General features: G+C 69.7%; 108 protein-coding genes and 1 tRNA gene (1 of these 109 running past the window's edge). 51 read left to right on the forward strand and 58 right to left on the reverse strand.

The genetic code is table 11. The annotated features are described in order from the left end of the window. Window positions 1–171 precede the first annotated feature (171 nt). The gene (locus AB0L91_RS12195) at window positions 172–1,776 is read right to left on the reverse strand and encodes an adenylate/guanylate cyclase domain-containing protein (protein ID WP_365009387.1); all 1,605 of its coding nucleotides are present in this window, start codon (window positions 1,774–1,776) and stop codon (window positions 172–174) included. Between the two features lie 176 nt (window positions 1,777–1,952). After that, entirely contained in the window at window positions 1,953–2,498 is a 546-nt protein-coding gene (locus AB0L91_RS12200) for a TetR/AcrR family transcriptional regulator (protein ID WP_365009388.1), read from the reverse strand. A gap of 81 nt (window positions 2,499–2,579) precedes the next feature. On the opposite strand from AB0L91_RS12200, the gene AB0L91_RS12205 reads away from it, so the two are divergent. Then, window positions 2,580–4,097, forward strand: a complete 1,518-nt coding sequence (locus AB0L91_RS12205) for an MFS transporter (protein WP_365009390.1) — start codon at window positions 2,580–2,582, stop codon at window positions 4,095–4,097. A gap of 163 nt (window positions 4,098–4,260) precedes the next feature. Here AB0L91_RS12205 and AB0L91_RS12210 read toward each other — a convergent pair whose 3' ends face one another. Continuing rightward, on the reverse strand, window positions 4,261–6,099 hold the full coding sequence (locus AB0L91_RS12210) for a DUF4407 domain-containing protein (RefSeq protein WP_365009393.1): 1,839 nt from the start codon (window positions 6,097–6,099) through the stop codon (window positions 4,261–4,263). Window positions 6,100–7,047: 948 nt separating this feature from the next. Here AB0L91_RS12210 and gltB point away from each other — a divergent pair. The 8 genes from gltB to AB0L91_RS12250 all read left to right on the forward strand — a co-directional run bounded on the left by gltB (window position 7,048) and on the right by AB0L91_RS12250 (window position 17,717). Next, window positions 7,048–11,700, forward strand: a complete 4,653-nt coding sequence (gene gltB, locus AB0L91_RS12215) for a glutamate synthase large subunit (RefSeq protein WP_365009396.1) — start codon at window positions 7,048–7,050, stop codon at window positions 11,698–11,700. Beyond that, entirely contained in the window at window positions 11,693–13,162 is a 1,470-nt protein-coding gene (locus AB0L91_RS12220) for a glutamate synthase subunit beta (protein ID WP_365009399.1), read from the forward strand. Before gltB ends, AB0L91_RS12220 begins: the two co-directional genes overlap by 8 nt. 286 nt (window positions 13,163–13,448) lie before the next feature. After that, window positions 13,449–14,054: a tetratricopeptide repeat protein gene (locus tag AB0L91_RS12225; protein WP_365009402.1), complete on the forward strand. Its 606-nt coding sequence runs from the start codon at window positions 13,449–13,451 to the stop codon at window positions 14,052–14,054. 344 nt (window positions 14,055–14,398) lie between these two features. Then, complete coding sequence (locus tag AB0L91_RS12230; protein WP_365009405.1) at window positions 14,399–14,728, forward strand: hypothetical protein; 330 nt, start codon at window positions 14,399–14,401, stop codon at window positions 14,726–14,728. Further along, complete coding sequence (locus AB0L91_RS12235) at window positions 14,725–15,732, forward strand: hypothetical protein (protein WP_355283802.1); 1,008 nt, start codon at window positions 14,725–14,727, stop codon at window positions 15,730–15,732. Before AB0L91_RS12230 ends, AB0L91_RS12235 begins: the two co-directional genes overlap by 4 nt. Further along, window positions 15,729–16,184 (forward strand): roadblock/LC7 domain-containing protein, encoded by a 456-nt coding sequence (locus AB0L91_RS12240; protein WP_355283800.1) that lies wholly within the window; start codon window positions 15,729–15,731, stop codon window positions 16,182–16,184. Before AB0L91_RS12235 ends, AB0L91_RS12240 begins: the two co-directional genes overlap by 4 nt. A gap of 10 nt (window positions 16,185–16,194) precedes the next feature. Then, window positions 16,195–16,566 (forward strand): hypothetical protein, encoded by a 372-nt coding sequence (locus AB0L91_RS12245; protein ID WP_365009407.1) that lies wholly within the window; start codon window positions 16,195–16,197, stop codon window positions 16,564–16,566. Window positions 16,567–16,817: 251 nt separating this feature from the next. Then, window positions 16,818–17,717, forward strand: a complete 900-nt coding sequence (locus tag AB0L91_RS12250) for a cutinase family protein (RefSeq protein ID WP_365009410.1) — start codon at window positions 16,818–16,820, stop codon at window positions 17,715–17,717. A gap of 54 nt (window positions 17,718–17,771) precedes the next feature. Here the strand turns inward: AB0L91_RS12250 and AB0L91_RS12255 are convergent, their stop codons facing one another. From AB0L91_RS12255 to lysX, 4 genes are all read right to left on the reverse strand, one after another. Beyond that, on the reverse strand, window positions 17,772–18,395 hold the full coding sequence (locus AB0L91_RS12255) for a histidine phosphatase family protein (protein WP_365009413.1): 624 nt from the start codon (window positions 18,393–18,395) through the stop codon (window positions 17,772–17,774). Window positions 18,396–18,432: 37 nt separating this feature from the next. Then, on the reverse strand, window positions 18,433–19,119 hold the full coding sequence (locus AB0L91_RS12260) for a hypothetical protein (protein ID WP_365009416.1): 687 nt from the start codon (window positions 19,117–19,119) through the stop codon (window positions 18,433–18,435). 35 nt (window positions 19,120–19,154) lie between these two features. Beyond that, the gene (locus AB0L91_RS12265; protein WP_365009417.1) at window positions 19,155–19,451 is read right to left on the reverse strand and encodes a hypothetical protein; all 297 of its coding nucleotides are present in this window, start codon (window positions 19,449–19,451) and stop codon (window positions 19,155–19,157) included. 167 nt (window positions 19,452–19,618) lie between these two features. After that, a complete protein-coding gene (lysX, locus tag AB0L91_RS12270; RefSeq protein ID WP_365011273.1) occupies window positions 19,619–22,909 on the reverse strand; it encodes a bifunctional lysylphosphatidylglycerol synthetase/lysine--tRNA ligase LysX in 3,291 nt (1,096 codons plus the stop codon). A gap of 151 nt (window positions 22,910–23,060) precedes the next feature. On the opposite strand from lysX, the gene AB0L91_RS12275 reads away from it, so the two are divergent. Beyond that, the gene (locus tag AB0L91_RS12275; RefSeq protein WP_218716112.1) at window positions 23,061–23,282 is read left to right on the forward strand and encodes an RNA-binding S4 domain-containing protein; all 222 of its coding nucleotides are present in this window, start codon (window positions 23,061–23,063) and stop codon (window positions 23,280–23,282) included. A gap of 25 nt (window positions 23,283–23,307) precedes the next feature. Here AB0L91_RS12275 and rraA read toward each other — a convergent pair whose 3' ends face one another. From rraA to AB0L91_RS12310, 7 genes are all read right to left on the reverse strand, one after another. Further along, window positions 23,308–23,796, reverse strand: a complete 489-nt coding sequence (gene rraA / locus AB0L91_RS12280; RefSeq protein ID WP_030201693.1) for a ribonuclease E activity regulator RraA — start codon at window positions 23,794–23,796, stop codon at window positions 23,308–23,310. A 13-nt stretch (window positions 23,797–23,809) separates the two neighbouring features. Further along, on the reverse strand, window positions 23,810–24,265 hold the full coding sequence (locus AB0L91_RS12285) for an SRPBCC family protein (RefSeq protein WP_355283786.1): 456 nt from the start codon (window positions 24,263–24,265) through the stop codon (window positions 23,810–23,812). 36 nt (window positions 24,266–24,301) lie between these two features. Beyond that, a complete protein-coding gene (locus tag AB0L91_RS12290; RefSeq protein ID WP_357341801.1) occupies window positions 24,302–25,246 on the reverse strand; it encodes a CopD family protein in 945 nt (314 codons plus the stop codon). Window positions 25,247–25,253: 7 nt separating this feature from the next. Continuing rightward, window positions 25,254–25,730, reverse strand: coding sequence for a copper resistance CopC family protein (locus tag AB0L91_RS12295; protein ID WP_357344120.1), 477 nt, complete (start codon window positions 25,728–25,730; stop codon window positions 25,254–25,256). Window positions 25,731–25,828: 98 nt separating this feature from the next. Continuing rightward, window positions 25,829–26,479: a YcnI family protein gene (locus tag AB0L91_RS12300; RefSeq protein ID WP_365009422.1), complete on the reverse strand. Its 651-nt coding sequence runs from the start codon at window positions 26,477–26,479 to the stop codon at window positions 25,829–25,831. Between the two features lie 41 nt (window positions 26,480–26,520). Further along, window positions 26,521–27,042: a hypothetical protein gene (locus tag AB0L91_RS12305; RefSeq protein ID WP_365009424.1), complete on the reverse strand. Its 522-nt coding sequence runs from the start codon at window positions 27,040–27,042 to the stop codon at window positions 26,521–26,523. A 7-nt stretch (window positions 27,043–27,049) separates the two neighbouring features. Then, window positions 27,050–27,724, reverse strand: a complete 675-nt coding sequence (locus AB0L91_RS12310) for a DUF6474 family protein (protein ID WP_365009426.1) — start codon at window positions 27,722–27,724, stop codon at window positions 27,050–27,052. 132 nt (window positions 27,725–27,856) lie between these two features. Between AB0L91_RS12310 and AB0L91_RS12315 the strand changes: the two genes are divergently transcribed. The 4 genes from AB0L91_RS12315 (at window position 27,857) to AB0L91_RS12330 (ending at window position 32,993) form a co-directional block, all read left to right on the forward strand. Further along, entirely contained in the window at window positions 27,857–29,557 is a 1,701-nt protein-coding gene (locus AB0L91_RS12315; RefSeq protein ID WP_365009428.1) for a TM0106 family RecB-like putative nuclease, read from the forward strand. 13 nt (window positions 29,558–29,570) lie between these two features. After that, complete coding sequence (gene htpG / locus AB0L91_RS12320) at window positions 29,571–31,529, forward strand: molecular chaperone HtpG (protein ID WP_365009431.1); 1,959 nt, start codon at window positions 29,571–29,573, stop codon at window positions 31,527–31,529. Between the two features lie 126 nt (window positions 31,530–31,655). Continuing rightward, window positions 31,656–32,108 (forward strand): GNAT family N-acetyltransferase, encoded by a 453-nt coding sequence (locus tag AB0L91_RS12325; protein ID WP_355283771.1) that lies wholly within the window; start codon window positions 31,656–31,658, stop codon window positions 32,106–32,108. 66 nt (window positions 32,109–32,174) lie between these two features. Next, window positions 32,175–32,993, forward strand: a complete 819-nt coding sequence (locus AB0L91_RS12330) for a methyltransferase domain-containing protein (protein ID WP_365009433.1) — start codon at window positions 32,175–32,177, stop codon at window positions 32,991–32,993. Between the two features lie 121 nt (window positions 32,994–33,114). On the opposite strand, the gene AB0L91_RS12335 is transcribed toward AB0L91_RS12330, so the two are convergent. After that, on the reverse strand, window positions 33,115–33,882 hold the full coding sequence (locus tag AB0L91_RS12335) for an SDR family NAD(P)-dependent oxidoreductase (protein ID WP_218716139.1): 768 nt from the start codon (window positions 33,880–33,882) through the stop codon (window positions 33,115–33,117). 153 nt (window positions 33,883–34,035) lie between these two features. On the opposite strand from AB0L91_RS12335, the gene AB0L91_RS12340 reads away from it, so the two are divergent. Together AB0L91_RS12340 and AB0L91_RS12345 are read left to right on the forward strand one after the other, a co-directional pair. Next, window positions 34,036–34,914: an SDR family NAD(P)-dependent oxidoreductase gene (locus tag AB0L91_RS12340; protein WP_357341794.1), complete on the forward strand. Its 879-nt coding sequence runs from the start codon at window positions 34,036–34,038 to the stop codon at window positions 34,912–34,914. 21 nt (window positions 34,915–34,935) lie between these two features. After that, the gene (locus AB0L91_RS12345; protein WP_355283764.1) at window positions 34,936–35,580 is read left to right on the forward strand and encodes a TetR/AcrR family transcriptional regulator; all 645 of its coding nucleotides are present in this window, start codon (window positions 34,936–34,938) and stop codon (window positions 35,578–35,580) included. On the opposite strand, the gene AB0L91_RS12350 is transcribed toward AB0L91_RS12345, so the two are convergent. From AB0L91_RS12350 to AB0L91_RS12365, 4 genes are all read right to left on the reverse strand, one after another. After that, entirely contained in the window at window positions 35,556–36,269 is a 714-nt protein-coding gene (locus tag AB0L91_RS12350) for a TMEM165/GDT1 family protein (protein ID WP_365009436.1), read from the reverse strand. The genes AB0L91_RS12345 and AB0L91_RS12350 overlap by 25 nt on opposite strands. A gap of 359 nt (window positions 36,270–36,628) precedes the next feature. Then, the gene (locus AB0L91_RS12355) at window positions 36,629–37,156 is read right to left on the reverse strand and encodes a peptidase (protein WP_355283758.1); all 528 of its coding nucleotides are present in this window, start codon (window positions 37,154–37,156) and stop codon (window positions 36,629–36,631) included. A 157-nt stretch (window positions 37,157–37,313) separates the two neighbouring features. Further along, window positions 37,314–37,937 (reverse strand): superoxide dismutase, encoded by a 624-nt coding sequence (locus AB0L91_RS12360; RefSeq protein WP_355283756.1) that lies wholly within the window; start codon window positions 37,935–37,937, stop codon window positions 37,314–37,316. A 152-nt stretch (window positions 37,938–38,089) separates the two neighbouring features. Further along, on the reverse strand, window positions 38,090–38,701 hold the full coding sequence (locus AB0L91_RS12365; RefSeq protein ID WP_355283754.1) for a hypothetical protein: 612 nt from the start codon (window positions 38,699–38,701) through the stop codon (window positions 38,090–38,092). Window positions 38,702–39,068: 367 nt separating this feature from the next. On the opposite strand from AB0L91_RS12365, the gene AB0L91_RS12370 reads away from it, so the two are divergent. The 4 genes from AB0L91_RS12370 (at window position 39,069) to AB0L91_RS12385 (ending at window position 42,226) form a co-directional block, all read left to right on the forward strand. After that, window positions 39,069–39,428 (forward strand): rhodanese-like domain-containing protein, encoded by a 360-nt coding sequence (locus AB0L91_RS12370; protein ID WP_355283752.1) that lies wholly within the window; start codon window positions 39,069–39,071, stop codon window positions 39,426–39,428. Window positions 39,429–39,537: 109 nt separating this feature from the next. Next, window positions 39,538–40,488, forward strand: a complete 951-nt coding sequence (locus AB0L91_RS12375; protein ID WP_365009440.1) for a DUF4328 domain-containing protein — start codon at window positions 39,538–39,540, stop codon at window positions 40,486–40,488. Continuing rightward, window positions 40,485–41,252, forward strand: a complete 768-nt coding sequence (locus AB0L91_RS12380) for a glycerophosphodiester phosphodiesterase (protein WP_355283747.1) — start codon at window positions 40,485–40,487, stop codon at window positions 41,250–41,252. The genes AB0L91_RS12375 and AB0L91_RS12380 overlap by 4 nt, the downstream gene beginning before the upstream one ends. 53 nt (window positions 41,253–41,305) lie before the next feature. After that, window positions 41,306–42,226 carry a DUF5926 family protein gene (locus tag AB0L91_RS12385; protein WP_355283744.1) on the forward strand — a complete coding sequence of 307 codons (921 nt, stop codon included), beginning with the start codon at window positions 41,306–41,308 and terminating at the stop codon, window positions 42,224–42,226. Between the two features lie 248 nt (window positions 42,227–42,474). On the opposite strand, the gene AB0L91_RS12390 is transcribed toward AB0L91_RS12385, so the two are convergent. The 5 genes from AB0L91_RS12390 to AB0L91_RS12410 form a co-directional block, all read right to left on the reverse strand. Further along, window positions 42,475–43,023: a ferritin gene (locus AB0L91_RS12390; protein ID WP_357341791.1), complete on the reverse strand. Its 549-nt coding sequence runs from the start codon at window positions 43,021–43,023 to the stop codon at window positions 42,475–42,477. Between the two features lie 84 nt (window positions 43,024–43,107). Continuing rightward, window positions 43,108–43,647, reverse strand: coding sequence for a ferritin (locus AB0L91_RS12395; RefSeq protein WP_365009443.1), 540 nt, complete (start codon window positions 43,645–43,647; stop codon window positions 43,108–43,110). 9 nt (window positions 43,648–43,656) lie between these two features. After that, complete coding sequence (locus AB0L91_RS12400) at window positions 43,657–45,087, reverse strand: LCP family protein (protein WP_365009444.1); 1,431 nt, start codon at window positions 45,085–45,087, stop codon at window positions 43,657–43,659. A 132-nt stretch (window positions 45,088–45,219) separates the two neighbouring features. Then, the gene (locus AB0L91_RS12405; protein WP_365009446.1) at window positions 45,220–45,996 is read right to left on the reverse strand and encodes a CPBP family intramembrane glutamic endopeptidase; all 777 of its coding nucleotides are present in this window, start codon (window positions 45,994–45,996) and stop codon (window positions 45,220–45,222) included. A gap of 53 nt (window positions 45,997–46,049) precedes the next feature. Further along, on the reverse strand, window positions 46,050–46,811 hold the full coding sequence (locus AB0L91_RS12410) for a DUF2470 domain-containing protein (protein ID WP_365009447.1): 762 nt from the start codon (window positions 46,809–46,811) through the stop codon (window positions 46,050–46,052). 111 nt (window positions 46,812–46,922) lie between these two features. Here AB0L91_RS12410 and AB0L91_RS12415 point away from each other — a divergent pair, with 111 nt between their 5' ends. Genes AB0L91_RS12415 through AB0L91_RS12425 form a run of 3 tightly spaced genes read left to right on the forward strand, consistent with a single transcriptional unit; the run spans window position 46,923 to window position 48,975 of the window. After that, window positions 46,923–47,354, forward strand: a complete 432-nt coding sequence (locus AB0L91_RS12415; RefSeq protein ID WP_365009450.1) for a hypothetical protein — start codon at window positions 46,923–46,925, stop codon at window positions 47,352–47,354. Window positions 47,355–47,395: 41 nt separating this feature from the next. Continuing rightward, window positions 47,396–48,310 (forward strand): prephenate dehydratase, encoded by a 915-nt coding sequence (pheA, locus tag AB0L91_RS12420; protein ID WP_365009452.1) that lies wholly within the window; start codon window positions 47,396–47,398, stop codon window positions 48,308–48,310. Further along, window positions 48,307–48,975: a histidine phosphatase family protein gene (locus tag AB0L91_RS12425; RefSeq protein WP_365009454.1), complete on the forward strand. Its 669-nt coding sequence runs from the start codon at window positions 48,307–48,309 to the stop codon at window positions 48,973–48,975. The genes pheA and AB0L91_RS12425 overlap by 4 nt, the downstream gene beginning before the upstream one ends. On the opposite strand, the gene AB0L91_RS12430 is transcribed toward AB0L91_RS12425, so the two are convergent. From AB0L91_RS12430 to AB0L91_RS12455, 6 genes are all read right to left on the reverse strand, one after another. Beyond that, window positions 48,976–49,746, reverse strand: coding sequence for an ESX secretion-associated protein EspG (locus AB0L91_RS12430; protein WP_365009456.1), 771 nt, complete (start codon window positions 49,744–49,746; stop codon window positions 48,976–48,978). It abuts the gene before it with no gap. A gap of 62 nt (window positions 49,747–49,808) precedes the next feature. Further along, the gene (locus AB0L91_RS12435) at window positions 49,809–50,939 is read right to left on the reverse strand and encodes a PPE family protein (protein WP_355283718.1); all 1,131 of its coding nucleotides are present in this window, start codon (window positions 50,937–50,939) and stop codon (window positions 49,809–49,811) included. A 46-nt stretch (window positions 50,940–50,985) separates the two neighbouring features. Next, window positions 50,986–51,297: a PE family protein gene (locus tag AB0L91_RS12440; protein WP_355283715.1), complete on the reverse strand. Its 312-nt coding sequence runs from the start codon at window positions 51,295–51,297 to the stop codon at window positions 50,986–50,988. A 109-nt stretch (window positions 51,298–51,406) separates the two neighbouring features. Next, window positions 51,407–51,757, reverse strand: coding sequence for a metallopeptidase family protein (locus AB0L91_RS12445; protein ID WP_355283827.1), 351 nt, complete (start codon window positions 51,755–51,757; stop codon window positions 51,407–51,409). Window positions 51,758–51,759: 2 nt separating this feature from the next. After that, a complete protein-coding gene (locus AB0L91_RS12450; protein WP_365009460.1) occupies window positions 51,760–52,833 on the reverse strand; it encodes a septum formation family protein in 1,074 nt (357 codons plus the stop codon). Between the two features lie 84 nt (window positions 52,834–52,917). Continuing rightward, the gene (locus AB0L91_RS12455; RefSeq protein WP_365009462.1) at window positions 52,918–54,615 is read right to left on the reverse strand and encodes an aldehyde dehydrogenase family protein; all 1,698 of its coding nucleotides are present in this window, start codon (window positions 54,613–54,615) and stop codon (window positions 52,918–52,920) included. A gap of 80 nt (window positions 54,616–54,695) precedes the next feature. Here AB0L91_RS12455 and serS point away from each other — a divergent pair, with 80 nt between their 5' ends. From serS to AB0L91_RS12470, 3 genes are all read left to right on the forward strand, one after another. Beyond that, on the forward strand, window positions 54,696–55,952 hold the full coding sequence (gene serS, locus AB0L91_RS12460; protein WP_355283706.1) for a serine--tRNA ligase: 1,257 nt from the start codon (window positions 54,696–54,698) through the stop codon (window positions 55,950–55,952). A gap of 78 nt (window positions 55,953–56,030) precedes the next feature. After that, a complete protein-coding gene (locus AB0L91_RS12465) occupies window positions 56,031–57,860 on the forward strand; it encodes a bifunctional diguanylate cyclase/phosphodiesterase (RefSeq protein ID WP_355283703.1) in 1,830 nt (609 codons plus the stop codon). 100 nt (window positions 57,861–57,960) lie between these two features. Continuing rightward, window positions 57,961–59,379, forward strand: a complete 1,419-nt coding sequence (locus AB0L91_RS12470) for an MFS transporter (RefSeq protein ID WP_365011274.1) — start codon at window positions 57,961–57,963, stop codon at window positions 59,377–59,379. Here the strand turns inward: AB0L91_RS12470 and AB0L91_RS12475 are convergent, their stop codons facing one another. Beyond that, on the reverse strand, window positions 59,380–59,892 hold the full coding sequence (locus AB0L91_RS12475) for a hypothetical protein (protein WP_365009464.1): 513 nt from the start codon (window positions 59,890–59,892) through the stop codon (window positions 59,380–59,382). Between the two features lie 105 nt (window positions 59,893–59,997). Here AB0L91_RS12475 and AB0L91_RS12480 point away from each other — a divergent pair, with 105 nt between their 5' ends. Beyond that, entirely contained in the window at window positions 59,998–60,939 is a 942-nt protein-coding gene (locus AB0L91_RS12480; RefSeq protein ID WP_365009467.1) for a DMT family transporter, read from the forward strand. A 3-nt stretch (window positions 60,940–60,942) separates the two neighbouring features. Here AB0L91_RS12480 and AB0L91_RS12485 read toward each other — a convergent pair whose 3' ends face one another. After that, a complete protein-coding gene (locus AB0L91_RS12485; protein ID WP_365009470.1) occupies window positions 60,943–61,992 on the reverse strand; it encodes a hypothetical protein in 1,050 nt (349 codons plus the stop codon). A 140-nt stretch (window positions 61,993–62,132) separates the two neighbouring features. Here AB0L91_RS12485 and AB0L91_RS12490 point away from each other — a divergent pair, with 140 nt between their 5' ends. The 6 genes from AB0L91_RS12490 (at window position 62,133) to AB0L91_RS12515 (ending at window position 70,677) form a co-directional block, all read left to right on the forward strand. Then, window positions 62,133–62,411 carry a hypothetical protein gene (locus AB0L91_RS12490; protein ID WP_365009472.1) on the forward strand — a complete coding sequence of 93 codons (279 nt, stop codon included), beginning with the start codon at window positions 62,133–62,135 and terminating at the stop codon, window positions 62,409–62,411. A gap of 224 nt (window positions 62,412–62,635) precedes the next feature. Beyond that, window positions 62,636–64,522, forward strand: coding sequence for a serine/threonine-protein kinase (locus AB0L91_RS12495; RefSeq protein WP_365009475.1), 1,887 nt, complete (start codon window positions 62,636–62,638; stop codon window positions 64,520–64,522). Window positions 64,523–64,605: 83 nt separating this feature from the next. Beyond that, complete coding sequence (locus AB0L91_RS12500; protein ID WP_365009477.1) at window positions 64,606–65,769, forward strand: hypothetical protein; 1,164 nt, start codon at window positions 64,606–64,608, stop codon at window positions 65,767–65,769. A 16-nt stretch (window positions 65,770–65,785) separates the two neighbouring features. After that, complete coding sequence (locus AB0L91_RS12505; protein ID WP_365009479.1) at window positions 65,786–67,642, forward strand: serine/threonine-protein kinase; 1,857 nt, start codon at window positions 65,786–65,788, stop codon at window positions 67,640–67,642. Next, window positions 67,639–69,567 (forward strand): protein kinase, encoded by a 1,929-nt coding sequence (locus AB0L91_RS12510; protein ID WP_365009481.1) that lies wholly within the window; start codon window positions 67,639–67,641, stop codon window positions 69,565–69,567. The genes AB0L91_RS12505 and AB0L91_RS12510 overlap by 4 nt, the downstream gene beginning before the upstream one ends. Before the next feature lie 66 nt (window positions 69,568–69,633). Further along, window positions 69,634–70,677, forward strand: coding sequence for a Gfo/Idh/MocA family oxidoreductase (locus AB0L91_RS12515; protein WP_365009483.1), 1,044 nt, complete (start codon window positions 69,634–69,636; stop codon window positions 70,675–70,677). Between the two features lie 99 nt (window positions 70,678–70,776). Here the strand turns inward: AB0L91_RS12515 and AB0L91_RS12520 are convergent, their stop codons facing one another. The 4 genes from AB0L91_RS12520 to AB0L91_RS12535 are packed head-to-tail and all read right to left on the reverse strand — an operon-like array spanning window position 70,777 to window position 73,899. Next, window positions 70,777–71,031 carry a hypothetical protein gene (locus tag AB0L91_RS12520; protein ID WP_365009486.1) on the reverse strand — a complete coding sequence of 85 codons (255 nt, stop codon included), beginning with the start codon at window positions 71,029–71,031 and terminating at the stop codon, window positions 70,777–70,779. After that, window positions 71,032–71,361, reverse strand: a complete 330-nt coding sequence (locus AB0L91_RS12525; protein ID WP_365009488.1) for a DUF6247 family protein — start codon at window positions 71,359–71,361, stop codon at window positions 71,032–71,034. It lies immediately after the preceding gene. 17 nt (window positions 71,362–71,378) lie between these two features. Continuing rightward, window positions 71,379–72,914, reverse strand: a complete 1,536-nt coding sequence (locus AB0L91_RS12530; RefSeq protein ID WP_365009491.1) for a Rieske 2Fe-2S domain-containing protein — start codon at window positions 72,912–72,914, stop codon at window positions 71,379–71,381. Between the two features lie 43 nt (window positions 72,915–72,957). After that, complete coding sequence (locus AB0L91_RS12535; RefSeq protein WP_365009493.1) at window positions 72,958–73,899, reverse strand: hypothetical protein; 942 nt, start codon at window positions 73,897–73,899, stop codon at window positions 72,958–72,960. Window positions 73,900–73,940: 41 nt separating this feature from the next. Here AB0L91_RS12535 and AB0L91_RS12540 point away from each other — a divergent pair, with 41 nt between their 5' ends. Further along, window positions 73,941–74,702 carry a lysophospholipid acyltransferase family protein gene (locus AB0L91_RS12540; protein WP_365009495.1) on the forward strand — a complete coding sequence of 254 codons (762 nt, stop codon included), beginning with the start codon at window positions 73,941–73,943 and terminating at the stop codon, window positions 74,700–74,702. 31 nt (window positions 74,703–74,733) lie between these two features. On the opposite strand, the gene AB0L91_RS12545 is transcribed toward AB0L91_RS12540, so the two are convergent. Continuing rightward, window positions 74,734–75,531: a helix-turn-helix domain-containing protein gene (locus AB0L91_RS12545; RefSeq protein WP_365009497.1), complete on the reverse strand. Its 798-nt coding sequence runs from the start codon at window positions 75,529–75,531 to the stop codon at window positions 74,734–74,736. An 85-nt stretch (window positions 75,532–75,616) separates the two neighbouring features. Between AB0L91_RS12545 and AB0L91_RS12550 the strand changes: the two genes are divergently transcribed. Continuing rightward, complete coding sequence (locus AB0L91_RS12550) at window positions 75,617–76,471, forward strand: NAD(P)H-binding protein (protein ID WP_365009499.1); 855 nt, start codon at window positions 75,617–75,619, stop codon at window positions 76,469–76,471. A 15-nt stretch (window positions 76,472–76,486) separates the two neighbouring features. On the opposite strand, the gene AB0L91_RS12555 is transcribed toward AB0L91_RS12550, so the two are convergent. Next, window positions 76,487–76,909, reverse strand: coding sequence for a hypothetical protein (locus AB0L91_RS12555; RefSeq protein ID WP_365009502.1), 423 nt, complete (start codon window positions 76,907–76,909; stop codon window positions 76,487–76,489). A gap of 181 nt (window positions 76,910–77,090) precedes the next feature. On the opposite strand from AB0L91_RS12555, the gene AB0L91_RS12560 reads away from it, so the two are divergent. Then, window positions 77,091–77,465 carry a DUF6463 family protein gene (locus AB0L91_RS12560; protein WP_355283545.1) on the forward strand — a complete coding sequence of 125 codons (375 nt, stop codon included), beginning with the start codon at window positions 77,091–77,093 and terminating at the stop codon, window positions 77,463–77,465. 119 nt (window positions 77,466–77,584) lie between these two features. Continuing rightward, window positions 77,585–77,660, forward strand: a tRNA-Gly gene (locus tag AB0L91_RS12565). Between the two features lie 45 nt (window positions 77,661–77,705). Here the strand turns inward: AB0L91_RS12565 and AB0L91_RS12570 are convergent. Both AB0L91_RS12570 and AB0L91_RS12575 read right to left on the reverse strand, forming a co-directional pair. Then, complete coding sequence (locus AB0L91_RS12570; protein WP_365009504.1) at window positions 77,706–79,136, reverse strand: lipase maturation factor family protein; 1,431 nt, start codon at window positions 79,134–79,136, stop codon at window positions 77,706–77,708. A gap of 73 nt (window positions 79,137–79,209) precedes the next feature. After that, window positions 79,210–79,869 (reverse strand): histone deacetylase, encoded by a 660-nt coding sequence (locus AB0L91_RS12575; RefSeq protein WP_365009506.1) that lies wholly within the window; start codon window positions 79,867–79,869, stop codon window positions 79,210–79,212. Window positions 79,870–79,977: 108 nt separating this feature from the next. On the opposite strand from AB0L91_RS12575, the gene AB0L91_RS12580 reads away from it, so the two are divergent. Then, entirely contained in the window at window positions 79,978–80,643 is a 666-nt protein-coding gene (locus tag AB0L91_RS12580; RefSeq protein WP_365009508.1) for a DUF6636 domain-containing protein, read from the forward strand. 54 nt (window positions 80,644–80,697) lie between these two features. Here AB0L91_RS12580 and AB0L91_RS12585 read toward each other — a convergent pair whose 3' ends face one another. From AB0L91_RS12585 to AB0L91_RS12605, 5 genes are all read right to left on the reverse strand, one after another. Beyond that, entirely contained in the window at window positions 80,698–82,953 is a 2,256-nt protein-coding gene (locus AB0L91_RS12585; RefSeq protein ID WP_365009510.1) for a heavy metal translocating P-type ATPase, read from the reverse strand. A gap of 59 nt (window positions 82,954–83,012) precedes the next feature. Beyond that, window positions 83,013–83,942 carry a hypothetical protein gene (locus AB0L91_RS12590; protein ID WP_365009512.1) on the reverse strand — a complete coding sequence of 310 codons (930 nt, stop codon included), beginning with the start codon at window positions 83,940–83,942 and terminating at the stop codon, window positions 83,013–83,015. Between the two features lie 20 nt (window positions 83,943–83,962). After that, window positions 83,963–84,166, reverse strand: coding sequence for a heavy metal-associated domain-containing protein (locus AB0L91_RS12595; RefSeq protein ID WP_355283667.1), 204 nt, complete (start codon window positions 84,164–84,166; stop codon window positions 83,963–83,965). 55 nt (window positions 84,167–84,221) lie between these two features. Next, a complete protein-coding gene (locus tag AB0L91_RS12600; protein WP_365009514.1) occupies window positions 84,222–85,637 on the reverse strand; it encodes an MFS transporter in 1,416 nt (471 codons plus the stop codon). 149 nt (window positions 85,638–85,786) lie between these two features. After that, window positions 85,787–86,545 (reverse strand): carboxymuconolactone decarboxylase family protein, encoded by a 759-nt coding sequence (locus AB0L91_RS12605; protein ID WP_365009515.1) that lies wholly within the window; start codon window positions 86,543–86,545, stop codon window positions 85,787–85,789. Between the two features lie 121 nt (window positions 86,546–86,666). On the opposite strand from AB0L91_RS12605, the gene AB0L91_RS12610 reads away from it, so the two are divergent. Further along, window positions 86,667–87,215 carry a TetR/AcrR family transcriptional regulator gene (locus tag AB0L91_RS12610; RefSeq protein WP_365009517.1) on the forward strand — a complete coding sequence of 183 codons (549 nt, stop codon included), beginning with the start codon at window positions 86,667–86,669 and terminating at the stop codon, window positions 87,213–87,215. A gap of 10 nt (window positions 87,216–87,225) precedes the next feature. Here AB0L91_RS12610 and AB0L91_RS12615 read toward each other — a convergent pair whose 3' ends face one another. From AB0L91_RS12615 to AB0L91_RS12660, 10 genes are all read right to left on the reverse strand, one after another. Next, the gene (locus AB0L91_RS12615) at window positions 87,226–87,885 is read right to left on the reverse strand and encodes a hypothetical protein (protein ID WP_365009520.1); all 660 of its coding nucleotides are present in this window, start codon (window positions 87,883–87,885) and stop codon (window positions 87,226–87,228) included. A gap of 117 nt (window positions 87,886–88,002) precedes the next feature. After that, the gene (locus tag AB0L91_RS12620) at window positions 88,003–88,614 is read right to left on the reverse strand and encodes a sterol desaturase family protein (RefSeq protein WP_365011276.1); all 612 of its coding nucleotides are present in this window, start codon (window positions 88,612–88,614) and stop codon (window positions 88,003–88,005) included. 132 nt (window positions 88,615–88,746) lie between these two features. Then, window positions 88,747–89,496, reverse strand: a complete 750-nt coding sequence (locus AB0L91_RS12625) for a GntR family transcriptional regulator (RefSeq protein ID WP_365009522.1) — start codon at window positions 89,494–89,496, stop codon at window positions 88,747–88,749. Between the two features lie 90 nt (window positions 89,497–89,586). Further along, window positions 89,587–90,231: a hypothetical protein gene (locus tag AB0L91_RS12630; protein WP_365009524.1), complete on the reverse strand. Its 645-nt coding sequence runs from the start codon at window positions 90,229–90,231 to the stop codon at window positions 89,587–89,589. A 3-nt stretch (window positions 90,232–90,234) separates the two neighbouring features. Continuing rightward, window positions 90,235–91,908 carry an ABC transporter family substrate-binding protein gene (locus AB0L91_RS12635; protein ID WP_365009526.1) on the reverse strand — a complete coding sequence of 558 codons (1,674 nt, stop codon included), beginning with the start codon at window positions 91,906–91,908 and terminating at the stop codon, window positions 90,235–90,237. Window positions 91,909–91,957: 49 nt separating this feature from the next. After that, entirely contained in the window at window positions 91,958–93,646 is a 1,689-nt protein-coding gene (locus tag AB0L91_RS12640; RefSeq protein WP_365009527.1) for an ABC transporter family substrate-binding protein, read from the reverse strand. Then, window positions 93,643–95,337: an ABC transporter family substrate-binding protein gene (locus AB0L91_RS12645; RefSeq protein ID WP_365009530.1), complete on the reverse strand. Its 1,695-nt coding sequence runs from the start codon at window positions 95,335–95,337 to the stop codon at window positions 93,643–93,645. The genes AB0L91_RS12640 and AB0L91_RS12645 overlap by 4 nt, the downstream gene beginning before the upstream one ends. A gap of 19 nt (window positions 95,338–95,356) precedes the next feature. Further along, window positions 95,357–97,207 (reverse strand): ABC transporter ATP-binding protein, encoded by a 1,851-nt coding sequence (locus tag AB0L91_RS12650; protein ID WP_357341726.1) that lies wholly within the window; start codon window positions 97,205–97,207, stop codon window positions 95,357–95,359. Further along, complete coding sequence (locus AB0L91_RS12655) at window positions 97,204–98,172, reverse strand: ABC transporter permease subunit (protein WP_355283591.1); 969 nt, start codon at window positions 98,170–98,172, stop codon at window positions 97,204–97,206. The genes AB0L91_RS12650 and AB0L91_RS12655 overlap by 4 nt, the downstream gene beginning before the upstream one ends. Beyond that, the gene (locus tag AB0L91_RS12660; RefSeq protein WP_355283594.1) at window positions 98,169–99,146 is read right to left on the reverse strand and encodes an ABC transporter permease; all 978 of its coding nucleotides are present in this window, start codon (window positions 99,144–99,146) and stop codon (window positions 98,169–98,171) included. The genes AB0L91_RS12655 and AB0L91_RS12660 overlap by 4 nt, the downstream gene beginning before the upstream one ends. A 77-nt stretch (window positions 99,147–99,223) precedes the next feature. Here AB0L91_RS12660 and AB0L91_RS12665 point away from each other — a divergent pair, with 77 nt between their 5' ends. Next, window positions 99,224–100,060, forward strand: a complete 837-nt coding sequence (locus tag AB0L91_RS12665; RefSeq protein ID WP_355283597.1) for an HAD family hydrolase — start codon at window positions 99,224–99,226, stop codon at window positions 100,058–100,060. A gap of 67 nt (window positions 100,061–100,127) precedes the next feature. On the opposite strand, the gene AB0L91_RS12670 is transcribed toward AB0L91_RS12665, so the two are convergent. Beyond that, window positions 100,128–102,506 carry an N-acetylmuramoyl-L-alanine amidase gene (locus AB0L91_RS12670; protein WP_365009534.1) on the reverse strand — a complete coding sequence of 793 codons (2,379 nt, stop codon included), beginning with the start codon at window positions 102,504–102,506 and terminating at the stop codon, window positions 100,128–100,130. 237 nt (window positions 102,507–102,743) lie between these two features. Here AB0L91_RS12670 and AB0L91_RS12675 point away from each other — a divergent pair, with 237 nt between their 5' ends. Continuing rightward, window positions 102,744–104,366 (forward strand): SpoIID/LytB domain-containing protein, encoded by a 1,623-nt coding sequence (locus AB0L91_RS12675; protein ID WP_365009536.1) that lies wholly within the window; start codon window positions 102,744–102,746, stop codon window positions 104,364–104,366. Between the two features lie 9 nt (window positions 104,367–104,375). Here the strand turns inward: AB0L91_RS12675 and AB0L91_RS12680 are convergent, their stop codons facing one another. Further along, window positions 104,376–104,876, reverse strand: coding sequence for a MarR family transcriptional regulator (locus tag AB0L91_RS12680; protein ID WP_365009538.1), 501 nt, complete (start codon window positions 104,874–104,876; stop codon window positions 104,376–104,378). A 102-nt stretch (window positions 104,877–104,978) separates the two neighbouring features. Between AB0L91_RS12680 and AB0L91_RS12685 the strand changes: the two genes are divergently transcribed. Continuing rightward, window positions 104,979–105,950 carry an EamA family transporter gene (locus AB0L91_RS12685; protein ID WP_365009541.1) on the forward strand — a complete coding sequence of 324 codons (972 nt, stop codon included), beginning with the start codon at window positions 104,979–104,981 and terminating at the stop codon, window positions 105,948–105,950. A 13-nt stretch (window positions 105,951–105,963) separates the two neighbouring features. On the opposite strand, the gene AB0L91_RS12690 is transcribed toward AB0L91_RS12685, so the two are convergent. Beyond that, complete coding sequence (locus AB0L91_RS12690; RefSeq protein WP_365009543.1) at window positions 105,964–106,590, reverse strand: helix-turn-helix domain-containing protein; 627 nt, start codon at window positions 106,588–106,590, stop codon at window positions 105,964–105,966. Window positions 106,591–106,695: 105 nt separating this feature from the next. On the opposite strand from AB0L91_RS12690, the gene AB0L91_RS12695 reads away from it, so the two are divergent. The 9 genes from AB0L91_RS12695 to AB0L91_RS12735 all read left to right on the forward strand — a co-directional run. Then, window positions 106,696–107,409, forward strand: a complete 714-nt coding sequence (locus AB0L91_RS12695) for an SDR family oxidoreductase (RefSeq protein WP_365009546.1) — start codon at window positions 106,696–106,698, stop codon at window positions 107,407–107,409. A 67-nt stretch (window positions 107,410–107,476) separates the two neighbouring features. Then, entirely contained in the window at window positions 107,477–108,235 is a 759-nt protein-coding gene (locus tag AB0L91_RS12700; protein ID WP_365009548.1) for a TipAS antibiotic-recognition domain-containing protein, read from the forward strand. Between the two features lie 182 nt (window positions 108,236–108,417). Then, a complete protein-coding gene (locus tag AB0L91_RS12705; protein WP_365009550.1) occupies window positions 108,418–108,828 on the forward strand; it encodes a hypothetical protein in 411 nt (136 codons plus the stop codon). 24 nt (window positions 108,829–108,852) lie between these two features. After that, window positions 108,853–109,392 carry a hypothetical protein gene (locus AB0L91_RS12710; protein WP_365009552.1) on the forward strand — a complete coding sequence of 180 codons (540 nt, stop codon included), beginning with the start codon at window positions 108,853–108,855 and terminating at the stop codon, window positions 109,390–109,392. A gap of 50 nt (window positions 109,393–109,442) precedes the next feature. Then, a complete protein-coding gene (locus AB0L91_RS12715; RefSeq protein ID WP_355283620.1) occupies window positions 109,443–110,063 on the forward strand; it encodes a hypothetical protein in 621 nt (206 codons plus the stop codon). 395 nt (window positions 110,064–110,458) lie between these two features. After that, a complete protein-coding gene (locus tag AB0L91_RS12720) occupies window positions 110,459–110,956 on the forward strand; it encodes a hypothetical protein (RefSeq protein ID WP_365009556.1) in 498 nt (165 codons plus the stop codon). A 698-nt stretch (window positions 110,957–111,654) separates the two neighbouring features. Further along, entirely contained in the window at window positions 111,655–112,164 is a 510-nt protein-coding gene (locus AB0L91_RS12725; RefSeq protein ID WP_365009559.1) for a hypothetical protein, read from the forward strand. Window positions 112,165–112,245: 81 nt separating this feature from the next. Beyond that, window positions 112,246–113,463, forward strand: coding sequence for a UDP-galactopyranose mutase (gene glf / locus AB0L91_RS12730; RefSeq protein WP_357345773.1), 1,218 nt, complete (start codon window positions 112,246–112,248; stop codon window positions 113,461–113,463). Next, a protein-coding gene (locus AB0L91_RS12735) for a glycosyltransferase (RefSeq protein ID WP_365009563.1) crosses the window boundary here: on the forward strand, window positions 113,460–114,162 show its beginning. 1,232 nt of this gene lie beyond the right edge of the window; only the first 703 of its 1,935 coding nucleotides appear in the window; its start codon is at window positions 113,460–113,462; its stop codon lies off the right edge, out of view. The genes glf and AB0L91_RS12735 overlap by 4 nt, the downstream gene beginning before the upstream one ends.

Raw genomic sequence — 114,162 nt, forward strand, 5'->3', positions numbered from 1 at the left:
GCGCCGCCCCCCCGCGCCCCCCCCTCCCGGCACCGTGGCTTGCTCCTTCGTCGCGTACGCCACGGCGCCTGATCGGCGGGACGGCCGCGACGGCCGACTGCGTCGGCCTGCCCCTCCTCGAGGTCGGGGCGTGCGGGGTTGGGAAGGCGGACAGTCGCTGTTCGGGCCGACTCAGTGCAACTCGGTCGACTGGGCGGTCACAGTCGTCGGGTCCGGGGTGTGCGCCGAAAGCTTGGGGACGGCCAGTTGCGTGGGGGTCAGTCGGCCGCGGAGGGTGACGGTGTCGCCCAGGTTCCAGTGGGCGGTTTCGGAGTCGGCGGCGCGGGCGAGGGTGGTGGCCGAGCTGAGGAGGCGTTCGTCGTAGTTCTTGGACAGCTCGCACAGGCGGGCCGCCTCGTTGACGGCGTCGCCGATGACGGTGAATTCGTAGCGGTTGTGGGTGCCGACATTGCCCGCGACGACCCGGCCCGCGGCGACGCCGATGCCCGCGTCGAGGTCGGAGGCGTCGCGCAGCCTGCGCTGGATGGCGCGGCCGCAGGACAGGGCCGAGCCGGCCAGGTCCGGCAGGGGAGCGGGGGTGCCGAAGACGGCGAGGGCGGCGTCGCCCTCGAACTTGTTGAGCAGGCCGCCGTGCCGCTCCACCTCGTCGACGACGATGTCGAAGAAGCGGTTGAGGATGCCGACGATCTCGGGGGCGGGCCGGGTGGCGGCCATGGTGGTCGAGCCGATGATGTCGATGAACAGGGCGGCGGCCTCGGTCTCGGTACCGCCGAGCACCGGCTGGGAGGCGATCGCGGCCATCGCGACATCGTGGCCGACGTGCTTGCCGAACAGGTCTTCGATCAGCGCGCGCTCACGCAGGCCGTGCACCATCCGGTTGAAACCGCTCTGCAGGTCACCGAGTTCGGTGCCGTCGTAGAGGGTGACCTCGGTGTCGAGATCGCCGTCCTCCACCCGGCGCAGCGCCTGACGCACCCCCTTGATCGGGGCGACCGTCGCCGCGACGACCTGGGCCATCAGCAGCATCCCGAACAGCAGCGCCGAACCGCCGAGACTGAGCACGCAGACCGCCAGCCTGGCCTTGCTCACCGCGGGATCGGCCAGCGCCCACACCGCGACGATCATCGACAGCGCCACCGGGATACCGACGCCGACCAGCCACGACAGCATGGTCCGGCCGAACACGCCGATGCCGCGGCGGCGGTGCGGGTCGGCCTGGAGCACCCGCGCGGTCACCGGCCGCAGCGCGAATTCCACGATCAGATAGCTGTTGGCGCACACCACAATGCCCGCCGCGCCGATGGACAGCACCACCTTGGGGATCAGCGCCGGATCGACCACGCCATAGACGATCGTCAGCGTGACCAGTGCCAGCGTCCACAGCACCGCCTGCTGCAACACCATCCAGCGCGGCGCCGAGACCGCGACGCGCTGCTCGGGTGGGGTCGGTACGTGGTCGGGGTCGGTGGCCCAGCGCATGGTGCGCAGGCCGGCGAGGGTGCCCCACACGGTGCCCACCGCCAGCGCGACGACGGCGCACAGCGGCGTGAAGACGGCGTTGATCAGCAGCAGTTGCCTGGTGAAGACGGTCGGGCCGGGCAGCACGAAGCCGGCGAGCACCACGATCATCGTGATGCCGATCAGGTTGGCCACGAGCAACGGCACGGTCAGCAGCAGTTGCACGCGGACCCGCCGGATGGACGACTTCTCCTCGACCGGACCGAGCAGCGGTGAGCCCCACGGCGCCGCGCGCTTCGGTCCGTTGCTGTGGATCACTCACGCACTGTAAACCGAGTATCGGGCACCGCGACAATGTGTAGCCCAGGTCACTGGCTGATGGTCTTGGCTATATGACCAGTCAGTGGTCTGTTTTCCGCCGCGATACGGCATCGTGTGCGTTCCGCGCCCGCCGATTTCGTTTCGGAGTACATATGTCCACTGAAAATGTGTACTCAGCGCTCGAGTAGCCGGTCGACGACGGCGCGGTAGCGGGCGGGGTCGAGCTGCGGCAGGCCGAGCAGGGCGCGCAGGTAGACCCCGTCGCCGACCAGGCGGATGGTGTCGGCGCGGACGGGGTCGTCCACCTCCTCGTCGAGGCCGTCCGACCAGGCCGTCATCACGCCGTCGAGGGCGGTCTGCACCTCGTCGGGCTCGCTGCCCGCCGAGGCGTCGATGGTGCGCATGGTCGCCAGCAGTGAGCGGTACAGCGCGAGTTCGACGGCGTCGGCCTCGGCGGTGGGGTCGGGTGTCTGCAGGTACCACTCGGCGGCCGGGGTGCCGCCCGCCCGCACCTCCGCGAGCTGGGTGTGGGCGCGTTCACCGAGTCGTTCGACCAAGCCGACGAGCAGGGCGTCCTTGCTCCGGAAGTGATACAGCAGCCCGCCCTTGGACACGCCCGCCGCGGCGGCGACGTTGTCGAGGGTCATCTGGGCCGCGCCGCGCTCGAGCAGCAGGGTCTCCAGGGCGTCGAGGATGCGATCGCGGGTGCCGGGGCTCACGGCAATCACTGTACCGTCTGGACGGTTTCTCTGTTACTATACCGTCTGGACGGTTTACCAACTCAGAAAGTCGAGAAACCGATGAACACCCCCGTCACCACCGCCACGGCCCCGCCGCGCGCCACCGCGCGCGAGTGGGCCGGCCTCGGTGTGCTGGCTCTCGCCCTGCTGCTGCTCGCCGTGGACGCCACCGTGCTCGACCTGGCCGTGCCCGCGATCAGCGCCGACCTGGCACCGAGCACACCGCAGCTGCTCTGGATCATCGACGTCTACTCCTTCGTGCTCGCCGGCCTGCTGGTCGTGATGGGCAACCTCGGCGACCGGATCGGCAGGCGCAGGCTGCTGCTGATCGGCGCCGTCGGCTTCGGCATCGCCTCGGCGTTGGCCGCCTGGGCGGTCTCGCCCGAGATGCTCATCGCGGCCCGCGTGCTGCAGGGTGTCGCCGGTGCCACGCTGATGCCCGCCACGCTCGGCCTGATCCGCTCGATGTTCCAGGACGCGCGGCAGCGCACCCTGGCGATCGGCGTGTGGAGCGCGATGGCCGGCGGTGGCGCCGCGGCCGGTCCGCTGGTCGGCGGCTGGCTGCTCGAGCACTTCTGGTGGGGCTCGGTGTTCCTGGTGAACCTGCCGGTCATGCTGGTGCTGCTGGCGCTCGCGCCACTGCTCATCCCCGAATCGCGGGACCCGAATCCGGGCCGGTTCGACGGGCTCAGCGCGGTGCTGTCGATGCTGGCGCTGGTCCCGGTGGTCTACGCGGTGAAGGAAACCGCCGCGCACGGCCCGACGGTGGGCGCGCTGCTGGTCGGCCTGGCCGGTGTGCTCGCGGGCGTGCTGTTCGTGCGCAGGCAGCGTCGCCTGGCCGATCCGATGCTGGACCTGCGGCTGTTCGCGCTGCCCCGGTTCCGGGTCGCGGTGTTCACCAACCTGCTCGCGGTGTTCGCGCTGGCCGGTGTGCTGTTCTTCGGCTCGCAGTACCTGCAGCTGGTGCTCGGTCGCTCGCCGCTGGAGGCGGGTCTGCTGATGCTGCCCGGCCTCGCGGCCAGCGTGTTCGGCTCGCTCGCGGCGGCCTGGCTGGTGCGGCGCTGGCGCGCCGCGGTCGTGCTGGCCGGTGCGCTGGTGACGACCGCGCTCGGCACGGCGGCCTTCCTGCTGGTCGACGTGGTCAGCGGCGCCGAGGCGTTCGTGCTCGGTTTCGTCGGCATCGGCCTCGGCGCCGGTGTGGCCATGACGGTGGCCGCCGACCTGGTCGTCGGCTCGGCCCCGGCGGAGCGTGCCGGTGCGGCGGCGGCGATCTCGGAGACCGCCTACGAGACCGGTCTCGCGCTCGGCGTCGCCCTGCTGGGCAGCACCGTGATGGCGATCTTCCGCCGTGGCCTCGACCTGTCACTGCTGCCGGACGACGCGGTGGCGACGGCGTCCGGTTCGCTCAGCGGCGCGGTCGAGGTCGCCCGTGAGCTCCCGGCGACGGTGGCGCAGGAGTTCCTGTCCTCCGCGCACCAGGCGTTCGTCAGCGGTATCCACCTGACGGTGCTCGGCATCGTCGCGGTGCTGCTGTTCGCCGCCTACAGCGCGGTGCGCACGAAGAACACCCGCGCGTGAGTACGCCGTGGGGCCGGTGCCGATCCGGCCCCACGGCGGCTTGCCTTCGCCGGATCGCCTCGGCCGCGTCGTCGATGGCGGCGGGGTCGGTCGGACGGCCGCGACTGCCCAGCCGAGCGAACCGGCGCCGACTTCGGCGATGCCCTCGTCGCTGACCCGTGGATCAGCGGGCGGGCGGCAGCTGACGCTGACCGCCGCCGGGGAGCTCGTTGGCGTTGCCGCCGGGGAGCTCGCCGTAGCCGTCGGCGGTCGGCAGCGTGTTGCCCTGACCGGCGGGCAGCGCGGTGTAGGTCGGCGCGGCCTGGTACTGGCGCGGGTCCGGGTGGTACCGGGTCGACGGCGCGTCGACAACGGTCGAGGCGATCTGCTGGGCGTACGGGTTGTACTGCGGCGCAGCCTGTTGCGGGTAGCCCGCGGGCAGGTACCCCTGCGCGGGCTGACCCGGCAGCTGGTAGCCGGGCGGCACCATCATCTGCTGCTGCTGCGCCTGCGAGTCCTGGGTGTCGACGGTGACCTTGCGGCTGCGGCGCAGCGTGAAGGTGACCTCCTCGACCTCCTCGAACGCCTGCCGCGCGGTGCGCAGCGGGTGCGTGGCCGAGTCGATCGCGTTGGCGACGAACGAGGGCACCAGCGGACGGATCCAGCGGGCGGCGGTGTCGGTGAACGGCACGGTGCCGATGATCGGCAGCTCGAGTCCGCCGCCCCCGGTCGGCGCCTGCGCGGGCGCGGCGGCGGCGACCACCGGCTGGGCGGGGACCAGCGCACCGGCCTGCGGCGCGCCCGCGGGCAGCGCGTTGGGCAGGTACCCGGCGGGCAGCTGCTGCTGGGAGACGTTCGGCTCCAGAGCCACGGAGTCGTCCTTTCGATGCGGCTCGGTGATCCCGAGCTCGAAACCGCCGATGGCGGCGATGATCCTGGTGCGCTGACGTTCCCGATCGATGACGGTGTCGGCCTCGATCGCCAGGCGCGCCGAGGTGAGTTCGTGGTCGGCGCGCAGGGCGGCCGCCTCGGTGCGCACCTCGGCCCGCTTCACCGCGATCGCGGCGTCGGCCTCGCGCTGGGCCCGGTCGGCGACCTCTTCGGCATCGACCCGGCGGTCCAGCGAGGTCTCCCCCCGCCACCAGCGCAGCAGCAGGGGAAGCAGGGCGAGCAGGACACCGGCCAGCAGGATGAGCACGCGCAGCGCGCCGGCCCCGGCGTGGTCGGTGGTGTAGCCGTTCATGGCCAGCCAGCGGGCGCCGAGCCCACGGTCGGCCTCGGCGAACGCGGTGGCGCGGGCGGCGGCCAGCTCGGCGGTCTCGGTGCTGACCCGCTGGTCGAGCTGGTCGGTGCGGGCTTGCGCGGCGGCGAGCTGTTTCCGGGAGTCGTCGAGCATGTCGTTGGCGGTCTGGGCCTCGGGACCGCGGCCGGGGACGCCGGTGATCCTGGTCTGCGGGCACTCCGGCGTCGGGTTGTACTCGCACCGGGCGATGACCAGCGCGCGGTCGATATCGGCCTGTGCTTTGGCGATGCTCACGTCCAGCGCGGCGCGATCGGCGCTCGCCTGGTCGAATTCGGTCCGCGCGGCGACGACGACCGGCGCGTTCTCGGCGCTCGCCTGCGCCCGCACGTCCAGCTCCCGGTCCACGGTGCCGCCCAGCAGCACGGTCGAGGCCAGCTCGGCGACGAGCACGCCGGCCAGCACGCCGACGCCGATCCGCGCGGCGGTGCCGACCCGGTCGGCGGCGCCGGGCCGGGTGGTGGCCAGCGCGCGCCCGAGCGCGGCGGCGGCCACGGTGACGACCAGCGCGAGCGCGACGACGGCGAACGCGCCGATCCCGTCGGCGGCGGCGAGGGCGGCGGCGGTGACGATGCCCGCGACCGCGGCGAACAACAGCACGGCGGCACCGGTGACGACGTAGCCGCCCTGTTCATGGTTGTAGGCCAGGTCGGAGCCCGTTTCGGAATCCCGGCGCCGGGGCGAGGCGAGGCCTCCGCCGAGCCAGGTGAGTGTGCCGGTCATTGGGTTCTCCCGGGTCGTGCGCTCCACTGGGCATGGCGAAACTGTCATGGATTCGTTGTGTCAGCGTGACAGGCAGCGACCCGACACACCGAGTGTCGAGGACCCCCTTGTGGTCAGCCTCACAGTAGTAGGGCCCCGGCATCGTCGCGAGCCGGCGGTGTAGGTCACATGCCCAGGCCACCTCGGCGTGTCGACCCCGGCGATCCGTACCTACCGGTTGGTAGAGGCCCCTTTGTGGCGAACGCCACTGTTCCAGAATTAGCCAGCAGTGTGCTGTGTCGCACAATCGTGATACAGACCGTACGGTCGGATGGCTGCGAGGCCACGTCGGAGCCGCTGTCGGAAATATCTCACCGGTTCTGTCCCGGTTAGCGGAGCGCGCAGGTTTGACCTGCGCATTGTCTGGGAATTCTGCTGCGGTGCAGGTGAGTTCAGCTTTCGGCCCGGTGCCAACAAGTGTTTCGGACCTGCTCCGCCACGGTGTTCGCGCAGGTCGGCGCGGGTTGTTCGGGATCGATCCGGCCCCCGCTCTGCTTTACACTGGACGACGCGCGCGACGAAGCATGCCGCCGTTACAAACCCCAGCTAGACAGGTTTCTTAGCACGACCTTAGTTGGTTGGGTCTGCGGTCTGACTTATCGTTTGCTCTTACGCCGAACGCACCCCTGTTCGGCACAACCACCTGTTTCGGGGTCCGGTGAAACCGGGCCAAGACTAGCGGGTGAACCCCGCACGGAGGTAAGGGATGTGTAAGCGTTCCGTTACCTCTGAGCACCCACTACGTCAACGAAGCGGGTGGACAACTGGAGACGTGACTGCACGCCGCAAACCATCATCGCCGCTGGTTTCGGATCGTACGGACGCAGTCTTGACGGAGGCGAAACGACGAAGGGCCCAACTCAACGGGCGGCCGATTCATCGACAGCCGACTTTCTTGAAGGCAGAGGCATGACGCAACTTCCTGGCCACAGGTCACCCGGTGTCACCGGGCTCTACGATCCGGCATTCGAGCACGACGCCTGCGGCGTCGCGTTCGTCGCCGACATGCACGGACGACGCAGTCGAGACATCGTCGACAAGGCCATCACGGCCCTGCTGAACCTGGAGCACCGCGGTGCCGCCGGTGCCGAGCCGAACTCCGGCGACGGCGCGGGCATCCTGATCCAGCTTCCGGACAAGTTCTTCCGCGCGGTCGTCGACTTCGAGTTGCCTCCGGTCGGCTCCTACGCCTCCGGTATCGCCTTCCTGCCGCAGTCCCGCCGCGAGGCATCGCGTGCCGCCTACGGTGTCGAGAAGATCGTCGTCGAAGAGGGCCTCGCGGTGCTCGGCTGGCGCGAGGTGCCGATCGAGGAGTCCTCGCTCGGCGCGCTGGCCCGCGACGCGATGCCGACCTTCCGGCAGCTGTTCATCGGCTCGCCCAAGAACTCGGCCGAGCAGCTCTCCGGCCTGGATCTGGAGCGTCGCGCCTACGTGATCCGCAAGCGGATCGAGCACGAGCTCGGCAAGTCCGGCTCCGGCGAGGGCTCCGTCGGCAAGGAATCGGTGTACTTCCCGAGCCTGTCCGGCGAGACCTTCATCTACAAGGGCATGTTCACCACGCCGCAGCTGCGCGCGTTCTACCTGGACCTGCAGGACGAGCGCGTCGAGTCGGCCATCGGCATCGTGCACTCGCGCTTCTCCACCAACACCTTCCCCTCGTGGCCGCTGGCGCACCCGTTCCGCCGGGTCGCCCACAACGGTGAGATCAACACCGTCACCGGTAACGAGAACTGGATGCGCGCGCGTGAGGCGCTGCTGCGTTCGGACGTGTTCGGCAAGGACGAGGCGGGCAAGAACCGCCTGCAGAAGATCTTCCCCGTCTGTACGCCGGGTGCGAGTGACACCGCGCGCTTCGACGAGGTGCTGGAACTGCTGCACCTCGGTGGCCGTGACTTGCACCACGCGATTCTGATGATGATTCCCGAGGCCTGGGAACGCAACGAGAACATGGACCCGCAGCGGCGGGCGTTCTACGAGTACCACTCCATGCTGATGGAGCCCTGGGACGGCCCCGCCGCCGTCTGCTTCTCCGACGGCAAGAAGATCGGCGCCGTGCTCGACCGCAACGGCCTGCGCCCCGGTCGCATCTGGGTGACCGAGGACGGCCTGGTCGTGCTCGCCTCCGAGGTCGGCGTCCTCGACATCGACCCCTCCACCGTGGTCCAGAAGATCCGCCTGCAGCCGGGCAAGATGTTCCTGGTCGACACCGAGGCGGGCCGCATCGTCACCGACGACGAGCTCAAGTCCGAGCTGGCCGCCGCGCAGCCGTACCAGGAGTGGCTCGACGCCGGCGTGAGCCGCCTGGCCGACCTGCCCGACCGCCCGCACGTGCACATGTCGCACGACCGCGTGCTGATCCGTCAGCAGATCTTCGGCTACACCACCGAGGACCTGAACCTGCTGATCACGCCGATGGCCAAGACCGGCGGCGAGGCACTGGGCTCGATGGGTACCGACACCCCGATCGCGGTGCTGTCGAACCGGTCGCGCCTGCTGTTCGACTACTTCTCCCAGCTGTTCGCGCAGGTCACCAACCCGCCGCTGGACGCCATCCGGGAGAAGGTCGTCACCAGCCTCAAGCGCAACATCGGCCCCGAGGCCGACCTGCTGCACCCCGGCCCGGAATCGTGCAAGCAGATCGCGCTCGAGCAGCCGATCCTCGACAACGACGAGCTGTCCAAGCTGGTCCACATCAACGACGACGGCAGCCACGCCGAGCTGCGCTCGGTGGTCGTGCGCGGCCTGTACCCGGTCGCCGAGGGCGGCGAGGGCATGCGACTAGCGCTGGCCGCGATCAACACCCAGGTGTCGGCGGCCATCGACGGCGGCGCGCGGATCATCGTGCTGTCCGACCGCGAGTCCAACGAGAAGCTGGCGCCGATCCCGTCGCTGCTGCTCACCTCCTCGGTGCACCACCACCTGGTGCGCGAGCGCACCCGCACCATGGTCGGCCTGGTCGTCGAGGCCGGTGACGCCCGCGAGGTGCACCACATGGCGATGCTGGTCGGCTTCGGCGCGGCCGCGATCAACCCGTACATGGCCTTCGAGACCATCGAGGACATGCTCGAGCGTGGCTCGCTGCAGATCCCCGGCTCGACCGGTGACCTGGCCGCCGACTACCGCAAGGCCGTCGCGAACTACTGCACCGCGGCCAGCAACGGCGTGCTCAAGGTGATGTCCAAGATGGGCATCTCCACCCTCGCCTCCTACAACGGCGCCCAGCTGTACCAGGTCATCGGCCTGGCGCAGGACCTGGTCGACGAGTACTTCACCGGCCTGCGCTCCCCGCTGGGCGGCATCGGCCTGGACGAGATCGCCGAAGAGGTGGCCATCCGCCACCGCACCGCGTTCCTGGAGAACCGCAACGAGCGCGCGCACCGCGAGCTCGAGGTCGGCGGCGAGTACCAGTGGCGTCGTGAGGGCGAGTACCACCTGTTCAACCCGGACACGGTGTTCAAGCTGCAGCACGCGACCCGCAGCGGTCAGTACTCGATCTTCAAGGAGTACACCAAGCTGGTCGACGATCAGTCCGAGCGGCTGGCCGCGCTGCGTGGCCTGTTCAAGTTCAAGACCGGTCAGCGCGAGTCCATCTCGATCGACGAGGTCGAGTCGGCCGCCGAGATCGTCAAGCGGTTCTCGACCGGCGCGATGAGCTACGGCTCCATCTCGGCCGAGTCGCACGAGACCCTGGCGATCGCGATGAACCGCCTTGGCGCCCGCTCGAACTCCGGTGAGGGCGGCGAGAGCCCGGCCCGCTTCGAGGTCGAGGAGAACGGCGACTGGCGTCGTTCGGCGATCAAGCAGGTCGCGTCCGGTCGCTTCGGCGTCACCGCGCACTACCTGACCAACGCCACCGACATCCAGATCAAGATGGCCCAGGGCGCCAAGCCGGGCGAGGGCGGCCAGCTGCCCGCGCACAAGGTGTACCCGTGGGTCGCCGAGGTGCGGCACTCCACGCCGGGCGTCGGCCTGATCTCCCCGCCGCCGCACCACGACATCTACTCGATCGAGGACCTGGCGCAGCTGATCCACGACCTGAAGAACGCGAACCCGCAGGCGCGGATTCACGTGAAACTCGTCGCGGAGCCGGGTGTCGGCACCGTCGCCACCGGCGTGTCCAAGGCGCACGCCGACGTCGTGCTCATCTCGGGCCACGACGGCGGCACCGGCGCCTCGCCGCTGACCTCGCTCAAGCACGCGGGTGGCCCCTGGGAGCTCGGCCTGGCCGAGACCCAGCAGACCCTGCTGCTCAACGGCCTGCGCGACCGCATCGTGGTCCAGGTCGACGGTCAGATGAAGACCGGCCGCGACGTGATGATCGCCGCCCTGCTCGGCGCCGAGGAGTTCGGTTTCGCGACCGCTCCGCTGGTCGTCTCGGGCTGCATCATGATGCGCGTGTGCCACCTCGACACCTGCCCGGTCGGCATCGCGACCCAGAACCCGGTGCTGCGCGAGCGCTTCTCCGGCAAGCCGGAGTTCGTCGAGAACTTCATGCTGTTCATCGCCGAGGAGGTGCGTGAGCTGCTCGCCGAGCTGGGCTTCCGCACGCTCGACGAGGCCATCGGCCGGGTCGACCTGCTCGACACCAGCAAGGCCAAGGCGCACTTCAAGGCCGCCAAGCTGGACCTGTCGCCGATTCTGGACATGCCGGAGACGGCGTTCATGAACCAGAACACCCGCTGCACCGGCACCCAGGACCACGGTCTGGACAAGGCGCTGGACAACGAGCTGATCGCGCAGAGCGCCGACGCGCTCGAGCGTGGCCAGGCGGTCCAGATCGAAACCAAGATCACCAACGTGAACCGCACGGTCGGCACCATGCTCGGCCACGAGGTGACCAAGCTCTACGGTGGCGCGGGCCTGCCCGACAACACCATCGACATCACCTTCAACGGTTCGGCGGGCAACAGCTTCGGCGCGTTCGTCCCGGCCGGCATCACGCTGCGCGTGCAGGGTGACGCCAACGACTACGTCGGCAAGGGTCTGTCCGGTGGTCACATCGTGGTCCGCCCGTCGCTCACCGCACCGGAGGGCTTCGTCGCCGAGAACAACATCATCGCGGGCAACGTGATCATGTTCGGCGCGACCAGCGGCCGGATCCTGATCAACGGTGTGGCGGGCGAGCGGTTCGCCGTCCGTAACTCCGGCGCCACCGCGGTCGTCGAGGGTGTGGGCGACCACGCGCTCGAGTACATGACCGGTGGCCGCGTGGTGATCCTCGGTGGCACCGGCCGCAACCTCGGCGCCGGTATGTCCGGTGGTGTCGCGTTCGTCTACGACCCGGAGGGCACGCTGCCCGCGCGCGTGAGCCCGGATCAGGCGGAGGCGATCGAGCAGCTCTCCGGTGACGACTTCACCTGGCTGCGCGACATCATCACCACCCACCGCGACGAAACGGGTTCGGCTGTGGCCGAACGCATCCTGAGCGATTGGTCCCAGCAGGTGAACCACTTCGTGAAGGTCATGCCCCGCGAATACAAGAAGGTTTTGCTCGCCATCTCCGAAGCTGAGAAGAGCGGCAAGGACGTGGACGAGGCGATTATGGAGGCCGCTCGTGGCTGATCCTCAGGGATTTTTGAAGCACACCTCTCGGGAACTTCCCACCCGGCGCCCGGTCGAGCTGCGACTGCTCGACTGGAAAGAGGTCTACGAGGACAAGTTCTCGCACGACTCCCTGCAGAAGCAGGCCAGCCGCTGCATGGACTGTGGTATCCCGTTCTGTCACAACGGCTGTCCGCTGGGGAACCTGATCCCCGAGTGGAACGACCTGGTGTACAAGGGTGCCTGGCGCGAGGGCATCGACCGCCTGCACGCCACCAACAACTTCCCGGAGTTCACCGGCCGCCTGTGCCCGGCTCCGTGTGAGGCGTCCTGCGTGCTCGGCATCAACCAGCAGCCGGTCACCATCAAGCAGGTCGAGGTCGAGCTCATCGAGAACGCCTTCGACGAGGGCTGGGTCACCCCGGTGTACCCGACCCGCCTGACCGGCAAGAAGATCGCCGTCGTCGGTTCGGGCCCGGCCGGCCTGGCCGCCGCCCAGCAGCTCACCCGGGCCGGTCACACCGTGACCGTGTTCGAGCGCGACGACCGCATCGGCGGCCTGATGCGCTACGGCATCCCGGAATTCAAGATGGAGAAGTCGGTCATCGACCGTCGCCTCGCCCAGATGGAGGCCGAAGGCACCATCTTCAAGGCGGGCGTGAACGTCGGCGTGGACATCACCGCCGAGCAGCTGCGTGAGCGTTTCGACGCGATCGTGCTGGCCGGTGGCGCGACCATCGCCCGCGACCTGCCGATCCCGGGCCGTGAGCTCGACGGCATCCATCAGGCGATGGAGTTCCTGCCGCTGGCCAACCGCGTCCAGCTCGGCGACGACATCACCGACGAGAACGGCCTGCCGCCCATCCACGCGAAGGGCAAGAAGGTCGTCATCATCGGTGGTGGCGACACCGGCGCCGACTGCCTCGGCACCTCGCACCGGCACGGCGCCGAGAGCGTCCACCAGTTCGAGATCATGCCGCGTCCGCCGGAGGAGCGCGCCGGTTCCACCCCGTGGCCGACCTACCCGCTCATGTACCGGGTGTCCTCGGCGCACGAGGAGGGCGGCGAGCGCGTGTTCTCCGTGAACACCGAGCGTTTCGTCGGCAAGGACGGCAAGGTCACCGGGCTCGAGGCGCACGAGGTCAAGATGGCCAACGGCCGGTTCGAGAAGGTCGAAGGCACCGACTTCACCCTCGAGGCCGACCTGGTGCTGCTGGCCATGGGATTCGTCGGCCCGCAGAAGCCGGGCCTGCTGACCGACCTGGGCGTCGGTTACGACGGCCGTGGCAACGTGCAGCGGGACAAGAACTGGGCCACCAACATCCCCGGCGTCTTCGTCGCCGGTGATATGGGCCGTGGTCAGTCGCTCATCGTGTGGGCGATCGCCGAGGGCCGCGCCGCGGCCTCGGCGGTGGACAAGTTCCTGGAAGGCGAGACCGCGCTGCCCGCGCCGATCCCGCCGACGGCTGTCGCCCAGCGCTGATCAGCTACTTCGAAGCGCCCGTGGACCTCGGTCCACGGGCGCTTTGTCGTTGTGTCGCAGGCTATTTCGCTATCCGGGCAGCTCTGGTAGCGTCTTCCGGTTCTGCACCGGCCGGGGCGGGGCCGTCGAAAGGCGTGCGTAGGGGTCTGAACACGGCACGCGCACAATGTTTTCGGTGCCGAAGCAAACGACGTGGCTGATCTCCGGTGCAGCACATAGACTTTCCGTTATCGATGTGTAACCGGTGATGACCCGAGGGGGAGAAGTGCCGTTACCGCCGGGAACGATGGCGAGTCTGCATCGCGCCGCCGAGCGCGGAGACGGTACCGCCATGCACAACCTCGCCAACATCTACTACGACCACAGCGATTTCGACGCCGCCGAGCACTGGTTCCGCCGGGCGGCCGCCGCCGGGCACACCAGGGCGATGAACAATCTGGCCGTCCTGCTGGACAAGCTCGGGGAGTTCGACGAGGCCGAGTCGTGGTACCGCAGGGCCGCCGCCGCCGGCAACGTCAACGCCATGTACAACCTGGCCACCCTGCTCTACCAGTGCGGTGACCGCCGGGGTGCCGAAACCTGGTACCACCATGCCGCTTTCGCGGGCAATGTGGACGCGATGTACAACCTCGCCCGCCTGTGCGAGGACCAGGACCGCCTCGACGACGCCGAGGCCTGGTATCGCGACGCCGCCGACAACGGTGACATCGACGCCGTCAACAATCTCGGCATCCTGCTGCGGCACCGCGGTGCCCTCACCGAGGCCCGCCGCTGCTTCCGCCGCGCCGCCGATCTCGGTCACCCGCGCGCCATGGCCAACCTCGCCGCGCTCCTGGAATCCCAGGGCGCGCACCGCGAGGCCGAGTCCTGGTATCGGCGCGCCGCGGGCTGAGTAGCTCCCTTCCGGCGGACCACCTCCGCGGTCCGTGGCTTCGTCGCGTTCTTTTCGTGATGTTCGCGAGAGGATCGCCGGTGCGTAAACAGCGGTTGAGCACCGGGTTTATCGGCTCGGCAGCGAATCGAAATCAAGTTACCCAAAAGTATTGATACCGAGCGGTTTTCCAGCAAACCTCAGCAAACATTATGGGCCACAGCAATTTTCCGGCGTTCGGCGTGCGGGAATTTGCGGGGAGGTATAACGTCACGTTCCGATAACCTCTCGATGACAGGCCGGGGCGTGTGAATTCTCTCGACGGCTGCCTGAAGCGCATCATGGATATTCCCGGTGCGTGCAGCGTGACACTGGTGGATGGGGCCAGCGGGTTGGCGATTGCCGCCGCTGGAGTGCACGACATCGTCGACGAACACGAGGATGCGGCGGGCACCACGGATGTGGTGCGGGCCGCGCTCGGCTGTTCGGCGCTGGCGACCGGGCGCCCGGACGACGACATCACCGAGATCGTCGTCTGCCGCACCGACGGCTTCCACCTGTTGCACCTGATCGAGGGTGATTTCGACGGCAGGCTTTTCGTGCACGTCGTCTTCGGCGGTGACGCCGGCAATCTCGGTATGGCCCGGTATCAGCTGCGCGGCGCGCTCGAGGAATTGACGGGCGGCGATCGATGAGCTTGGCCCTCGCCGAGGAATTGCACCGGCACGAGGAACAGGGTTCGACCGGGGTATTGCGGGCCGGGGACGGGGAATTCCATCTGGCGCGCGGCGCGATCGCCTCGGCCGGGTGCAGGCGCACGATCGGCCTGGACCGGCTGGTGGTCGAGGCGGGCGTGGCGACCGCCGAGGACTGGCGCCGGGCGGGCGCGGGCGATCCCGGCCCGTTACTGCATCGGCCCCGGCTGGAAACCCTGGCGCTGCTGTCGGTCTTCGACGCCGCCTTCTTCCTGCTCGCCTCGGCGGCCGAGCCGGAATTCCGGCCGACGCCCGAACATTGGCTCGCCCCCGTCTGCCGGGTGGCGCCGCACACGCTGCTGCACGAATGCGCCCGGCGCAGTGCTTCGGAGTGGGGCCCGTGGCCCGCCGACCTGGTCGCCGCGGTTCCGGTGATCCCCGCGCGCCGGGTCCGCCGGCATCGGGTGGTGCTCACCGGCGGCCAGGCCGAGGTGCTGGCCGCCGCCGACGAGCGGCGCAGCATCGCCGAGATCGCCCGCGACCTCGGCCGCACCACCTACGGCTGCCTGGTCGCGGTGCGCGACCTCACCACCGCGGGGCTGATCCAGGAACCCGACCGCGCGGCGGCGGAGCAGGCCATGGCGCCCGAGCCCGTCGCCGCGCCGCCTGCCGGACGGCACCTCGCGCTCGCGCCCGCACCCGTCGAAGACACCGGGCGCCACCGGCATTCGGCACCCGAGGTGCCGAGCACAGGCGTGCCCGCGCTACCGAAGCGGGTCCCGCCCGCGCTCGGCGGCGGCGTGGGAACGGCTCGCCCGCCCCGGCCGGTGCACGCGGGGACGGGCGAGCGAACCGGTCGGCACGCGGTCGACGAGGAAGCGACCGCGCCCGCCCGGTACCGCGGAAACCGAACCGGCGCGGCACCGTACGAACCCGAGCGCTGGCGACAGGTCGACCGCGAAGTACTCATCCGGCTCAGGGCGGCGTTGGAGGAGCTTGCGTGACCGTGCGGAAGAAACTGCTCGGTGAATGGAGGGGAAGGACGAAGGTGGCGATGCCGGTGCCCGAACGGAACACGGCCGTACTGGCCGAACTGAAGTCGTTGCGGGAGCGCGTCCCCCGCCTGACCGGTTCGGTGGTGGCTTCCAGCGACGGGCTGCTGATCGAACACGACCTACCCCCGCACATCGAACCCACCGGCATGGCCGCGATGGCGGCCGCGCAGCTGTCGCTGTCGTATCGCCTGGCGACCACGGCGCACGGCGGTGGGTTCAACGAGGTCGTCGTGCTCGGCACCGAGGGGCAGGTGGTGATCTACGCCGCCGGCTACACCTCGCTGACCGTGCTCGCGGGCCCGGAAGTGAACGTCGGCCGGCTCCACCTGGAGTCGCGGCCGGTGGCGCGCGCCATCGCCGAACATCTGGCGGCGGCGCAATCCAAGGAAGAAACCGATTGAAAGGCACGACATGTCGAATATGGACCTGGCACTGAAGGACATGATGGTGATCGACGGTGCGATAGGCGCCGCGGTCGTCGACTACAGCAGCGGGATGGCGCTCGGAATGCTCAGCAGCAGCAAGGCGCTGGATCTGCAGATCGCCGCGGCGGGCAACACCGAGGTGGTCCGCGCGAAGATGCGCACCATCGAGCAGCTCGGCATCAACGAGGACATCGAGGACGTGCTCATCACCCTCGGCAGCCAGTACCACGTCATCCGCCCGATGACCGGCCGCAAGTCCAAGGGCCTGTTCCTCTACCTCGCGCTCGATCGCGGCCGGTCCAACCTGGCGCTGGCCCGCCACCGCCTCAAGGGCATCGAGGAAGACCTGGAGGTGTGAGTCACCCCAACGGCGGATGAACATGTCGGCGACTCGAAGTGGCCGCCGACATCCCGCGCACCCTGCGGCGATGTCGACTGTCGGAAATCGGACATGCGCGAGTCGTCGTGTGGCATCAGCGGGCTCGTCCGCCTATTGTGATTCGCGGCGAGGTCTGGGTGAGGCGCAGCGTGGCCATCGGCCGATTCCAGGATCTCGACAGCGACTTATCGGGGTTTGCTCTGCATCGAGCAAAGGTGAACTGGAGCGGTATGCAGTTGAAGAAAGTTGTCGCGGCGCTGGGTGCTGCCGCGGCGATGACCACCGGCATCATGGTCGGCAGTACGAGTGCCGCGGCGGCGCCCGGCTGCCCGAGTCTCTATGTCGTCGCGATCCCGGGCACCTGGGAAACGGGGCACGACAAGGCTCCTGGCCCCGGCATGCTCGCCGGCGTCACCAACGGGCTACCCCGGAACACCGACGTCGACTACGTCACCTACGCCGCCACCGCTTTCCCGTGGGAGGGCGATGTCTACGGTCAGTCCAAGAAGCAGGCGGTCGACGCCGCGCGCGGACTGATCACCGCCAAGCTCGCCGCGTGCGGTGACACCGATATCGCGCTGGTCGGCTACAGCCAGGGCGCCGACGCCGCGGGCGACCTCGCCGCCGAGATCGGCACCGCCGTCAGCCCGATCGCGCCCGGCAAGGTCAAGGCCGTCGGCCTGATCTCCGATCCGCGCCGCTCGCCGACCGACGTGCAGATCGGCCCGATCGCCGCCGGCGCGGGCGCCGGTGGCGCGCGGCCCGGTGGCTTCGGCTGGATCAGCGACCGCGTGCGCACCATCTGCGCCGTCGACGATCTGTACTGCGCCACCGCCACCGACGACTTCGTCACCCGCTTCGCCGGCTTCCTCGCGCAGAGCTCCGACGCCAACCCGGCCAACCTGTGGCGCTACCAGATCGAGGCGGGCGCCATCGTCAACGACCTGATGGCCCACGGCGGCGTCCCGACCCTGCAGGCGCAGCTCTCCGACGCGGCCAACCAGCAGCGCGCCAAGGACCTGGAGCGCTTCTACCGCTCGCAGGCCCACACCCTCTACGGCAGCTACCCGGTGGGCGGCGGCCAGACCGCCATCACCTGGATGCACAACTGGATCGCCCAGCAGGCCTGAGCGAACGCCCCCGAGGGCCCGGTGTCGGATGACCGACACCGGGCCCTCGGCCGTTCACGGGGAGGCGGGACTCGCGAGGTTGCGCGGCAGCAGGTCCCAGACGTGGCCGTTCTCGTTGATCGTCGCGGCGGTGCGGGAGCCGGTGCGCGAGTACAGGATCCGGGTCACCGAGCAGTAGTCGATCGGGAAGGTCAGCGGGCGGTCCAGGCCGAGGATGTCGGCCAGCAGGACATTGACGACGCCGCCGTGCGCGAAGGCGACGACGGTGTCGGTCGGGGCCGCGGCGGCGACCAGGCCGTCGATCGCGGTGAGGACGCGGGCGATGAAGGCCGGACCGTCGATCTGCTCTGGTAGCAGACCCGCCTTGATCCGGGCGTAGGCCTCGGCGAAGTCGGTCTTGGCGTCTTCGATGGGGATGTAGGCGGGCAGGTCCCGGTCGTACTCGGCGAGGTCGTCGATGATGTCGACGGGCAGTTCGCGCGCGGCCGCGGTGGGGGCGGCGGTGTCGCTGGCCCGCCGCTGCGGACTGCTGACGATCCGGGCGATCTCGTGCGCGGCGAGCGCGGCGGGAACGCGGTCGGCCTGCTGCCCGCCGATGTCGGTCAGGCCGGGATCGGCGGCGGTGGTGGCCCCGACGACGCGTTCGGGCTGGGCGTGACGCACGAGAATGAGCTGCACGCTCACACACTCTGCCGTATCGCCGGGCCGGACGGTCTCACGGCTCCGGGTCGATCTCCGTACGACCGGTCACATCGGCGGTGTCGATGATGACGATCTCCCTGCCGTCCTGGCGCAACACCTTCAGGAAGCCGGGCGGATTCTCCATCACATAGCCGTCGACGAGGCCGGTCTTCGTCTCGATGTGCTCGCGGGAGACCCACGGCACCTGGACGGTCGCGGCCAGGATCAGGGCGGCGCCGGTGACGATCAGCGTGGAACTGCCGACGAACCAGTGCGCGAACTTCGCGCCCTGGGGATTCCGCTTGCCCGCCCGCAACAGCCCGAACAGCACCAGTGCGAGGACACCGGCGACGATCAGCACCCACCACACCCGGTAGGTCCACACCAGCGCGCCGGTGAACAGGGCGATCACGACCAGCCAGGTCAGATTGCCCGCGTTGGTCCAGCTCGGCCTGCCGAGCCGGATCTGATGGATCACCGCCTCCGGCAGCAGCACCGACAGCGCGATTCCGCCGAGCAGCGGGCTGGCCATCAGCGTGCCGACCACCATCGCGGCGACATCACCGATCCCCAGCGTGCCGAGCAGCGAGAACGCGGCGTTCCAGTCGTAATCGGTGACGGCGAACAGCCGCAGCAGCAGGAACAGGCCGGCGACACCGGTCGCGGACAGCCCGTGGGCGAGCAGGCGTTCGTTCGAGGACTCGCGGGGATGCCTCGTCATCGGGCGAGGATATCGCCGCGAGTCCCTCGATCAGGTCAGGGCTGACCGTACGGCGGCTGACCACCCTGGGGACCGCCGTAGGGCGGCTGGGCGGGCGGCTGGCCGTTGTCCTTCTTCTTGTTCTTGAGCAGGAAGATGCCACCGATGATGAGCACGACGATCAGCAGGCAGCAGATACCGCCGATGATCAGGCCGGAGCTGCTCTTCTTTTTCTTCTTGGCCGCCAGCTCCAGCGCGGTGTTGACCGTGTCCGAACTCGCCAGGGTGTCGAAGCTGCTCGTGAGCATGTGCGGGTCGACGAGGGCGGCCGTGGTCAGCAGATCCAGATACATGTGTTCCCATCCCGATAGGTCGTTGGCCCGGCATCCTCCCGGTGCCGGAACTCCGAGACTAGCGCCGTTGGTGCGGCTTTCGATGCGAAAGCCTCGCGGCGTCCCGGAGTAGTTGTTCATCGCGGCGCGGCCACGATTCGTTTACACGAGTAACGGTGTACCCCGAATCACCGCGGTTTCACCAACGGGAACGGCAGCGTCTCGCGGATACTGCGGCCGGTGATCAACATGACCACCCGGTCCACGCCCATGCCGAGGCCGCCGGTGGGCGGCATCGCGTGTTCGAGCGCCTGCAGGAAGTCCTCGTCGAGCTCCATCGCCTCCGGATCGCCGCCCGCCGCCAGCATCGACTGTTCGGTGAGCCTGCGCCGCTGTTCGACCGGATCGGTGAGTTCGCTGTAGGCGGTGCCCAATTCGACGCCCCAGGCGACCAGGTCCCAGCGCTCGGTGACGCCGTCGATGCTGCGGTGCGAGCGGGTCAGCGGCGAGACCGAGGTGGGGAAGTCGCAGTAGAAGGTGGGGTCGGTGGTCTGCGATTCCACCAGGTGCTCGTACATCTCCAGCACCACCTGGCCCGCGTCCCAGCCGTGCTGGTAGGCGATGCCCGCCTCGTCGCACAGCTCGCGCAGCCGGGCCAGCTCGGTGCGGGTGGTGATCTCGGTGCCGATCGCCTCCGAGACCGCGCCGTGCACCGTCTTCACCCGCCACTCGCCGGAGATGTCGACGGCGTCGAACCCGCCCTCGTCGTTCGGGCGCAGCGCCACCTCGGCACCGTTGGCCGCCATCGCCGCGTCCTGGATCAGCCGTCGGCACAGCTGCATCATCCGCAGGTAATCGCTGTGCGCCTCATAGGCTTCCAGGATCGTGAACTCGGGATTGTGGCTGAAGTCGACGCCCTCGTTGCGGAAGGTGCGGCCGAGTTCGAAGACCTTCTCCATGCCGCCGACGCACAGCCGCTTGAGGTAGAGCTCGGGGGCGATGCGCAGGTAGAGGTCGAGGTCGTAGGCGTTGATGTGGGTGCGGAACGGGGTCGCGTTGGCGCCGCCGTGCACCTGCTGCAGGATCGGCGTCTCGACCTCGAGGAAGCCCCAGTTGAACAGCGAGTCGCGCAGCGAGTGCAGCACCGCGCTGCGCTTGCCCATCACCTCGCGGGTCTCCGGGTTGATCGCCATGTCGACGTAGCGCTGCCGGACCTTGGCCTCGGAATCGGCCAGGCCACGCCACTTGTCGGGCAGCGGGTGCAGGCATTTGCCGTTCATCCGCCAGTCCTGGGCGAGCAGCGAGAGCTCGCCGCTGCGGCTGGTGCCGAGCTGGCCGCTGACCTCGATCAGATCACCCAGGTCGAAGAACTCGGTGAACTCGGCGCTGCGGTCGGCGCCGACCCGCTCCCGGTCGATGACGAGCTGGATCTCGCCGGTCCAGTCGCGGACCACCGCGAAGATCACCCCGCCGTAGTCGCGGATGCGCAGCAGCCTGCCCGCCACCCGCACCGTGGTGCCCTTCGGGCAGGCGCGGGCGTCGGCGATGGTGTGCGTCGGCGGGTAGGCCACCGGGTAGGCGTCGACGCCTGCGGCGGTGAGCCGGTCCAGCTTGTCCATCCGCACGCGGACCTGCTCGGGCCTGCGCGGACCCTGCTCGGCGTCCTCGCCCTCCGGCGCGTCCGGCGCGCTGCCGTCGGCGTGCAGGCCGGTGACGCTCGCCGGGACCGCGGAGTGCGTTCCGGTGTGCACGGCCGCGTCGGGCTCCTTGCCGATGCGCGGCAGGAAGCCCTCGGCCAGACCGCTGGCCGTCGCCACCCGGGGCAGCTGCCTGCGCTCCTCGTAGAGGAAGAAGCGCGGCACCCAGCGCGGGTGGTACTTCACGTTCGACCGGTACAGCGCCTCGAGCTGCCACCAGCGCGAGAAGAACAGCAGCACTCCGCGCCACGCGCGCAGGATCGGGCCCGCGCCGATCCGGCCGCCCTCCTCGAACACCGACCGGAACACCGCGAAGTTCAGCGAGATCTTGGTGATGCCGTACTGGTCGGAGTTCAGCGCGAGCTGGGAGATCATCAGCTCCATCACGCCGTTGGGGCTCTGCGGGTCGCGGCGCATGAGTTCCAGCGAGACGCCGCTGCGGCCCCACGGGACGAACGAGAGCATGGCGTGCACCCGCTCGTCGTGGTCGACGGCCTCGACGAGCAGGCAGTCGCCGTCGAGCGGGTCGCCGAGGCGGCCGAGCGCCATCGAGAAGCCGCGTTCGGTCTCGGTGTCGCGCCAGGCGTCGGCCCTGGCGACGATCTCGGCGAACTCGTCGGCGGGAATGTCGTGGTGCCTGCGCACCCGCACGCCGATCCCGTGCTTGCGCAGCCGGTTCGCGGCCTGGCGCACCTGCTTCATCTCCGGCCCGGCCAGGGAGAAGGTGCGGGTGTCGAGGATCGCCTCGTCGCCGAGCCGCAGGGCCGCGAGCCCGGCGTTGCGGTAGGCGGTGGCGCCGAGCTCGCTCGCGCCCATCACCGCGGGCGCCCAGCCGAATCGGTCGGCCTCCTCCAGCCAGGCCCGGATGGCCTGCGGCCAGGCCTGTTTGGGCCCGATCGGATCGCCGCTGGCCAGGCTCACACCCAGCTCGACGCGATAGGTGATGGCCGCCTTGCCGTTCGGCGCGAAAACCACCGCCTTGTCGCGGCGGGTGGCGAAGTAGCCGAGCGAGTCCTCGACATCGCTCGCCGCGAGCAGCCCGCGCAAAGCCGACTCGTCCAGCGCGGTCATCGCGTTGTCGGCCCGGCGCGAGCGCAGCAGCACCACCACCGCGGCTAGCAGGGCGATCGCGCCGAACAGGCCGAGCAGGAAGTTGACCCACGGCCGCGGGTGCCCGTCGAAGTGCTCGTTGTTCACCAGCACCGCCGCTGTCACCCGGTAGACCGCCCAGAGCGGCCGCTGCGGGCCGGGCGGCAGCGTGCCCGGCGCGAGTTCGACCAGACCCCAGCCGATCAGGCAGCCCAGCGCCAGCCCGGCCACCAGCACGCCGAGCGCCTTCCACAGCGCGCCCGGTCGGACCCGGGTGTAGAACTCGTTGCGCGCCGCGATCAGGATCCCGATGACGACGAGGTGCACGACGAAGGCCACCAGCGCGTCGATGTCGTCCTCGGCGACGAAGTCCAGGATGTTGGAGATCGCGTAGAGCAGCAGGTACACCACCAGCAGCCACCACGCGACGCGTTTTCGGCTGGCGATCGCCCCGGCCAGCAGGCCGACGACCACCGCCCACACGAGGCTGGTGTCGGGGGCGTCGAAGTAGTAGACGTCCACATAGTGCCGCGGCACCTGCGTCAGATAGCGCAGCGCGGGCGAGAGGCTCCACAGGAACAGCAGCACCGCGAAGACACCGAGAACGAGCCCGGTGATGTGCGGTACCTCGGCCAGCCTGCCGTGCCCACGATGCGGAACGGCGGCGGCGCGGCCCGGCGATGCCTCGACGATGGGGTGTTGCTCGGCCTGCGTGGTGGTCACCGATCCAGTGTGCGTGCATCCGGGCCCGATCGGTGTGGCGGACACTGCGGCGTGTTCGTCACGCGGCCCGGTGGTGGGGCCGGTTGCGACCGGTTTTTCGCAGGGGGGTAAGTATTAGCCCATGTCGGAACCAGTCGATGTGCCGATCGATGACGAGGTCATCAAGCTCGGGCAATTCCTGAAACTGGCCAACCTGATCGATTCGGGCTCCGAGGCCAAGACGGTGATCGCCCAGGGTCTGGTCCGGGTCAACGACGAGGTGGAGCTGCGCCGCGGTAGGCAACTACAGGTGGGCGACGTCGTCGTGCTCGCGGGCCACAAGGTGCGGGTGTCCGGGAACTAGCCCGAACACCCGCTTCCCCGGACGTTCAGTCCTCGGCGCGGACCACGACGCCGTCGTGGTCGCTGTAGAGCATCTCGCCGGGGACGAAGGTGATGCCGCCGAACTCGACGGTGACGTCCTTCTCGCCGCTGCCGGTCTGGGTGCTCTTGCGCGGGTTGGTGCCCAGCGCCTTCACCCCGATGTCGAGGGTGCGCAGGATCGCCGAGTCGCGCACCGCGCCGTTGACGATCACGCCGGCCCAGCCGTTGTCGACGCCACGGCCCGCGATGATGTCGCCGACGAGGGCGGTGTGCACGCTCGCGCCGCCGTCGACCACGAGGACCTTGCCCTCGCCGGGCTCGCCCAGGGTCTGCTTCACCAGCAGGTTGTCCTGGAAGCACCGGATCGTGGTGATCCGCCCGGCGAACGCGGCCCGGCCACCGAACTGGATGAACTGGGTGTCACAACTGCGGATCTCGGGGCCGATCTCGTCGGCCAGATCGGCGGTGGCCACAACATTCGCTGATTCGGTCATGGCCAGCATTCTGTCAGGCGCCCTCGAGATGCGCCTTGGCGATCTCCTTGACCAGGCTGTCTGTGGTGTGCTTCACCGCGATCTTGACGAACGGCTCGATCGTCTTGCCGAGCATCTTGCCCGCGATCCCGCCGGGCACGAAGTACTCGATGGTCGCGTCGACGGTGCACAGCGCATCGCCCTTGGGATAGAAGTGGAACGTCGAGATGATCTCGAATCCCTTGATCGACTTGATGCCGATCACGCGGCCCTTCTCCCACTTCACGACCTCGACCCGGGACTTGAGCGACGCGGGGCCCAGCTTCATGTGGCCGTCGAAGGTCGCGCCCAGCCCGTCGGTCTGGTCGGTGACCGGGACGAAGGATTCGATGCCGTACAGGAAATGCGGCAGATTACGGTAGTCGTTGACGTATTCGAACGCCGTCTCGGCGGACGCGGCGCAGTCTTCGACAATCCTCACTTCGGTCATATCGGCCACTTTAATGGTCGGCCGCGACCGATCCGGCTACGCGGTGACCGCCAGGGTCGCCGCCAGGCCGAACGCCAGGCCCATCACGGTGACCTCGATCGCGGCGTTGCGCAGGGAGATCTCGGCGGTCACCCGGTGCTCGGCCGCCCGGCGCACCCAGCTGCGCCGCCACCACCAGCCGAGGCCGGTCAGCGCGCACAGGACGGCGAACTTCGCCAGCAGGATGCGCCCGTAGCCGGTCGACCACAGCGGCTCCAGCCCGCCGAGGCGCACCAGCCCGTCGATCGTCCCGGTCGCGGCCACCGCCAGGATCAACGGCGCGGCCAGCGCCGAATAGCGCGGCAGGGTCCGCGCCCAGCCGCCACGGGTGCGCAGCACCACCGCCATCGCCACCAGCAGCCCGAGCCAGCACGCCGCGGCCAGCGCGTGGATCGCGGCCAGCACCGACCCGAACATCTGCTGGGACATGTGCCCGGTGATCGGGCGCAGGGCCAGCGCGACCGCGGCGAACACCAGCACCAGATCGGCCGACGCGGTGTCGGGCCTGCGGTAGGCCAGCGCCGCGTAGCAGGCCACCGCGCCGGTGCAGAACAGGATCGCGATGCCGATCTGCCCGCTGCTCAGGTTCACCAGGAAGGTGCCGAACTCGCCGGCGCCGAGCCGGGCCACCGGCACGCCGACCACGTCGGCGGCCTCGGCCACCAGCACCGCGAACTCGGCCGCGAACCAGACCCCGGCCAGCGCGGCCAGTGGTCGCCAGGCGACCCGCAGCCGGTCGTCGAGCCGGGGCAGGGCCGCCAGCCCGAGCACCACGGCGCCCGCGCCGTCGGCGAGCACCCGCGCGCACGCCGCCAAGGGGAACCCGCCGTCGCGGCGCAGCAGCCACGCCAGCGCCACCCCGGCCAGGGCGGCCACCACGACCGGCACCAGGACCCGCCACTGCCGCGGCGTCGTCGCGGGTGCCCGGCGACCGGTCGTCATGGGGTGACTACTTCTTGCGGCCGGACAGCAGCGCGACCGCGAGGCCGGCGCCGAACAGCACGACACCACCGGCGATGAACACCCACACCGGCACGCCGCCGCCGGAATCGCCGCCCCCGTCGGCCTTGTCCTCACCCGGCTTGGCGCCCGGCGTACCGGTGCCCGCCTTGCTCAGCGTGAAATGCCGGGTCCCGCTCACCGGATGCCCGTCGGCGGAAGTGACCCGGAACGCGAGGGTGTACTCGCCGACCGGCCCGAGTTCGCCCAGTTCCACGCTGACGGTGCGGCCTTCGACGAGCGCCTTGCCCTTCGACCACAGGCGACCGTCCGGGCCGACCACGGTCAGCGACGGAAAGTTCTGCTGCAGTTCCTCGTTGAAGGTGATGCTCGCGCGCGCCGGCCCGACCTCGACGGTCGAGCCGTCCTCGGGCACGCTGCTCACGGCGCCGGAATGCGCGCTCGCGGTGCCCGCCGCCGCGAACATCGCGGCGAACAGGCCGGCGATCAGCACGGCGAATACCCGGCGCCCGATGCGTCGGCGCGCGGACCGGTTGATGTCGGCGACGAGATGATCGGCCCGCATCACGACCGCCGCGACCGGAAGACGAGGCCGAGGCCGAGCGCGGCCGCGAACAGGCCAAGGGCCAGGCCGATGCCGCCGAGCCAGCGCGCGACCGTATCGGTCTCCTTCGCGCTGGTCTCGCCGGAGGCGACCTGGTGGTCGCCGCCCGCGCTACCGCCGTTGGCGGTCAACGTGATCGACGGTGCCGGGTGCTCCGGCTCGGCGCCGCCGGTGCTCGGCTGATCCCAGGCGACGACCTTGCCGTCGCTGTAGGTCTGGGTGGCGGGGAAGTTCACCGTGTCCTGCGCGGGCAGCGGGCCGAGCGAGAGCACGAAGCGCTGGAACTGGCCGGGGCCGACACCCGGGTTGCCCGGGTCGGCGGTCCAGGCGACGGCGACGGCCTCGCCCTTGTCGTTGCGCTCGACCTTGGACGTCCAGCCCGGCATGGGCTCGGTGCGAACGCTTTTCAGGTTCGGCACCGTGACACGCAGCGCGGTGGTGGCCGCGGTCTCGGATTCGGTCGGCACCTTGAAGGTGGCGACGGTGTACTTGCCCTGGGCGGCGCCCGGCGCGTCGACGGTCACGTGCGCGCCCGCCGAGCCGCAGGCGGCGAGCACCAGACCGGCCGCGATGGCGGCGGTCCCGGTGCCGCGGGTGATGAAGTTGTGCATGGAATGCCTTCTGTCCGAAGAGATGCTGATGTCGTCGTGAATCAGGCGGACAGCGGCGGCGCGCGCGGACATCGCGCGCCCCTCGGATGGTCGGTCGGCCCGGCGAGCACCAGATCGGCCCAGCGCCGCACGCGGACGGCGACGGCGGTCGGCGGCGGGCCGAGCACGGCCGCGAGCGCACTCGACGCGGCGAGATACAGCCGCTCGGCGACGAGAATCAGTGCGGCGCAGGCGAACGCGGCGACGGTGTGCGCGGCCACCATCGGCGCGCTCGGCAGATGGAACAGCTCGTCGTGATGATCCAGCGACGCCGACAGGGCGAAGTGCCCGGCCCACTGCCCACCGAGCAGCGCCGAGCCGAGCCGCACCATCGGCGCGGCCGAGCGCCTACGCGGCCCACTCGCGATGACTCCCGCGCCGAGCGAAACCAGCAGCAGCAGCGCGAGATCCGACGAGCGCGGCACGCCGCCACCCGCGCTCCCGTGCGCGGCGACGGCCAGCGCGCCGACGAGTACGCCGCAGCCACCCCCGCGCAGGCGGGCGGTGAGCTGCGGCGTGGTCACGACGGGATCAGCGCACGCCGAGCCGGGCGAGCGCGTCGGTCTCCAGCACACCCAGCTCGGACGAGATGGACGCGTGCACGGCCTTGCGGCGCGCGGCGGGCATCTGCTCGGCGGTGTTCACCGCGACGGTCAGGTCGGTCAGCCGGGACCGGGCGGCCTCGACGAACTTCTTGGTGTCGGCGTCACCGGGGGCGTCGGCGGCGACCTTGTCGAGCGCGCTCTCGGTGTTGGTGATGCGGGCCTGCAGGCGCGCGCCGTGGCCGCTGAACTCGCCCAGCTGGTCGAGCCCGATGCCGAGCTGCTGCGCCTTGCGGGCGTCGAGCTGGCCCCGGACGTAGGTGGCGCCCCGGTAGGCCAGCGGCGTGAGCACCGGGACCAGCACCCGGGCGACGCCGATGTACTTGCGGATCTGGCTCGCGCTGAACAGTTCGCGGTCGGCCTTCGCCGCCACCTTCTGGGCGGCCTTCTCCTCGGCCTGCAGGGTCGCGATCTGCGCCTTGGCCACCTTGGCCTCGGTCCTGGCCTGTGCCTTGGCCGCGCGGCGGGTGGTGCGTTCGCCCGCCTTGGCGGCCTTGCGCTCGTTCTTGGCGCCGAGTTTGGCCTCAACGGCCGCTTTGTGCTTGAGCGCCTTCGCCTCAGCGCGTCGGCTCGGCCGCCGCTTGCGCTTGCTGAACAACCCCATGAGATCAGGCCCTCCGTCATGCTCGCCAAGTCATGAGGCAGTGCCGGGGTAGCGGCCTGCCGTACTTCGTAGCGTAGTGGGATGAGGGTAGCGATTGGGCATTGTGTCGGGGGGAGGGACCATACTGCTTGCGTGCGTGCAGCCGAGGACGACTTCGACGGCGGGCCGGTGCATCGCCCGGCCCCCGCTTCCGCTGCGCTCGATCGAGGTACCGACACCGGGGTCGCCGAGTCCCGGATCGCCTTCCTGGACGCGCGCTCGCTGATCGGGTGCAGGCATCGCCTGCGCCTGGACGCCGAGCATCCGGGCACCATCGCCGAGGTCAGGGAGGATCCGGGCGTCCAGCAGCGCCGGGAGGCCGCCGCCGCGCACCGGCTCAAGGTTCGCGACGAGCTGGTCGCCGCCGCACCCGCCGAGTGGGTGGTGATCGACCCGCGGCTGCGCGCGGGGGAGAAGGCCGCGGCGACCATGGCCGCCATGGAGGCCGGCGCCGCCCGCATCTGGGGTGGGCTGCTGCCGCAGGAACCCGATACCGGCCGTCGCGGCGGCGCCGAGTTCCTGCTCCGCGACGACGATCGCGGCGGCTATATCCCGATCATCGTGGTCAACCACAAGGTCACCGACCCGCGCAGGCCCGACCCGGCCGATTTCCACCCGCTGACCTCCGAGCTGTTCCGCTGGCAGCCCCGCCGCGACAAGCACGTGAAACTGCGTCCGCAGCCACGCGACCAGCAGCGCCTCGCGCATCTGTACCGGATGCTGCAGCGCCACGGCATGGCCAGCCCGGCCCTGCTCGGCGGCGCGATCGGCCTGGCCTTCGACCGCATCCTCGTGCACGACCTGACCAATGTCCTGGCCGACTACGACCAGCGCTACGGCGACCGGATCGCGGTGGTCCGCGGCGAGCTGCCGACCCAGCCGTCGAAGGTGCCCGAGTGCAGGCAGTGCCCGTGGTGGGTGCGCGGCGCCGACGGTGCGCCCAGTTGCGAGGGGCAGCTGGCGCTGATGCGCGATGTCAGCCTGGTCGCGCCCGGCTCCCGGGCCGACGTGCTGCGGGTACACGGCGTGCAGACCGTCGACGAGCTGGCCGCCTGGACCGGGGACGACCCGGAGGACTGGCAGCACGGGCCGTTCTCCGAGACCGTGGTCACCGCCCGCGCCTGGATCGAGGGCGCGCCGCTGGTGCGCCGCTTCGACACGGTGAGCGTGCGCCGCGCCGACGTGGAGGTCGACGTCGACCTGGAGAGCTACCAGGAGGACGGCGCCTACCTGTGGGGCACCCTGCTCGACGACGTCTACCGGCCGTTCGTCACCTGGGACCCGCTGCCCACCGAGGACGAGGGCCGCTCCTTCGGCGAGTTCTGGACCTGGCTCATGGGCGTGCGGGCCGAGGCCCACGCCGCGGGCAAGACCTTCGCCGCCTACTGCTACTCCCGCACCGCCGAGGACAAGTGGCTCTACGAGTCGGCCCGCCGGTTCGCGGGCAGGCCGGGTGTGCCGACGCACGAGCAGGTGCGCGCCTTCGTCGATTCGCCCGAGTGGGTCGACATGTTCCAGGCCGTCACCGACCAGTTCATCTGCCCCAACGGCAAGGGCCTCAAGAAGATCGCCCCGGTCGCCGGCTTCGCCTGGCGCGACCCGGAGGCGGGCGGCGAGGCCTCGATGGGCTGGTACCGCCGCGCCGTCGGCTACGACGCCGAATCCGACCTGTCCCAGCGCACCCGCCTGTTCGAATACAACGAGGACGACGTGCGCGCCACCCAGGTCCTGCGCAACTGGATGACCGAGCGAGCCGCCGACGAGGTTCCCTCCCTGGCGGATTTCGGGCGGTAATACGATCGGGGGCGTGACAGAGCATGTCGAAACCCTCGAGTTCCAGGCCGAGACCCACCAGCTGCTGGAGCTGATGATCCACTCGGTCTACTCCAACAAAGACACGTTCCTGCGGGAGCTGATCTCGAACGCCTCCGACGCGCTGGACAAGCTGAAGCTGGCCACGTTCCAGGACAAGGACCTCGTCGCCGACACCTCCGACCTGCACATCGAGCTCGAGGTCGACGCCGACAAGCGCATCCTGACCGTCCGTGACAACGGCATCGGCATGTCCCGCGCCGAGGTGATCGATCTGATCGGCACCCTCGCCAAGTCCGGCACCGCCGAGCTGCGCCGCAAGCTCACCGAGGCCAAGTCCGACGCCGCCGCCGAGGAGCTGATCGGCCAGTTCGGCATCGGCTTCTACTCCACCTTCATGGTCGCCGACAAGGTCACGCTCACCACCCGCAAGGCGGGCGAGGCCGAGGGCACCCGCTGGAACGCCGCCGCGGGCAGCTCCACCTACGAGATCGACACCGTCGCCGACGCGCCGCAGGGCACCTCGGTCACCCTCGAGCTCAAGCCGGCCGACGAGGACGATCACCTCTTCGACTACACGCAGGAATGGAAGCTGCGCGAGATCGTCCGCAAGTACTCCGATTTCATCGCCTGGCCGATCCGCATGCAGGTCGAGCGCACGGTGATGGAGGGCGAGGGCGAGGACAAGGTCGAGAAGACCATCGTCGAGGACCAGACCCTCAACTCGCAGAAGGCGCTGTGGACCCGGCCGCGCAGCGAGGTGACCGACGAGGAGTACAAGGAGTTCTACCACCACGTCAGCCACGCCTGGGACGAGCCGCTCGAGATCATCCCGATGAAGGCCGAGGGCACCTTCGAGTACCAGGCCCTGCTGTTCGTCCCGTCGACCGCGCCGTTCGACCTGTTCACCCGTGAGCACAAGCGCGGCGTGCAGCTCTATGTGCGCCGGGTGTTCATCATGGACAACTGCGAAGAGCTGATGCCGGAGTACCTGCGCTTCGTCAAGGGTGTGGTGGACGCGCAGGACCTCTCGCTCAATGTCTCCCGCGAGATCCTGCAGCAGGACCGCCAGATCCAGATGATCCGCAAGCGCCTGGTCAAGAAGGTGCTGTCGACGGTCAAGGATCTGCAGGGCGCCGAGGACCAGACGAAGTACCAGACCTTCTGGACCCAGTTCGGCCGGGTGCTCAAGGAGGGCTTGCTCTCCGACACCGACAACCGCGAAACCCTGCTCACCGTCTCGTCTTTCGCCTCGACCGCCTCGGACTCCGAGCTCACGACGTTGAAGCAGTACGTCGAGCGGATGCCGGAGGGCCAGGACGCGATCTACTACATGACCGGCGAAAGCCGTGCGCAGGTGGAGAACTCGCCGCACCTGGAGGCGTTCAAGGCCAAGGGCCGCGAGGTGCTGGTGCTGACCGACCCGGTCGACGAGATGTGGGTCGGCTCGGTGCCGGAGTTCGACGGCAAGAAGTTCCAGTCGATCGCCAAGGGCGAGGTCGACCTGGAGACCGAGGACGAGAAGAAGGAGACCGAGGCCCTGCGCGAGCAGCAGGACAAGGACTTCGCCGATCTGCTCACCTGGCTCGGTTCGACCCTCGACGAGGTCGCCAAGGAGGTGCGCCTGACCAACCGGCTCACCACCTCCCCGGCCTGCCTGGTCGGTGACGTCTTCGACTTCACCCCGATGCTCGAGCGCATGTATCGCGCCTCGGGCCAGGCGCTGCCGGAATCCAAGCGCATCCTCGAGCTCAACCCGACCCACCCGCTGGTCACCGGCCTGCGCGACGCCTACGACGCGCGCAAGTCCGATGCCGACGAGGGCAAGGTGCCCGAGCTCGCCGAGACCGCCGAACTGCTCTACGGCACCGCGGTTCTCGCCGAGGGCGGCGAACTCAAGGACCCGGCTCGTTTCGCCCAGCTGTTGACGGAGCGCCTGACTCGCACCGTCTGAGGAAGCTCGAACACGCACCCACGATGGCCGCTCGTCCGGAGCGGCCATCGTGGTTCGCGGACAAGGGCTGCACTCGCTGTGCGGAATACGGGTGCCGACCGGCCCCGCAAGCCGCACTATGGAGGGATGGCGGCGGGGCATGTGATCCGCCGGGCGCGGCCCGGTGACTACGACGGCCTGATCGGGGTGGTCGATCACTGGTGGGGCAGAACCGTGGTCCCGAGCCTGCCGAGGTTGTTCCTCGACCACTTCCATCGCACCAGCCTGGTGGCGACCGACGACGACGGAATCTCCGGTTTTCTCATCGGTTTCGGTTCGCCGTCCGATCCCGACGCGGCCTATATCCATTTCGTCGGTGTGCGTCCCGACGCCCGCAAAGTCGGGCTCGGCCGCACCCTCTACGACGAATTCTTCGAGCTGGCCAGGGCCGACGGCCGAAAGGTGGTCACCGCCATCACCGCTCCGGCCAATTTCACCTCGATCGATTTCCATCGCAGCCTCGGCTTCACCGTCACCGGCCCGGTCCCCGACTACAACGGCCCCGGCCGCGCGCTGATCACCTTCGAACGCACCCTCTGACGCCGTACGAGCGAAAAACGTAGTCTGGTCGCGGCATCGATCGCGGAGCGAGAGGAACGGTCGGACATGTCGGAGGGGACGTCGGTCACGGCACAGCCGTGGGATCTGGTGGCCGAAGGGTACGCCGCGGCGGCGGCGACCGTGCTCGGTCCGTTCGCGGAGCGCGCGCTCGAATTGGTGACGCCGGGAACGTATTCCGTGATCGTCGACGTCGCCGCCGGAACGGGGCTGCTCAGTCTCGCGGCCGCGGCCAAGGGCGCGCGGGTCGACGCGATCGATGTCTCGGCCCCGATGATCGAACAGCTCACGGCGGCGGCCGAACTCGCCGGGCACACCACGATCACCGCGCAGGTCGGCGACGGCCAGGACCTGCCGTATCCGGACAGCCGCTTCGACGCCGGATTCTCCCTGTTCGGCCTCATGTTCTTCGCCGACCGGCCGAAGGGCTTCACCGAGCTCCGCCGGGTCCTGCGCCCCGGCGCCACCGCGGTCGTCACCGCCTGGGCACCCGCCGACGACTCCTCGCTGATGCGCGCGCTCTACGGCGCGCTGACCGCGGGCGACCCGAACGCCGCACTGCCGCAGCCGAACGCGCGCGGCCTGGAGAACCCGGCCGTCTTCGAGGCCGAGCTGCGCGCGGCCGGATTCGAGGCGGTGACGATCCGCCCGCACACGGTCGAGGTCCGCTTCCCGGACGCGGCGGCGCTGTGGGACACCATGACCCGCAGCAGCGCTCCGCTGACCGCGCTGAGACACGAAGTGGGCGAAGCGGAATGGGAACGCCGCACGGAAGCGGCCATCGAGCACCTCACGGTCACCTACCGCGCGAACACACCGCTGTTCACCACGGCCCTCTTCGGCGTCGGCACGGTCCCCGCGGCCTGAACGACAACTGCCCGCCGCCGAAACCGGCGACGGGCAGTCATCGATGTCACCCACTCCACGACCGACGCGGTCGGCCAACCGACGAGGTGGTCCCGATCGGCGAAAGTCGCGGGGGAGTGTTCTAGCGCGGGGCCATGCGCAGGGCGCCGTCCATGCGGATGGTCTCGCCGTTGAGGTAGTCGTGGCTCGCGATGTACTCGACGAGCTGGGCGTACTCGTCGGGGCGGCCGAGGCGCGACGGGAACGGGACGCCCGCCTCGAGGCCCTTGCGGTACTCCTCGGTGACGCCGGCCAGCATCGGGGTGTCGATGATGCCGGGGGCGATGGTGTTCACGCGGATGCCGAACTGGGCGAGGTCGCGCGCGGCGGGGACGGTCATGCCGTGCACGCCACCCTTGGAGGCGGAGTAGGCGATCTGGCCGATCTGGCCCTCGAACGCCGCGACCGACGCGGTGTTGATGACCACGCCGCGCTGGCCGTACTCGTCGACCGGCTCGGTCTTGGCGATGGCGTCGGCGGCCAGGCGCATCACGTTGAACGTGCCGAGCAGGTTCACGGTGATGACGGTGCGGAACAGCTCCAGGTCGTGCGGGCCGTTCTTGGACAGGATGCGACCGGCCCAGCCGACACCGGCGCAGTTGACCACGATGCGCAGCGGGGCGGGGCCCTCGGTGATCTGGGCGATCGCGGCGGCGACCTCGTCGCCGCTGGTCACATCGGCCGCGATCAGGGTGACACCCGCGGGGACGTTGTCGCCGGCGCGCTCGATCGACGCCGGGACGTCGAGACCGAAGACGGTGGCGCCCGCGTCGGCCAGACGCTTGGCGGTCGCGGCACCGAGGCCGGATGCGCCTCCGGTGACGATGGCGGCGGAACCCGAAATCTCCACGATGGTCCTCTCGTTCATGACTGCTAGTTGGCACTTCGTCAATTGGCACCCTAGCGGGTTTCCGGTGAGGTGCCCATCACGCCTACCGACGCTGCCGGATCAGCTGCGAAAATACCAGCGAACAGGGCTGTTTTCCGGTGGTAACGTGCGTTCATGAGATCGTTCGCCGCTCCGACGGTGGCCGGACGCAAGGTCCTGATCACCGGGGCAGCTCGCGGTATCGGGGCCGCACTCGCCCGCAAGCTCACCGCGCAGGGCGCCCACGTCGCGCTGCTCGGACTGGAACCGGAACTGCTGGCGGAGGTGGCCGCCGAATGCGGCGACGCCCCGTGGCGCTACTGCGACGTCGCCGACCGCGCCCAGGTCGACCGGGTGGTCGAGGCGCTGGTCGCCGAACTCGGCGGACTCGACGTGCTCGTCGCCAACGCGGGCATCGCCAAGCAGATGCCGATGATCGGTGGCGACCCGAGCGTGCTGGAGGAGACCCTCGCGGTCAACGTGCTCGGCGTCGCGTACGCCGTGCAGGCCGCCGGTCCGCATCTGGCCCGTCCCGGCGGCTACGTGCTGATGATGTCGTCGATCTCCACGGCGGTGCAGCTGCCGCTGGCCGGCGCCTACAGCGCCTCGGCGGCCGCGGTCGAATCGCTGGCGGGCACCCTGCGCTGCGAGCTGCGCCCGACCGGCGCGCGCGTGGGCGTCAGCTACTTCGCCGAGATCGACACCGAGATGACCCGGCGCGGCTTCGGCACCGCGGCGGCACACACCGGCCTGCGTGAGATCAGCCTGACCGGCACCTCGCCGATCGGGCCTGCCGTGGACGCATTGGTCCGGGCGATCGCGCGCAGGCGCAAGAGCGTCGTCTCACCCTGGTGGGTGTCGCTCGTGCTGCCGGTGCGACCCTTGGCGCAGCAGCTGGTGCAGCGGTTGCTCGGCAACCGGGTCGCTCGCGCGATCGAGATCGCGCGCACCGAGGACGCCCCCTTCACCACCACCCAGCCTGCCCGACCACGCAGAATGGAACGGCAAGCCTGACCTCGAGCACGGAGTTCGACGATGAGCGATTCGGCATCCACCCTGCGCCAGCTCCCGCGCGGACGGCACCACCTCTCGCGTGAGGAAGTGGTCGCCTCCCAGCGGGAACGCATCCTCGTCGCGATGGGCGAGGCGATGACCGAAGGCGGCTACGTCGGCACGCCGGTGGCGGCGGTGCTCAAACGGGCCGGGGTCTCCCGCGAGACGTTCTACGAGCTGTTCCGCTCCAAGGAGGACTGCTTCGCCGCGGCCTTCGACCGGGTCTCCGGCCTGCTGGCCGGGCGGCTGCAGGGCGTCATCGCCGACACCGCCGACGCCGACGCGTTCACCAGAATGGACGCGATCCTCACCGCCTACTTCGACCACATGATCGACGATCCGGCCTCGGCCAGGCTGTTCCTGATGGAGGTGTACGCGGTCGGGCCGTCGGCGGTCCAGGCCAGGATGGAACTGCAGAGCCGCTTCGTCGCGGTCGTCGCCGCCATGCTCGGCGCCCAGACCGACGAGCAGCAGTTCGCCTGCGCCACCCTGGCCGCCGCCATCGGCGCCATGGTCACCGGCAAGATCGCCGCCGACGACCTGGAGGGCCTGCGCGCCCTGAAGGAACCCCTGATCGACCTGGCCCGCCGGTCGGGCGCCGTCTACGGCAACGCGTTCGCCGGCTGATCCGCGTTCGCCGCGACGGTCCTGCCGGGCCGGGTGAACCGCCAGGCGGCGACGCCGAGGCCGACCACGGCCGGGACGGCCAGCGCCAGGCCGGTCGAACCCCAGCCGCCCAGGCCGGGGACGAACGCGTCGAGGATCGTCTTGGCGGCGAAGAACAGGAACAGCAGGCCGGAGGCGAGGGCGATGCCGTGTTCGGGCAGGTGCTTGCCCGCGAGCTTGCCGACCAGGATCGCCAGGGCACCCGCCGCGACCATGCCCAGGGTCGAGCCGATCCACACCGCCAGCCAGCCGTTCTTGGAGGCCAGGGCGGCGGCGGCGAACATGGTGCGGTCGCCGAGTTCGGCGAGCATGAAGGCCGAGATGACGACCAGGAAGGCGTTGCGCGTGCTGGGCGGGGGCGCGTCGTCGCTGTCCGCGCCGGTGCCGATGGCGTCGCGCAGCGTCCACAGACCGACGACCAGCAGCGTGAGCGCGGTGACGACGGCGATGGCGTTCGCGGGCAGCGCGGTGCCGAGGAAATGCCCGACACCGGCGGCGATCAGATTGACGGCGACACTGGCGACGGTGATGCCGGACAGCACCACCCACCAGCGATAGCGCAGCGAGAAGGTGAGCGCCATCAGCTGCGATTTGTCGCCCAGCTCGGCGAGGAAGAGCACGCCGAAGCTCAGCAGGATCGTGGCGATCATGAATTCAGCTCCCAGGGTGGTACTCCGGCCTGCGGCTGAAGAAACGGGTGCGCCTCCAGCCACACCGGTCGACGGATCGGTTCGTGGCCGAAGGTCTCGCCCACCGGTGGTGACCGGTTCACGCAGCCGGACCGCGCCGAATGTGGCGCCGATCAGTATGTCGACTGCGCGATTGCGGGCTACTCCCCTTCGCTGCTGTCCACCCTAGCCCGATAGCTGTCGGGATGCCAACTCCTTATGAGCGAAATCGCAATGGCCGCAGTAAGTTTGGCTGTGCGGCCCGAATAGTTCGGTATCCCTGAATTCCGGGTCGCGGACGCCCGTTGCCGAGCGTTCGCCAGACCTCGGTCGCGAAAGCCTCAGGCCGCCAGCAACATCGCCAGCACGGCGGTGTCCGGATCGCTGATCAGATCCATCCCGACCCGGCTCACCAGCGAGGTGACCGTGCCGTCGAGCTCGGCCTCGGCCCAGGCCGCGCGGTGCTCGAGACCCAGATGCGGCACGCCGGGCAGCAGCACGCAGCCCGAGGCGGCGCCGGTGCACTCGGGCAGCGACGGCCGGGTCTCCGACGGCGGATGCAGCATCAGCAGCGCGGGCGGCACGTGCGCGGCGAACCGGCCGGGCTGGATCGCTTCCTCGCCCAGCACCGGCCCCTCGGCCAGCACCAGTCCGACCGTGCCCGGTTCCGGATCGTCGGGCAGCTCCTCGCGCACCCCGAACACCGTCGAGGTCGTCAGCAGGCCGGGCATCGAGGCCACCCGGACGGCGAGCACCAGGACCTGCGCCCATTCCTTGGTGGTATCCGGCCAGCGGCCCGAAACCACGAATCCCTGGAGGTGACCGCGCGCCTGGAAGGGCGTGATCCCGATCGGACCGTGTGTCGTCATGATGGCCTCCCGACTATCCGGGGGCTGCGCTGCCCGGTACCTCAGGAATAGCCCGAAACCCATCTGGCACACAAGTACCACTGACTGCCAGATTGGGCAAAAACGACAACGGGCCCGGACGCGGCGAAACCGCGTCCGGGCCCGTCGAGGGCTTTTCTCAACCGAAGATCAGGCCCTTGCCCTGCGACACGGCGCGGGCGAAGCGGTCCTGCACGTCGGCCCAGTTGACGACGTTCCAGAACGCGGTCACGTAGTCGGCCTTGACGTTCTTGTACTGCAGGTAGAAGGCGTGCTCCCACATGTCGACCTGCAGCAGCGGGATGATGCCGGTCGGCACGTTGGCCTGCTGGTCGTACAGCTGGAAGGTCAGCAGCTTCTGGCCCAGGGTGTCGTAACCCAGGACGGCCCAGCCGGAGCCCTGCAGGCCGTTCGCGGCAGCGGTGAACTGCGCGCGGAACTTGTCGAACGAACCGAACTGGTCGGCGATCGCGGCGGCGAGGTCACCGTCGGGCTGGTCGCCACCGTTGGGGGAGAGGTTCTTCCACCAGACGGAGTGGTTGTAGTGACCACCCAGGTGGAACGCCAGGTTCTTCTCCAGCAGGAGGATGTTCGCCAGATCGCCGCTCTCGCGGGCCTCTTCGAGCTGCTCCAGCGCCTTGTTGGCGCCGGCGACGTAGGCGGCGTGGTGCTTGGTGTAGTGGATCTCGTTGATCTGACCGGAGATGTGCGGCTCCAGTGCGCCGAAGTCGTAGTCCAGTTCCGGCAGCGTGTAGACGGCCACGATGTCCCTTTCCGTATGTCGGGCTGTGTGCGCCCAGTCGGACGAGCACACCAACCATCATTCGTACACCCGCTCGATGCAACCCCAGACGGTCGGCCCTGCATTCCCTTCGAATCACACCGGAGGAAACCCAGGTGTCCGCGGGCGGATACCTACAGCGGCGGTGCGACGTCGGCCTTGGAGGCCCGCAGGTCGCCGGAATCGTGGGCGGCCCACCAGCGCTTGCCACCCGCGATGAACTCGGCCATCGGGATCTCCCGGCCCGCCGGGTCGGTCACGGTGATCCGGTCGAACCAGACGCGGACGTCGAGCTCGCGCGGGTCGATGCCCTCTTCCTGGGAGAACTCGATGACGTGCGCCGCGATCCGGTTGTCGAGCACGGTGTCGAAGCTGAGCAGCTCGCTCCACAGGGTCCAGCCGCTGTCGTCGAGGTCGATGAATTCCCAGCCGTGCAGCCCGCCGCCACCGAAACTCTCGATGGCCTCGTCGAGCTGCTCGAGGGTGAGGGGGAGGACGCGGGCGTCGATGTCGTCCCAGCGCTGGATGCGCAGCGACGCCGCCACCCGGGTGACTCCGGTGAAGGTGAGCAGGACTTTGGTGTCGATCGGCGTCTCGCCGTCGGCGGGTAGCGTCAGCACCTCGAGAGCGAGCTGCAGCCGCCCCGCGGCGGCGTCCACCTCTACTCCGAGACAGGTTGATTCGGACAAAGCGGTATTCAGGCCGTTGATGTCGAAACTGTCGAGTAGCCCCCTGCTCACGTTCATGCGCTCAGGCTACCGATCGGCCCGCCCAGATCCCAGGATTTAGGATTTTCTCTAGTGATGTCGTTTTTATGGAACCGAAACGGTCCGGCTCGCGTCCAAGTAGATGTCGGGACCGATGGGAGGTCGGAATCCCGACGTCAGCGGCGAACGGCCGCTCCGGGATGACATGGAGGGGAGTCCCGGATCGGCCGTTCCGCCGCTGACTTCGCGCGACGCACCTCGGCTGATAGCCCCCGCCTCATGATTGTGTGCTGACCGATAGCTGGGACCTGTGGATCAAGTTGTGGATTCTGTGGATAACCGGCATCCATCCACAGACCGCGCATTGCCCCGCCCGGCCTCGCTTCCGGCATGGCAGGATCGAGGCGTGACGAGCTCCGATGTGCCCACGGTGCCGGTGGGTGCGGTACCCGCCGCGTTCGACCACGCCGAACCGGCCGCCGGCGCCCAGCTGCTCGACGTGCGCGAACCCGACGAGTGGGAGCTCGGGCACGCGCCCGGCGCGATCCACATCCCGATGGTCGACGTGCCCGCCCGGCTCGACGAGATCGACATCGACGCCGAGGTGTACGTGGTGTGCAGGCAGGGCGGGCGCTCGATCGAGGTCGTCAAGTATCTGGCCCATATCGGGTACGAGGCGGTGAACGTGGCGGGCGGCATGGTGGCCTGGCAGCAGACCGGCCGTCCGGTGGTCGCCGACGGCGAGCACGAAGCCAAGATCTACTAGTCCGGAACGGGGTGCGCGGGTGAGTTCGGTGGTGCAACCATGTGCACGCTGTGGCGCGCGGTGGGCCGTACAGGGCGCGCCGATGCACTGGTGCCCACGGTGCCGTGGCGTGCTGCTGTCGCCGGGCCGGGTCGACGCGCCCGCCGCCCAGCGCAACTACCGCTGGATCGCCCGCAGGCCCGACCATCGCGCCCGCAAGGCCGCGACCTCGACCGTGCGGGCGCCGCTCGGCCCCACCCCGCACTACACCGAGATCCCGCGCTGGGGCCTGCTCGATCCGCCGCCCGCTCCGGCCCGCACCCCCGAGCGGCCGCTGTGGGGCCTGGCCGCCTCGCGTGATGTCCTGCTGGTGGTGACGGCGCTGGCCTTCCTGGTCGCCGCCTGCGCCGAGTACGGCCGGTACCTCATCCTGCTGCGCAACCGCACCAAGCTCATCCCCAGCTGGCTGCTGTGGATCTCCGACATGTCGGTGTGGGTGTTCGGCGTCATCGCGCCGCTGTGCGCGCTCGCCACCGCGCTCGCGCTGACCGGCTGGCTGATCGAGGCGCGCAAGGCGAGGTTCGCGGCCGAGGGCAGACGCGATCCGCGCCGCCGCTGGACGCTGATCCTCGGCTGCCTGGTGCCGGGCGTGAACCTGATCTGGCCCGGCGTCTTCCTCACCGAACTGCTCGGGCCGGCACCTGATCCCCGTGCCCAGCGGGCCGTGCGGATCTGGTGGGCGGCCTGGGCGGTCAGCGGTCTGATCCTCGTCGCGGCCACCCTCTGGCGCGACGCGTCGACCCTGCAGGCCGAGGCCGACGGCGTCTCGTTCACCGCGTTCAGCGATCTGTGCGCGGCCGGGTTCGTCGTGCTCACACTGTGGACCGTGCGCCTGCTCGAAGGGCGTGACCTGCGCGGCGAGCCGCGGTCGGCGCACCGCTGGGTGATGGCCGCCGATCCCGCCGAGGTCGTCATCGCCCCGGTGCAGCCCGGTGCGCCCGCGAGCGGGCAGGATGACAGTGAACGCGCGGATTCCGCCGGAACAGGCGAGAATACGCAGGAGGAGGTTGTGGCCAAGTGAGCCAGGGCAATCGGGCGCCATTCGTCGTCGCGCACCGCGGTGCGTCCGCGGCGCGCCCCGAGCACACTCTCGCCGCCTACGAGCTCGCCCTCGAAGAGGGCGCCGACGGCGTCGAATGCGACGTCCGGCTGACCCGCGACGGTCATCTGGTCTGCGTGCACGACCGCACCGTCGACCGCACCTCCGACGCCACCGGCCTGGTCAGCGAACTGACCCTGGCCGAACTGCGCGACATGAACTTCGGCACCGAGGACGCGCCGTCGGGCGTGCTCGCCCTCAGCGATCTGATCGGCCTGGTGCTCGACTGGCGTAGCAGGCCGACCAAGCTGTTCATCGAGACCAAGCACCCGGTGCGCTACGGCGCGCTGGTGGAGAACAAGGTGCTGGCCGAACTGCAGCGCTTCGGCATCGCGACGCCCGCCTCGGCCGATCACTCCCGCGCCGTGGTGATGTCGTTCGCCGCGACCGCGGTCTGGCGGATCCGCCGCGCCGCGCCGCTGCTGCCGACCGTGCTGCTCGGTGAGTCCTCGCGCTTCCTCGGCGGCGGCGCGGCGACCACCGTCGGCGCCACCGCCGTCGGCCCGTCGGTGAAGACCCTGCGCGAGCACCCCGAACTCGTCGACAAGGCCGCCGCGGCGGGCCGGGCCACCTACTGCTGGACCGTCGACGATCCCGACGACGTGAAATTGTGCGCCGACCTGGGCGTCAGCTGGGTCGCCACCAACCACCCGGGCCGCACGAAGGCGCTGTTGGCCGGCGTCTGAGTTTCCGCAGGGTCGCGTGCGGCGACAGCGCCGCCCGGCCATAAACTCCGTGCGTGGGTAAAAGCAAGCGGAACAGTCCGAAGCCCGACAGTAATCGGGCTCAGCGTCTCGCCGAGCGGCGTGCGGCGCAGGAGCAGGCATCTGCGGCCGTGACGCGGCCGTTCGAGGGGCTTGCTGCCGAATGTGATCTGGTGGCGCTGCGGGAGTTCGTGCCGTCGGCGACCGCGACCTTGAAGCTGGCGCCCGGTGTCGCGGCGCAGCGCGAGGTGACGCTGGCGACGGTGCTGCCCGGTGCGGTGGCCGCGCTGGTGCGTGCCGGTGACGAGCCGGTCGGCTTCGTCGGCACGCAGATGCAGTTCCAGGGCACCGACCCGAACGCCGACATCGCCGCGGCGATCCTGTGGACCCAGTCCGCCGAGCCGGGCGAGTCGCTGAACTCGGCCGATTCGGTCGAGGGCGGTCCCCGTCTGGCCGACGTCATCGACCCGGGCGCCGACCTCGAGCTCACCGTGCACCAGGACTTCGACTGGTGGGTGCCCGAGGGTGTGACCCCCGATCCGCAGGTGGCGGCGACGATCGAGCAGGCCAAGCAGGCGATCATGCCCTCGGCCCGGCTGGATCTGGGTGCCGACGGCATCGGCGCGGCCTGGTGGGTCGACGCGGGCGAGAAGGCGCACGTGCGCTGGGTCCGTCCCGAGGACGAGGACAAGCTGATGCTGGCGCTGGCGCGCGTGCACGCCGGCGGTGGCCTGCACATGGGCGAGGGCTCGCGCTTCGCCGGCTCGTTCCGTACGCACGGTCTGCTGGTGCCGGTGTTCGATCTCGATCCCGAGCGGCACCCGACCGAATGGGAAACGCCCGCACGGGAATTCGGTGCGCGGCTGGCCGAGGCGCTGGCCTCGGATGCCCCGATGTCGGGCGAGGAGCGTCGCTCGCGCGACGGACTGCGTTCGCGTCAGGTCACCCTGCGCTGAACTCTTCCATGCTGAACTAAATGAAATAATCCCATTTCACTTGCCGGGTCGGCTAGGTTCACGCCTACGCCGACCAATCGGCGAAGTGGAAAGGGACAACAATGGAGTTTCTCGGTTCTGTCGCCGGCCTCGCGCAGATGGTCATCGGCACCATTCTGGCCAATACCGGCTCGGGCGGTTCCGGCTCCGGCTGGTGAAGCGCACATCGGATTCGGCTCGCGTGCGCGAGCCGAATCCGGGTGGCTGTATCAGACGCTGCCGCCGGCGACGGACGGTGCGCCCGACGCGTCCTTCGGGGTGCTGAGCTCACGCCACATGAACGCCTCCAGGTCGAACAGGTTCGACCCGGCGCGATCGGCGATATTGAGCAGCGTGGTCATGTGCGCGACTTCTTCGACCTGTTCCTTCAGGAACCACTGCATGAACTGCTCGCCGAGGTAGTCGCCCTCTTCACGGGCGGTGCTGGCCAGGCGGATGATCTGGTCGGTGACCGTCTTCTCCTGGGCCAGGGCCAGTTCGATCGGCTCACGGGCGGTCTCGAAGCTCGACTTCGCGGCATCGATGCCCGCGATCTCCACGCTGATGTCGCGATCGACGAAGTACTGCACGATCATCATCGCGTGGTTGCGTTCTTCGACGGACTGGGCGTAGAACCGCTTGGCCAGCTGCGGGAGGTCGTTGTTGTCGAACCACACCGCAATGGCGATGTACTGATGCTCGGCGTTGAACTCATGCCGGATCTGGTCTTGGAGCAGGCTGTGGAATTTGCTGCGCGGGGGTTCCGGATGAATCGACATGGCCGCAACATTAGACCTGGTAAAAGGGGGTTGTCATCCAAGTGCAACCTTATTGAGGGAAGTATTTCCTAACCAAGTATTCCCTTACTGAAGCTGCCCTGTGCCCGCCATTTTCGGCGCCGTGTTGTCCACTGGCACAGCGCCTGCCAGCTCACGCCGGATGAATTCCTCCACGTCGAACAGATTGTCCTGGCGGTCCAGCACGGTGAGCAGCGTGCTCATCTCCGCGACATCGGCGACCTGTTCCTTCAGGAACCACTGCACGAATTGTTCGCCGAGGAAATCCTCGGCCTCGCGCGCCGCCCCGGCCAAAGCGCTGATCTGCGCGGTGGCGGTCCGCTCCCGATCGAGCAGGAAGGCGATCGCGGCGCGCGGCGAATCGAACTCCGAGCGCAGCTCGTCGAGACCGCCGATGGTCACCGCGACATCGCGATCGAGCAGATACTGGACCATTCGCATCGCGTGGCCCCGGTGCTCGGCCGAGCGGGCGTAGGTCTGCGCGGCCAGCTCCGGTAGTCGCTCGGCGTCGAAGTACACGGCGGCGGCCAGATACTGCTGTGCTGCGGTCAGCCCGTGCCGGATCTGGTCCCGCAGCAGCTCGATGAACGAACGGTCCTCGGCCATACAACGACGTTACCGCGTCAGCAGGTCCTCGGGAATCTGTTGATCCTTGGCCAGGGCGTCGAAGAAGGCGCTCGCCTTCGTCTTGTCCCACAGCAGCACGTTGCCGACGTCGGTGTCGTCGAATCCGCCGATCGGCACGCTGGTGGTGACGGTGTCGCCGCGCATCGCCCAGCCGAGCGCGGCCAGGTTCCAGATGTGGTCGCCGTCATCGACTTTCAGCGATCCGGCCACGCCGGTGGCCATCGGCCACAGGGCGAACGGATTGGCCAGGGTGCCCAGGCTGGTCGCCTTCTTCAACAGCGCCGACATGAACATCCGCTGGTGCTTCATCCGGTCGACGTCCGCGCGCGGGGTCGCCCTGGTGCGCACGAAGCCCAGTGCCTCGGGGCCGGTCAGCTCCTGACAGCCTGCGGGCAGGTCGAGCCCGGCCAGCGGGTCGACGATCGGCTCGTCCAGGCACATCTCGATGCCGCCGAGCGCGTCGACGACGCCGGCGAAGCCGCCGAAGCCGATCTGGGCGTAGTGGTCGATCCGCACGCCGGTGGCTTCCTCCACCGTCTGCACCAGCAGCGACGGGCCGCCGAACGCGAACGAGGCGTTCAGCTTGTCCTTGCCGTGGCCGGGAATGCTGACGTAGGAGTCGCGCGGCAGGCTGACCATCGTGGTCGGCCCGGACGACGGGATGTGCACCAGCATGATCGTGTCGGTGCGTTCCGGGCCGGTGTCGCCGCCGGTCGCCAGCTCCTGCTCCTGCTCGGTCGACAGGTCGCCGCGGCCGTCGGAACCGACCAGCAGCCAGTTCGTGCCGGGCGTATTGCCGATCCGGTCGCTGTAGGAGGCGAGCGCGGGGATGCGGGTCAGCGAGTTGTCCAGGTGCACCACCGCGGCGACCAGGCCGACGATCAGCAGCACGACGACCACCAGGAACCACCGGAACGGGTGCCGCCTGCGCCGTCGTCGCGGCGGCTGGACCCGCCCGCCCGCGTCGGCGGGCGGTGGGGTGCGCCGCCGGGGCGGGACGGCGTCGTGATGGGGGACCGGGCGCTGGGTGGGCGCGTGCCTGACCGGCTCGCGATGCGGCACCGGGCGCTGCGTCGGCGCGTGTCCGCGCGGTGTCACCTGCTCGTGCGGCATCTGCGAATAGGCGAGCGGCTGATCGCCACGGCCGTCGCGATGCAGGACCTGGGTCGGCTCGATATGCGAGGCGGGACGCTCGCGCCGCGGCGCCGGGTTGTAGCGCACGGTCGGACCCTCGTCGGGCGCTGGCATGCGCCCGGCCTGCGGGTTTCCGCGTCGCATGGCCGGATCGCCGCCCGGGGGCAGCGGTCGGCGCGGCGGAGCGCCGCGGCCCGCCGGTGGCGGCACGGCAGGACCGCCGGGGCGGCCTGGCGGCGGCACCCGGCGCCTGCGCGGGTCATCGCGCGGATCGTCGCCGTTCATCACTGTGGAACTCTACTGATCGTCGGGGGCGCGGGTCGGTGTGCGCGCTCGGTTACTACTGGATACCCCGCTCGCGTGCCCGTGTTAGCGCGAAACGCGGTGATGTGGTGAGACTCGCCGTGACACGCCGCCTCACGGCAGCCAGCCGACGCGCCCGCGCAGCACGGTATAGCCCAGGTAGGCGACCGCATCGATGGTCGCGTGCGCCAGGATCAGCGGCCACAGCCGATTGGTGCGCTGCCAGTACCGGCCGAAGATCACCCCCATCACGATGTTGCCGAGCCCGCCACCGAGCCCCTGGTACAGGTGATAGCTGCCACGCAGTAGCGCCGAGGCCGCCAGTGACCGGTTCTCCGACCAGCCGAGCTTGCGCAGCCGGGTGATCAGATAGGCCACCACGAGCACTTCCTCGGCGACCGCGTTCGCGCAGGCCGACAGGATCAGCACCGGCAGCCGCCACCAGTGCTCGGTCAGCGAGCTGGGCACGATGGTGACGCTCACCCCGAGCGCGTGCGCGATGAGATACAGCGCCAGTCCGGGCAGGCCGATCACCGCGGCCAGGATCAGGCCGTGCAGCACGTCGGTCCGGCGGATCCTGGCCAGCCCGATCAGCCGCGGTCCGATCCCGCTGCGCCACAACAGGTACAGGCCCAGCGCCGCCCACGCGAGCAAACGGGTGACGCCGACGAGCTGGAACAGCAGGTCGAGGATCGAGTTTTCCGAGCGCGAGGCGTTCAGCGCCACCGTGCGCCCGCCGACTCCGCCTGGGGCCAGCGCCGAGTCGAGCAGGGCCAGGCCCGCGCTGATCCCGCTCAGCCCGAAGGTGACGAGCAGGACGATGGCGATCTCGACTCGGAGACCGAACCGTTCCCGCTCGCTGAGCGTGGTGTCAGGAGGATCGACGCGCATGTCGCGCAGTGTAGGCAGCCCGGGTGGCCGGGGCGCGTCGCGCCGTGACGGATTCAGATGCGGCGCAGGCCGTTCAGAAAGGGGCAGCCCGCCAGGATGCGCACGGCCTTGCTCAGTGAGGCGACGTCGTCGGCGGGCGTGGCGAAGGGCAGGCGCACGTCGTGGTCGCCCTCGTTGCTCTCCACCCGCAGGGTCAGGCCGTAGCGGTCGATGGCCAGCGGGTGCACCAGGCCGCCGCGCAGCCGGGTCGGCAGGTGGCGGGCGAGCATGGCGACGATGTCGGCGTGGTCCTCGACCATGTGCTGCAGCCAGGCGCTCTCCATCTCGCAGAACGGATCGGCGGTGGCCGCGCGCAGGTCGGCGTGGTCGACCGATTCCGCGCCCGAGGTGTCGGCCAGCACCGCCGAATTCACCACGACGCGCAGCAGGGTGACCCCGTGGCCGACGTCCAGCAGCCCCGGATGCGGGTATTCCTTGGCGATCTCGACCGCGAGCGCGCGCTGGGCCTGCATCGGCACCTGCCGCACCCAGCCGCGCAGCCACACCAGCGCGCGGACCGGTTCGCGCAGCGGCAGCGGCGCGTGGTCGGTGAGCTCGAGCACCGCCGAGGTCTCGTTCGCGGTCGCCGCCAGCGCCGCCGCGATCGAGGTGGCGGGCACCGCGATCACCGCGTCGCCGCAGCGGCGCAGGTGATGCAGCGTGGTCGGCACCGGATCGATGCCGGGGAGCGCGAGCATCGCCGTCTCCGCGTGGGCGCACGCACTACGCACGCGCTCGGCGGTCGTCGGCGCGAGAATCGTGGTGGGGCTCGACATGACATCCTCCGCGAACTGATGATTAGGTAAACCTAAGCTAAGTTACAGCGACGGTTCGCGCAAGAGGACACCCGAGCGAATCGGCGAACGAATCGGCTCTACGGTGGTCTGATGACGCACGACGACCACGGCGACGACCACCCGACCCCCGCCGAACCCGTGCTGGTCACGCTCTCGACCCCCGCCCGCCGCAGCCTGGTGGCCGGCCTGGTCCGCCCGCCGGGCAGCGCACCGGCCACCGCCGAGGTCGTCGACATCGACGTTCCCGACGCCGAACTGGCCGCCTTTCTGGTCCGGATCGCGCACGCCGACCACGGTTTCGTCGCCCGCACCGCCAGCGCGCCCCGCGCCGTCGCCATCGTCGCGGGCACGGTCGCCGCCCTGTGCGGCGAGAACATCCCGACCGCCCTCACCACTCCCGACCTCGAATTCCTGACCGCGCTCAAGCCCCCGGCCATCGAAGCCACCCGCACCGTCCTGCTGGCCATCGAAACCGACGATGAGCAGGCGATCCGCGACGCTCTCCGAGTGCTGGATTCCTGAGCCGGGCCGACTTCGGACAACGCTCCAGCTAATCTTTCTGTGTGCCGCGTATTGCGTATTTCGGACCGTCCGGGACGTTCACCGAGATGGCTCTGGCGAAGTTCGAGAACTCGGGAGCCTTCGACGGCCCCGTCGAGCGAGTCGCCGCGCCGAGTCAGGGCGCGGCGCTCGATCTGATCCGGTCCGACGACGTCGACGGCGCCGTCGTGCCGATCGAGAGTTCGGTCGAAGGATCGATCCCCGCGACGCTGGATTCGCTCGCCCTCGGACCTCGGCTGCAGATCGTCGCCGAGACCGAGCTCGAGGTGAGCTTCACGATCCTCGCGCGACCCGGCACCACCCTCACCGAGGTGCGCACGCTGGCGGCCTATCCGGTCGCGGCCGCGCAGGTCAGGCAGTGGGTCGCGCGGAACATGCCGGGGGCGCAACCGTTCACCTCGGCCTCCAACGCGGCGGCCGCCGAGGACGTCGCGGCCGGCATCGCCGACGCGGCGGTGTCGACGGCGCTGGCGGGGGAGCGCCTCGGCCTGGCCACGCTGGCCGCCGGGGTGGCCGACCACGAGCAGGCGATCACCCGCTTCGTCCTGGTGACGAAACCCGGGGTCGCCCCGCACGCCACCGGCGCCGATCGCACGTCGATCGTGCTCGAACTCCCGAACGAACCCGGGTCGCTGATGCGCGCGTTCGCCGAATTCGCCACCCGCGGTGTCGATCTCACCAGGATCGAGTCGCGGCCGACCCGGACCGCGATGGGCACCTACCGCTTCTACCTGGACTGCGTCGGCCATATCGACGATCCGGCGGTCGCGGAGACATTGAAGGCTTTGCATCGCACGGCGCGGGTCCGCTACCTCGGCTCGTGGCCCGCGTACGCGGCAGTCGGAACACCGCCCCCGTCGGACGAACCTGCCGCAGAATGGTTGACGCAATTGCGAAAGGGGGTCGCTGACCTATGAGTACACCCGCGAAGCTGGTGCTGGTGCGGCACGGCGAGACCGAGGGCAACGTCGCGAAGATCCTGGACACCCAGGTGCCCGGTCTCCCGCTCACCGAACGCGGTGTGGCACAGGCGAAAGCCTTCGGCGCCGGCCTGGTGCGGGCGCCGCAGGTGCTGGTGTCGTCGGAGGCGCTGCGCGCCCGGCAGACGGCGAGCTACATCGAGGCGGCCACCGGTTCGCCCGCGCACGTCCTCGACGGGCTGTACGAGGTGCAGGTCGGCGAGCTGCACGGTCGCTCGGACCAGGCCGCGCACCAGGTCTTCCAGGAGATCTACCGGGGCTGGCACCGCGGCGAGCTCGACACCAGGGCGCCCGGAGGCGAATCCGGCCGCGAGGTGATCGACCGGATCGTGCCGATCCTCGCCGGACTGCGTGAGGAATTCCTGACCGAGGACGCCGAGGGCGACGTGATCGTGGTGAACCACGGCGCCGCCATGCGCCTGGTCGCGATGACGCTGGCCGGGGTGGCGCCGCCGTTCACGACGAACAACCACCTCGACAACACCGAGACCATCGAGCTGCTACCCACCGCCGACGGCGGCTGGGAGTGCCTGCGCTGGGGCAGGTTCACCCCGCCGTTCGCGCTCGAGGCCGCGCCGTCGGCCGACGACCCGATGGGCTGATCAGACCGGGTTGTCGGCCTTCGCGGTCGGGAACTCGGCGCGGATCGGCAGCGACTCGATGAGGTCGGCCACCGCGGTGCGCAGGCGCGCGGTGGTGCCGGTCGCGATGGACGACCACTTCACGCCGTCGTCGGCCATGCTGGCGGTGATGATGAATCGGCCGGCGCGCGTGTTGAACACGGCGATGTGGTTGTCCTGGATGTCGCGGGTGCCGTCACCGTAGGCGACGCCGACGATCTCGGCGTAGGAGTGGATCTCCACCAGTGCCGAGGCCAGGGCCTGGGCGTCGGTGGCCGGCTTGCCGATCTTGCTCAGCCGCTCCGTGGTGGCCGCGACGTCACCGGTGTCGCCGAAGATCGGCGCGAGTTCCTCGGTGGGCGCGTTCATCCCGTACAGCTCGAGCGCTTCGGAGTGCCCGAGCGCCTGCAGCACCGCGCCCGGCAGGTCGAGGCCCGCGTCGTCGATGACGAAGGACTCCGGCCCGCGCAGGGCGACGACCGCGCGGTCGTCGCCCTGCGCCAGGCAGAATCGGTTGACGTGGCCCTGCACCACCCAGCGCAGGGCGATGATCCACTGCGGCCGGTAGAGCACCCGCAGGCGCTCCGCCAGCTCGGTCTGGACCACGTCACCGAACAGCAGTTCACGCTCGGTGAGAGCGGCTTCGGCCGCCTTCATGGCGGCGTCGTGCGTCGAGATGTTGTCGTAGCGACCCATGGCGTCGAGCACCACGGGCATCTCGTCGAACTGCAGCTTCTCCAGGAGAAACTGCATCTCGTCGAGCGAAAGCACGACGGCCTCCAGCAACGAACCCCCGCTACTCCCCCCGAGCACCGTCACTTGGCCGATCCGGCGAGATCGCCGCCGATCACACCTTCGGCCGTGTACCGGCCGTCGGTGAACGCCTCGTCCGAACGGCCGTAGTCGACGGCGTCGTGCTCGTCGTCGTCCTCGCCGTTGGCGCGGTTGCCCATCAGCGGGTTGCCGCTGGTGTTCGCGTTGCGCACGGGCGCACCGTCCGCGCGGGCGACGACCGACTCGGTGACCGCAGGCGCCGCGGCGGGCGCGTTGGCCGCCGGAGCGCCCCAGCCCTCGGGCAGCTTCAGCTGACCGTTGCTGAGCGAGACGTTGCCGAGGCCCGCCGACGTGGTGGCCACTCCGGCCGCCGCGCCGACCGCGCCGAGGCTCGCCATGGCGGGCGCCGCGCCGGTGGCCGCTGGCACGGTCGCCGAGGTGGCGGCCGAGATCGCCGAGGCGCCGATGTTGCCGACCGTGCTGACGCCGCTGGTGACGACGCCACCGGCGACATTGGCCGCCTGGGTGGCGGCGCTGACGACACCGGGGTTGGTGACGAAGGCCTGCGCCGCGGCGACCGCGGTGCTCAGCGGGTCGCCGCCGAAGTCGCCCTCGGCCGCGGTGCCGGCACCGTTGGCGATCGTCGGCGGCATCGAGAACTCACCGGGCGTGGTGACGGTGGCGGTGGTGGCGGCCTCGTAGGTCTCCATCACCAGCGCGGCGCGGATGTCCATGGCGTTGCGGGCGACCTCGGCCGCCTCGAACGCGCCGGACACGACACCGGGCGGGTTGGCCGACGCGGCCACCGCGGTGTTGGTCGCGGCGATCTCGGGCAGGCTCGGCATCGCGAGCGAGGCCACGGTGTAGGCGGTGGCGTTGGCGGTGGCCTTGACCCCCATGGCCGCGGCCATGATGCCCTGCTGACCCGCCCAGGCGCCGAAGGGCGCGAGCTTGGCGAGCACGGCGAGGCCGTTGACACCCTGCAGGCCGACGCCGACCTCGGCGATGACGCGGGTGACGGTGAAGGCGGCGTCACCCCACGCCGCGGCCAGCGTGCCCCACGAGGTGGCGGCGGCGGAGATCGGAACGGCGTGTGCGCCCGCGTTGAGCGTGGTCGAGTTGACTTCTGCCATGCGCGGCAGCCAGAAGACCCCGGTGATCCCTGCGGTCATGCTTGTTTCTCCCCTGAATGAATGATCGACGACGGATCGGGTACGACTAGACCTGGATCGCGGTGATCGCCGCGCCCTGGGCGATGTCCTCGCCGATGTTGGTGACGAGCTGCGAGCGCAGGGTCGCGGCCGCGTGGTGCAGCTCGAGGATGCCCTGGGCGACGGAACTGTCGTGCGTGGCGGCGGCGCGGTTGAAGTGCGAGGCCGCGAGCAGCGACACCTCTTCGGCACCGGACGGGAGCACATGGGTGGTTGGCCCGGCGAGGCCGGCGGCCACGGCGAGGCGCTCGGCGAGCAGATCCAGCTCGGCGGCAGCGGCGAGGACGATTTCAGGTGTGACGAGAACGTGTCCGACCATGACCCGACTCCTTCTGGTGGCGACTATCGGGAACCACGAGAATTCCCCCTACGAGTGATAGGACGCGAGAGCGGGTCGTTCGGTTCCATCGATTCCCCACCCAGTTTCGCTAGCCCCATCCCAGCTCATGCAACCGGTCGTCGTCAATCCCGAAATAGTGTGCTATTTCATGGATCACGGTGATCGCTACTTCCTCGACCACCTCGTCGTCGGTATCGCAGATGTCGAGAATAGCCTCTCGATAGATGGTCACGGTATCCGGCAGTGACCCCGCGTAGTAGCTGTCGCGCTCGGTGAGCGCGATGCCGTGATACAGCCCGAGCAGCGAGGGTTCCTCGTCGTTTCTGGCCTCGACCAGCACCACGACGTTGTCGATCGCCTCGGCCAGCTCGGGCGGGATCAGGTCGAGCGCGTCGCCGACCAGCTCCTCGAAGCGCTCCGGCGACATCCGTTCCGACACGGTCACCGCGGCTGCGGCTGCGGGGGCAGCGGCGCTGCGCCGGGCAGCGGGGCGGGCGTGGAGCGGCCGGTGTTCGGCGGTGGCACCGGGGCTTGACCATCGATCAGGATCTCGCCGCGGGCCGATCCGACGATCGCGGCGAATCCCTCACGGTCGGCGCCTTTTCCGAGCCAGCAATCCAGTTTGTGGCTGCCGGCGAGCCAACTGGTCGGTTCCAGATAATCGAAGAACAGCGTCAGCGTCTTGTTCCGGATGGCGTCGGGGCTGCCCAGATAGTCGGTCGAGAGCCGGTTGCATTCCGACTCGACGTACTTGTCCTGGTCGGCCTCCGAGGGCGGCCCGCCGGTGAAGTTGCTCGCCAGGTCGACGGTGCCGACGATCTCGACCGAGTGCGGCTGGGCGCAGTCGACCGGATCGGTCGGCAGGTTCTGGTTGATGCCGAGGCAGGTGCCGGTGGCGTGCACCTTCGACTGGTCCTGGCTCGCGACGGCGCCGGTCGCGGCCGGGCTGGTCGCGGTCGCGGCGACCTGGAGGCCGCAGCGCAGGGTGCGGTCGCCGTGCTGCCAGCCCGCCGGGCTCGGCGACATCACGTTCACCATGTACCGGCCGCGCGGATCGAAGCGCCCGCCCAGGTACTGCTGCACCGCCGGGACGCAGTGCTCGTCGCGCAGCTCGGTCATCCGCAGCGAATCGGGGTGCCTGGTGCCGCCGGCGAACTCCCGGCCCGGGTAGGCGGCGAGATCGATGACGCCGGCCACCTCGAACAGGTGCTTGTCGTCGCAGTTCACCTTCACGAGGTCGCTGCGGTCGGCCTTGGTCCAGCTCAGGCAGTCTCCCACGTTCGCGCTGGAGAACTCCTTGTCCCTGACCACGGGCTCGGAGCCGGGCTGGTGCGCCTCCAGGCCCTTGTCGTTCTCGAAGCCGGTGACCAGCATGGTGACCATCGCCGCGAGCACCGCACCGAGGGCGCCGATCAGCAGCCCCCACCGCAGTTTCGTCGCCGACAGATGCAGCGAACTGGGGACGCGGCCACGCGACGCGGATCCCTCGGCTGGTTCCCTCTGCTCATCAGACATCGCGGTCCATCATGGCAGCGCGGTCGCCGCCGTGCCACGACCTTCGGCCCGGAACCCGTCGGCGCTGGTCCCGGGCCGACGTCGTCAGCCGCGCAGGGCCGAGGCGAAGATGCCGGGCAGGCGGGTCTTCTTGCCGTCGCCGTAGAAATCGGTGAGCTTGCGACCGGTGCCGGTGCCGGTCTTGTTGCTGACGAACCACGGCGGCTTCGGGCTCAGGGTGAATTCGCCGTGCAGCAGTGCGCGGGGCGCGGGCCGGAACGGGCCGCGGACCACGGTGCGCTCCACGTCGTCGAGCAGGAAGGCGTTGTGCACGACGCCGATGCCGCTCTGGATGTCGTCGAGGGTGTGGCCGGGGAAGGCGCCCCAGCTCGCGCGCGGGGTCAGGAAGGCCAGGCCGGTCCACGCGTTGAGCGCGACGGTGCCGTAGCGGAGGTCCTCGATCGCGGTGTCGAGCGCGCCGCCGAGCTCCTTGATCGTCGCCGGGTGCGCGATGATGTTGGCGCCGAGCGTGCCCATCAGCTCGTCGTTGGCGAAATCGACCGCGTTGCGGAGGAACTCGCCGCCGGTGCCGGTCAGCTCGACCACGCCGAGCACGGGGGAGAAGTACTCGGTGCGCAGCAGCGGGGTGTCCGCGGTGGGCAGGTTCTCGACGAGCACGCGGCCGTTGGCCCGCTCCGAACCCGGGTACGCCGACAGCGCGCCCTCCACCCGGCCGTCGCTGCCCGGGTAGTAGGCGGGCCGCGCGGGCGCGCTGTCGATCGCCGCGCGCAGTTCGGTGAGGAACGCGTCCTTGAGCGGCCAGTCCGCGCTGAGCACCACGGTCTGGGCGGCGACGCAGTTGTAGCCGCCGTTGTGCAGACGCTGGGTCGCCACGTGCTCGGCCTGGAACTTCAGGTCGGCGGCGGACCAGTCGCCCGGCACCACGATGCACGGGGCGACGCCGCCGAGTTCGCTGGTGATCGGCTTGTCCAGCGCGGGCTCGCCGGTCTTCTTGCGCTCGGCGCCCGCCTCGCCGGGACCCCACACGATCGCGTCGTGGGTGGGCGCGCCGCCGGTCATGTGCACGTGCGCGACCTGCGGATGGGTCACCAGGTAGCCGCCCTCCGGCGCGCCGCCGGTGAGGATGCGGACGACCCCGAGCTCGATGAACGGCGCGAAGATGGCCTGGAACACCGGCAGCAGCGGATCGGTGATCGGGTTGAGCTTGAGCGCGACGACCCGGTTGTTGGCGTAGAGCTCGTAGAGGGTGTCCAGCGGCGCGATCGACATGATGTTGCCCGCGCCGAGCACCGCGCCGACACCGCCGGTCGCGGCCGGTTCGAGCTGGGCCAGCCCGGCCTTGCGCCGCGCGGTGGCCGCGTCGACGCCGGGACGCAGCCAGACATCGGCGCTGAAGCCGCTGAGCAGCAGCTTGTCGTAGACGCCATGCGGCAGCGCGGGCACCGAGACCCGGCCACCGGGGGCGGTGCCCAGGTCGACACCGTCGAGCGGGCTCGCGCCGCGCTCGAGCGCGCCGATCGATTCGGCCAGCGCCTGCGCGCCTGCCAGCATCGTCATCGGCCCCGACATCCACTCCTCACCGACCAGCGGGCTGTCGGCGGACAGCTGCTTGATGGTGCGGGCCGCCGCCACCCACGCCTCGGCGTTGGCGGCGGTGTTCGTATGGAGTTCCTCGAGCAGTTCGCGGCGACGGCGCAGGTCGGTCGCGGCCCAGGTCTTTTCCCCCTGTGTGAGATCAGCGAGCGCGGTGTCGATGACGGCGGTGTCGAAAGTAGTACTCACACCGCAACTATGCTCCTGTTCGGCCCGGAAGGCATAGGCCGCGGGATAAAGAGTTGAGTAAACTACTAGGCTGTTTTCTCATGATCGACCTCCGATTCCTGCGCGAGAACCCGGAAGCCGTCCGAGCCTCGCAGCGGGCCCGCGGTGAGGACCCCGCACTCGTCGACGCCCTGCTCGAAGCCGACGCCGCGCGCCGGGCCGCCGTGGCCACCGCCGACACGCTGCGGGCCGAGCACAAGGCGATGGGCAAGGTCATCGGCAAGGCGAGCAAGGACGAGCGTCCGGCGCTGCTGGCCGCCGCGACCGACATGTCCGCCAAGGTCAAGGAAGCCGAGGTCGCCCAGAACGCGGCCGACGCCGACCTCGACGCCGCGCACCGCGCCATCTCCAACGTGGTGCAGGACGGCGCGCCCGCGGGCGGCGAGGACGACTACATCGTGCTCGAAACGGTCGGCACCCCACCGGAGTTCGACTTCGAGCCGAAGGATCACCTCGAGCTCGGCGAGTCGCTCGGCCTGATCGATATGGAGCGCGGCGCCAAGGTGTCGGGCTCGCGGTTCTACTTCCTGACCGGCGCCGGCGCGCTGCTGCAGCTGGGCCTTCTCCAGCTGGCCGCGCAGAAGGCCGTCGCCAACGGCTTCACCATGATGATCCCGCCGGTGCTGGTGCGCCCGGAGATCATGGCCGGGACCGGCTTCCTCGGTCAGCACTCGGCGGAGGTCTACCACCTGGCCGACGACGACCTGTACCTCGTCGGCACCTCGGAGGTGCCGCTGGCCGGCTACCACGCCGAGGAGATCCTCGACCTGAGCGAGGGCCCGAAGCGCTACGCGGGCTGGTCGTCGTGTTTCCGCCGCGAGGCGGGCAGCTACGGCAAGGACACCCGCGGCATCATCCGCGTGCACCAGTTCGACAAGGTGGAGATGTTCGTCTACACCACCCCCGAGCAGGCCGATGCCGAGCATCAGCGGCTGCTCGCGTGGGAGCGCGAGATGCTGGCCGCGATCGACGTGCCCTACCGGGTCATCGACGTGGCCGCGGGCGACCTGGGCAGCTCGGCGGCGCGCAAGTTCGACTGCGAGGCCTGGGTGCCCACCCAGCAGACCTACCGCGAACTCACCTCGACCTCGAACTGCACCACCTTCCAGGCCCGCAGGCTCGCCGTGCGCTACCGCGACGAGAACGGGAAAGCGCAGGTCGCGGCCACGCTGAACGGCACGCTGGCGACCACGCGCTGGATCGTGGCGATCCTGGAGAACCACCAGCAGGCCGACGGTTCGGTGCGGGTGCCCGCGGCCCTGGTGCCCTTCGTCGGCACCGAAGTACTCAAACCGTAGAGTCCTTCACTGTTTGCTGGACTCCCATTTGGTGGATGTGGCAAACGCCCTGACCGAACAACATCTAGGCTGGTGCTCGTGCGAGGAATCGGGGCGCGCGGCGATACCCGAACCCGGGTGCGGGCGGCATCGGCGTTGGCGACGGCGAAGGTCATGGCCAGGACAACGGGGGCGTTCTACGTCCTCGGCGGTGTCCTCGGCCTGACGATCACTGCCATCGCACCGGGTGACGACGGTAATCGGCTGCTGGTCGGTACGGCGGCGGCGGTCGCGCTGGTGCTCGGCCTGACGTTGCTGGCGTGGGGTCCGCGGATGCCGCACTCCCTGCACCACCTCTACCTGGCGACCGCGACCGTCCTGGTGACGATCGCGGTGCACTCCTTCCCGAACCTGGTCGGCGGCATCACGCTGGCCTCGTTCTACGTCTTCGTCGCCTGTGACGCCGCGCTGTTCTTCGCGTGGCCCCAGGCCGCGGCGCACATCGGCTTCGCCATGGCGCTGTGCCTGTGGGTGCTGCCCGACCGCGGGCTGCCGTGGTGGTCGGGCATGATCCCGGCCGGTGTCACCTTCGGCGCCGGTGTCGTCGTCGGCATCCTGACCAGGATGGCCTCGGACGCCGATATCGATGTGCTCACCGGGCTGCTGAACCGGCGTGGCTTCGAGAAGCAGCTCAACCCCGCGATCGACGCGGCGGGTCGCGGTGGTCAGGGCCTGGCCCTGGTCCTGGTCGACCTGGACCGCTTCCAGAAGATCAACGATCACCTCGGCCACCGGGCCGGGGACGCGGTGCTGCAGCGGGTCGCCGACACCTGGCTCGACCTGCTCGCCCCCGATCAGGTGCTGGCCCGCTTCGGCGGCGACGTCTTCGCGCTGCTGCTGCCCGGCACCACCGAGCAGGCCGCGATCCTGCTCACCGAGAAGCTGCGCGCCGCGGTGACCATGGGCTGTTCGGCCGGTGTCACCTCCTGGCAGCCGGGTGAGTCCGGGTCGCTGCTGATCAGCCGCGCCGATGTCGGCCTGTACCGGGCCAAGCAGGCGGGCCGCAACCGCACGGTGCTCGAGTCGTCGCGGCAGCTGCCGCTGGCGGTGGAGCTGCGCGAGGCGATCGACCGCGGCGCGCTCGACGTGCACTACCAGCCGATCGTCAGCCTGTCCGAGGACGGCGGCCAGGCCGTCGGGGTCGAGGCGCTGCTGCGCTGGTCGTCCAACGCCCAGCCGGAGGTCACCACCGAGGGCCTGATCCGGGTCGCCGAGGAATACGACCTCATCTCCGACCTGGACGAGCTGGTGCTGCGCCGCGCGTGCGCCGACGCCGCCCGCCTGCAGGAGAGCTTCGCCTCGCTGGACCTGACCCTGAACGTCAACGTCTCGGGCCTGGAGCTGGCCGAACCCGATTACGCCGAGCGGGTCGCGACCATCCTCAACGACACCGGCTGGCCCGCCGATCAGCTGGTCCTCGAGGTCACCGAGAGCGAGCTGGCCGCCGAATCGCAGACCGCGATCACCAACCTGCACACCCTGCGCGACCGTGGCGTCCGCATCGCCATCGACGACTTCGGCACCGGCTACTCCTCGCTGAGCCGCCTGGCCACCATCCCCAGCGACATCCTCAAGGTCGACCAGTCCTTCGTCGCCGCGATCCGCTCCGACTCACCGGCGCCGCCGCTGCTCGGGGTGATCGCCGCGCTCAGCAAGTCGCTGGATCTGCAGGTCATCGCCGAGGGCGTGGAGACCGAATACCAGGCGGCGGTGCTCACCGAGCTCGGCTTCGCGCTGGCCCAGGGCTACCACTACAGCGACTCGCATCCGGTCTCGGAACTGATCAACGACCTCAACGACGGTCAGCCGCGCACCGGCAGCACCGACGACGATTCGCTCTCGGCGAGCGGCTGGATTCCGCTCGGTTAATCGCTTGACGCCTCGCCCGCTCGCGGCGAACCATGGACGCATGCGAATGCTCATCTACCGCTGTTGATCTTCGGAGCTCTACCGGCGCGCTGCGGCGGTGGTGGCGCGCTTGACCAGTGATCCGGTCGACGTGCGCGGTGTCGCGGTTCGGGCGGTCCTGTTCAGGGGCACGCGCGACCTGCTGCCGATCTATGCGCTCTACGGTGTGCTCTTCGCCGATCACGGCCTGAGCACCGCGCAGATCTCGCTGCTGCTCGCCCTCTGGTCGATCACCGCCTTCCTGCTGGAGGTGCCGTCGGGCGCCTGGGCCGACACCGTCTCGCGCCGGGCGTTGCTGGTGCTGAGCTGCCTGCTGCAGGCGGCCTGCTTCGCGCTGTGGATGCTGGCCCCGTCGTTCCTCGGTTTCGCGCTGGGCTTCGTGATCTGGGGTGTCGCGTCGTCGCTGGAATCGGGCACCTTCGAGGCGCTGATCTACGACGACCTGGTCGCCCGTGGGGAACCGTCGGCCTACGCCAGGATCATGGGCTGGGCGCGTGGCGCCCAGGAGACCACCGTGCTGGCGGCGATCCTGGTGGCCGCCCCGCTCTTCGCGCTCGGCGGCTATCCGCTGGTCGGCTGGGTCAGCGTCGGTATCGCCCTGCTGCACACCCTGACCGCGGTGGCGTTGCCGAGCCCGCCGGTCGCCATCTCCGCCACCGCCGTGGACGACCTCGACGACGAGCCACCGGCCGCGGGCCCGCACCGGGTCCCGGGCGCGGCTCCGGGGCATCCACGCCCGGTAGGCGGCGCCGAAACGGCCCGCATCGACGACAAGGCGCCTGGCGCGGGCGATCCTGCCGACAACCGGGTCGCGCCCGCCGAGGCCACCGCGATTCGGACCGAGACGCCGACTGGCCCGGCGCGCTACCTGGCCATGCTGCGCACCGGCACCGCCGAGGCGTTCCGGGTGCGCCGGGTGCGCCGTGGCGTGCTGCTTGGCGCCCTGCTGTACGGCGTCACCGCCTTCGACGAGTACTTCGGTCTGCTCGCGGTGTCCGGTGGCTCGTCGACCAGCATGTCCGCGCTGCTGGTCGGCGTGACGGTGGTCGGTTCGCTCGCCGGTTCGCTGCTGGCGGGCCGGACCGAGGTCGTCCCGGCGCGCTGGCTGGCCGTGGCGTTGTTCGCGGCCGGTCTGCTGTTCATCGCGGGCGCGCTGGCGGTGGGCGCCGCGCCGACCGTCGGCCCGATCCTGCTGTGGGCCGGTTTCGTCGGTATCGGCATCGCCTACGGGGTCGACTTCGCGATCGAGGTGGTGGCCGGGGCCCGGCTGCAGGCCGCCATCGCGGGCCCGGCCAGGGCGACGGTGCTGTCGTTCTCCGGACTGCTCTCGGAGATCGTCGCGCTGGCGGTTTTCGGTTTCGTCGCCGCGGCCACCCAGTGGCTGACGATGTCGGCCACGATCGCCCTGCTCGGCACGGTCCTGCTCGCGGCCGCGCTGCTCACCCCGAGCTGGCTGCCGCCGCGGGTCTCGGACGACTAGTCACCACCGCAGCATCGGCAGTGGTCGCGTGGGATGCCGCACCGCCTGCCGCAGCGCGCTGCGCACCAGGAAGCCGTGGAATCCCCGATACGGAAACCGCGTGACGACCTGCGCGGCGAACCCCGCGTCGATTCCGCTCCGGAGCACACCGTGGCTGACATCGACGCGATCGGCGACCCGGAACGTCTCGACGAGCGGATCGGTCCTGGCCCGCAGACCGTGATGATCGAGCACCATCATCCGCACGAGTTCCGGATCGGTGATCCCGAACCCGGCCGCGAGCTCGTCGCCGAGCTCGGCCGACGGCGCTAGGTAGTCGAAGGTGCCCGCCGTCCAGATCCCCAGATCGTGCACGGCCCAGGCCAGGGCGGCCGCGTCCGGCAGCTCCCCGCCGAGCAGCGCCCGCTGGTAGTTCGCGCAGCGATAGACGTGGTTGCGGTAGGTCTGTTCGTCCGGCCCGAGCGCCGCGCGATGACGTGCCAGTACCTCGTCGATCACCGGGTGTGCCTGCATCGGAACATCGTTCGCCGACATCGTTCTCGCCCCCTGACGCGTGTCCGGACACCACCGGTGAGTCTACTGTCGGAAGGCACAGCGGCACGGTGACGAAAGGACGCGGTGGTCGGGCGCGGCGGTCTCGGACTGATCTTCGGCTTCTGCATCGGCGCCGGCGTCGCCGTGCAGGGGCGGATCAACGGCGCGCTCGGCGCGGAACTGGGTGACGGTGTCGCGGCCGCCACCATCAGCTTCGGCACCGGCCTGCTGGTCCTGCTGATCGCCTTCGCGGCCAGCCCGGCCCTGCGCGCCGGACTGGGCAGGGTGCGCACCGGCGTCGCGGACGGCACGCTGCGGCCCTGGCAGCTGCTCGGTGGCCTGTGCGGCGCGTTCTTCGTCGCGAGCCAGGGACTGACGATCGCCGCGATCGGCGTCACGGCCTTCACCGTCGCCGCGGTGGCGGGTCAGCTGCTCAGCAGTCTCATCGTGGATCGGCTCGGCATCGCGCCCGCCGGTCGCACGCCGGTCACCGGGTGGCGGGTGGTCGCCGCCGTGCTCGGCATCGCGGGCGTCTTCCTCTCGGCGGGCGGGCACTCCGTCCCCGCCGGCGCGGTCACCGGGGTGCCCGACCTCCCGCTCCTGCTCATCGCCCTCCCCGCGCTCGCCGGCGTCGGCCTGGCCTGGCAGCAAGCCGTGAACGGCCGGGTGGGCGCGGTCGGCGGCCCCTTCTCCGCCACCCTGGTCAACTTCGTCGTCGGCCTGGTCGCCCTCTGCGCGTTCGACCTGGTCACCCTGCTCCGCACCGGTCTGCCGACCGCCTTCCCCACGGCCCCCTGGCTCTACCTCGGCGGCCTGATCGGCGTCGCCTTCATCGCCCTGGCCGCCGTCACCGTCGGCCTGATCGGCGTCCTCCTCCTCGGCCTGACCTCCGTGGCGGGCCAGCTCGTCACCGCCCTCCTGCTCGACACCATCGACGGAAAACTCTCCACCACAGCCGTTCTCAGCTGCGCGATCGTCCTCGCCGCGGTCGCGGTGGCCGCTCGCGCGTCGGCCGCTACCACGTAAGAATCAGGTGGTCAGAACGTACTCGAGGCTCGCAGTTTGGTCGGAGTAGGTCCGAACGGAGACAACTGCAACGAATTCCTCGTCGGAAGCAGCGTTTGGCAGAGTGGTCCAGTAGTTGGCGAGGTACCAGCCCGCGCCGGTCGTCCCCCTAGGTCCGAGGCCGGCACAAAAGAACCAGAACCGATCCGGGTGCACATGCGGAGCCGGCCGGACGCGCGCGATCAGGCCGACGTTTCGGCTGTCGTCGGAAGTGAATTGGTGACCGTCGGCGAGGATGATGTCCTCACGAAACGGTCGGCGTGAATCTCTGCTGTCGCGAATCGTGAACAGGGGCGACTCGCACGTCTCGAGATACATGTGCGTGCAGTCGTTACTGGTGAGCCCGAAACTGATGAAGGGCCGATCACAGGCAGCGACCACCTCCTTGTCGCTTTGTATGTCGACGGCAATATCTGTGTGCCGCTGCAGCATCCCCATCACATAGAGCATTCCACGAACATCACTCTCAGCCAGCGCGACCGGGACATCGATGCGTCGTTGCCCACTGAACGCGCTCGTCTGCTTGCTGAAAATATGCTGCGGGAGGATCCCTGCCCTAGCCAGCGCATCCACTGACTCATCGGAAAGCTCGAAGGTAGGCACCACCAGCGTGACGCCGGTACGAGCCATCTCCGCGCCGAGCAGTGCCGCGAGACTCCTGTCCTGCGGACTGTCTCGCGGGACTGTGGGCGTGAGCGAACTTTGCGGGAGATCACCTGTTCCGAAAAGCGCCTCCATAGACCATCCTGGGAACATCTTGGCCAGGACGCGACGGTGATGATTTAGCGGAAGCCCTTTCAGCGATCCCGCCAGCCAGTTGTAGTACTGCGCTTTCGACGGGCCGTTGCCTGGCGGCAGCGGCGGATCGAGCTGCGCGCCGACGCGGTCGTAGGCGGCGCAGAATTCTGAGTGGCTCGACAGATGTCGTTCAGTGAGCAGCAGCTTGAGTACCGTCCCCACAGTTTCTCCCCAATCGCCGAGCGCCGCCGAGCCTACCTGTCCATCGCCTTCCATCGGACGAGACAAGTCAAGGCAAGACCAGATCGGTCATCCACGGCGACGCGACTGTACCGCCTGCGGGAGAACACTTTTCGGTACCGGGCTAGCTCATCCCCAGCGCGGACCGGCAAGCATTCTCACAGACGGGATTACCCATGCGTACCAGCATCATCCGAGTTGTCGGCGTCCTCAGTACCGCATCTACGATCGGTGTAGGCCTGATCGTCGGCGCGGGCCCTGCCACCGCTTACCCCTGGCCATTCAAGACTTGCAACGCGAGGAATTACGAGACCGACGACGGTGGGGTCACCAAGTTCCGGTTCGACTCGACCGACAACTACGGACGTCGCCACTACGAGGTCCGGGTGAGGGGGGCACTGCCCGAGCCCACCAACTACTACTCGCAGGCCAATTGGGCCAGCTGCCAGGCCTGATTCTTCGGGAGGCGATCCAGCTGGAGGACCGGAGACACCGCGTCGGACGAGCGGTGCCTCCGGTCCTCCCGGCGGAAACAGTACGAACGCGATGACTGCCATGGGCGGACGCCAGAGTGCCCGGGACCGTCGGTGCTGGTGTTAGGTTGCTCGCGAACGTACCGAGCCGGGCTGAACGGACCGACTCGCCCGCCGCGGCGGGAGTGAAGTGGGGGAGTGCCGAAGTGATCGAGCCGATGGCGGCGGGCGAACTGACGATGATCGGCCGGTACCGGATTCGCGGTGTGCTCGGCGCGGGCGGGATGGGGCGGGTCCTGCTGGCCACGGGGCCGGACGGGCGCTTCGTCGCGATCAAGCAGATCCACGCCCACCTGCTCGACGACCGCGAGTTCCGGGCGCGCTTCGAGCGTGAGGTCGCCATCTCCGCCCGGGTGTCCGGCGCGTTCACGGCGGCGGTCGTCGACTTCGACACCAGCGGCGAAACACCCTGGCTGGCCTCGGTGTTCATCGCCGGTGTCCCGCTGGATCGCGCGGTTCGCGAACTCGGCCCGCTGCCGGTCCCGGCGTTGCGCACCCTCGCCTCCGGTCTCGCCTCGGCCCTGCACTCCATCCATGCCACCGGCCTGGTGCACCGTGATCTCAAGCCCGCCAACGTGATCCTCGCCGCCGACGGACCCCGGGTCATCGATTTCGGCATCGCGCAGGCGGTGGGTTCCGGAGCGCTCACCGAGGTCGGCGCCGTCGTCGGCTCGCCCGCGTACATGTCACCGGAGCAGGCCATGAGCGAGCCGGTGACCTCGGCCAGCGATGTCTTCTCCCTCGGTTCGCTGCTGTGCATGGCGGCCACCGGACAGAGCCCGTTCGCCGCCACCTCCGCGCCGTACACCCTGTTCAACATCGTCCACAGCGAACCCCAGCTCGACCAGGTCCCCGCGCCGCTGCGCGAGCTGATCGCGGGATGCCTGCGCAAGGACCCCCAGGCCAGGCCAACTCCCGCGCAGATCCTGGACTACCTCGGCGTCCTCCCGGTCCAGCCGCACCCTTGGCCCGCGCCGATCCACACCGAAATCGCCGATCAGACCCGGAATCTGGTGGCGCTCACCTCGGATCCCGAGGCGACGCAGATCATTCCGGCCGACCTCGCGATTCCCCAGGCACCCACCGCGCCACCACCCACCGCGCCTCGGAAGCGGCGCACGGCACTGCGGGTGGGGCTCGCCGTGGCGGTGGCGGCGGTGCTCGCCGCCGGGCTCACCGCGGTCGTGCTGCGTGGCGGCGAAGCGACGCCCCCGACCGCGACGCCGACGGCCACCCTCCCGAGCATCGACCAGCTGCGCGGCGTCGACACGTGCGCCTGGCTGCCGAAGGCGCTCGGCACCACCCTGCCGAGTGCCGCCGCGGCCAAGGCGTCCACCGATGTGTCGTCCTGGCGCTGGCAGGCGACGTCGAGCTGGGGCTGCGACGGTACCTCGGGAGCCGCGCGCATCGCGGTCGAAATCGGCGCCGCGATCGACGGATTCGAGCCGAACGAGCGGGTGGTCAACGGCTACGCGGTGGCTCGCCGAGGTGCCGACTGCGCCTTCGCGATCGAGGGCGGCGCAGCCGGCGCGCGCTGGGGCATCACGGCCGACACCTTCACCCGCGACGACTGCGCCCTCGCCGATCAGGTCGTCGACCGGCTGACCGCGTCGCTGGGTGGGCTGTCGGCCGATCCCGCCGCGCAGCGCTCGCTGGCCTCGGTCGATCCCTGTGCCCTGGTGGACAACGCGGCCTTCGCGCGACTCGGCGCCGGTGCCGCGGTGTCGGCGCACACCTGCCACTGGCCGGGGACGACCAGCGTGCGGGTCACGCTGGCACAGCCACGACAGCGGCAGACCTCGATGGCGGAGGAGACGATCGATATCGGCGACGGCATCCTGGTCGAGAAGTCCGGCGAGATCACCGCCCCGGCGTCCGAATGCCGCCGGACCTACCGCTACCGCAAGGTCGGCCAGACCTTCACCGAGGTCGTCGAGATCCTGGTGAGCGATCCGACCCTGCGCACGGCCCAGCTGTGCGAAATCGCCGACCCGCTGGTGAAGCAAGCCGTCGGCAGGTTGCCCGCGCAGTAGCGGCGCCGATAGCCGGGTGATAGTTTCACGGCAGAGTTCGGGAGGGGGCCGGCGTGCAGACCGCCGGTCGGAGGGGATTATTCGTGCGTTACCGGTCGCGTTGTCTCGCGGCGTTGCTGTCGCTCGCGCTGCTCACCTCGGCGTGCGGTGACGATGCCGCGGAGGCCGACCACGGCGGCTACGCCCTGGAGCCCATCCCTGGCGACTTCGACGACGCGCCGAGCCGTGTGCGTGGCTCGCTGGTGGAATCGGTGCGCATCGGGGAGCGGCTGCTGTTCGCCGACCGGGTCGACCCGGATCTGGTCGAGGGTGACGGCGGCGGCGTGGTCGTCGGGGCGCGCGGCGTCGACGAACTGCTCTCGGGCGTGCAGCAATCGGCCCTGCAACCCTTCGACGTGCTGGCCGGGTTCGGCGCGATCGGCAGCAACGGCCGCCCCGACAACGAGCAGCAGCACAAGTTGCTGTCGATCACGATCCTGTCCCTGCCCGACGCGGAGCAGGCCGGTGCCGCCGCGCAGGCGATGGCCGCCGCGGATTTCGGCGCCAACACCGAGAACGCGCCGCTGCCGCTGCCCGACTACCCCGCCGCGCTGAGCCATTGGCGGCCCGGTGTGCCGACGGTCGGCAGCTGGCTGGTGTGGAAGAACCTGGTGATCCGGGTGTACGCGAAGGTCGTCGACCCGCGACCCGAGGTGCTGACCGAGCTGCTCACCCGCACCTACCGCGCCCAGCTGACCGAGCTCGACGGCTTCGTCCCCACCGCGGCCGCCGACCTGCCGACCCTGAAACTCGACAGCGCGCACCTGCTCACCCGGGTGGTCAAGACCGGCGAATACTGGCCGGACCGCTGGGATTTCATGATCTACGGGCCGCGAACCTACGCCCTGCTCCTCGACAAGCCCGCGGCTCGGCTGCGCGATTTCGAAGCGAGCTCGATCGACGCGGTCGCGGTCTCGTACAACAAGTTCCTGCATCGGGCGCGGGACGCGAGTGCCGCCCGGACCCACGCCGCAACCGAGGAGAAGACGCTGCTGGCCGCCGATTACACGGCGATCGGCGAGGTGGCCGGGCTCAGCGGGGTGACGTGCTATCGCGCGGCGCGACCCAATACCGAGGTGAGCGCCGCCCGCCGGTTCGCCTGCCTGGTCCGCCGCGACGAATTCGTCGCCCGCGTCTACAGCAATCAGGAAACCGATGTCCGGCAACTCGCGGTCGCGCAGTACGCGTTGCTGAGCGGATCCCGGTGAGACGGGGAGACGAGCGATGAAACCACTGGGTCCACGGGATCCCGATCGGCTCGGCCGCAACCGCCTGCTGGCCGTGGTCGGCCGGGGCGGCATGGGGCAGGTGCTGCTGGGTCAAGGCCCCGACGGCCGGTTGATCGCCGTCAAGCAGATCCACCATCAGTTCACCGGGAACCCCGAGTTCCGGGCCAGGTTCCGGCGCGAGGTGCTCGCCTCCCAGCAGGTCACCGGCGCCTACACGGCAGGCGTCGTCGACCACGACGCCGACTCCGAAACACCCTGGCTGGCCTCGGAATACATCGCGGGCCCCTCGTTGCAGGAGATGGTGGGCGAGTTCGGCAGGCTGACCGTGAGCGGGCTGAAGCTGCTGGCCACCGGGCTGGCGATGGCGCTGCTCGAGATCCACCGGACCGGCCTGGTGCACCGTGACCTCAAGCCGAGCAATGTCCTGCTGACCAACGACGGCCCGCGGGTCATCGACTTCGGCATCGCCAAGGCGCTCGAGGACGACGTCGCCCTCACCGCCACCGGTGCGGTGCTCGGCTCGCCCGCGTACATGTCGCCCGAGCAGGCCGAATGCCAGCCGCTCACCCCGGCTTCCGATGTGTTCGCGGTCGGCGCGGTGCTGGCGATGGCGGCCACCGGGGTCAGCCCGTTCGAGGCAGCGTCGACGCCGCAGGTGCTCTACAACGTCCTCTACACCGCGCCGGACACCACGGCCATCCCGCCGCCGATCCGCGCGCTGGTCGAGGCGTGCCTGGCGAAGGACCCGTCGGCTCGCCCGACCCCGGAGCAGTTGCTCGACGCGGCGAGCCGGATCGAGGCCGAGCCGGTGTGGCCGGTCCGGATCCGCAGGCGGATCGCGGAATGCCAGGCCGAGGCGGCACGCTGGGCCGACGGCACCGCGACCGTCGCCCCCGAGCCGGTCGACCAGCCGAAGCGGCCGATGTCGCGCTTCGTCGTCGCGGCCGCGGTGGTGTCGGCCCTGGTGCTCGGCGTCATCACGATCGTCGGCATCGGCGTGGAGGGCAACGCGGTGGCGATGGACGATCCAGCGCTCGCGCTGACCGTCGACGAGAGCCGCAGGCTCGATCTCTGCGAGCTGCTGAAGCCGGCGGTGCTCGGTGAACTCGGCACGGCGACCGGCGAACTCGTGCCGAACGGCGTGCACTCGTGCAGCCTCACCTACCGCGAACCATCCGGTCGCAAGATGCAACTCACCCTCGAGAACGGCTCGCCGGTCGAGCAGATCAAGGGCAGGACCCCGATGGGCAGCACCATCAACTGGATGCCGGTGCTCGGCCGGAACAAGGAAGCCCGCAACTGCGACCGCTCGGTCGTGGCGCAGAGCGGGCTGCCGATGGCGCTGACCTTGAGCTCGTCGACCTTCGAGGGCGGCGACACCTGTCCGGCGATCGAACGTGGACTCGTCGCGGTGGTACGCCGCCTCGCGGTCAACCCGCCGCTGCGCGACCTTCCCGCGAACTCGGTGCTGCGGCTCGATCCCTGCGTGCTGCTGGATTCCGCGGACATCGGTTCGGTGACCGGTGACCCGGCCCGCAGCCGCACGGTGCACGGCTGCGTGGCGGACGGGCGGGAAGGGTACGTCGCGCTGGACCTCGACGATCGCCTGCGGCCCGACCACGTGGTCGGCGGCAAGGTCCGGCCCACCAGGACGATCGCGGGGCGCACGGTGAACATCCAGACGGAGAACGTCAACTACTGCGAGCTGGCCTATCTGACCAGGCCAAGCCGGGACGACCAGGCGGAGCAAGTGCGCATCATGTACTCGGCGTACAAGCCGGGGCCGTTGAGCCCGTGCGATGCCGCGGCCACCCTGTTCGCGCCCGTTCTCACGAAGTTGCCGACCTCATGACGATTCATCCCCGCGGTCCCGGCGAACCGGACACCATCGGCCGCTATCGCGTCATCGGCGCCCTCGACTCGACCGCGGGTTTCCGCTCGCTGCTCGCGGCGGGCCCCGACGATTCCCTCGTCGTCGTGCGGCAGGCCGAGGCCGAACTGGTCGACGAGCCCGAGTTCCGGATCAGGCTGCGGCACAGCGCGGTCGCCGCGATGCGGGTCTCGGGCGCCACCAACACGACGGTGATCGATGTCGACGCCGATGCCGACAAACCCTGGCTCGCCTCGGTATTCGTGCCGGGTGTGCGGCTCGACCGCGCGGTCGCCGAGCACGGCCCGTTGCCGGTGCCCGCTGTCCGCGCGCTCGCCGCGGCCCTGGCCTCGGCATTGCGGACCGTGCACGCCGCAGGCCTCGTCCATCAGCGGCTCAGGGCCGACTCGGTGTTGTTGGCACGCGAGGGCGGACGGCTCAACGAGATCGGCATCACGCCGGTCGCCGGACCGCCGACGACCGGCAGCGTGACCGCCCTCGGCACCCCGGACTTCCTCGCGCCCGAACAGGCGCTCGGGCTGGCGATCACCCCGGCCGCCGACATGTTCGCGCTCGGCTCGGTGCTCGCCTTCGCGGCCTCGGGCAGCGCGCCGTTCACCGCGCCGTCGGTGCCGTACATCCTGTTCAACATCGCGCAGCGCGAGCCCGATCTGAGCCGGGTGCCCGAACCGCTGTACGAGCTGATCGCCGCGTGCCTGCGCAAGGACCCGGCGGCCCGGCCGACGCCGGGTCAGATGCTGGAGTACCTCGGCGGTCCGCCCGCCGCAGCCCCGCCCTGGCCCGCGCCGGTACTCGACGACATCGGCCGTCAGCAGGACCAGGTGTCCGCCCTGCTCGCCGGGTTGCCGCCGGTCGTCGCGCCGGTGGCGCCACCGGCCAGGCCGTTGCCTGAGGTGCTCGCCGGTTTCGGGCAGAATGCGCTCGATACCGGCAGGCGGGCGATGCGATCCGGCCTGCGCCGCTGGCACTCGGCAACCCCGAAAATCCGGAGCGCGCTGGCAGGCGGGCTGGCGGCGCTGCTGCTCGTGGTCGGCGGCCTCGCCTACTTGGCCACCAGACCGGCGAGCGAACCGGCGCCGGTGACCGGCTTGACCCTCGCCCAGCTGCGCCAGACCGACGCGTGCGCCTGGCTCGGCAAGGCCATCGGCGCCGCCGTCCCGGTTGCGCCGACACCGCTCGCCGCCGACACCTGGAAGCTGGACACGTCCACGACCTGGGGCTGCTACGCCACCTCCAACCGGACCTCGCTGAGTCTGGAGCTGGGCACCGAGGACATGTACCTGACGCCGAACCAGACCATCGTCGACGGCGTGCCGATCATCGACGGCAGTGCGGCCGGCTGCACCAGGGCCATCGCCAGTCCGGGCGCGGAGGGTCCGTCGGGCATCGTCATCACCCTCCACCAACCGAGTGGCGTCAAGGGGTGCGAGGGTATCGACTACGTCGCGGCCAACATCGCTCGGTCGCTGTCGTCCGCGCCGCGCGCCGCGCACCAGGAGTCGTCCCTGGCGCTGGTCGAGCCGTGCACCCTGCTCGATCGTGACCTGGTCGCCGCCAGGATCGGCAAGCTGGCGCCCGCGCCGACGGTCGCGGACGCGCACACCTGTCAGTTGAACGGCAGCGTGCAGCTCAGCCTGAAACTCGTCAGCAGCAGCAGGTACACCTCGGGCAGCGAGCAGGTGACGGTATCCGTCGACGGGTACCGGCTCTATGTCGACCAAGCCACCAGCACGAAGGCCATGTGTACCAGGGCCTACCTCGCCCCCCGGTCCGAGAAGGAGACGGTCGAGGTCACGGTGCACGGTGCCGAGGGCATGCGCGAGGACTACTGCGCGATCGCCGCCGAGGTCCTGCGCTCCGCCGCGGAGAAGCTGCCGAACCGCTGAGATCCCCGTCCCCCGTCGGTCCCGGGGGCATACTCGACCCCGGGACCCACCACGAAAGGGACAGCGATGGACCAGCTCGGGGTAGCGGTAGTCGGGTACGGCTTGGCCGGTTCGGTGTTCCACGCGCCGTTGATCGCGGCCGATCCACGGTTGCGGGTGGCGGTGGTGGTCACCTCGTCCGAGGAGCGGGCGGAGCGGGCGCGGGCCGAGCATCCGGGTGTGCGGGTGGTGCGCAACGCCGACGAACTGTTCGCCGATCCGTCTGGCATCGACCTGGCGGTGATCGCCACGCCGAATCGCAGTCACGCGCCGCTGGCGTCGCGCGCGCTGGCCGCCGGGCTCCCGGTGGTGGTCGACAAACCGTTCGCGGTGACCTCCGCCGACGCCGACGCGGTGGTGACGGCCGCCGAGGAGGCCGGACTGGCGCTGAGCGTGTTCCAGAATCGCCGCTGGGACAACGACTTCCTGACCGTCCGCGCGCTGCTGGCGGAGGGCGAACTCGGCGAGGTGCGCCGGTTCGAGTCGCGATTCGAACGCTGGCGCCCGGTCACCAAGGGTGGCTGGCGCGAGGTGGGTGACGCAGCGGAGGGCGCGGGCATCCTGTTCGACCTGGGCAGTCACCTGGTCGACCAGGCGCTGACCCTGTTCGGCCCGGTCACCGAGCTCTACGCCGAACTCGACCGCCGCCGTCCCGGCGTCAATGCCGACGACGACGCCTTCCTCGCCCTCACCCACGCCTCCGGAACGCGCTCGCAGCTGTGGATGAGCGCCGTCACCCCGCAACTGGGCCCCCGCCTGCGCGTCCTCGGCTCGGCGAACGGCTACACGGTGCACGGCCTCGACCCGCAGGAAGACGACCTGCGCGCGGGCCGCCGCCCCGGCGACGGAAAGCCCTGGGGCACAGTCCCACCCGAGCGGTGGGGCACCTTCGGCGCGGGCGATGACCTGCGCCCCCTGCCCACCCGCCCCGGCGACTACCCCGCCTTCTACGCGGGCATGGCCGCCACCCTCCTCGACGGCACCCCGGTCCCCGTCGACCCCCGCGACGCCGTGGAAACCCTGCGCATCCTCGAATACGCCCGGCAGGTGGCAGGCTCCGCCGAACTCTGAGTCACCGCATCGCGATCGGCAGCGCGTCGAGCTCCAGATACCGCCCGGCGGCACCGTCCAACGCGTCCATACACAGGCACACCACGTCCATCGGAGCGATCAATCCAGCCAGAGCACGCGGAGTAGATGCACCTCTTGTCGGTCTTCCACCACGAGATAGACGAGCTGACCAGCGCCGTGCGCGCCGAACAGCAGGCGCCGGACAGCACCGTCAGGGTTCGCCCGATTCTGCGGCTCGCCCGCCCACGGCTTCAGCTCGAGCAGGCTCAGGGCTTCCGCGTAGTGCAGTAGCGCGGTGACCGGCAAGGCCGCGACCTGATCGAGAGTGATCGGGTCGGGAACGATGAGATACACCTACCCCTCCAGTCTCTGCCGGATCAGGGCACGCATCTCCTCGATCGTCGCGGCGCCGTGATCGGCGCCGTGCTGCAACAGCTGTTCGGCCTTGGCTTGCAGCCTGAAATAGCTTCCGGGCTCGATCATCTCGTCATAGGCTATGTGGCGCCAGTGGTTCAACAGGGTGCGGATGCCACTGAGTTCCTTGGTCGCTTTGGCTTCGTCCAAGACGAGTTCCCACTCGCTGTCGAAGATTGCGACCAGCGTCGGTGTCAGACTCGCGCGGATGGCCGCAGGATCCGCCTGAGGCGGAACCGGCGCGCGGTCTGGACTGGCTGGCGATGCCATATGGACACCCTACTCGCTCAGAGTTTGCGCGAGCGCAGTTCGTGGCCCTTGGAGGTCTTGCAGCGGCCTGATTCCAGGTCCCACTGCCAGCCGTGCAGGTTGCAGGTGAGGTTGTTGCCTTCCACCACACCGAATTTGGAGAGGTCGGCCTTGAGGTGGGGGCAGCGGCGCTGAACTTCCCAGCCGTCCAGCTCGGTGACGGCGGAGTCGTCGTGGGCCTCGGAGAACCAGCCGTCGGCGTAGGCGATGCGCTCGTCGGTGAGGCACTTGAAGAAGGTGTAGAGGAACTCGTTGTAGCCGCCGATGCGCCACGCCTGGAACCGGGTGGACAGGAAGATCGTGTTGACCCAGTCCGGCTCGTTGTCGCGCAGCACGGTGCGGACCAGCTCGGGCGCGATCCGGAAGCCGTAGCGGTAGCGGCCCTCGCCCTCGATCGGCTCGCGGACGGTGCGATGCGGGAAGTCCAGCACCACCGTCTCCTCGCCGATGACCAGGCCGACCGGGTACCCGATGCCGTCGCTGATCAGCGCGGACTGCTTCATGATCGGCTCGAACAGCTCGCGCAGCGGCTCGAGCAGCGAGCCGTCGCCGGTCTCCCAGGACGCCTTCTCGGCCGCGAGCACCGGGGCGAACCGCTCGGCCATCTCGGCGATGTAGGCGGCCTTGTCGCCGTAGATCCGGTCCGGGTCGAAGGGGTGCGCGAGGTCGAGTTCCTTGCCGCGCACGTCGGCGACCGAGCCGGGGATCATCAGGACGCCGCCGGCGTTGCCGTGGATCTCCATCTGCTCGAGGAACACGATCTGGTCGGGGAAGATGTTGCCCTCGTCGCCGCGATCGTCGTTGAGGTAGCGCAGTTCGTCGTCGAGGAACACCGGCGGACCGGCCGAGGGCACCACCCAGGTGGCGCCGACCTGCTCGATGTAGGAGCGGGCGCGGTCCATGCCGCGCTGGCGCTTCTGCTTGCCGAAGTTGGCCTTGGTGCGGGCCGGGATGTCGTACACGGCCGGGTACCAGATGGCGCCCGAGTACTGCAGCAGGTGGATGTCGATGTCACCGAACGCGTCGTGGATGACGTCCATGTCCACCGGGCGCGCGTCGTTCATGTTGAAACAGGTGGTCTCACCGTCGGAGATGAGAATGCCGGAGTCGCCGATCGGGCCGTCGGCGGGCGCGCGCAGCGCCACGATCATGATGTCGAGCGAACCCTTGGGCCCGGTGACGGTGTGCTTGACCGAGTCCTCGGTCTCGAAGAACTTGGTGAAGCCCAGCGCCTCGAGCTCACGGCGCAGATCCGGCACCGGGTAGTCCGGCAGCAGGATGGTCGCGTCCTTGTTGACGTACTTGCGCAGGTGCGCGGCGTCGAAGTGGTCGCGATGCAGGTGGGAGACATACAGGTAGTCGACATCGCCGAGCGACTCCCACTCGAGCTGGGAGTTGTCCGGGAACGGGAACCACGAGGCGAAATACGCGGGATTGACCCAGGGGTCGCACAGGATCGTCCCGGCTGTGGTTCGGATGTGGAAGCCTGCGTGTCCGACGCTGGTGATCTGCACGAGCTTGTTTCCTCCTACCAGTACCAGCCAACCAGGGTAGTGGCTAAATCGTTACGTCACCGATGCAGTAGCCCTCGGCGGTCGGTACGACGGTGAAAGTCCGCATCCGCGTGCCCCCCGGCGAGGTGGTCACCGGGACGTGAACTGCCAGGTAGTCGCCGCGAACCTGGTCGGATCGTAGCTCCTCACCGGTGTAGGAGGTGACATTGCCTACTTTGCCCGAGTCGCTGGTCAGCGGGGGTGCTGTGGGGTTGCCGGTGCCCTGCGGGTCCCAGGTGGTGAGGGTCGCCTTGCAGGTCAGCGGATGGGTGGCTTCGACGTCGGCCGGATCGAGCGGTTTGCCGGTGGCGCGCGCGAGGTAGCGGCGGACGGTGTGTCGGGCATCGGCCTCGTCGTAACCGGGCTCGACGCCCGCCGCGAACACCCGGCCGCAGGCGTACCCGGAGGCGATGGCCTCGCGGTCGACGGTGACGGTGGTGGTGCGGTTGCGCCAGGTGACGGTGTCGGCGGTCGCGGTGCCGGGCTGGCTGAGCGCGGCGAGGATCGACTGCGGGTCGGCGTACATGTCGGTGACCGTGCGCGGCGGGATGGTCCAGCACGCGGCCTGTAGTTCGGCGGGAGTGCTCGTCTGCAGGTCGGCGGCCCAGCGGCGGACCGCGAGCACGGCGTCGGCGTTGCCGGGCACGGCGCCGACCTGCGGCGCGTCGGCGGGCAGCGGGGGCAGGTCGGTGGTCTTGCCCGGCGCGGGTTCGCCGGGGGCGATCGCCTGGGTGGCGGTGGAGGTGGTCGACGGCGTGGTCGTCGTCGCGGTGGTGGTGTCGGCGGGCGCCGGGTCGTCGCCGGGGATGCCGGAGACCGAATCACACCCGGCGATCAGCGCCGCGGTGACGGTGAGACCCGCGGCCAGCGCGACGGCGCGGTGCGGGCGGGGACGGGGCAGAGCAAGCAGGGGCGGCTGCGCGCGTTCCACTACGACGTTCCTCATTCCTGGGCCGTGGCACGATCTGCGACTACGCTAGCTGAATTGTGGAACCCGTCTACCGGTCGATCATCGGCCTGGCCCGAACCGTCTTCTTCCTCGAAGGTCTGAAGTTCACCGTCAAGGGCGCGGAGAACATCCCCGCGTCCGGTGGCGCCGTGGTGGCGATCAACCACACCGGCTACATGGACTTCACCTACGCGGGACTGCCCGCCCGCACGCCTGGTCGCTACATCAGGTTCATGGCCAAGCAGGAGGTGTTCGACAACAACATCTCCGGCCCGATCATGCGTGCCCTCAAACACATCCCGGTGGACCGCACCGCGGGCGCCGACTCCTACAAGTCGGCGGTGAAATACCTGCGCGACGGCGAGCTGGTCGGCGTCTACCCCGAGGCCACCATCAGCCGCAGCTTCGAGATCAAGGAATTCAAGTCCGGCGCCGCCCGGATGGCGCTCGAGGCCGACGTCCCGATCATCCCGATCGTCATCTGGGGCGCCCAGCGCGTCTGGACCAAGGGCTTCCCGAAGCGGCTCGGCCGCACCAACACCCCCATCTCGATCGCCGTCGGCGCCCCGATCAAGCCGTACGAACCGGCGGCCGAGCTCACCGCCCAGCTCCGCACCACCATGCAGGGCCTGCTGGCCGAACTGCAGGAGTCCTACGAACACGAGCCCGGCGCCTACTGGGTCCCGCGTCGCCTCGGCGGCAGCGCCCCCAGCCTGGAGGAGGCCACCGCGCTCGACGACGCCGAGGCCGCCGAACGCCTCGCCCGCAAGGCCGAGCAGCAGGAGAAGCCGGAAGCCTGATCCCGGCCGACTCGCTACCGGGGCCGCGCGCTCAGCGCGGTAGCCGGCAGCGGGTCGGCGCGGGCAGCCTGCCGTGCAGGTAGGCCGCCGGTGGGACGCCCATGATGGTGCGGAAATCGGCGGTGAGATGGGACTGGTCGTAGTAGCCGGTGTCGGCCGCGAGATGGGACCACGGCGTGTTGCCCGCGTACGCGAGGACCCGCCGGACGCGGTCGATGCGGGCGAAATGCTTGGGGGAGACGCCGATTCCCGTCGCGAACAGGGCGCGCAACTGGCGTTCGCTGACCGCGAGCCGGGCGGCGAGATCGGGGACGGAAGGGGCGACGTCGGCGGTGAGCGCCGAGATCGCCTCGCGCAACACGAGGCGATGCGCGCGCTCGGTCGCGGTCTCGGAGACCTGATGCGGCAGTAGGTCTTCCAGGTAGCACACGGCCTCGTCGGCGGGGAGCCGCGTCAGTTCGCTCGCGGCGGTACCCAGCGGGCCGGGCAGGTCGTCGAGGCGCACCACGCGGTCGGTGAGTTCGCCCGCGGCGACGCCGAGCAGGGGGCGCGAGACGCCGGGGGCCAGGCGCAATCGCACGCAGCCCGCCGGCTCCTCGGCGCGCGAGTACGCCGCCTTGGTCTGCGCGCCGACGACGAAAGCCCGTCGCCTGCCGGAGGGTTCGGTGCGCAGCACAACCGTCGTCGACGCCACCGGCGGATGGGCGAACGGCCGGGTGGGGTCGTCGTGGACGGGCGTGCTGGTCAGCTCGGTGAGCCAGGGCCGCAGCGATTCCGGTGTCGCCACCGTGGACTCGAGTTGCGCCGAGGTCAGATACTGCGTGCTCACCCGGTCAACAGTAGGGCCCGCGGCCCGGTTCGGCTGTGCCGATTTCTCCTATAGCCGCAGGCAGGGGAATTGCCATGCTCGTCGCATGATCCTGATCACCGGTGCGACAGGCACCATCGGCAGCAATCTTCTCCGGCACCTCGTGGCCGACGGTGTACCGGTGCGGGCGACCGCCCGCGACCTGGCGACCGCGGACTTCCCGGCCGGCGTCGACGCGGTCCGGGTGGACTACCGCGAGCCGGACACCTTCGCCGCCGCGATGACGGGCATCGAGGCCGCGTTCCTCAACGGTGTGCCCGGCCCCGACGACACCGGCGTCGACGCCGCGCTGGTCGCGGCCGCGCGCGCCGCCGGTGTGCGCCGGGTGGTGAAACTGTCGGCCATCGGGACCGGCGATCCCCGCCTCGCCGGTCCCGGTTCCTGGCATGTGCCGGGAGAGGACGCCGTCCGCGCCTCGGGTCTCGAATGGACGATCCTGCGCCCCAACACCTTCGCGTCCAACACCGTCAGCTGGATCGAACCGCTGCGCAACGGCCACCCGGTACCGAACCTCACCGGCGACGGCCGACAGGCCGTGGTCGACCCCCGCGACGTCGCCGAGGTCGCGGCGGCCGCGCTGCGCGATCCCGCGCACCACGGCCGCACATACACCCTCACCGGCCCCACCCTGCAGACCACCCGCGACCAGGCCGCCGACCTCGCCGAGATCCTCGGCCGCCCGATCGCCGTCACCGATATCGCCGCGGCCGACGCCCGCGCCTTCATGACCGCCGCCGGGCTGCCACCAGCCTTCGTCGAAGGGTCGCTGATCGGCCAGAACTTCATCCGTGACGGCCACAACGCCGTGGTCACCACCGATGTCGCCGAGATCCTCGGCCGCGCCTCCCGCAGCTACGCCGAGTGGGCCGCCGATCATCGGAGCGCATTCGCGCATCCGTGACCAGCCGTCGCCGGATCAGTTCATGGTCAGCACCCAGGATCCGTTGCAGCCCTTGCGGTTGTTGAGCTTGCCGTCGTAGACCCAGTGGAACACGATCGGCGGGTTGGTCCGCACGCTCCAGCGTCCGGACGGTGAGGTCACCACCCGGTTGTTGCGGGTGAGCACGCCGACGTCGTCGTGGGCGAAGGTCCATTTGCCCTGGCTGGTCGGATAATTCAGCCGCACGGTCACCCGGCCGCCGGTGTGGTTCTGTACCACCAGGCACGAGCCCGGATTGTTCCGGTCGACCGCGTACTCGCCGAACTCCCCCTCCTCGACGTTCTCGCCGCTGTCGGTGAACTCCACCGCGTCGGTGAAGTCCGCGTGCGCCGGACCGGCGCCCATGACGGTCACGGTGGTCGCGGCGACGCCCGCCGCGATCAGCCCCAGAGTCTTCATCCCGTTCCTCCCTCGTGCCCGGTGGTGGCCACCGGGCTGGGAAAGAGCTTTCCCGGCAGGGGATTCCGGATTCTTGGTGCGCGCTTAACGGTGGAGCGGGTGCGGGCGAGCGAGACTTGTGGCAGCATACGAAACTGTTAGTTTCGATATCGGGAGTCTCGTAACTCTGCTGGAGGCAGTCATGATCACCTGGGCCGGACGCGTGCTCGCGTTCCTCGGTGCGGCACACGTCGTCGCCGCGACCCTGCTCGGGCACCGGCACTACGGCGAGTGGTTCACCTTCGGGCTGTGGCTGCCCGACGCCGACATCACCGAGCTGCCGCCCGCCATCGGCGCGTTCTGGATGGGTCCCGGCAGCTTCGGGGTCCCGCTGCTGCTCCTGGGCTGCCTGATCGTCTGGCTCGACCGGCGCGCGATCGCCCCGCCGGCGTTCCTGGCCTGGTCACTGCTGGTCTGGACCGTCTGCTGCGCGCTGATCTTCGAGCCGGCGCCCTGGGTGCTGGCCGCGGCCGCGTCGGTCCTGCTGCTGATCGGTATCCGGCGCGCACCCCGCTGACCTCACCGCTGCCGCCGGTCGGCGGTGCGCACGGATTTCGTTTTTCGCCGCCGACGCGCTAAAGTTCCTTCTCGCACGACGAAGCCCCCGGCGATCCCGGAACGGGCCTCGCACGGCGTGCGGATGTAGCGCAGCTGGTAGCGCATCACCTTGCCAAGGTGAGGGTCGCGAGTTCGAATCTCGTCATCCGCTCCATGAAAAGCCCGGTCGACAGTGTGTCGAGCCGGGCTTTTCGCGTTCTCAGCGCCGAGTGATCCACTCGAGTGCCATCGGCGGCAGGTAGTCGCCGATCAGTCTGCGCCGCCACCAGATCCGGTCCCGACGCAACTCGGTACGCGAGCTGAAGTGGTATTCGTAGAGCCGGGCACGCAGGTAGCGCGGCGGCGCGTCGGGGAAGGGACAGTGTCGCAGCAGGCGCAGGGTGTCGGGGTCGTTGCGGAGCAGGCGTCGCGCCAGGGGGACCGCCCAGCCCCTGGCGTACGCCGGTGACAGGGCGGCGAACCACATCAGCCAGTCCAGGCGCAGGTGATACGGCGCCCACTGCCGGGGCAGGCTGCGCGGGTCGCCCGGTTTGCCCTTGAACTCGTACTCGCGCCACTCCGTCTCCGGGGTGAGCTCGGCCGCGTCGGTGCCCTCGAGCACGATCTCGTGCCGCACCTTGGTGATGCTGCCGAAGGCGCCATAGGTGTTGACCAGGTGCAACGGCTCGAACGACGCGTTCATGGCCTGACGCGACGAGAGCAGATTGGCGGCCGGCTGATAGCTCAGCACGAGGACCAGCCCGAGGTAGGCGAACACCGCGCCGGTGAACCACACCGGCGGCGGCTGCGTCTCGGGCGCGTCGGGCAGCGTCGGGTAGAACCGCCCGTCGACCACCGTGGTCGCCAGCAGCAGCGTCACCCAGTTCAGCCAGGCGAAATTGCCCGACAGCACCAGCCACAGCTGGGTGACGATGACGATGCCCGCCGCCACGCTCGCCACCGGCTGCGGCGCGAACAACCCGAACGGCACCACCAGCTGCGCGAAGTGATTGGCCGCGACCTCCACCCGGTGCAGCGGCCGGGGCAGATGGTGGAAGAACCAGCTCAGCGGGCCTGGCATCGGCTGGGTCTCGTGGTGGTAGTACAGGCAGGTCAGATCGCGCCAGCACCGGTCGCCGCGCATCTTGATCAGCCCGGCGCCGAACTCCACCCGGAACAGCAGCCAGCGGGCGGCGAACAGCACGAGCAGCGGCGGCGCGACGGTGTCGTTGCCGAGGAAGATCGCCAGGAAACCGGCCTCGAGCAGCAGCGATTCCCAGCCGAAGGCGTACCAGGCCTGCCCGACATTGACGATCGACAGATACAGCACCCACAGCACGAACCACAGCGCCATCGACCCCCACAGCGGCACCAGATCGGCGGCCCCGACGGCGACGGCGACCGCGACGGCCACGCCCGACCAGGCCACCACGGCGTAGCCGCGATCCGAATAGCGCAGCTGGAACAGGCTCGGTGCCCGGCGGAACGGGGTGCGCGCCAGGAAGCGCGGGATGGGCAGCATTCCCCGCTCGCCGAGCAGCGCGCGGAATTGCAGCGCGGCGCCGAGGAACGCGAGCGCGTAGATCACTGCCAGGCCACGCTGGAAGATCAGCCTGCCCTGCCAGTACTCCGGTGCCGTGAACCAGTCCATGCATCCGCTCCCGGACGGTCATGCTCCCTGGTTCGATTGTCTACCCGATGATCGTCCGGCGAAACGTCGTCCGTCATTCCGGCAGGTCGAGGCCGGGTCCGCCGTCGACCACGGCACGCAGGCCGGGTTCGGGCCAGCGGGCGGCGATGCCGGGCCGCGTCGCCAGATAGCCGACGATGCGGTCGGTGTCCCAGCCGTGTGATTCGCGCAGACCGACCGCGATCATGCCGACGTAGCGGGCCGATGGGCGTTGCAGGTCAACGGTTTCCGGTCGCCACGGCGCGGTGCAGGTGAGAATCGGCGCGCCGTCGGCGGTCCCGGCGTGCAGGACGGTCTCGTATCGGCCGGGACCGAGCTCGACCGAGCCCGCCGCCAGTACCGGCGCGAGGTCGAAGTCGGCGCTCGGTGTCCGGTACATCTCCTGGGCGAGCAGATCACCGAACTGGCCGACGGTGAGCAGGTACCCCCTGGCCGCGACGCCGGTCGGCCAGCCGGTGGCCGGGCGATCGGTGTAGAAGGCGACACCGCCGGTCCACACCTGGCTCCGCCAGGCGAAATACAGGCTCCCCGGCAGGGTCAGCGGCGTGATCGCGACCGGCGGCGTGCGGTCGCGGAAGCCCGGATAGGTGTGCGCGGTGCCCGGCGGGGTGCCGCCGTCGCGGTAGTAGGCGAACCGCGCGGCGTGCATGTTGGAGCCGTACGCGGCGTACCAGACGTGCTGAGCTGTGGTCACGGGCTCACCTCGGGTGGGTCACGGTTCCCTGAGCGAAGGAAACGAATCCGCTCCTGTCGTCGATTCTTCCTTCGATGGGTCGCCGAGGACATCGAGGGGAGAGTTCCAATGAGATCAGCAATCGTGGTGGCCGCGCTGGTGGCGTTCGCGGGGGGACTGGCCGGTTGTGCCGGTGACCAGGGTTCGACCGCGCAGACCACTCCGCCGCGCGTGACCGAGACCGCCGTCAGCCAGCCGAGCGGCACCCAGCCCAGCGGTGTGCCGACCATCGAGATCCTGCCCGGCGTCATCATCCCGTCGCTCAGCGGATCGCCCGGCCCTACCGTGGCACCTGGCCCCGGGGACACCGGAATGCCGTCCCGCGACGACGCCACCGTCGACGCCCGCGACTACCAGCAGCGCGACAGCTTCTACTTCCAATCGCCCACCGGCAACATCATGTGCGGCATCCTCGCCGACGCCCCGTTCGGCGTCGGCTGCCAGCTGTCCAAGGCGAATGTCATTCCACCGCAACTGCCCAACTGCGACGACGCGCCCAACCGCAAGGTCGCCGTGCACACCGTCGGCGGCAAGTCCGAGTTCCTGTGCACGAGCCAGGGCATCTTCGTCGGCGAGCCGGTCGACGGCACCAACAAGGGCGGCGGCGCCACCCTGCACTACGGCGACACCCTCGTCGTCCGCGGCGTCGCCTGCACCTCCAGCCAGCAGGGCATCCGCTGCGACGCGGCGGGCCACGGTTTCACCATCTCCGCCGACAGCCAGACCATCTTCTGACCCGACGACGAAGGGGCGCACCTTCCGGTGCGCCCCTTCGGCCGGTGTCGCGACCTACTGCGCCGTCGACTTGAACCGCCGCAGCCGCAGGCTGTTGCTCACCACGAACACCGAGCTGAACGCCATCGCGGCGCCCGCCAGCATCGGGTTGAGCAGGCCCGCCATGGCCAGCGGGATGGCCGCCACGTTGTAGGCGAAGGCCCAGAACAGGTTGCCCTTGATCGTGGCCAGGGTGCGGCGGGACAGGCGGATCGCGTCGGCGGCGGCGCGCAGGTCGCCGCGGACCAGGGTCAGGTCGCTGGCCTCGATGGCGACATCGGTGCCGGTGCCCATCGAAAGGCCCAGATCGGCCTGGGCCAGGGCGGCCGCGTCGTTGACGCCGTCACCCACCATGGCGACGACCTTGCCCTCGGCCTGCAGCCGCTTGACGGTGTCGACCTTGTCCTGCGGCAGCACCTCGGCGATCACCTCGTCGATGCCGACCTCGTCGCCGATGGTGCGGGCCGCGCGGGCATTGTCGCCGGTCAGCAGGATCGGGGTCAGGCCGAGTGCGCGGAACTGCGCGATGGCCTGCGCCGAGGTGGGTTTCACGGCGTCGGCGACCACGAGCACGCCGCGTGCCTTGCCGTCCCAGCCGATGGCCACCGCGGTCCTGCCCGCCGACTCCGCTTCCGCCATGGCGGTTTCCAGGTACGCCGGCAGCGGCTGCGACCAGTCGGCCAGCAGCCGGGCCCGGCCGACGATCACCGCGGAACCGTTCACCACGCCCTGCACGCCGAGGCCCTCGACATTGGCGAAGCCCTCCACCGGCAGCAGTTCACCGAACTCGTCCTGCGCGGCCTTGGCGATCGCCTGGGCGATCGGGTGCTCCGACGAGTGTTCCAGCGCGCCCGCCAGTTCCAGTACCCGGCCGCGTTCCTCGCCCTCGGCGGGGAGCACGTCGAGCAGGGTCATCTTGCCGGTGGTGACGGTGCCGGTCTTGTCCAGCACGATGGTGTCGACCTTGCGGGTCGATTCCAGCACCTCGGGACCCTTGATCAGGATGCCGAGCTGGGCGCCGCGCCCGGTGCCGACCATCAGCGCGGTCGGCGTAGCCAGGCCGAGGGCGCACGGGCAGGCGATGATCAGCACCGCGACACCGGCGGTGAAGGCCGCCGCGATCGCGCCGCCGGTGCCGAGCCAGAAGCCGAGGGTGCCCACGGCCAGCGCGATGACGATCGGGACGAAGATGCCGGAGATCTTGTCGGCCAGGCGCTGGGCCTGGGCCTTCCCGGTCTGCGCGTCCTCGACGAGCTTGGCCATCTGCGCCAGCTGGGTGTCGGCGCCGATCCTGGTGGCGCGCACCAGGAGCCGTCCGCCGACATTGACGGTCGCGCCGGTCACCGCGTCGCCCGCGCCGACCTCGACCGGCACCGATTCGCCGGTCAGCATGGCGGCGTCGACCGCCGAGCTGCCCTCGGTCACCACACCGTCGGTGGCGATCTTCTCGCCGGGCCGCACGATGAACTCGTCACCGACGGCCAGCTGCTCCACCGGAATCCGCGTCTCGACGCCGTCGCGCAGCACCGCGACGTCCTTGGCGCCCAGCTCCAGCAGCGCCCGCAGCGCCGCACCGGCCCGCCGCTTGGACCTGGCCTCGAAGTAGCGCCCGGCCAGGATGAACGTGGTGACGCCCGCCGCGGCTTCCAGGTAGATGCTGCCGGTGCCGTCCATCCGCGCGATGGTGAACTCGAACGGGTGCTTCATGCCCGGCGTGCCCGCGGTGCCCCAGAACAGGGCGTACAGCGACCAGCCGAAGGCGGCGAGCGTGCCCATCGACACCAGCGTGTCCATGGTGGCGGTGCCGTGCTTCAGGTTGGTCCAGGCCGCCTTGTGGAAGGGCAGCGCGCCCCACACGACGACCGGGGCGGCCAGCGTCAGCGACAGCCACTGCCAGTTGGTGAACTGCAACGCGGGGATCATCGCCATCGCGATGACCGGGACGGTGAGCACCAGCGAGACCAGCAGACGGGTGCGCAGCGAGGCGGTCGGGTCGGGCTCGGCGGCCGCGTCCTCGGTGGGCTCGGCCTGCTTCGGCGCGGGCAGTGCCGCGGTGTAGCCCGCCTGCTCGACGGTGGCGATCAGCTCTTCGGGGGAGACGTCGCCGGTGAAGTCGACCCTGGCCTTCTCGGTCGCGTAGTTGACCGTCGCGGTGACCCCGTCGAGCTTGTTGAGCTTCTTCTCGATCCGGTTCGCGCAGGAAGCGCAGGTCATGCCACCGATCACCAGTTCTACCTGGCCGGTGCCCGGTGGTTGCGTCACGGTGGTCATGGGGTGCTCCGTTTCGTTCCTGGTATCGATTCTTGCTGAGGGATTGCTGGTGGGCTACGTCAGTGCCCGTGGCCGGGTTCGGCCGGCGCGTTCGTCGGGGCCGGGCTGCTCACGCCGGTGGCGTCCGGCTGGGCGACCCGCACCGTGAACTCCGCGGTCCGGACGACGCCCTGGTGCTGGAAGTCGAGGAACAGGCGGTAGTCGCCCGCGCTCGGCGCGTTCACCACGAAGTCGATACCGGGACCGGCGGGGGTGACCCCGTCGCCGGGCGCGCCCTCGGGGTGGACGTGCAGGTAGGCGAGGTCGGCCGCGCGCAGGGCGACCAGGTGGCCGTAGGCCCCGAGGTAGGGCTGCAGGTCGGTGATCGGTGTGCCGTTGCGGCTCACCGAGAGCGTCACGTTCGAGGCGGCGCCCGGGGTGACCGTGCCGTTCAGCGCGACGGTGTACTCGCCGACCTGCGCGGTGGCCGCGGGGGCCGGGAGCGCCTGCACGTCGTAGTTGCCCGCGACGCGCAGGTCGGCGCCGAGGGTCAGGTTCGACCCGCCCGCCGGGGTGAAGTCGGCGAACACCCGGTAGTCGCCGCCCCGGCTCAGGTTCAGCGGCACCGACCACGTACCGGCCGGGTCGAGCACCGGGTGCACGTGCTGGAAGCCCGCCATGTCGCGCCGCACCACGATCAGGTGCAGATCCTTGTCGTGGCTGGTCACGTACTTCGTGACCGGTGCGCCGGTGGCGTCGAGGATGCGGAAGCTCACCGGCGCCTGCGCCGCGGTCGTGGTGTTGGGCTTGTCGATGGCGAGGGTGTAGCCCTGATCGGAGGCGAGCAGGCCGCCGGGCAGATCGGCCGACGGTGCCGTCGCGGTCTCGTGCTCGCCGTGCCCGGCCGGTTCGGAAGGTTCCGGACCGACCAGGGCACCTGCGGCCAGAGCGATCCCGAAGACCGCCGCGAGGCCGAGGGTGAATCCGGCGAACTTGCCTGTTGCGTTCATCGGGATGCTCCGTTTCGGGTTCAGTCGGCGAGCTGGAAGCCGGCCGCGGTGACGGCGTCGGCGAGGGCGGTGCGGTCGGGTGCGGTGCCGTCGATCGCCACCGAGCCGGTGGCCAGGTCGACCTCGACGCCGGTGACGCCGGGCAGCGCGCCGACCTTGTCGCGCACCTTGTTGGTGCAGCAACCGCAGGTCATACCGGTGACGGTGACAGTGGTGGTGCTCATGGTGGTCTCCTCGTTCTCGATCTCAATCATTACCATACCCCCCTAGGGTATTTTGTCAAACGGTCGCGTCGGCGGTGGCCGGGGCCGGAGCCCGCATGACCGCGGCGGTGATGCCCGCACCGGCCAGGGCCAGCAGGCCCGCGCCGAGGAAGGCCGCCGAGTAGCCGTCGGTCAGTGCCGTGGCGTCGCCCAGCTCGCCGGCGCCGAACGCGGCGGCGACCGCCGTCATCGCGGCCAGGCCGAGCGCGGAACCCACCTGGTAGCTGACATTGACGATGCCCGAGGCCAGGCCGCCCTCCTCCGGTCGCGCCGCCGAGATGGCGGTGCCGAGCGAGGGGATGAAGGCCAGCGACATACCGCCCGCGGCCACCAGCGAGGCGGGCAGCACGTCGACCCAGAAGTTGCCGGTCGGCCGCACCAGCGACATGATCCCGAGGCCGAGGCCGAGCACGATCAGGCCGGTGACGATCATCGGCTTGGCGCCGAAGCGCTGCATGGCCTTCGGGGCCAGCACCACCATGCCGAGCATGATCAGCGTGGTCATCGGCAGCAGCGCGGCGCCGGAGGGGAACGCGCTGTAGCCGAGCACCTGCTGCAGGTACAGGTTCAGGAAGAACCACATCGGCACCCAGGCGGCGGCCAGCGCGAACTGGGCGAAGTTGGCGGCGGCCAGGTTCGGCGCGCGGAAGATGCTCAGCCGCATCAGCGGTTCGCTCCGCCGCGACTGGAGGACGACGAAGCCGGCCAGCAGCGCGGCGGCCAGCGCAAGCACGCCCCAGGTCTGCCCCGAGGCCCAGCCGGCCTCCGGCGCCTGCACGATCGCGTACACCGCGGCCGCCAAACCGGCCGTCACCGTGATGGATCCGATGATGTCGATGGAACCCTTGCGTGCCGGGGCGGCGGGCATCAGCAGCGGAACGGCGATCAGGGCCAGCACCGCGATCGGGATGTTGATGTAGAAAACCCAAGGCCAGCTGATGTATTCGGTGATCACGCCACCCAGGAACACGCCCGCGGTGCCACCGGCGGGCGCGGCCGCGCCGTAGACGGCCAGCGCCTTGGTGAGTTCCTGCGGCGAGCCGCCGAACAGCATCATCAGCAGGGTCAGCGCCGAGGGTGCGATCAGTGCCGCGCCCGCGCCCTGGATCGCCCGGCCCGCGAGCTCGAGGCCGACAGTGCCCGCGGCACCGGCGAGCACGGACCCCACGGCCAGCACCAGCCAGCCCGCCCCGAAGACCCGGCGCGCGCCGAGCAGGTCGGAGAGCCGGCCGCCGAGCAGCAGCAGCCCGCCGAAGGCGATCACGTAGGCGTTGAACACCCAGGTCAGATTGCCGGGGGTGAAGCCGAGTTCGGCCTGCATCTTCGGCAGCGCGATCCCGATGATCGAGGTGTCCATGATGACCATGAACTGCGCTGCGGCGATCACCGCCAGCGCCCACCACTTCCTGGTGGATTGCGATTGCGTAGTCACGACTTTCGTCCTTTCGAGCGGAGAGCGTCTCGTGGTCGGTACTATACCCCCCTAGGGTATTAACCTGTCAAGCCTCCGGCGGAAAGGACTCCGACAGTCGAAAGCCCGGCCCACACGGTGGTGGACCGGGCATTTCGTGCTGCGCCGGATCAGGATTCGGGGCAATAGGTGATCAGTGCGACGGCCGGTGCCGACACCACCTGAACCCGGTCGCTGCCGTTGACGCGGATGTGCGCGAAGCCGCCCTCGATGGCGACGCGCACGTCGCGCACCGTCGCCGCCGGCTGCCCGTCGGCATCGGTCAGGGTGTAGCCCGCGACCAGTTCTACGGTGTCGGCGGCCCGCCATTTCGGTGTCATCGCAGGTGCTTTCGGCGTGTGGGGAGCGGGCGGAAAGTCCAGCTCAGGGCGGGCGACGTGATTGAAATAGTTCGACAGCACATTCAGCGCGACATGGCCGACGGCCTCGGTCAGTTCGGCATCGCTGACGCCGCTGCCCCTGGCCTCGGTCAGGTGTTCGTCGGGCACCCGGCCGCCGGTGCGCAGCACCTCGCGGGCGAAGCGCAGCACCGCCTCGGCGTGTGGGTCCTCGGCCCTGGCGGCCTGTGTCGCCGTGATCGCCTCCGGGGAGAAACCCATCTTCGCTGCGCGCATCGTGTGCGCCGAAACGCAGTATTCGCAGCCGTTGTCGGCGGCGATCAGCAGGGCGAGCTGCTCGCGGGTACGGGCGTCGAGCGTGCCCGCCGTCAGCGCGTCTCGCAGGCGCAGATACCCCCGTAGGGTGGCCGGGCTGTTCGCCATGGCGGCGTAGAGATTCGGCACCCGGCCCAGTTGCCGCTGGACCTCGGTGAGCAGTTCGCCCTGCTCGGCATCGGCGGTGTCGGCGGAGAGAAGAGGCAGTCGGGACATGGTGCGCTCCAAGGATGTTCGACAACGGTACTGATCGGTACCGAGTCGTGACGGTACCGATCGGTTCCGTCTTGGTCAACCAACTCGGTACCGATCGTTTCCGTTCTGGTACGGTGAGCGCATGGCGACACAGGCCAAGCAGCGGTTGCTCAACACCGCCGAGGAGTTGTTCTACGCGGAGGGCGTTCGCGCCGTCGGGATCGATCGGCTGCTCCAGGAGTCCGGCGTCGGCCGCGCGTCCTTCTACCGCCACTTCGCGAGCAAGGACGACCTGGTCGTCGCCGTCCTCGAAGACCGCGACCGCCGCTGGCTGGACTGGCTGCGCACCTCCGTCGAAGCCGTCGACGACCCCGCAGCCCGCCCCATGGCCGTCTTCACCGCACTCGCACAACGCTTCGCCCGCAACGATTTCCGCGGCTGCGCCTTCATCAACACGATGATCGAGGTCGCCGATCCCACGGCCCCCGCCCACCAGGTAGCCGACCGCCACAAGCGCCGCGTCATCGCCTACCTCACCGAATTACTCACCGCCGCACACCAACCCGATCCCGACACCCTCGCCCCCGAACTGGCCCTGCTCATCGACGGCGCCATCGTCACCGCCGTCCGCGAGAATTCCCCGGCCGCCGCCGACCGCGCCGCCACCATCGCCACCAAACTCCTGGCTTGAGCAGCAGTACTCAGGGACGCTGCGGCAACAACGTGCTGACTTCCTCCATGGCCCGAAGCCAGGCCGCCGTGTCGGCGCACCGCAATTCGACCAACTCGAGCAGCCGGGTGAGGTCGGCGGTCAGATTTCTGCTGAAGATCGGCTCGTGATGCGCCACGCGGTTGCGCAGCTTCCTGATCGAGTCCAAGTCGGTGTAGATCCGGCCGCGGAGCTCGCGTGCGGTGTGTGAAGTTCTCGACGGAAACAGCGTGAGTATCTGGTGATCCCAGACCCGAACGTCGTGACGGGCGGTGAACATACTCTGCCAGAACGCGAACTTCAGTTCCGCGATCACCTTTCCGGTCGTGTGCTCCTTGCTGCGCGCCCGGGTAAGGTCCCGGCGCGGGTTGTAGGAGGGGCCGCCCGGCCCGGGAAGGCTGCGCTCGAAGTTGCCGTCCCACGGCCATCGCGGTCCATAGGTCGCGGTCAGCGCGTCCGACACTGCGTTTCGCGTGGCGATTTCCGCGAAGTGGAACGGGACCATCAGCGCGGCCGCGATCCGGGCGTTCCAGCTGTAGAGGGCCATCGCCCGAGCGATGTCGCCGCCGGTGGCGGAGATGAAGGTTTGCGCCCGCGGTGCGCTCAATACGGTGCAGATCGCGGCGGTATTGGCGGGCGTGGCGGCTGGCACGCGGAAAATGTACACTTGGACGCATTAGTCGTGGGAATCGTGGGCTTCGGCCTCCCCCCGCGGACAGACGAAATGAGAATGGGACCTCGCTCGCGGGGTCCCATTCTCATTTTCGGATCAGCTCGCGTGCAGGTGGCGGGCTGTTGGGGAGGTGGCGACGGTTGCCGGGTCGGGGGCGGTGCCGAGGAGGCGGTCGGCGGTGCCGGAGGTGGTGACGGTGAACCAGTAGTGCTCGTTCTTGTAGTGGTGGTGGCGGTGGTTGCGCCAGACTGCCCGGTAGAGCGCGTGCTTGGGCTTGTAGTCGGTGTGGATGAGGTAGTGCGTCCACTCGTAGAGCAGGCCGAGGGTGGTGATCGTCAGCAGGAAGGTCAGGCCGAGGCCGAGGCGCGGGAAGGCCAGCAGGCCGATCGCGAGCAGGGCGACGATGGTGAACGTCAGCGACTTGGGTGGGATGAACACCAGTGGGATATCGCGCGGATCCGTGTGGTGCGCACGGTGTTTGCTGGCCAGTTCGCTGTCGATGGTCAGCGGGCCGAGGTGGCGTGGGCGCCAGTGCAGCACCGTCACGTGGATGATCCACTCCGTCAGCGGGAACGTGCCGATGACGATCAGCGGGACGAGCGCGTCGGTGAACTGCCAGTCGCCGACGGCGATGCGCGCCACCAGGACGGCGACGAAGACGGTGGCGATCATCCAGGGCGAGGGATGCCGGACGAACTCGCGGGCCATCTCGCCCAGCGAGGCACTGCGGCGGATCGAGCGGGCCGCGCCGGATCCGGTGGGGCGGCCCCGATCGGCCGCGGTGGTGTCGTGCGACGTCGTTGTCGGACGGTCATTCTTCATGGCGATTCCTCGGGTGGATCACGCCCCGTCGAGGGCGTGGATGAGAGCGGTGGTCGCCGGCCCGAGCAGTGCTCGCGCGGACTCGGCGGCCCGTTCCGGCTCGCCCGCGGTGATCGCGGCGGCCAGGTCTCGATACGCGCCACCATTGCCCACCTCGGCGGACATGATCGGCGCGAGCGCCGCCAGCGCTGGTTCGTAGGCGGCGCGAAGCATGGAGTACATCAGCCGGAACGCGATCGAATCGGCCAGCTCGAGGACGTGGTCCCAGAATTCGAGGGCGATGCGCTGCTGGGTGAGCGGGTCCGCCTCGGCGACCAGGGCGTCCACGGTGTCGTGGAGCAGGTCCAGCTCGGTCGCGAGTGCGGTCGCGGAATCATCGCCGCCGGAGCGGACCCGCCGGACCCGGGCGGCCGCGAGCTCGGCGATTTTGGGACCGTTGTGCAGCCGCGCCTCGAGAATGCTGCGCGCCACGGCGGGATCGATGGTGTCGCCCCGCAGCAGTAGCCGGGGCAGCACTTCCAGTCCGGCGCTGCGTCGATAGTCGAGCACGGTGGTGGCTTCCCCCTGCCGCACCGACACCAGCCCCGCGGCCGCCAGCCGCTGCAACGCCTCCCGCACGGCGGGCCGCGACACTCCCAACGCCTCCGCCAGCTGGCGCTCGCTCGGCAGGGTGCTCCCCGCCGCCAGCTCCCCGCCCAGCACCTCGGCGGCGATCTGCTCGAACACATCACCCGATACCGACCGCTTCACGACAGGAGTCCACGCCATGCCCTCGATAATCCCCCCAACAGGTCAAGAGGTCAAGTGGTCAGACCAGTTGAATCGCCAGAGCTGGTGCCCGAATCTGAGCAGGGGGAATCAGCTGGGGTCGGAGCCGCGGATGGCGGAGAACCAGGTGAACGTGGCGGCGGCGGCGAGCGTGGCGCCGGCGAAGGCGGGGATCCCGCCGTTCATGACGTAGACCCACAGCAGGCCCGCGATCGGGGCGGCGACGGCGGGCTGGACATCGAGGATCAGGCGGCGGGCGACGCCGAACGCGGGGACCTCGGACGGGCGGCTCGGGTTATCGATGAGCTTGCCCGCGGGCTCGGTGTTCCTGACCCGGCCCGACGGGTAGAAGCGGGTGTCGCCGGTGCGGATCGTGCGGCCGGTCAGCTCCAGGTCGGTCGGCGTCAGCGCGCACAGACCCGGCTCGTAGAACACCGGCTGCCACACCATCCGATCCCCACTGGTGATCTCCAGCCACGACCGGCTGACCAGCCGATGCTGCTGCCGGACCCGCCGCCCCCCGACCGTGCCCGTCGCGACGAGCCCGGTCGGCAGGACCCCGAACGCCAGCCCCACCTGATAGGTGGTGACCGCGAGAATCACCAGCACGACCACGGCGAGCGCACTCAGCTGATCGAGATCGGCGAACGGCACCAGCGCGGCGATGACCGCGATGGTGCCGGACGTGACCAGCAGGGGGTAGGTGAGCGCGCGCGCCGGGCCGGAACTGGTCACGGGTTACTTCACGAAGCCGATCTTGGTGTAGTCGAGCGAAGCCAGGCCCGCCGCACCGAAGTTGGCGAGATCGGCGCGCACGCCGACGTTGCCCGCGGACTGGAACAGCGGCACCGAGTGGCCCTCCTCGAAGACCTTCCGGTCGACCTGGTTGGCCAGTTCCTTGGCCTTGTCCGGATCGAGTTCGGAGATCGTCTGCTCGATGAGGGCGTTGAGCTCGGGCGAGCCGATCCGGCCGTAGTTGCCCTGGATGTCGTCCGGGTAGTAGCCGTAGATCTGGGTCAGGCTGCTCAGCGGGAACGGGTCACCGGCCCAGAACCACTGGCCCACATCGAAGTTGCCCGGCTGCAGGACGTCCGAGAACAGACCGGCGCCCGGCTTGGTCTCGATGGTCAGCTTGACGCCGATCTGCGCGAGATTCTGCTGGATGATCTGACCGATCTGGATATTGGTCGGGTCGTTGTACATGACGTCGCGGATCTCGAGCTTGCGCCCGTCCTTCTCGCGCACATCGCCGTTGAGCTTCCAGCCGAGTGCGTCGAGCTCGCTCGCCGCCGCCGTCGGATCGAACCCGAGGCTGTTGTCCTGGTAGCCGTCCTGGCCGCGCAGGTAGATGTGATTGTTCAGCGGCTGCGGGTCCTGGACGAGACCGTTCTGGATGGCGGTCGCGATGCCCTGCCGATCGATCGCCTTCGAGATCGCGACGCGCACACCCTGTTCCGCGAGCAGCGAACCGGGCGCACCGTTGAAGGTGAAGTGGCCCCAGCTGTTGCCGGGTGCGCGGCGGACCGCGACGCCCGGCGCGTTGCGCACCGACTTCAGGTTGTCCAGGCTGGCCACGCCGACCGCGTCGATCTCGTTGTTCAGCAGTGCGGGAACGAAGGCCGCGCTGTCGAGCACGCTGAAGGTGATCGTGTCCAGCTTCGGCGTCGCACCCCACCACTTGGGGTTGCGGGCCAGGACGACGCGACCTTGCCCGCGGTCGACCGACTGGACGACGAACGGGCCGGACGACAAGCCGAGCGCGTTGACCTGGCTGTTGTTGAAGGCCTCTGGAGTCGCCGTGGCGGACTTGGGGTACAGGAAGGAGTTACCGGCGAACTGACCACGCCAGTCGGCGTAGTGCTTGTTGAAGGTGATGACGGCCTGTCGGTCGTCGACACCGCGCTCGACCTTCTCGATTCGATCGAAGCCACTGCTGTTCGCGATCAGGAAGGACTTGTCCTTGCCACTGAGCGCGTTGGCCTGGGACTGGAAGTCCTCCCAGGTGATCGGCGAACCGTCCGACCAGACCGCCTTGGGGTTGATCGTGTAGGTCACTTGCTGCGGCTCGGTGTTGGTCAGGGCAACATCGGTGAAGAAGTCGGTGTTGACCGAGAGCTCCGCCGCGGCATTGGTCGTGAACGCGCGCGGCATCACCGGACGCAGAATCGAGCCGGTGTCACCGTCGTTGCCGTCGGTGTGCAGGTTGTTCCAGTTCTCCGGCAGCGAGGTGAGCGCCAGCCGCAGATTGCCGCCGTCGCGCAGCTCGCTGACATCCTTCGGATTGATGTCGTTGGTCGTGCCGAGCGCGGCCTGGCCCTCGGCCGGCGGTTCCTCCGAGCTGCACCCGGCAGCGAGCACACTGACGATGACCAGAGGTATGGCCAGGCGCGTGGTCAATGAACGAATCCGCATGGTCCGCTCCTTTCCAAATGTTCGCTGCACGAGTGCGGCACTTCGGTGATTACTTGACGAAGCCGACCTTGGTGTAGTCCTCCGACGCCAGCCCCGGCGCACCGTAGTTCGCGAGGTTTTCCCGCACCGCGACCGTACCCGCGGACTGCACGATGGGCAGGGAGAAGCCTTCCTCGAAGATCATCCGATCAGCCTTGTTCGCCAGCTCGATGGCCTTTTCCGGGTCGAGTTCGGCGATCACTTCCTCGATCAGGGCATTCAGCTCGGGTGAACCGATGCGGCCCTTGTTGCTCAGCGGGTTGGCCGGGTCGTAGGCGTAGATCTGCGGAAGTGCGCCGAGCGGGAAGATGCTCTTGGACCAGACGAATTGGGCGATATCGAAATTCCCCGGATCGATGACATCGGTGAACAGGCCGTTGCCCGGATAGGTCTCGATCTTCAGTTTCACCCCGATCGCCGCGAGATTCTGCTGCGCGATCTGTGCCATCTGCGTCCAGGTGTCCGACTGGTACATGACGTCGCGGATCTCGAGCTTGCGACCGTCCTTCTCCCGCACGTCGCCGTTGAGCTTCCAGCCCAATTCGTCGAGCATGCGAGCGGCCTCGGCCGGGTCGTAGGAAACCGATTGGGCGTTGTCCTGATAGCCCTTCTGTCCGACCAGGAAGAGGTGATTGTTCAGCGGCTTCGGGTCGGTCACGATGCCCTGCTGAGTCGCGGTAGCGATGGCCTGGCGGTCGATGCCCTTGGAGATCGCGATCCGGAGCTTCGGGTCGGACAGAAGTGCGCCGGGTGCCCCGTTGAAAGTGAAGTGTGAGAACCGGTTCGCCGAGGCACGTCGGACCTTGACCCCCGGTGTACCGGTAGCGGCGGTCACCTCCTCGATCCCGCTCAGGCCTGTGGCATCGAGTTCGTTGTTCTGCAGCGCGGTCAAGCGGGCCTCGTCAGCGAGGACGCTATAGGTGACGGTGTCCAGCTTGGGGGTGTCGCCCCACCACCTCGGGTTGCGGCTGAGCACGATTCGCTGTTGGGCGCGGTCGATCGAGGTGATGATGAACGGTCCCGACGACAGCGGCATCTCGTTCCGGTACAGATTCTCGAAGGCCTCGGGGGACGAGGTGAGCTGGCGCGGGTACAGCGGATTGAACAGGCCCTTCCATTCCGCGTAGTGCTCGGCGAAGGTGACGATCGCCTGCCGGTCATCGACACCGCGCTCGACCTTCTCGACGCTGCTGTAACCCTGGTCGTGACTGATCTTGAACGCCGGGTCGCGGCCACTCATCGCGGTAGCTTGCGAGCGCAGATCCTCCCAGGTGATCGGCGACCCGTCCGACCACACGGCCTTCGGGTTGATCGTGTACACGATCCGCTGGGGATTGGTGTCCGTGAGCTGGACATCGGTGTAGAAGTTGTGGTCGATCGAGAGTTCGCCCGCGGCATCGGCATTGATCGATCCGGGCAGCGTCCATCCGGTGACGTCACTGACCTCCCCGTCGGAATCGACATGGAGGCTGTTGAACGTCTCCGGGAAGCTGGACAGTGCCAACCGGAAGTTGCCGCCGTCGCGGATCGCGTCACGTTCCTGCGGGTTGATGTCGTTGACCGCACCGATCGAACTCGATCCCGATTCCACGGTGGCATCGGACCCACAGCCGCCCAAGACCAGCGTCAACGCGACAGCGGGCGCCGCCACGCGGAAACCGGCGCGACGCAGCCGGGATGCGTAAGTAGCAGTGGTCATTTCGTGAATCCGATCTTCGTGTAGTCGTACGATGCCAAGCCCGGCGAACCGATGTTGGCGAGGGTGGTGCGGGCGCCGAAGCTGCCGTCGGACTGCATGAGGGGCAGGGAGTGGCCCTCCTCGAACACCGCGCGGTCGACCTGGTTGGCCAGCTCGATGGACTTCTGCGGGTCGAGTTCGGTGATGGTGCGTTCGATCAGGGCGTTGAGTTCGGGGGAGCCGATGCGGCCGTAGTTGCCCTGCAGGTCGGTGGGGTCGTAGTAGTAGATCTGGCGGATGCTGGACAGCGGGAACGGGTCGCCCTGGAAGATGAACTGGGCGGCGTCGAAATCGCCGGGCTGGATGACGTCGGTGAAGTAGCCGGCGGAGGGCTTGGTGTCGATGGTCAGGCCGACGCCGATCGCGGCGAGGTTCTGCTGGATGATCTGGGCGATCTGCACCCAGGTCGGGTCGTTGTACATGACATCGCGGATGACGAGCTTGCGGCCGTCCTTCTCGCGCACATCGCCGTTGAGCTTCCAGCCGAGCGCGTCGAGTTCCCTGGCCGCGGCGTCGGGGTCGAAGCCGAGGCTGTTGTCGCGGTAGCCGTCCTGGCCCTGCAGGAAGATGTGGTTGTTCAGCGGCTTCGGGTCCTCGACCAGGCCGTTCTGCAACGCGGTGACGATGCCCTGCCGGTCGATCGCCTTCGAAATCGCGACGCGCACGCCCTCTTCGGCGAGGATCGAGCCGGGCGCGCCGTTGAAGGTGATGTGGCGCCAGCGGTTACCCGGCGCGCGGCGGACCACCAGGCCCTCGGTGCCGCGCACGGTCTTCACCTCGTCGATGGTGGTCAGCCGGACCAGGTCGAGTTCGTTGTTCTGCAGCGCCTGCACCCAGGCCGTGTGGTCGAGCACGCTGTAGGTGATGGTGTCGAGCAGCGGCTGCTCGCCCCACCATTTCGGGTTGCGGCCCAGGGTGATCCGGCCCTGACCGCGGTCGGTGGCGGTGATGATGAACGGGCCCGCGGTGAGACCGATCGCGTCGACCTGACTGGTGTTGAAGGCCTCGGGGGTGCTGGTCACCGACTTCGGGTACAGCGAGCTGTTGCCGGCGAACTGGCCGCGCCAGTCGGCGAACGGGGTACCGAAGGTGAGCACCGCCTGCCGGTCGTCGACGCCGCGCTCGACCTTGTCGACGAATTCGAAACCGTTGGTGATGGCGATCAGGTAGCGCTTGTCCCGGCCGCTGAGCGCGTTCGCCTGCGCGGCGATGTCCTCCCAGGTGATCGGGGAACCGTCCGACCACACCGCCTTCGGGTTGATCGTGTACGTCACGCGCATCGGATCGGTGCCGGTCAGCGCGATATCGGTGAAGTAGTCGGTGTCGACGGTGAGCTTGCCCGCCGCGTCGATCGCGAACGAGCGGGGCATCATCGGGCGCAGGATGTCGGCGATCTCGCCGTCGTTGCCGTCGTTGGACAGCGTGTTCCAGTTCGCCGGGTAGCTGGTCGTCGCCAGCCGCAGGTTCCCGCCCTCGCGCAGGGCTTCGCGCGGCAGCGGGTTGATATCGCTGGTGGTCCCGAGCGCGTCGGTCAGACCCGTGGCCGAATCGTCGGCTGCCCCGCACCCCGCCACGATCATCCCGGCCGCCACCACCACGGCGGCGCAACGCAGCCTGGCACGACGACGGGCTTGCATTCCTCGGGATCTCATGGCGGGGCCTCCTGCGTGATCAGCCGCTGACGACGGGTTCCGGAACGGCCGCGATCAGCGAGCGGGTGTACTCGTGCCGAGGATCGGCGAAGATCTGTTCGGCCGGGCCCGATTCGACGATCTTGCCGCGCAGCATGACGGCGATGTCGTGGGCCAGATTGCGCACCACCGAGAGGTCGTGCGAGACGAACAGATACGACAGCCCGCGCTCGGCTTGCAGGTCACGCAGCAGATTCAGCACGCCGGCCTGGATCGAGACGTCCAGCGAGGAGACGGGTTCGTCCAGGACGAGCAGCTGCGGGTCCAGCGCCAGGGCGCGCGCGATGCTGATGCGCTGCTTCTGGCCGCCGGAGAAGTCGGCCGGGTAGCGGTCGGCGTGTTCGGGCCGCAGCCCGACCTGGCGCAGCAGCTCGGGCACCCGGCGGTTGACCTCCTCGCGCGAGCGGCCGTCGATGCGCAGCGGCTCGGCCAGCGCGTCGAAGATCGGCAGGCGCGGGTCGAGCGAGGCGCTCGGGTCCTGGAAGACGATCTGCATCTTGCGGCGGATCTCGCGGGTGCGGGCCTTGGTGAGGGTCGCGACATCGTTGCCGAGCACCTCGATGCTGCCCGACTGCGGCCGCACCAGGTCCATGATCTGCGACAGCGTTGTCGACTTGCCCGAGCCCGATTCGCCGACCAGGGCCAGGGTCCGGCCCGCGCGCACGGCGAAACTGATGCCGTCGACCGCGCGGACCTCGCCGGTCTTGCGGCGCAGGATCACCCCGGAGGTGAGCGGGAAGGTCTTCACCAGGTCGGTGACCCGCAGGACGACATCGGACTCCACCGCCTCCGGCTGCGCCGGGGTGGCGATCTCCTTGCGGTAGGCGTCGAACAACTGCGCCGAGCCCACCTCGGCGGTGCGGATGCAGGCGACCGAGTGCCGGGGCGCGACCTTCTCCAGTGGCGGCTCGGCGGCGGTGCAGTCGTCGATCGAGACCGGGCAGCGCGGCGCGAACGAGCAGCCGCGCGGCAGGTCGTGCATGGCGGGCGGCGCGCCGACGATCGGGATCAGCGGGCGGCGCGGCGGGCCGTCCATGCGCGGGATGGAACCGAGCAGGCCGACCGTGTACGGCATCCGGGGCGCGGTGAAGAGCTCGGCGACCGGGGCGGTCTCGACGACCTTGCCCGCGTACATGACCGCGACCCGGTCGGCGATCGTGGCCGCGATACCCATGTCGTGGGTGATCATGATGACGCCCGCGCCGGTGATGTCGCGCGCCTTGCGCAGCAGGTCGAGGATCTGCCGCTGCACGGTCACGTCGAGCGCGGTGGTCGGCTCGTCGCAGATGATCAGCGCCGGATCGTTGGCGATGGCCATGGCGATCACCACGCGCTGGCGCATGCCGCCGGAGAACTCGTGCGGGAAGGCCCGCGCCCGCGCCCGCGCGTCGGGGATACCGACGAGCTCGAGCAGCTCGATCGCGCGTTCGGCCGCTTCCTTGCGGTGCATCGTGCCGTGCGCGAGCAGCGCCTCGGCCACCTGATCACCCACCCGGTACACCGGGGTGAGCGCCGAGAGCGGGTCCTGGAAGACCATGCTGATCGAGGAGCCGCGCAGTTTCGACATCTGCTTGTCGCCCAGGCCGAGCAGCTCGCGCCCGCGCAGCCGGATCGAACCCTGTACGCGCGCCTGCTCGGGCAGCAGGCCGATCACGGCCAGCGACGACACCGACTTGCCGGACCCGGACTCGCCGACGATGGCCAGCACCTCGCCGTCGGCCACGGTGTAGTTCACCCCGCGCACCGCGTCGACGCGGCCTTCCTCACCGGGGAAGGAGACCCGCAGATCGGTGACTTCGAGCAGCGGCGCGGTGGACGTGTTCGAGGTCATCGCTTCTCGGCTTTCTTCAACTCCACCTGCGCTTCGTCCTTCTTCTCCGCGACCTCCTTGCGCGCCTTGCGGGCGCCGCGAGCGCCCGGGTCGAAGGCGTCGCGCAGGCCGTCGCCGACGAGGTTGGCGCACAGCACGATCGTGATCAGCAGGCCACCGGAGAACAGGAACAGCCACGGATAGGTCAGTGCCGACTTGGTGCCCGTCGCGATCAGCGAACCCAGCGACACATCGGGCGGCTGCACACCGAAACCGAGGAAGCTGAGCCCGGTTTCGGCGCTGATCGCCGCGCCGACGGCCAGCGTGGTGTCGATGATCAGGATCGAGGCGATGTTCGGGATGATGTGGCTGATGATCACCTTGTGCGTCGGCGCGCCCATATAGCGTGCGGCGCGCACGAATTCGCGTTCGCGCAGGCTCATCGTCAGGCCGCGGATGATGCGTGCCGCGATCATCCAGCCGAACACGCTGAGCAGGACGATCAGGATGGCGATCGAGCCGGACCCCTTGGTGCGCGGGGCGAAGATCGCGATGATGATGAACGCGGGAACCACCAGCAGCAGGTCGACCAGCCACATGATGGCCCGGTCCGGCCAGCCGCCCAGCAGCCCGGCCACCGCGCCGGCGGTGGAGGCGATGATGCTGGAGAAGATCGCCACGCAGAAACCGATCACCAGCGACTTCTGCAGCCCGCGCATGGTCTGGGCGAGCACGTCCTGGCCGATCTGGGTAGTGCCGAACGGATGCTCGGCGCTCGGCGGCTTCAGCAGGGCCTTGTAGTCGAGCTGCTGGTAGTCCCACGGCAGCAGCGGCGGCAGCGCGAAACTGAGGATGAACAGCAGGATCAGGATCACCGCGCCGACCACCGCGGGCTTGTTGCGCAGGAAGCGGCGCCAGACCAGCTTGCGGCGGCCCGCCGCGGCGGCCTCGGGCGCGCCGACGGCGATGAGTTCGGTTTCGGTCATGACACACGCACCCTCGGGTCGAGCAGCGCCAGCACGATATCGGAGAGCAGACCCGACACCAGCACGACCAGACCGGCGAAGGTCGCGATCGTGACGACGATGTAGAGGTCCTGGGCATTGATGCCGTCGACGAACCATTCACCGACGCCGTGCCAGCCGAAGATCTTCTCCACGAAGGTGGCGCCGGTGATCAGGCCGCCCAGGCTGTAGGCGAACAGGGTGGCCATCGGGATGAGCGCGGTCCGCAGTCCGTGTTTGTAGAGCGCGCGGTTGCGCGAGAGGCCCTTGGCGCGGGCGGTGCGGATGAAATCGCTCTGCAACACGTCGAGCATGGCATTGCGCTGGTAGCGGCTGTATCCGGCGGCGGCGCCGAGCACCAGCACCAGGGTCGGCAGGACCATATGCTGTGCGCGGTCGACGAACTGGTTCCACAGGCCGACGACCTGGGTGGCCGAGGTCTCGCCGGTGTAGAGGAAGATCTGCGTCCCGGTGGCCGTATTGATCTGTAGCGCACCGTATTTCAGCAGCGTGGCCAGCAGGAACACCGGCGTCGAGATGATCAGCAGTGAGACCACCGTCGCGAAGTAGTCGCTGAATTTGTACTGCCGGATTGCGCTCGCCGCGCCGATCAGCACGCCGAGCACGGTGCCGATCACCGATCCGAGGATCAGCAGCCGCAGGCTCACCGCCACCCGCCTGCCCAGCTCCTCGCTCACCGGCTGCCCGGCCAGCGTCGTCCCGAAATCCCCTTGCACGACGCCGCCGAGCCAGCTGAGATAGCGCTGGGGGATCGGCTCGTCGAGGTGCAGTTGCTCGGCCTTGGCATCGATCACGGACTGTGGCGGGCGCGGATTGCGCTGCTCGAGGCTCTCGAGCGGGTTGAACGTGAGGGATGCGAGGCTGAACGTCAGGAACGAGGCCAGCAACAGGAGCACGATGTAGTTGAGCGTGCGCCGCAACAAGAAGCCGGTCATCAGTCCCCTCTGGATCGGGTAATCAGGCCCTGATCATAAGGACAGTCCGCCGTCCCCGCGTGGCGACGTGCGGCAGGATGGAATGGATGACGCCCCTGCACCCGAAACCGAAGCTGGTGGCCACCGACGTCGACGGCACGCTGATCGACGACGCCGACAAGGTCTCGGCCCGCACCAAGGCCGCCGTCGCCGCGCTCGTCGACGACGGTGTCACCTTCGTGCTCGCCACCGGCAGGCCGCCGCGCTGGATCGACCCGGTGGTCAGCGAGCTGGGGTACGCCCCGCTCGCGGTGTGCGGGAACGGAGCGGTCATCTACGACAGCGCGACCGACCGGATCCTGTCGAGCCACACCCTCGACGTGGACACCCTCGCCTGGCTGGCCGAGCTCGCCGAGCACGCGCTCCCCGGCTGCGGGCTGGCCACCGAGCGGGTCGGCGCCAGCGCGCACGACGCGGCCACCCCGCAGTTCGTCAGCTCGCCGACCTACGAGCACGCCTGGCTCAACCCCGACGACACCGTGGTCTCGCATGCCGAGGTCATCGACTCGCCCGCGATCAAGATGCTGATCCGGCTCAGCTCGGCCCGCAGTTCGGACATGCGCGCCGCGCTCGCCCCGCTGGTCGGGGACCGCGCCGAGATCACCTACTCCACCGAGAGCGGGCTGATCGAGATCGCGGTGCCGCGGGTGACCAAGGCGTCGGGGCTGGTCGAGGTGGCGCGGCGGTTCGGGATCGACGAGGGGTCGATCGTGGCCTTCGGCGACATGCCCAACGACGTGCCGATGCTGACGATGGCCGGGCACGGCGTCGCCATGGGCAACGCGCATCCCGAGGCCCGCGCGGCGGCCGACGAGGTCACCGGCAGCAATGTCGACCACGGGGTCGCCATGGTGCTCGAACGCTGGTGGAACTGACCCGCGACATAAACAGCCGGTGCCCTCACGAGGAGGCGCACCGGCTGTTCTTCGCCGTGACCGGGGGCTAGCCGGCCGGGGCGGGTTCGGTGGCGACCGGCGGTTGCGCCGGTGCCGGTTCCACGGGGACGGACTGCGGTTCGGCCGGGACCTGCGGGGCGAGCGGCTCGGTCGGCGCCGGAGCGGCGGGCGCCGCGGGGACCGTCGAGGTGGGGGCGGTGGTGGCGGGCGCCTGCTCCGGCTTGGTGCCGTTCATGCCCTCCATCTCGGCCTTGTAGGTCTCGTTGTAGGTCTTCCAGAACGTGGTGACGATGCCGGTCAGCTCGTTGAGCACCAGCGAGCCGTTCTGGAAGTCCGTGCGCAGACCGTCCGGCACCAGGTAGGCGCTGCCGGTCGGCAGACCGAGCACGCCCGAGTCGCCGCCGAGGCTGAGGTAGCGGTCCAGGATCGCCCCGACCACCTCGAAGACCGCGCCGTTCTCCCCGGAGAAGATGTAGCCGTTGGCGAACTTCGCGTACTGGCGGCCCTGCGCGCCGGACAGCAGATCCGACTTCGGCGCGCCGAGCGGACCGTCGACGCCGCCGCGGCTCACCCAGTGCCTGGCGATCTCGTTCGAGCCGGACAGGCCGAGCAGCTTGTCGACCAGCGCGCCCAGTTCGGCCATGTTGCCCTGCTGCGGTTCCTGCTCCTGCTGTTGCGGCGCGCGGGCCTGCTGGCTCGGCGGCCGTTCCGGCGTCGCGGGGGAGGAGTAGGTGCTGTTGCCCGCGGCGATCCCGCGGATGCGGTCCATCAGGGCGTAGGCCGCGTCACCGGGGCAGTCGGTGTTGCCGACGTCGCGGTGCGCGAACACCGTCGGCAGGTCGACCGCCTCGTCCTGGGCGTACGGGGTGAACTCGGTGCCCTCGGAGTACATGGTGGTGTGGCCCTTGGGGTTGATCCCCGCGAGCTTGGCCCGCCAGCCGACGAACTTGCCGATCGCGTTGATCGACTCGGTGCTCGGCGTCTCGGTCTCGTAGTTGCCCATCAGCGCCACCCCGACGGTGTTCTCGTTGAACCCGCCCGCGTGCGCGCCCTGCACCGCCCGGTCGAGGCCGCCGTAGCGGCCCTCGAAGATCTGGCCGTACTGGTCGACCAGGGCGTTGTAGCCGATGTCGCACCAGCCGAGGGTCTCGGCGTGGTAGGCGTAGATCGCGCGGACGATGCCCGCCGACTCGGCCCGGCTGTAGTCGTTGCGACCGGCCGTGTGGTGCACGGTGATGCCGCCGACGCCGTCGTCGTAGGTGGGTTCCTGGCAGCGGATCGACTCGTCGGCACCCCACTGCGCGCGGGTGATGACCTTCGGGCCACCGCCCGGCAGCGCGGCGGCGACGTCGGTGAGTCCGGCGTCGATGGCGGCGCGGCCCGGGTTGATCAGGATCGCCTTGAGCGCGGCCTCGGTGAGGTGGGCCGGATCGCTGTGGTCGGGGCCTGCGACCGGCTTGCGGGTCACCAGCATCTGCACCGCGGTGGTCTCGCCGACATAGATCGGCTCGGTGCCGGTCGGCGCGTCGGCGGGGGTCTGGTCGGTGGCCCTGGTGTCGACCGGATCGGCGTCGTACCAGGGGCCCCAATTCCCGTCGAGCTGCCGGGCGCGCAGCTTGGTCGTGGTGTTCACCAGATCGCGCGCGGTGACCGCGACCATGCTGAACGGGGTGTCCTGGGTGAGCTCCTTGACCTGCGCGCCGACCTGGTCGATCAGGTCGGGCCCGACCGCTCCGGGCGACAGGGCCGGGGTCTCGGGGGTGGTGCCGGGTTCCAGGTTGGCCGGATCGGCGATGAACTTCATCCCGCTCGGGCGGTGCTGGACGACCGGCGCGCCCGCCGGGGGCGTGGTCGCGGGTGCGGCCGGTGCCGGAGCCGCCGGTGCGGGCGCCGGAGCTGCGGGCGCCGGGGCTGCTGGCGCGGGGGCTGCGGGCGCGATCGGCGCCGGGGCGGCCGTCGTCGTCGTCGGCGGCGCGGCGGGCGGCGCGGTCGGGACCGAGGTGCTCGGAACCGGCGGACGCGCGGCGGGCGCGTTGCCCTGCTGGGCTGGCGCGGGCGTCGTGGTGGTCGGCTGCGCCTTCGTCGGGATCGCCGGGAGCGGGATCTCGGTGGGCAGCGCCACGCCCGGCGGAACGGGCAATCCCGGCGGCACCGGAATCGAGGTCGGCAGCGGCAGCATCTGCAGATCCGACAGGTGCAGATCGGGCAGGTCGAGACCGGTCAGTTCGCGCAGCGGGACCGTGATGTCGGGGACGGCGGTCAGCGCGACCTCGGCCAGCTGGGTCGGCACCGCCGCGAGCTGGGAGTCGTTGGTGCTGCGGTAGTCGGTCGAATCGCTCAGCGCGAACGCGCCGACGGGTGCGGCGACGGCGAGCGTGGTGACCACCGGGAGCACGTAGGAACGTTTCGGCTTTCGATATCGCACGTGCCTTCTCCAATCAGGGTCGAGCTCGTAGACCTTGGTGGCATCGGGGTCATCACCGGCAAGTGATGCTTGCTTCCTCGTGCCTCACACACCACACTAGTTAACATACGTCACACATCTAAACCTCAACTTGAGGATTATGTGATTGCTCGAATGTAGCCTTCGGAACCCGCTCGGCCACGACGACATGCCGACGCGAGCTCCGCCGGTCGAACCGCGACACCGTGGGAGCGCAGTATGAGAGCGGACACCAAGATCAACCGCAGTACCCGCAGGGGCACCCGGCGCCGCGCCGTGCCGATGATCAAGACCGCGCCGCTGCCGGTACTGGTCGGTGGCACCGCACTGGCGCTGACCGGCGCGTTCGGGCTGTGGCAGATCCTGCCCGGCCAGGTCGCCCCGACCGTCGGCGCCGGCCACGGACGCGGAATGAGTCAGGTGGGCGCGTTCGACAGCGCCAGGGAGGGCCGGTCCGCCGAGGAGATCCTCGGCCACTACTACCCGGGCGCCGACCTCGGTCAGGTCGGGCCACTCACCATCGGGGTCCGGCTGCAAGCCCAGGACGACGCCACCCTCGACACCTTCGCCGCCGCGGGCGCGCAGGTCGCGGGCCGGATGATCGGGCCGGGCGAGGCCGCCCACCTCACCCCGCTGCCCGACGGCGGCGCGAATGTCGTGGTGACCACGGGCTGCGACGGCGAAGTGCTGTGGCAGGCCGCGACCGACGATCCGTTCGTCTATCCGCTCGATCCGGCGCCGGGCAGGCCCGCCGCCGAACACCTGACGCTGTGCGGCGGTACCGCCTATCGCGGCGCGCTCGGTGTCGCGCTGGAAGGGGGCGCGTACCGGACCGTCAACCAGGTCGATCTCGACGACTATCTCGCCGGTGTGCTGCCCGCCGAGATGCAGGCGAACTGGGCCGATCAGGGCGCGTTCGAGGCGCTGCGCGCGCAGGCCATCGCGGCCCGCTCCTACGCGCTCGCCGAGAACCGCTACGACTACGCGCAGACCTGCGACACCACCGACTGCCAGGTGTATCCGGGGACGGTGAAGGAGGATTCGCGCACCACCGAGGCCGTCGCGGCGACCGCGGGCACCGTGCTGCTGCGCGACGGGCTGATCCTGCGCTCGGAGTACTCCGCCGCGCCCGACGGTGGCCGCCCGGCCGACATCGAGACCTTCGCCGTCGGCCCAGCGCCCGGCGATCTCGTCGAAACCGCACCGGCCCCCACCGCTCCCACCGCGCCGACCAGGCCCGATCCGACCATCGAAGCGCTGGCGGGCGAGACCGCGATCGACACCGAGTACCGGCGGATCGGCGGTCCGGAGAGCACCATCGGCGCGCCGATCGGGCCCGAGATGATCCTGCCGCAGCGGGCGGGCACGTATCGGCTGTACACGAACGGTGTCATCGTGGCGACCAAGACGCTCGGTGCCCAGGTGGTCGACTTCTCGACGCTGCTGCAACTGGTGCCGGAAGTGGGCGATCAGCTGCCGCCGTCGGCCTCGGGGCAGCCGAAGGTGACGACGCCGGAGGGCACCGCGCCCTCGGGTGTCGCGCCGGGCACGCAGCCCGGTGCGCCTGCTCAGGCCGCCGCGGGTGGAGCGCCGGTCCTCGGTACATCACCGGAGCAGGCGCACGGTCCGGCGAATCCCGCCGTTCCCCCGCATCCGGTCGCCGCGCCGCACGGTCCGGCGAATCCCGCTGCCACGCCACTCGGTCCCGCGAATCCTGTTGCCGCACCGCGTGGTTCGGTGAATCCCGCTACCGATCAGCAAGCTCCCGCTGTCGGGTCGCAGAACCCAGCCGTCGTGCCCCACGGCCCGGCTATCGCGCCGGGAATCCACGACGGCGAGTAGCGCCCGGGGTCAGTCGAGGGTGGTGTCCTCCAGTCCGATGGCCAGGGTGCGCAGGAGTCCGGCGAGCTGGTCTCGGTCGTCGGCGCCGAGTGCCGCGAGTAGGCGCTGCTCGTTGTCCATGTGCAGCGGCAGCAGGCGGTCGACCAGCTCCCTGCCCTCGTCGGTGAGCTGGACGAAGACCGAGCGGCGGTCGTCGGCCGATGGCACCCGGCGGACCAGGTTCTTGGCGGCCAGCCGGTCGATGCGATTGGTGATCGCGCCGGAGGTGACCATCGCGGCGCGGTTCAGCGAGCCCGCGGTCAGCCCGGTGTCGCCGCCGGAGCGACGCAGTGTCGCGAGCACGTCGAACTCCCAGAATTCCAGGCCGTGACCGGCGAAGAAGCGCTTGAGGTCCTGTTCGAGGACGCGCGAGAGCCGGGTGATCCGGCCGACGATCGCCATCGGTGACACATCGACATCGGGTCGCTGGATCTCCCAGTGCTCGGTGATCAGATCGATGGCGTCCCGCATGCGTATCCCTCTCTATTGAAAATCTTAACGTTCATCTACTTGACGATGAGGCATCCCGCCGGGTAGATATTTCAATGTTGAGATTATCAATCAGGAGTGAACATGACGACGGCAACTCGCCCGACCGGCTACGCGGGCACCCTCGCACTCACCGCTCTCACCCCGATCGTCTGGGGTTCCACCTACGCCGTCACCACCGAATTCCTGCCGCCGGACCGGCCGCTGTTCACCGCGCTGATGCGCGCGCTGCCCGCCGGTCTCGCGCTGCTGGCGCTGACCAGGGTGCTGCCGCGCGGCATCTGGCTCGGTCGCGCCGCCGTCCTCGGCATCCTCAATATCGGCGCGTTCTTCCCGCTGCTGTTCCTGGCGGCCTACCGGCTGCCGGGCGGGGTCGCCGGGGTGCTCGGCGCGGTGGCGCCGATGATCGCGCTGGGCTTCGCCGCGGTCCTGCTGTCCGAGGCGCCGACCCGGCGCAAGGTGCTCGCGGGCCTGATCGGCGTCTTCGGGGTGGCGCTGGTGGTACTGCGCGGCAATGCCGAGCTGGACACGATCGGTGTCGTCGCCGGGCTGGCCGGCGCGGCGTCGATGTCGGCGGGCACCGTGCTGACCAAGAAGTGGGGACGTCCCGACGGCGTCGGTCCGCTGGCGATGACCGGCTGGCAGCTGACCGCGGGCGGTCTGTTCATCCTGCCGCTCGCCGTCCTGATCGAGGGCGCGCCGCCCGCCATGGACGCGCAGGCCATCGGTGGCTACCTGTACCTCGGCGTCATCGGCACCGCGCTGGCCTACTGGCTGTGGTTCCGCGGGATCTCGCGGGTGCCCGCGACGTCGGTGGCTTTCCTCGGACTGCTGAGCCCGATGTCGGCCGCGGTCATCGGCTGGATCGCGCTCGGTCAGGCGCTGACTCCGCTGCAGGTCCTCGGCCTGGCCATCGCGCTGGGTGGCACCGTGCTCGGCCAGATTCCGCCGAAGGCCGCGCCGGAAGCCGCGTCGACGGTGGGCGCCGCGCGGACCGGAGTCATCACGAAGATCGCGGTTCTGCCGGCGCCGGAGACGGTTTCGGCCGCGCGCTGAGACAAGCGAACCGTCAGCCGCGCATCGCCTGCATCAACTGGTCCTCGGTGAGGGCCGGAACCGGCAGGGGGTGCGCGGCTTTCGCGCGCAGGCCGTCCAGGATCAGCGCGAGGTTGCGGCGCCACAGGTCGGGGGCGACGGTCGCGGTCGCGGCGACCACGCTCGTGTGCGACCAGGTGATGAAGGCGATGTCCTCGAGCGTCCAGTCCGGCCGCAGCGCGCCTGCGGCCTGGGCGCGCTCGATGATCCGGCGCATCAGGCCGTGCCCGTGCTCGCGCGCGCGGGCCAGCGCCTCGCTCGGCGGGTTGCGCAGGGCGAGTTCGCCGAGGATGCGGTCGCTCGCCTGGAGCTCGCAGATCCGCTCGACCAGGACCGTGAACGACTCCCACGGATCGGTGAGCTCGAGCGCCTGCTCGGCGATCCTGGTGCCCGCCTCGACGCGGTCGGCGACGGCGGCGGCGATCAGGTCGTCGCGGGTGGGGAAGCGGTTGTAGAGGGTGCCGATCGCGACGCCCGCGCGGGCGGCGATGTCCTTGAGCGGGGCGTCGAGGCCGCGTTCCTCGAAGAGCTCGCGGGCCGCGGTGACCAGCGCGTCGCGGTTGCGCTTGGCGTCGCTGCGCAACGGCTTGTCCTCGGGCATTCGCCGATCCTACAAATCACCGCTGCCAATTATCTTGAGCATAGGTTCAACTTGGTGCTATCTTGCGAAAACTTGAACTAGCACTCAACTTAGTGAGGTAGTCGGATGAGCACGCTCGCGATCTTCGGATACGGACCAGGTCTCGGCGCCGGGACGGCACGGGAGTTCGGCCGCAACGGTTTTCGGGTCGCGGTGATCGGCCGCGACCCGGCCGCGGCCGCCGAACGCGCGGCGGCCCTGCGCGCCGACGGCGTCGAGGCCGAGCCGTTCGCGGCCGACATCACCGATTCCGCGCAGCTGACCGAGGTCGTCGCGCGGGTCGAGGAGAAGCTGGGGCCGATCGAGGTGGCGGTGCACGCGGCGGCCGCGGGGATGTCGATCCGCGCCGAGTCGACCAGGGCGGTCGACCGGCGGTCGCTGGAGCTGCCGTTCGCGCTCAAGGTGTACTCCTCGATCGAGCTCGGCCGGGCGTTGCTGCCGGGGATGCTCGCACGCGGCCGTGGCGCGCTGCTGTTCTCCTCGGGCGCCTCGGAGGCGAATCTGCAGCCCTACCTGGCGAATATGGGGGTCGCGCTGGGGGCTCAGCGGGCCTATGTCCGGCAGCTGGCCGCCGAGCTCGACGGCACCGGGGTCTACGTCGGGCTGCTGGCGATCGGCGCGCTGATCGAGCACAGCGCCGTGCAGCTGGAGATCGACGCGCATCCCGAACTGATCCCCGACGGCCTGGTGCTGCCCCGCATCGGCAATGCCGAACTCGGTGCCAGGTACTGGCGGATGTACGCCGAGCGCGACGCCGTCGAGGTAGAGATCGGGTTCTGACCTTCGGGGTTGACCTTGACGTAGCGTCAACTTGCAGACTGGGGACACCGACGAGAAAGGGAAGGTCATGGCGGGTGAATGGTCCATCCAGGACCTCGCGAAAGCCGCGGGCACCACCAGCCGCACGCTGCGCCACTACGGGCAGCTCGGCCTGCTGGAACCGAGCCGGATCGGCGCCAACGGCTACCGCTACTACGACCAGAACTCCCTGATCCGCCTGCAGCGCATCCTGCTGCTGCGCGAACTCGGGCTCGGCCTTCCGGTGATCGCCGAGGTTCTCGCCGGGGAACAGGACACCGCGGACGCGCTGCGGACCCACCTGGAGCTGCTGCGGCAGCAACAGGATCTGATCGCGCGCCGGATCGAATCGGTGTCGACCACGTTGCACAAGACCGAAAGAGGTGAACCACTCATGGCCGCAGAGGTTTTCGACGGCTTCGACCACACCCAGTACAAGGACGAGGTCACCGAACGCTGGGGCAAGGAGGCCTACGAGAGCGGCGACCGCTGGTGGCGCTCGCTGAGCGAAGCGGACAAGCAGGGATTCCTGCAGACCCAGCTCGACATCTCCGCCGACTTCGGCAAGGCCCATGCCGCGGGCCTGCCCGTCGACGGCGAGACCGTCCAGGCGATCGTCGCCAGGCACCGCGCCTGGCTCGGCGACGGCACCCAGGGCCGCCCCGTGACCGACGAATACCTGCTCAACCTGGGCGAGATGTACGTCGCCGACCCGCGCTTCCGCAAGAACTACGACGTGCACGGCGACGGCACCGCCGAGTACATCCTCGAGGCCTTCCGCGCCCACGTCGCAGGCCGGACCGCCTGATCGCGTTTCACCCGGCGCCCAGCCGGGAACTAGCAGGAAGCCGCGCCCGGACGCCACCCGCCCGGACGCGGCTTTCGGCGTCTCGGGCTGCCCGGCGTGGCCCCGGGACCTCGGTCGACGGGCTCGATCGGCCGTCGCGCCGTATAACTGACGGCGACGACGACAACGTGCAGGGGATAGTGGTGGATCAGGTGGAGCCCGAGCGGCCTTCTCGCGCGGTGACCGCGCTGGTCGCCGGGTGGCTCGGGGTGCTGGTCGGGGGTGCCGGGATCATCGTCGGCACGGCGACGGCGGTGGTGCGGGCGTTCGGGCGGGAGATCGAGCTCGATTACGCGGGCGCGGGGATCGTCGGTGGGCTGGGGGTGGTGTATCTGCTGGGGGCGGTGCTGCTGTTGCGGCGGCGGATGCTCGGCAGGCGGATTCTGGTGGGGATATCGGGGGCGATGAGCGGGGCGACCTTGCTGGTCGTCGTGCTCAACGGGGCCGGGCACGGGCTGCGGGTCGGGCCGCTGGACTGGTGGCTCGCGCTCAATGGGGTGATCCTGGTGCTCAGCCTGATCGAGCCGACGCGCCGGTGGACCACGACGCGCTAGGCCGACTCGGGATACGGTCGAGCCATGGTCGTGCAGGATGCGAAGTCGAAAGCCGGTGAGGTGACGGCGATCGTCGCCGTGTGCTGTGCCGGAGTTGCCGCGGTGGCGAACCTGGTCGGGGCCGTGGTCCTGGTGCGCGCCTTCCTGAACGACCCCGACCGGCTCGACGACTCGCTGGCCCTGTTCGCCACGCTCGGCGCGCTGGTGGCGGCGTTCGCGTTCGGTTACGGCGGCATGCTGCTGGCCCGGCGCGACGAGTCCGGCCGGTGGGTGCTGATCGTGGCGGCGGCCGCGCAGCTCGGGCTCGGCGTGCTCGGGCTGCTGGCCACGCTGGTGAACTACGACTCCGAGTACGGCATCCATTGGTTCGCCGAGGAATCCGTCCTCCGATCGATTCCGATCGGGTTCGGTGGGGTACCCGGTGCGGTGACGGCGATCGTGAACCACAGCTGGGCGGCCGCGCTGGCGGCCGTCGCGCTCGGCGCGCTGGTGCTGGTGCCCGCGGCGCTGCCGTGGACGGCGGCCTACGCTCGGACCGAGCGGGCTGTCGGTTCGGCCGTATAGTTTCGGCAGGTCAGCGGCGCGACGCCGCGCTCGTTTCGGAGGGGGACACCATGGGATACCCGTATGGTCCACAGCAGGGCCACGACCCGTACGCGGGCGGTTACGCGCAACCCGGCTACGCGGCCGATCCCTACGCGCAGCAGGGCTACGCCCCGCAGCCGTACGGGTACGCGCAGCAACCCGCGCCCGGATACGGTTACGGCGCACCGGCTTACGGCGCACCGCAGCGGGCAGGCGGTGGCACCGGAATCACCGCGGCCCTGCTCTCCCTGCTGATCTCGCTGTTCGCGCTGATCGGTCTCGGCGTGGTCGCGGCCACCGAGCTGAACACCGACTCGGTCCGCAGCGACGACGCCCGCGCCGGAACGATCGCCGGTATCGCGATCGCCGCGATCCCCGCCCTGCTGTGGCTGCTCGGCTCGATCCTGCTGTTCCGCCGCAAGACCGCGGGCCGGGTCATCCTGATCATCCTGTCCACGATCGGCCTGCTGATCAGCGCGATCTCGGTCGCGATCGCGGCCAGCGAAGGCGCCCCGCCCGCCGTGGTCATCGGCAGCGTCGTCGCCACCTGCATCCCGCTGCTCATCCTCCTCTGCGCCGCAGCCCCGTCCACGGGTCGCTGGATTCGGGCCGCCCGCCAACCTGCGTACGCTCCCTACCCGTACTACTGACGCGCGCGCAGGGGGGATCACGCATGAGCCATCCGTCCGGCCACGCTCCGAGCGAGGGTGTCGCCCAGCCGGTTTCCGCGCTGCCAGCACCGCCGACCGTGCAGTACGGCCCAGGTCACGAGGGTCCGGGTGCGGGGGAATGGTGGCTCTCGCCGGGAGCCGACGCGTACCCCGGGGCCAACGTTGGCCAACCCAGGCCGACACCGGACGCGGGGCTTCACCTGGGCCAACCGCGGCCGACACCGGATGCGGGGCTTCCGGTAGGCCAACCCTGGTCGGCGTCGGACGCGGGGTCTCCGGTGGGCCGACCTCGGCCTGCGACCGACGCGGGGCGCCTGGGTCGCCCCGGTCGGCTCACACCCGCCGCCGGTTCGGGTGTGCCGCTGCGTCGGACGATGGCGGCGCTCGCACTGCTCCTCGCCGCCATCTCGGTGATCACCGCGATCATCGGATTCCGGTGGGTCGCGGCGAATCCCGACGCGGGGTCCGCGACGACCGAGCAGATCTCGGACAGCGCCGCGGGCAACCTGGTTCTCACGCTGTTCTGGGCGATCGGTGGATTGTTACTCGCCCAGCAGGTCAGATACGGCCGAGCGCTCGTCGTTGCGCTGGCGGCGGCGTTCCTGTCGCAGTACGCCGAGCCCGGCGGGCTGACAGCCCCCGGGAACCAGCTCGGATCGCTGATCCCCTTGGCCGGGTTGGTGCTCGGCTCGCTCCTCGTCGTTCTCCTGCTGGTCTCGGCAGCGGCGAGCCGGCCGCGACGGCCTCGATCCGGGCAGGTGCCGCAGGGCGTCGGCGGGCAGCCGCAGATGGGGTCGTTGCCCGGGGGATACGCCTACGGGCCTGCGACACCGGGTCACCGCGTTCCACCACCGGGACACCTGTACCACTGAGGTGTCGATGCTGAAGTGGTTGGCGGGCTGTGGGATCGACGCTCGTCCACGGCGTATTTTCCGTACCGAGGTATCGAGCAGTCTGTGCCAGAAGGGGGACGCACATGAGTCAGCCATCCAGTCCTGATCCGAATGACATTGCGGTGCAGCCGGTTGCGGGGCTCCCGGGCCCGGCTCCGGCAACCGCGCAGTACGACACCGGTGCCCCGGCCGGTTCCGCATCTCTCGACCAGCGCCCGGGGTATCCGAGCGCATCCGCCGGAGTTCCGAGCTCTGGTGTCGCACCTGGCGCCCCGTATCCCGGGCAGCCGTTCGCCGGGCAAGTTACGCCGAACGGTCAGTACTTCGGGCATCAGGTTCCATCGGCCGCAGTGCCGGGATTCGGCGTTGCGCCCGGATTCCCACATGCTGGGCCGTCGCCCGCTGTACAGGGTGCGTCGCGTGGTCAGCCCGGATATCCGGGTCCTGCGTCTGCGTCACCGGGCTTCGGCGAAGCACCGGCCGGGTACCCGCATCCCGGGCTGTTGCCGGCCGGGCAGGGACAGCCGGGTGGGGAGTGGTGGCAGACGCCGGGGACTCATGCGCCGATGGTGGCCGGTTACCCACAACCGGGGGCGGACGTGGGGCATCGGGGGTTTCCGGGCGCACAGCCTCGGGGCGGGGCGTCGCCGTTATGGCGTGTGCTAACACGACGTGCGGTGGTGGTGCTCGCCGTGCTCCTCACCTGCCATGCAGCAGGTTTTGCGGGGTTGGGTCTGTTGACGATCCAATGGCTGGGCCGAAGGGACTGGAGTACCGGTCGGCTGCTGGTGCCGATGACCCTGGCACATCTGATCGTTGCCGCCTTCGGGGTATTCGTCGTGGCCAGGATGACCCGTCGGCCCGAGCGATCGAGTACCGCCTTTGTCGCGGTCATGACAGCAAGCTGCCTCGCGGTGAACGCGTACGGGATGGTCCCGGACTCGGTGTTCTCGAGCTTGGTCGCCATCAGGATCCATCAAGCCGGACTGGGCGGCGACCTCATCGTCGGAGACTACCCAGGGGAGCGCCTCGCCACGTTCGGCGTGGTGCTGGCAGTCCTCCTGCTCGTCATGCTCGTGCTCTCGGCAATCGCAGCGCGACCTTCGCGAGGAGGCGACGGGCACATCGAACCCCATTCCGGTGGGCATCCATCCCCCGGATACACGCCAGGAGACCCGCACCGGTGAGCCGAGCGCATCACCCCAGCTCAGCGGCAGGTCGGCGACTCCGCCGGGACAATCCGGCGTCTTCCGATACGCTGGGCACCCGTGACCGTCGCATCGTCCCCGGGTAACTCCGATAATTCTGCTTACGACCTGATCGTGGTCGGCTCCGGCTTCTTCGGCCTGACCGTCGCCGAGCGTGCCGCGAACCTGCTGGGCAAGCGGGTGTTGGTGATCGACCGGCGCTACCACCTCGGTGGCAACGCCTACTCCGAGCCGGAGCCCGAAACCGGCATCGAGATCCACAAGTACGGCGCGCATCTGTTCCACACCTCGAACAAGAAGGTGTGGGATTACGTCACCCAGTTCACCGAGTTCACCGGGTACCAGCACCGCGTGTTCGCGCTGCACAAGGGCCAGGCCTACCAGTTCCCGATGGGGCTGGGCCTGATCTCGCAGTTCTTCGGCCGCTACTTCAGCCCCGAAGAGGCCAAGGCGCTGATCGCCGAGCAGGCCGCCGAGGTGGCGACCGCCGACGCGCAGAACCTCGAGGAGAAGGCGATCTCGCTGATCGGGCGCCCGCTCTACGAGGCGTTCGTGCGTGACTACACCGCCAAGCAGTGGCAGACCGACCCGAAGGAACTGCCCGCGGGCAACATCACCCGCCTGCCGGTGCGCTACACCTTCGACAACCGCTACTTCAACGACACCTACGAGGGCCTGCCCAAGGAGGGGTACACGAAGTGGCTGGAGAACATGGCCGCCTCCGACCTCATCGACGTGCGCCTGAACACCGACTGGTTCGACGTGCGTGCGGAGATCGTCGCGGCCAGCCCGGACGCGCCGGTCGTCTACACCGGCCCGCTGGACCACTACTTCGACTACGCCGAGGGCGAGCTGGGCTGGCGCACGATCGACTTCGAGACCGAGGTACTCGAGATCGGCGACTTCCAGGGCACCTCGGTGATGAACTACAACGACGCCGACGCGCCGTACACCCGCATCATCGAGCCGCGCCACTTCCACCCGGAGCGCGACTACCCGACCGACAAGACGGTCATCATGCGCGAGTTCTCCCGCTTCGCGCAGACCGGTGACGAGCCGTACTACCCGATCAACACCCCCGAGGACCGCGCCAAGCTGCTGGCCTACCGCGAGCTCGCCAAGAAGGAGACCGCCGAGAAGAAGGTGCTCTTCGGCGGCCGCCTCGGCACCTACCAGTACCTGGACATGCACATGGCGATCGGTTCGGCGCTGAGCATGTTCGAGAACGTGCTGCGTCCGCACCTGGAGTCCGGCGCGGCTTTGGTGGACGAGGCGTGAGCGCGCAGCCGGTGCTCGACGACGTGACGACGGAGACGCGGGCGAAGGCGCTGCTGCAGCGGATCATCCTGCCCCGGCCGGGCGAGCCGCTCGACGTGCGGACCCTCTACCTGGAGGAATCCACCACCAACGCGCGCCGCGCACACGCCACCAGCCGGACCGCGCTCTCGATCGGCGCGGAGTCGGAGGTGTCGTTCTGCACCTACTTCAACGCGCTGCCCGCCAGCTACTGGCGGCGCTGGAGCGTGCTGAACTCGGTGGTGCTGCGGCTGGAGCTGGCCGGGCACGGCCGCGTCGACGTGTACCGCTCGAAGGCCGACGGCTCGCGAATCCATGTGCAAGGCAAAGAATTCGCCGTCGCCCAGGGCGCGGACTCGGTGTTCGTGGAGTTCGAGACCGATCTCGGCCCGTTCGAGGACGGCGGCTGGATCTGGTTCGACATCACCACCGACACGGCGGTGACGCTGCTGGCCGGCGGCTGGTACGCCCCGCAGGAGGCGCCGGGCACCGGCACCATCGCGGTCGGCATGCCCACCTTCAACCGGCCCACCGACCTGGTCAAGACGCTGGCCGCGCTGGGCTCGGACCCGCTGGTGCTCGGCAATGTCGCCGCGGTGATCGTGGCCGACCAGGGCAATCGCAAGGTCGTCGACGAGCCCGGCTTCACCGAGGCCGCCGCGACGCTGGGTGACCGGCTGA

It is taken from the genome of Nocardia sp. NPDC051833, assembly GCF_040681225.1.
GTDB lineage: Bacteria > Actinomycetota > Actinomycetes > Mycobacteriales > Mycobacteriaceae > Nocardia.

Bases quoted from the DNA above. Each gene is read 5' to 3' on its own strand.
- AB0L91_RS12205 (WP_365009390.1), top strand. From the start codon at position 2,580: ATGAACACCCCCGTCACCACCGCCACGGCCCCGCCGCGCGCCACCGCG.
- AB0L91_RS12210 (WP_365009393.1), bottom strand. From the start codon at position 6,099: ATGACCGGCACACTCACCTGGCTCGGCGGAGGCCTCGCCTCGCCCCGG.
- gltB (WP_365009396.1), top strand. From the start codon at position 7,048: ATGACGCAACTTCCTGGCCACAGGTCACCCGGTGTCACCGGGCTCTAC.
- AB0L91_RS12225 (WP_365009402.1), top strand. From the start codon at position 13,449: ATGGCGAGTCTGCATCGCGCCGCCGAGCGCGGAGACGGTACCGCCATG.
- AB0L91_RS12235 (WP_355283802.1), top strand. From the start codon at position 14,725: ATGAGCTTGGCCCTCGCCGAGGAATTGCACCGGCACGAGGAACAGGGT.
- AB0L91_RS12245 (WP_365009407.1), top strand. From the start codon at position 16,195: ATGTCGAATATGGACCTGGCACTGAAGGACATGATGGTGATCGACGGT.
- AB0L91_RS12250 (WP_365009410.1), top strand. From the start codon at position 16,818: ATGCAGTTGAAGAAAGTTGTCGCGGCGCTGGGTGCTGCCGCGGCGATG.
- AB0L91_RS12260 (WP_365009416.1), bottom strand. From the start codon at position 19,119: ATGACGAGGCATCCCCGCGAGTCCTCGAACGAACGCCTGCTCGCCCAC.
- AB0L91_RS12265 (WP_365009417.1), bottom strand. From the start codon at position 19,451: ATGTATCTGGATCTGCTGACCACGGCCGCCCTCGTCGACCCGCACATG.
- AB0L91_RS12275 (WP_218716112.1), top strand. From the start codon at position 23,061: ATGTCGGAACCAGTCGATGTGCCGATCGATGACGAGGTCATCAAGCTC.
- rraA (WP_030201693.1), bottom strand. From the start codon at position 23,796: ATGACCGAATCAGCGAATGTTGTGGCCACCGCCGATCTGGCCGACGAG.
- AB0L91_RS12285 (WP_355283786.1), bottom strand. From the start codon at position 24,265: ATGACCGAAGTGAGGATTGTCGAAGACTGCGCCGCGTCCGCCGAGACG.
- AB0L91_RS12290 (WP_357341801.1), bottom strand. From the start codon at position 25,246: ATGACGACCGGTCGCCGGGCACCCGCGACGACGCCGCGGCAGTGGCGG.
- AB0L91_RS12295 (WP_357344120.1), bottom strand. From the start codon at position 25,730: ATGTTCGCGGCGGCGGGCACCGCGAGCGCGCATTCCGGCGCCGTGAGC.
- AB0L91_RS12300 (WP_365009422.1), bottom strand. From the start codon at position 26,479: ATGCACAACTTCATCACCCGCGGCACCGGGACCGCCGCCATCGCGGCC.
- AB0L91_RS12310 (WP_365009426.1), bottom strand. From the start codon at position 27,724: ATGGGGTTGTTCAGCAAGCGCAAGCGGCGGCCGAGCCGACGCGCTGAG.
- AB0L91_RS12325 (WP_355283771.1), top strand. From the start codon at position 31,656: ATGGCGGCGGGGCATGTGATCCGCCGGGCGCGGCCCGGTGACTACGAC.
- AB0L91_RS12330 (WP_365009433.1), top strand. From the start codon at position 32,175: ATGTCGGAGGGGACGTCGGTCACGGCACAGCCGTGGGATCTGGTGGCC.
- AB0L91_RS12340 (WP_357341794.1), top strand. From the start codon at position 34,036: ATGAGATCGTTCGCCGCTCCGACGGTGGCCGGACGCAAGGTCCTGATC.
- AB0L91_RS12345 (WP_355283764.1), top strand. From the start codon at position 34,936: ATGAGCGATTCGGCATCCACCCTGCGCCAGCTCCCGCGCGGACGGCAC.
- AB0L91_RS12350 (WP_365009436.1), bottom strand. From the start codon at position 36,269: ATGATCGCCACGATCCTGCTGAGCTTCGGCGTGCTCTTCCTCGCCGAG.
- AB0L91_RS12355 (WP_355283758.1), bottom strand. From the start codon at position 37,156: ATGACGACACACGGTCCGATCGGGATCACGCCCTTCCAGGCGCGCGGT.
- AB0L91_RS12365 (WP_355283754.1), bottom strand. From the start codon at position 38,701: ATGAACGTGAGCAGGGGGCTACTCGACAGTTTCGACATCAACGGCCTG.
- AB0L91_RS12390 (WP_357341791.1), bottom strand. From the start codon at position 43,023: ATGTCGATTCATCCGGAACCCCCGCGCAGCAAATTCCACAGCCTGCTC.
- AB0L91_RS12395 (WP_365009443.1), bottom strand. From the start codon at position 43,647: ATGGCCGAGGACCGTTCGTTCATCGAGCTGCTGCGGGACCAGATCCGG.
- AB0L91_RS12400 (WP_365009444.1), bottom strand. From the start codon at position 45,087: ATGAACGGCGACGATCCGCGCGATGACCCGCGCAGGCGCCGGGTGCCG.
- AB0L91_RS12405 (WP_365009446.1), bottom strand. From the start codon at position 45,996: ATGCGCGTCGATCCTCCTGACACCACGCTCAGCGAGCGGGAACGGTTC.
- AB0L91_RS12410 (WP_365009447.1), bottom strand. From the start codon at position 46,811: ATGTCGAGCCCCACCACGATTCTCGCGCCGACGACCGCCGAGCGCGTG.
- AB0L91_RS12415 (WP_365009450.1), top strand. From the start codon at position 46,923: ATGACGCACGACGACCACGGCGACGACCACCCGACCCCCGCCGAACCC.
- AB0L91_RS12425 (WP_365009454.1), top strand. From the start codon at position 48,307: ATGAGTACACCCGCGAAGCTGGTGCTGGTGCGGCACGGCGAGACCGAG.
- AB0L91_RS12430 (WP_365009456.1), bottom strand. From the start codon at position 49,746: ATGCAGTTTCTCCTGGAGAAGCTGCAGTTCGACGAGATGCCCGTGGTG.
- AB0L91_RS12435 (WP_355283718.1), bottom strand. From the start codon at position 50,939: ATGACCGCAGGGATCACCGGGGTCTTCTGGCTGCCGCGCATGGCAGAA.
- AB0L91_RS12440 (WP_355283715.1), bottom strand. From the start codon at position 51,297: ATGGTCGGACACGTTCTCGTCACACCTGAAATCGTCCTCGCCGCTGCC.
- AB0L91_RS12450 (WP_365009460.1), bottom strand. From the start codon at position 52,833: ATGTCTGATGAGCAGAGGGAACCAGCCGAGGGATCCGCGTCGCGTGGC.
- serS (WP_355283706.1), top strand. From the start codon at position 54,696: ATGATCGACCTCCGATTCCTGCGCGAGAACCCGGAAGCCGTCCGAGCC.
- AB0L91_RS12475 (WP_365009464.1), bottom strand. From the start codon at position 59,892: ATGCAGGCACACCCGGTGATCGACGAGGTACTGGCACGTCATCGCGCG.
- AB0L91_RS12485 (WP_365009470.1), bottom strand. From the start codon at position 61,992: ATGGAAGGCGATGGACAGGTAGGCTCGGCGGCGCTCGGCGATTGGGGA.
- AB0L91_RS12490 (WP_365009472.1), top strand. From the start codon at position 62,133: ATGCGTACCAGCATCATCCGAGTTGTCGGCGTCCTCAGTACCGCATCT.
- AB0L91_RS12505 (WP_365009479.1), top strand. From the start codon at position 65,786: ATGAAACCACTGGGTCCACGGGATCCCGATCGGCTCGGCCGCAACCGC.
- AB0L91_RS12510 (WP_365009481.1), top strand. From the start codon at position 67,639: ATGACGATTCATCCCCGCGGTCCCGGCGAACCGGACACCATCGGCCGC.
- AB0L91_RS12515 (WP_365009483.1), top strand. From the start codon at position 69,634: ATGGACCAGCTCGGGGTAGCGGTAGTCGGGTACGGCTTGGCCGGTTCG.
- AB0L91_RS12525 (WP_365009488.1), bottom strand. From the start codon at position 71,361: ATGGCATCGCCAGCCAGTCCAGACCGCGCGCCGGTTCCGCCTCAGGCG.
- AB0L91_RS12535 (WP_365009493.1), bottom strand. From the start codon at position 73,899: ATGAGGAACGTCGTAGTGGAACGCGCGCAGCCGCCCCTGCTTGCTCTG.
- AB0L91_RS12550 (WP_365009499.1), top strand. From the start codon at position 75,617: ATGATCCTGATCACCGGTGCGACAGGCACCATCGGCAGCAATCTTCTC.
- AB0L91_RS12555 (WP_365009502.1), bottom strand. From the start codon at position 76,909: ATGAAGACTCTGGGGCTGATCGCGGCGGGCGTCGCCGCGACCACCGTG.
- AB0L91_RS12560 (WP_355283545.1), top strand. From the start codon at position 77,091: ATGATCACCTGGGCCGGACGCGTGCTCGCGTTCCTCGGTGCGGCACAC.
- AB0L91_RS12570 (WP_365009504.1), bottom strand. From the start codon at position 79,136: ATGGACTGGTTCACGGCACCGGAGTACTGGCAGGGCAGGCTGATCTTC.
- AB0L91_RS12580 (WP_365009508.1), top strand. From the start codon at position 79,978: ATGAGATCAGCAATCGTGGTGGCCGCGCTGGTGGCGTTCGCGGGGGGA.
- AB0L91_RS12585 (WP_365009510.1), bottom strand. From the start codon at position 82,953: ATGACCACCGTGACGCAACCACCGGGCACCGGCCAGGTAGAACTGGTG.
- AB0L91_RS12590 (WP_365009512.1), bottom strand. From the start codon at position 83,942: ATGAACGCAACAGGCAAGTTCGCCGGATTCACCCTCGGCCTCGCGGCG.
- AB0L91_RS12595 (WP_355283667.1), bottom strand. From the start codon at position 84,166: ATGAGCACCACCACTGTCACCGTCACCGGTATGACCTGCGGTTGCTGC.
- AB0L91_RS12605 (WP_365009515.1), bottom strand. From the start codon at position 86,545: ATGTCCCGACTGCCTCTTCTCTCCGCCGACACCGCCGATGCCGAGCAG.
- AB0L91_RS12610 (WP_365009517.1), top strand. From the start codon at position 86,667: ATGGCGACACAGGCCAAGCAGCGGTTGCTCAACACCGCCGAGGAGTTG.
- AB0L91_RS12620 (WP_365011276.1), bottom strand. From the start codon at position 88,614: ATGGCCCGCGAGTTCGTCCGGCATCCCTCGCCCTGGATGATCGCCACC.
- AB0L91_RS12625 (WP_365009522.1), bottom strand. From the start codon at position 89,496: ATGGCGTGGACTCCTGTCGTGAAGCGGTCGGTATCGGGTGATGTGTTC.
- AB0L91_RS12635 (WP_365009526.1), bottom strand. From the start codon at position 91,908: ATGCGGATTCGTTCATTGACCACGCGCCTGGCCATACCTCTGGTCATC.
- AB0L91_RS12640 (WP_365009527.1), bottom strand. From the start codon at position 93,646: ATGACCACTGCTACTTACGCATCCCGGCTGCGTCGCGCCGGTTTCCGC.
- AB0L91_RS12645 (WP_365009530.1), bottom strand. From the start codon at position 95,337: ATGAGATCCCGAGGAATGCAAGCCCGTCGTCGTGCCAGGCTGCGTTGC.
- AB0L91_RS12650 (WP_357341726.1), bottom strand. From the start codon at position 97,207: ATGACCTCGAACACGTCCACCGCGCCGCTGCTCGAAGTCACCGATCTG.
- AB0L91_RS12655 (WP_355283591.1), bottom strand. From the start codon at position 98,172: ATGACCGAAACCGAACTCATCGCCGTCGGCGCGCCCGAGGCCGCCGCG.
- AB0L91_RS12660 (WP_355283594.1), bottom strand. From the start codon at position 99,146: ATGACCGGCTTCTTGTTGCGGCGCACGCTCAACTACATCGTGCTCCTG.
- AB0L91_RS12665 (WP_355283597.1), top strand. From the start codon at position 99,224: ATGGAATGGATGACGCCCCTGCACCCGAAACCGAAGCTGGTGGCCACC.
- AB0L91_RS12675 (WP_365009536.1), top strand. From the start codon at position 102,744: ATGAGAGCGGACACCAAGATCAACCGCAGTACCCGCAGGGGCACCCGG.
- AB0L91_RS12680 (WP_365009538.1), bottom strand. From the start codon at position 104,876: ATGCGGGACGCCATCGATCTGATCACCGAGCACTGGGAGATCCAGCGA.
- AB0L91_RS12685 (WP_365009541.1), top strand. From the start codon at position 104,979: ATGACGACGGCAACTCGCCCGACCGGCTACGCGGGCACCCTCGCACTC.
- AB0L91_RS12690 (WP_365009543.1), bottom strand. From the start codon at position 106,590: ATGCCCGAGGACAAGCCGTTGCGCAGCGACGCCAAGCGCAACCGCGAC.
- AB0L91_RS12695 (WP_365009546.1), top strand. From the start codon at position 106,696: ATGAGCACGCTCGCGATCTTCGGATACGGACCAGGTCTCGGCGCCGGG.
- AB0L91_RS12700 (WP_365009548.1), top strand. From the start codon at position 107,477: ATGGCGGGTGAATGGTCCATCCAGGACCTCGCGAAAGCCGCGGGCACC.
- AB0L91_RS12710 (WP_365009552.1), top strand. From the start codon at position 108,853: ATGGTCGTGCAGGATGCGAAGTCGAAAGCCGGTGAGGTGACGGCGATC.
- AB0L91_RS12715 (WP_355283620.1), top strand. From the start codon at position 109,443: ATGGGATACCCGTATGGTCCACAGCAGGGCCACGACCCGTACGCGGGC.
- AB0L91_RS12720 (WP_365009556.1), top strand. From the start codon at position 110,459: ATGGCGGCGCTCGCACTGCTCCTCGCCGCCATCTCGGTGATCACCGCG.